Raw genomic sequence first — 111,926 nt, forward strand, 5'->3', positions numbered from 1 at the left:
GCTGCCGTTGCAGCTGGGGCAGGTCTTGGCGCTGGTGCCCGGTTTGGCGCCTGTGCCATGGCAGGTGTCGCAGCCGTCCCAGGTGGGCACGCGGATCTGGGTGTCCTTGCCGAAGGCGGCGTCCTCCAGCGTGATCTCCATCGCGTAGCTCAGGTCGTTGCCGCGGTAGACCTGCTGGCCCCCGGCGCCACTGGCGCCGCCCCGCCGACCACCGGCGCCGCCGAAGATGTCGCCGAAGATGTCGCCGAAGGCTTCGGCGAAGCCGCCAAAGCCTTCGGGTCCCGGGCCGCCACGGCCGCCGCCCATGTTGGGATCGACGCCGGCATGCCCGTACTGGTCGTAGGCGGCCTTCTTCTGGGGGTCGGAGAGGATCTCGTAGGCCTCCTTGGCCTCCTTGAACTTCTCCTCGGCGGCCTTGGCCCCGTCGCCCTGGTTGCGGTCGGGGTGGTGCTTCATCGCCAGCTTGCGATAGGCCTTCTTGATGTCGTCGTCGGTGGCGTTCTTGGGCACGCCCAGAACGTCGTAGTAGTCGCGCTTGGCCATGACGGTGTTCAGGTGCAGATCAACGGGCAAACAGGAAAACGGCAAGGGCCGGCAGAGCCGGCCCTCCGATCAGAGCATGCGTGGCGGGGTGCCGCCGGGCCTCGTCACTTCTTGACCTCCCTAAAGTCGGCGTCGACCACGTCGTCTGCCGGCCGCGAGGCTTTGGGCGGCTCGCCGCCCGGCGCGGCGCCCGGACCACCCGGTGCATCCGCGGCGCCGGCCGCGGCCTGGGCGTCGGCGTACATCTTCTCGCCCAGCTTCTGGCTGGCCGTCATCAGGGCCTCGGTCTTGGCCTCGATCGTGGCCTGGTCGTCGCCCTTCAGCGCCTCGTCGACGTCCTTGATCGCCGCCTCGATCTTGTCCTTCTCGGCCGGGTCGAGCTTGTCGCCATGCTCGGCCAGGCTCTTTTTCACCGAGTGCAGCATCGCGTCGGCCTGGTTGCGGGCCTGCACGAGCTCGAGCTTCTTCTTGTCCTCGGCGGCGTTGATCTCGGCATCCTTCACCATCTTCTCGATCTCGGCCTCGTTCAGGCCCGAGTTCGCCTTGATGGTGATCTTGTTCTCCTTGCCGGTGCCCTTGTCCTTGGCACCGACGTGCAGGATGCCGTTGGCGTCGATGTCGAAGCTGACCTCGATCTGCGGCAGGCCGCGCGGCGCCGGCGGAATGCCCTCGAGGTTGAACTCCCCGAGGCTCTTGTTGCCCGTGGCCATCTCCCGCTCGCCCTGGAAGACCTTGATCGTGACCGCCGGCTGGTTGTCGTCGGCGGTGCTGAACACCTGGCTGAACTTGGTCGGGATCGTGGTGTTCTTCTTGATCATCTTGGTCATCACGCCGCCGAGCGTCTCGATGCCCAGGCTCAGCGGGGTCACGTCGAGCAGCAGCACGTCCTTGCGCTCACCGCCCAGCACCTGGCCCTGGATCGCGGCGCCCACGGCCACGGCCTCGTCGGGGTTGACGTCCTTGCGCGGCTCCTTGCCGAAGAACTCCTTGACCTTCTCCTGCACCTTGGGCATGCGCGTCATGCCGCCGACCAGGATGACGTCGTCGATCTCGCTCGTCTTGACGCCCGCGTCCTTGATGGCGATGCGGCAGGGCTCGATCGTGCGCTCGATGAGCTCCTCCACCAGGCTCTCGAGCTTGGCGCGCGTGAGCTTGATGTTCAGGTGCTTCGGGCCCGAGGCATCGGCCGTGATGTAGGGCAGGTTGACGTCGGTCTGCGTGCTGTTGGAGAGCTCGATCTTGGCCTTCTCGGCGGCTTCCTTCAGGCGCTGCAGGGCCAGCACGTCCTTCGTCAGATCGACGCCCTGTTCCTTTTTGAACTCGGTGACGATGTAGTCGATGATGCGTTGATCAAAGTCCTCGCCGCCCAGGAAGGTGTCGCCGTTGGTCGACAGCACTTCGAACTGCTTCTCGCCGTCCACGTCGGCGATCTCGATGATGCTGACGTCGAAGGTGCCGCCGCCCAGGTCGAACACGGCGATCTTGCGGTCGCCCTTGCCGTGCTTGTCCAGGCCGAAGGCCAGCGCTGCGGCGGTGGGCTCGTTGATGATGCGTTTCACATCAAGGCCGGCGATGCGGCCGGCGTCCTTGGTGGCCTGACGCTGGCTGTCGTTGAAGTAGGCCGGCACCGTGATGACAGCCTCGGTCACTTCTTCGCCGAGGTAGTCCTCGGCCGTCTTCTTCATCTTGCGCAGCACCTCGGCGCTCACCTGGGGCGGCGCGAGCTTCTTGCCGCGCACCTCCACCCAGGCGTCGCCGTTGTCGGCGGCGGCGATGGTGTAGGGCATCAGGTCGATGTCCTTCTGCACTTCCTTCTCGGTGAACTTGCGGCCGATCAGGCGCTTCACCGCGTACAGCGTGTTCTTGGGGTTGGTGACGCTCTGGCGCTTGGCGCTGGCGCCGACGAGGATCTCGCCGTCGTCCTGGTAGGCGATGATGGACGGCGTCGTGCGCGCCCCCTCGCTGTTTTCGATGACCTTGGTGGTGTTGCCCTCCATCACGGCCACGCACGAATTGGTGGTGCCGAGGTCGATGCCGATGATCTTGCCCATGGGGTTGTTCTCCTGATTCGGGAATGCGGTTGAGCGGAAGTTGTGGATAACTTCCGTCGATTCAAGGCTTGGCGGCGGCCACCGTCACGAGGGCCGGGCGCAGCACGCGCTCGGCGATGAGGTAGCCCTTCTGGAGAACGGCCACCACGGTGCCCGGCTCCTGGTCGGCCGGCACCACGCTGATGGCCTGGTGCTGGTGCGGGTCAAACCGGGTGCCGGCGGCGGGGGCGATGGCGCTCACCCTGTTCTTCTCGAGCGCCGTGGTGAGCTGGCGCAGGGTGGCGTGCGTCCCCTCGATCAGCTGCTCGTTCGTGGCATTGGGCAGTGCAATCGCGGCGGCCAGGCTGTCGGCCACCGGCAGCAGGCTCTCTGCGAAGGCCTCGACGGCGAACTTGCGCGCCTTGGCCATCTCTTCCTCGGCGCGACGGCGGGTGTTCTCGGCCTCGGCCTTGGCACGCAGGTAGGCGTCGGCCACCTCGGCGTGCCGGGCCTGCAGCTCGGCGAGCTGGGCTTCCAGGCTGGGCGGCGTGTCCGCCGCGGGCTGGTCGGCGGGCGCTGCCGCCTCGGGGGCGGTCTGGGGGTCGGGTGCGGTCATGGTGAGGGTCGAAACACGGACGCTCTGTTCGTGAGGGCGGCCCGCGTCGTTTCAAGACCCCATCCGGGACAAAGTCATCACCGGGACTCTTCGTCGAGGCAGGCGCTCCAGCGGTTCCAGTCGGCCAGTTGCCGGCGGTCGCGCTTGGTCGGGCGGCCCTGTCCGAGGGTGCGGGCCGGCTCGGGCGCGAGGCGGCGCCTCTCGGCGGCGGCCTCGCGCGCGGCCACACTCTCAGGCGTCTCCTGGTACAGCGCCTGCGCCACAGGGGCCGGGCCGCGCATGACCGAGAGGCCCCGCACAACCAAGGTGCGCAACACCACGCCCTGGCGCAACTCGACCCGATCGCCGACCTTCAACTCGCGCGCCGGCTTCACAGGCTGCTCGTTGACGCGCACGCGGCCTTTGTCGATTTCGTCGGCGGCCAGCGCCCGCGTCTTGCACAGGCGCGCCGCCCACAGCCACTTGTCCAGGCGCAGTCGCGTCAGGGGCTCGCTGCTCATCGGCTCTTCAGAACCCGCAACACCAACGCCGGGTCATCGCTGATCAGGCCGTCCACGCCCCAAGCCATCAGCCGCTCGATGTCGGCCGGGTCGTTGACCGTCCAGGGGATCACGCGCAGGCCCAGCGCCCGCGCCTCGGCCAGACGCTCCGGCGTGAGGTCGCGAAAGTTCGGCGACCAGATCGGTGCGCCGAGCGACTGCACCAGGCGCGGCACCGAGCCACCGTGGGCCGCCAGGTCCAGGCCCGCCGTCCAGGCGCCGCTGGCGACGGTGTCGAAGTCGGGCCTTTGCGCGCTCAACGCCGCGGTGGCCACGCCCGGCGCCCGCCGCCGCACGAGGGCGAGCGTGCGCCAGTCGAAGCTCTGCACGGTGACGCGGTCGCGCAGGCCGTGGCGGTCGATCACGGCCAGCAGCGCGTCGACCATGGCCTCGGGCGAGGCGGTCTCGTCCGGCGCCAGCGGCGACAGTTTGGTCTCGATGTTGAAGCGCAGCGAAGCGGGCGCTTCGCGGCGCGCGAGCTCGAACACGGCGTCCAGCGTCGGCACGCGTTCGCCGTCCACGGCCCGCTGGGCCGGCCACAAGCCGGCGTAGCGCGAGCCCGGGCGCAGCCGGCCGACGTCGTAGGCCCGCAGCTCGGCGAGCGTCATGGAGGCCAGCGTGGGCCCGGGCGCCGCGATCCAGGCGCCGTCGGGGCCGCGCGTGGTGTCGGGGTTCAGGCGCCGGTCGTGCATCACCACCACGACGCCATCGCGCGTCAGGCCGGTGTCCAGCTCCCAGGTGCTCGCGCCGGCCGCCTGCGCAGCACGGAAGCCGGCCAGCGTGTTCTCGGGCGCCACGGCGCGGGCGCCGCGGTGGCCTTGCAGGTCGAAAGCCTGTGCGGGCAGGGCCAGGCCGCACAGCGTGGCCAGCAGCAGCACCCAGGGCAGGGGCCCCCGCCTTGGGCTGCGGGGTGCGGCGGGGGACGGTGCACGGGCCATGGCTTGAGATTTTCGCCTGCGCCCGCCGCGAGAGCGACTGCACTTGCGGGAAAGGCACGATGACGCCGTCGCGGGGAACCGGTACACCCATGCCATGACACCAGCCAACCCAGACCCCGCCACCCACACCGCCTCGCAGCCCGCGGCCGGGGATCCCCGCAAACCCTGCTGGCCCGCGCGGCTGCCGCGCGAGCTGGTGGTTCCCGAAACGACGCTGTGGTTCAACCTCGAGGTCAGCGCGCGCCGCTATCCCGACAAGGCGGCCTGCGTGTTCTTCGGCCGCTCACTCAGCTACCGCGAGCTGCACGCGCAGGCCGAGGCGCTGGCCGGCTGGCTCCAGGCCCACGGCGTGCAGCGCGGCGACCGCGTGCTGCTGCTCCTGCAGAACTGCCCGCAGTTTCTCGTCGCCTTCTATGCCGTCCAGCGCGCGGATGCGGTGGTGGTGCCGGTGAACCCCATGAACAAGGCCGACGAGCTGGGCCACTGCATTGCCGACCCGCAGGCCCGCGTGGCCATCACCAGCGCCGACCTCGCTGCCGCGCTGGCCGAGGCCGACGCGCGGCTGCCTGCAGACCAGCGCCTGCGCCACACCGTGGCCACGCGCCTGTGCGATGCCATGCCCGAGGTGCTGCCGGAGGGCGAGACGCCGTCCGAGGCCCTGCTCGCCTGGCTGCGCGCCGACCCGCCGCTGCCCGCCGGCACCACGCGCTGGGCCGAAGCCCTGGACGCCCGGCACCGCCCGGGCCCGCCGCAGGCGCAGCCCGACGACCTGGCGCTGCTGCCCTACACCTCGGGCACCACCGGCCTGCCCAAGGGCTGCATGCACAGCCACCGCACGCTCATGCCGAACGCCATCGGCGGCAGCCTGTGGGGCCATGCCAGTGCCGAGACGGTGAGCCTGGGCGTGGTGCCCATGTTCCACATCACCGGCATGCTGTACGGCGTGATCTCGCCGGTTTACGCGGGCAGCACGGTGGTCATCATGCCGCGCTGGGACCGAGAGCTCGCCGGCCGGCTGATCAGCCGCCACCGGGTGAGCCACTGGACCTGCATCCCGACCATGATCATCGATCTGTTCGGCAGCCCCCACTACCGCAGCTTCGACCTGAGCAGCCTGCGCTATCTGTCGGGAGGCGGCGCGGCCATGCCCCAGGCGGTGGCCGAGCGGCTGCAGGCCGAGTTCGGCATCACCTTCGCCGAGGGCTACGGCCTCACCGAGACCGCTGCGCCCAGCCACGCCAACCCGCCCGAGCGCGCCAAGTTGCAATGCCTGGGCATGCCGATCTTCGGCGTCGACAGCCGCGTCGTTGATCCCGCCAGCTTTGCGGAGCTGCCGGCGGGCGAGGCGGGCGAGATCGTCACGCACGGGCCCATGGTCTTCACGGGCTACTGGGGCCACCCCGAGGCCACGGCCGCGGCCTTTATCGAGATCGACGGCAAGCGGTTCTTCCGCACCGGCGATCTCGGCCGCCGAGACGAGGAGGGCTATTTCTTCATCACCGACCGCCTGAAGCGCATGATCAACGCCAGCGGCTACAAGGTCTGGCCCAGCGAGGTGGAGCTGATGCTGTTCAAGTGCCCGCTTGTGCAGGAGGCCTGCGTGATTGCCGCGCGCGATGCCTACCGCGGCGAATCGGTGAAGGCCGTGGTGGTGCTGCGGGCCGAGCACCGCGGGCAGGCACAGCCCGAGGACATCATCGCCTGGGCGCGCGAGCACATGGCGGCCTACAAGGTGCCGCGCCAGGTGGCGTTCGCCGACGCGCTGCCCAAGAGCGGCAGCGGCAAGGTCATGTGGCGGCTGCTGCAGGAGGCCGAGCTGGCGAAGCCGGCGGCCTGAGAGCCTGTGACGACATCATGCGCGCCCGCGTTCCATATCTTCGCAGGCTCTGAGAATCCTTTTCTCGCGGTTCAGACGCGGCTGATGGCCAGCTGCAGCGCGCGCGCGTCGTTGCTGGCGCGGTGGCGCACCAGCCCGAGTTCGGCCACGGCGGCGCGGCGCATCGCGTCCAGCCGCGCCAGACGCGGCTCGTCCAGCAAGGTGGTGACCGACTCGAGCCGAAAGCGCAGCGGGCGATCCGCTTCGTCGAACAGCAGCGCGAGCCAGGGGTAGTCATGCGCCCAGCCATCGCAGTACACGGTCTGGCCGGCGAGTTCGGCGTTCAACAGATCGGCCACCTCGGTGATGGCGCGGCCATGCTGCAGCAGCGTGGAGCGCGCGATGCCGTGCACGCGCTCGGCCCTGGTGTCCCAGTGCGTCCAGTGTGGAGCCGGCCGCACCAGGGTGCAGCGGGCACGGCCGTCGCCGAGCACATAGCCGATCTCGATGGGATAGCTGCGGGCGCCGAAGCCCGAGGCTTCGATGTCGAGGATCGCGGGGACGGCTGTCATCTTCTGCCGGGCATGGCGGGCGCTCGGGTCGACGAGCGAGCTGGCGAGATCAGGGCTGAGGGCATCAACACGGGCTGGGCTGGGGTGGTTGGACCAGCTCTCACCCTCGCAGCGCCCGGGCCAGCACGAGCAGGGCCACGAGCACCGCCAGCACTGCAAAACCGCGGCGCAGCCGCGCGGCGCTGAAGCGTGGCGCCAGTCGCCGGCCGAGCAGCAGCCCGGTCACGCTGCCCGCTGCAAAAGGCAGCGCGTCGGCCAGCGCCAGCTGCCCTTGGGCAGCTGCCGCGGCGACGCCCGAAAGCGCCACCAGCGCGATCACACCCAGCGAGGTGACCTGGATGCTGCGCAGGTCCAGGTTGGTGTGGCGGTCCAGCGCCGGCACGATGACGAAGCCGCCGCCGATGCCAAGCAGGCCGCTCAGCGCACCGGCCAGCGCGCCCACCCGGCCCAGCACCCAGGCGCAGCGCGGCGTCCAGCGCAGGCGCAGCTCGCCGTCGGGGCGCACGCAGGCGGGCTGCGACGGCCGCGGGGCGCTGCCGGCGGCGTCGGGGTCGGCACGGTGCCACATGCGCTTGGCGGTGAACAGCATGAAGGCCGCAAACACGCCCAGCAGCACCGGCTGGGTCAGCCGCTGCGCCAGCGCCACGCCCAGCGGTGCCACCAACATGCCCGCAGCGCCCAGCATGAGCGCCGCCCGGTAGCGCAGCAGCCGGTCGCGCAGGCCCAGCAGGGCGCCGACTCCGCCCGCCAGACCCACCGCCACGAGGGACATCGCCGAAGCCTGCTGAACCGACAGCTGCATCACGAGCACCAGCAGCGGCACGCCCAGGGCGCCGCCGCCGGCGCCGGTGAGCGCCATCAGCAGGCCGGCCACCGATCCCAGCGCCGCGAGGGCCAGAGTCTCCATCAGGCCGCGACTCAGGGCTTGTCGGTTTCCATGCCCGCACGCCGCCCCAGCCGGTCGTGGATGCTGCGCGTGCTGCGCCACACGCCGAACACCACCAGCGGCAGCAGCGCACCCACCGCCACCTCGGGGTTGAGCGGGAGACCCGCCGCCTTGGCGCCTTTGGCGCCGTACAGCAGCAGGCTCACCACGTAATACGAGATGGCCGCGATCGACAGCCCCTCCACGGTGGCCTGCAGCCGCAGCTGCAGCGCCTGGCCCTGGGCCAGGCGGGCCAGCAGCTGCTGGTTCTGGGTCTCGGTGGCGATGTCCACGCGCGTGCGCAGCAAGCCGCTGGCGCGCTCCACCCGCGTGGCCAGCGAGGCCAGGCGCTGCGCCGAGGCCGCCACGGTGGCCACCGCCGGGGCCTGCCGGCGCTGCAGAAACTCGCCCAGCGTCTGCTGGCCGTGCAGGTAGGCCTCGCGCAGCTCGGCCAGGCGCTGCTGCATCAGTGCGTCGTAGGCGCGGGTGGCGTCGAAGCGGAAGGCATATTCGGCCGTGGCGCGCTCCAGTCGCGCCGCCAGCAGCACCAGTTCGTCGAGCAGGGTCTGATCGGAAGCCTCGCGCGCCTCGAATCGCGCCGTCAGTGCCGACAGCTGCTGCTCGGCCTGCGCCACTTCGGGCAACAGCGTCTTGGCCGCGGGCAGCCCCAGCAACGCCATCAGGCGGTAGGTTTCCATCTCGAGCAGGCGCTGCGAGATTCGGCCCGCGCGGGTTTCGGTGGTGCCCGGCGGCGCCACGACGAGGATGCGCTCGAAGCCGTCGCTGCCCAGCAGGAAGTCGGTCATCACCGCCGAGTGGCCATCGCGGCCCATGCGCGACACCGCAACCGGCCGCCCCCCGAACCACTGGCGCGCCGGCACCAGCCAGTCGTCGCTGGCGACGTCGGCATGCAGCATCACCAGCTCGATGGCCACCAGCACCTGGCCGGGGATGTCGCGCACCCAGTCGCGGTCAAGGATCAGCGCGTCCATCAGCGGCGGGTCGCTGCTGCCCAGGCCGCGATCCTCGGGCAGCGGCTGGAACAGCGTGTACCGGGTGAACTCGGTGTGGCGCTCCCAGCGCAGCGAGCCGCCGGGCAGGCGCAGCCGCAGGAATTGAGCGTCGAGCGCCTCGGCCGGCAGCCCGTCGTGGCCGGGCAGCTGGCGCAGGTGCTGCCACTGGGCGCTGCGCGCGACGCCGTCGTGGCGCACCGCCACGTACAGCACGAGCGCCGGCATGCGGATGCGCGCCGCCGGGCGGGCGTGCGCCTCGTCGTGCAGGCGCTGGCGCACGGGATCATCGGGCGGCAGCCAGCGTGTGGCGGGGGCGGGGGTGTTTCCGGTCATCGGCTGCGTCGGGCGGGCATTGCAGTGTGCGGTGATGAGAGCCTACGCGATCCGGCGACGATGCGGCCGGCCCCCGGGCCCGGCTGTTGGTCACGCTGGGGGCTGGGAGGGCCGGGCCCCTGTGGCACCCGCTGCCCCCCAAACCCCAGGCCAGCCCCACGGGACGGCTCATGCGGACCCACAGACAGGCCCCGGGCTGCCGCGCGAGCCAGACCGCCGCGTGCCCGAGAAGGTGGCGCCGGTGCGCGGCATCAGCGGCATACTGGCGGCATGAACAACGCCGCCGCAGCCCTCGCCCCAGCCCACGAACCCGTGCCCGGCCTGGCCGCGCTGGTGGTCAAGGAGGGCGTCGCGCTCGGCGGCCTGACCGAGCCGCAGCGCGCGCTGGCGTTGGGCTTCGTGTGGGCCGGCCTGCCGCGTACCGAGCTCACCGAGAGGGCCGTCAACGACGCGCTGAAGGCCCAGCTCGCGGGCGCCGCGCGCTGCCTGGACACCGACCACGTCGAGCTGCGCCGCTGGCTGTGCGACACCGGCTGGCTGCAGCGTGACGGCTATGGCCGCGCCTACCGGCGGGTGGCGCCCGCGGCCCTGCCGGCAGCTTGCGCCGCGATTGGCCGGGCGCTGGAGTCCGCGTTCGACGAGGGCGCCACCGCGGCCTGGGCCGACACGCGCCGCACCGAGCGCGAGGCGGCACGGCTGGCCCGACGCCGTGCCTTCGAGGCCCGGCCGGGTGCCGCCGCCGCACCGTGACGGGCGACGGGTTCGACAGCGTGGCGATGCGCCTGGCGCTGGACCAGGCGCAAGACGGCCTGCGCGCCGGGGAGGTGCCGGTGGGCGCGGTGATCCTGCGGCGCAGCGCCGACGGCTACGAGCTCGTGGCCAGCGGCTACAACCGGCCGATCAGCAGCCACGACCCCACGGCCCATGCCGAGATCGTGGCGCTGCGTCAGGCGGCCCGGCGTTGCGGCAACTACCGACTGCCGGAGTGCGAGCTCTACGTGACGCTGGAACCCTGTGCGATGTGCGCGATGGCGCTGCTGCACGCGCGCCTCAGGCGCGTGGTGTTCGGCGCCCCCGATCCCAAAACCGGCGCGGCGGGTTCGGTGCTGGACTTGTTTGCCGAGCGGCGGCTCAACCACCACACGGCGCTGCTGGGCGGCGTGCTGTCCGGGCCCAGCGCCGAGTTGCTGCGCGGGTTCTTCGCCGAGCGGCGGGCGCGGCGGCGGGCGCTCTCGCCCGGCCTGCCGCTGGCGCCCGACGTTCAGGCCGGGTGATGCGCTCGACCCTGGCGTTGTGGTCGCCCTCAGGCGCGGTGGGCCGGGCGGCGACGCTCACCCGCGCTGCGCGCCGGCTGCGGGCTCTCGGTTTCGAGGTGCAGCTGGATGCCGGCGCGCGGGCTCGCCATCAGCGCCACGCGGGCACCGACGCACAGCGTCTGGCCGCACTGCACCGCGTGGCCGCCGCTGCGCCCGACGTTGCCATGGCCACGCGCGGGGGTGACGGCCTGACGCGGCTGCTCGACGCCGTCGACTGGCGGCTGCTCGCCCGCAGCGTCGAGCGGGGCACCCGCTGGGTGGGGCAGGGTGAGCTGACGGTGCTGCAACTGGCACTGCTGGCCCACACCGGTGCCGGCAGCTGGGCCGGGCCCATGGCCTGCGACGACTTCGGACGCGCCGACGCGGACGGCGGGGTTGACGAGGTCACGCGCGACTGCTTCACCGAGGCTCTGGACGGCTCGCTCGAGGCGGTGGGCTTTCGCACTGCGCCGGGCTACGACGGGCTGGCCCTGCGCGGCCTGCTCTGGGGCGGCAATCTGACGGCACTGCTGTCGCTGCTGGGCACGCCGCACTGGCCGGCGCGGGCCGCGCGTGGCGGCGTGCTGTTCCTCGAAGACACCCACGAGACCCCGGAGCGGACGGAGCGCGCCCTGCTGCAGCTGCGCCAGGCCGGCGTGCTGCAGCGCCAGCGGGCCGTGCTTCTGGGCAGCTTCAGCGGCCGCGGCGCGGCCTCGCCGAGCCGCGGCCAAGGTCTGCGGGCCGCTCTGGGCCGGGTGTGCGACGGGCTCAAGGTGCCGCTGCTTGGCGGCCTGCCTTTTGGCAACGTGCGGCCCACGCTCAGCCTGCCGGTGGGCCGGCGCGTCAACCTGGTGGTGCAGGGGCGGGAAGTCCTGATCGGCTGGTAGGCCCGAGGGCGCGGGTGCGGCGCCTAGAATCCTCTCGATCCATGGGGTTCCTGAGCCGACTTCGCCCACCCGCCATCGCCGCCTTGTCGCTGCTGGCAGCGGCCTGCAACAACAACCCCTGGCCCGAGGCCGATTCCAGCGGCAACACGCTGTTTTCTGCCGCCCTCCAGAACTCGCCGCGGCACCTGGACCCTACGGCCTCCTACTACAACGACGAGTCGGCCTTCACGTACCAGATCTACGAGCCTCTGTACGGCTACCACTACCTCAAGCGGCCCTTCGAGCTGGTGCCCAAGGCGGCGGCGGCCGTGGTGGAGCCGCGCTACATCGGCAAGGACGGCCGGACGCTGCCGCCCGACGCACCGGCCGAGCAGGTGGTGGAAAGTGTCTACGACGTCCCCATCAAGCGCGGCATCCGCTTCCAGCCGCACCCGGCGTTTGCGATCGACGAGCAGGGCCGCCACCGCTACCACGCCATGAAGCCCGGCGAACTGGGCAGCCGTCGCAAGCCGGGGGACTTCGAGCACCAGGGCACGCGGGAGTTGGTGGCCGAGGACTTCGTCTACGCCATCAAGCGGCATGCCACCACGCGCATCAGCGCGCCCATCTTCAGCACCTTCGCCGAGTACGTGGTCGGCCTCAAGGAATACGGCGCGCTCGTCAAGGCCGAAGACGCCCGGCTGCGGCAGGGGCTGGACCCTGCCAGTCTGGACAAACCCTTCCTCGATTTCCGTCGCTGGCCGCTGGCCGGCGCCACGGCGCCGGAGAAGCACCTGCTGCGCATCCGCATCAAGGGCCGCTATCCGCAGTGGCGCTACTGGATGCAGATGACCTTCATGGCGCCCGTGCCCTGGGAGGCCGATGCTTTCTATGCCCAGCCCGGCATGGCCGAGCGTCGGCTGACGCTGGACGTCTGGCCCGTCGGCACCGGCCCCTACATGCTGGTGGTGCACGAGAAAGACCGCCGCCATGTGATGAAGCGCAACCCGCACTACCGCGGCGAACCCTATCCCTGCGAGGGCATGCCCGGCGACCGCGAGGCCGGGCTGCTTGGCGACTGCGGCAAGCCCACGCCCTTCATCGACACGCTGGTGTCGACCGTGGAGCGCGAAGAGCTGCCGCGGCGCGCCAAGTTCCGCCAGGGCTACTACGACGTCGAGGTCTTCGAGCGCACCGACACCGGGCTGCCCTACCGGGTGGACATGCAGGACAGCGAGGACGTGCGGCGCGAGTACCTCGACAAGGGCTTCCGGCTTGCCCTCGGCTCCGACGTCAGCACCTGGACCCTGGGCTTCAACATGCTCGATCCCCAGCTCGGCGACGGCGAGCCCGGCCAGCTCAGCCCCTTGCAGCGCGAACGCAACCGCAAGCTGCGCCAGGCCCTGAGCATCGCCATCGATTGGGAGGAGTACAGCCACATCTTCCCCGAACTCGCGGGCGACGCGGCCATGGGTCCGGTGCCGCCGGGCAACTTCGGCAGCCGCGAAGGCACCGAGGCTGGTGTCAATCCGGTCACGCACACCTGGAAGGACGGCCGCGCCGTGCGCCGCCCGCTGGCGGAGGCGAGAAAGCTCATGGTCGAAGCGGGTTGGCCCGACGGCCGCCACGCCGCCACGGGCCGCCCCCTGGTGCTGAACTACGACTACTACGCCGCGCCCACGGCGACCAACAAGCCCCAGCTGGACTGGATGGTGCGCCAGTTCGCCAAGCTCGGCGTGCAGCTGGAGGTGCGTGCCACCGACAACAACCAGTTCCAGGACAAGGTGCGCAAGGGCAAGTACCAGGTGTTCTGGCAAGGCTGGCTGGCCGACTATCCCGATCCCGAGAACTTCCTCTTCCTGCTGTACGGCCCCACGGGCAAGACCCGGTACAGCGGCGAGAACACCGCCAACTACCAGAACGACGAGTACGACCGCCTGTTCACGCAGATGAAGACGCTGCCCGACGGCCCGCAGCGCCAGGCCGTGATCGACCGCATGGTGGCCATCGCGCAGCACGATGCGCCCTGGGCGATGGGCTACTTCCCTTACGTGAGCGCGGCGCACCAGCGCTGGGTGAAGAACTACAAGCCCGCCATCCTCATCCGCGACCAAGGCCGCTACCTCAAGCTCGACGTGGCCGACCGCGTGGCCGCGCAGGCGGCCTGGAACCGGCCGACCTGGTGGCCGCTGGCGGCGATCGCGGCAGCGCTGCTGGCCCTGGTGGCCGTGGCGCGCGCGCAGTTCCGCCGCCGCGAGCGCACCAACGCCCGCGGCGAGCTGCTGGGCTGAGGGCAGGGCCGGCGATGCTGCGCTTCATCCTCCGCCGCATCGGCTACGGCGCGCTCGTGCTTCTGGGCGTGAACCTGCTCACCTTCGTGCTGTTCTTCACCATCAACACGCCCGACGACATGGCGCGGCTCAATCTCGGCGGCAAACGCGTCAGCGCCGAGGCCATCGAAAAGTGGAAGGCCGAACGCGGCTACGACAAGCCGCTGTACCTGAACACCGCCGCGAGCGGCACCCGCCAGTTCACCGAAACCATCTTCTGGGAGCGCTCGGTGTCGCTGTTCGCGCTGCAGTTCGGCCGCGCCGACAGCGAGAGTGCCGGCGACATCGGCGTCGAGGTGACGCAGCGCATGGTCGTGAGCCTGCAGTTGGCGCTGCCGCTGTTCGTGCTGCAACTGCTCGCCAGCACCGCGTTTGCGCTGCTGCTGGTGATGTTCCGCGGCAGCGCGCTCGACTTCTGGGGCGTGGTGGCCTGCGTGCTGATGTTGTCGGTGTCCAGCCTGTTCTACATCATCGTCGGGCAGCTCCTGTTCTCGCGCGTGCTCATGCTGGCGCCGATCAGCGGTTACGCGCCGGGGCTCAGCGCGGTCAAGTTCCTGCTCCTGCCGGTGCTGCTGAGCCTGGTCGCGCGGCTGGGCGGCGAAGCGCGCCTGTACCGTGCGATGTTCCTCGAAGAGGTGGCCAAGGACTACGTGCGCACCGCGCGCGCCAAGGGCCTGGCCGAGCATGTGGTGCTGTATCGCCACGTGCTGCGCAACGCGCTCATCCCCATCATCACCTCGGCCGGCAGCTACCTGCCCTACGTCTTCCTGGGCAGCCTGGTGTTCGAAAGCTTCTTCGGCCTGCCGGGCCTGGGCGCCTACGTCATCGAGGCCATCAGCAAGCAGGACTTCGCCGTCGTGCGCACGATGGTCTTCGTCGGCTCGCTGCTGTACATCGCCACCTACGCGCTGATCGACATCGCCTACACCTGGGTCGATCCCCGGGTGCGGCTGAGCTGAGGCCACCGAGAAGCCGATGCCGAAGATCGTGATCCTCTGGACCGACGCCGCCGTCTGGCTGATGGTGCTGGCACTCGCCGGCTACGCCTGGAGCGTGTGCCGAACCCCCGAGAAACGCCAGCGCTGGGGCCGCGTGTTCCGCGACGGCGGCGCCCTGGCCAGCAGCATCGTGCTGGTGCTGGCCGTGGGCGTGACGCTGCTCGACAGCGTCCATTACCGCCCGCTTCTGCCGCCGGCCACAGGGGCCGAGGCCAGCGTCCCGGCCTACGACACGCGCACGCGCTCGCTGCTCGACGCGCTGCTGGCCGATCTGGTTGATGGCCGCGAGAGCACCTACTCCAAGCCCTTGTCTTACCTGGGCTTCACCAAGGAGTCGGTGGTGGTGGATGGCGAGGTGCGGCGGGTGGCGCCGCGCCTGCAGTTCGGGGGCGCGCACCTGGCCGACCCGGCCGAACAGTGGCTGCCCGACCTGGTGCGCCGCGGCTCGTGGGGGCTGGCCGGCGGCGCCCTGGGCGCGGCCTTGGCGGGGCTGCTGCTGCTGGCGGCGCTGGCGCGTGCCCGCGGCGCCTCGGTGGCCGCCACCTGGGCCGCCGTGCGCCGCCGCGAGGGCGCGGTGCCCTGGCACGTGGCCCTCGTCACGCTGACCGTGCTGGGCCTGCTCGTCGGGCCGGCCACAGCGCTGTCGGGCCCCTACCACCTGCTGGGCACCGACCTCACCGGCAACGACGTGCTCTACCAGTGCCTGAAGAGCATCCGCACGGCCTTCGTCATCGGCAGCCTGGCCACGCTGGCCACGCTGCCGCTGGCCGTGGGCCTGGGCCTGGCGGCGGGCTACTTCCGTGGCTGGGTGGACGAGGCCATCCAGTATCTCTACACCGTGCTGTCCTCGGTGCCCAACGTGCTGCTGATCGCGGCGCTGGTGCTGATGGTGCAGGTGTTCCTCGACCAGCACCCGGAGCTGTTCGAGACCGGTGCCGAGCGCGCCGACCTCAAGCTGTTCATGCTGTGCCTGGTGCTGGGCCTCACGGGCTGGGCGACGCTGGCGCGGCTGCTGCGTGCCGAGACGCTGAAGCTGCGCGAGCTGGAGTACGTGCAGGCCGCCACGGCCTTCGGCATCGGCCACGGCCGCATCCTGGCTCGGCACGTGTTCCCCAACGTCGCGCACCTGATGCTCATCGTCACGGTGCTGGAGTTCTCCTCGCTCGTGCTGTATGAGGCCGTGCTCAGCTACGTGGGCGTGGGCGTGGATCCGTCGATGAACAGCTTCGGCGGCATGATCAACCTGGCGCGCGCCGAGATGAGCCGCGACCCCGTGGTGTGGTGGAGCTTCGCCTCGGCCTTTGGCTTCATGGTGGCGCTGGTGCTGGCGGCCAACCTGTTTGCCGACGGCGTGCGCGACGCCTTCGACCCGCGCTCGCGGCTGTTCCGGGCGCGCCGCCGCGCGCCAGCCCGGCGCAAGGCCTGAGCATGCTCGACGCCCGCGAGCTCACCGTGGAACTCGAGGTCGAGGCCGGCCTTGACGGCGGTGTCGTTCGGGCGCTCGACGCGCTCACGCTCTGCATCGCCCGCGGCGAGACCTTCGCGCTGGTCGGCGAGAGCGGCTGCGGCAAGAGCATGACGGCGCTGGCCCTGATGCGGCTGCTGCCCGACAACGGCCTCGTCACCGGTGGTGATGTGCATCTGCGCGGCGCGGCCGGCGCCGCGGACATCGACCTGCTGGCCCTGCCCGAGGCCGGCATGCGCCGCGTGCGTGGCGGGCGCATCGGCATGATCTTCCAGGAGCCGGGCACCAGCCTGAACCCGGTGATGACGGTGGGCCGTCAGGTGCTGGAGGCCATCGAGGCGCACACGCCGCTGCGCGGCGAGGCGGCGCGCGCACGTGCCCTGGAGTGGCTCGCCCGCGTGGGCATCCCCGAGCCCGAGCGCCGTTTCGACGACTACCCCTTCCGCATGAGCGGCGGCCAGAAGCAGCGCGTGATGATCGCGCTGGCCCTGGCGGCCGAGCCCGACTTTCTGGTGGCCGACGAGCCCACGACGGCGCTGGACGTGACGATCCAGGCGCAGATCCTCGATCTGCTCAAGAGCCTGCAGGCCGAGCGCGGCATGGGGCTGCTGCTGATCACGCACGACCTGGCGGTGGTCAGCGGCATGGCGCACCGCGTGGCGTTGATGTACGCCGGGCAGATCGTGGAGGTGGCCCCTGCGCGCGAGTTCTTCGCGGCGCCGCGCCACCCCTACTCGCAGGCGCTGCTGCGCGCGCTGCCCTCGGCCCAAGCGCGCGGGCAGCCGCTGGCGGCCATCGCCGGCACCGTGCCGCCGCTGACACAGCGCTTCGCGGGCTGCCGCTTTGCGCCGCGCTGCGGCCTGGCTCTGCCGGATTGTGGCGAGCGGGCGCCGCGGCTCGAGCCCGTGGTGGAGGGGCATGCGCTGCGCTGCTGGCTGCCGCAGGACACGGCGTCGACGCCCACAGCAGCAGCGGGCGTGGCCGCCGCGTTGGCCGGCGCGCCGACCGCCACCCCGCCCGGCCCGGCTGCTGCGCCCCCGCTTCTGCAGGTGCGGGATCTCTCCGTGTGCTTTCCCTTGCAGCGCACCTGGCGCTCGCGCGGGGCGCGTGAGTTCCAAGCGGTCTCGGGCGTGTCGTTCGAGTTGCGCGCCGGCCGCACGCTGGCCCTGGTGGGTGAGAGCGGCTGCGGCAAAACCACCACCGGCAAGGCCCTGGTGCAGTTGCTGCGCGGCGTGGCCCGCACCGAGGGCCAAGCGCTGCTGCACCCGGCCGGCGGCGGCGCCCCTCGAGACCTGTTCACGCTGCAGGGCGAGGCGCTGCGCGCCGCGCGACGCGAGGTGCAGATCGTCTTTCAGGACCCCTTCGCGTCGCTCGATCCGCGCATGGGCGTGCGCGAGATCCTTGACGAAGGTCTGGCCGCACTGCGCCCCGAACTGGGCCAGGCGGAACGTCGCCAGCGCCTGGAGCGCCTCGTCGAGCAGGTCGGCCTGCGCCGCGACGCGCTGGACCGCTATCCGCACGAGTTCTCCGGTGGTCAACGCCAGCGCATCGCCATCGCCCGCGCCCTGGCCGTGGAGCCCCGCCTCATCGTCTGCGACGAGCCCACCTCGGCGCTGGATGTCTCGGTGCAGGCGCAAATCCTGAACCTGCTGCGCGAGCTGCAGCGCGAGCTGGGGGTGAGCTACCTCTTCATCACCCACAACATTGGGGTAGTGGAGGTGATGGCGGATGAGGTGGTGGTGATGCGGGGTGGCGCGGTGGTGGAGCAGGGTGCTTCAAGTGCCGTTCTGCTTGCACCAGGTGAGCACTACACGAGGCAGCTGCTGGCAGCCGTGCCTAGGTTGACTCGAGCCTAACGCTGTTGGGTCGGGTTGAAGGGCGCCTAAAGCCGGGAGCGTCTCCTGCGGGGCATTGCCGACAGGCCACCCAGAGAGATGCGGGCCGCGAGACGCCAGCCACACGGTCCTTGCCTACCGGGGCCCGATGAATGGACATGCTGTTAGGCTCCTACCATGCCGCAAGCTTCTGACGCTGCCGGAGCAGCTCGACTTCGCCAAGGTGTCAATGCGCTTCGCGCCGGGCGGGCCGCAGAGGCGCGAGCTCACTTCGAAAGCGTCCTCGTGGACGCGCCGGAGGATCCCACACATCACTTGGCGCTGGCCTATGCCTGCCAGGCGCTGGGCGACTCGGCAGCGGCCCTTGCATCGGCCGATCGTGTGCTGGCGCTCGCGCCCTCCAACTTGCAGGCGCTCTCTTTGAAGGCCGAGATGCTGGCTCAACAAGGGAGCGACCGTGCTGTGGACTTCTTCCAGGCGGTGCTGAAGGCTTCGGAACACATCGACGGCGAGCTTCCTGTCGAGTTCGAACGTCTCATCGCGCGGGCGCAGCAGTTCACCAGGGATTTCAATGAAGCCTTGGCCGAACGCATGCGCCACCGCATCGACACACTCACGGTGTTGGCGCGCGGGCCTGTCAGCGCCAGATTCGCACAGTCTGTCGACTTGCTTTGTGGCGCTCGTCGGCTGTATCCGTCGGCACCCCGGCTGTATCAGTTTCCAGAGCTGCCGGTGGTGCAGTTTTTCGACGTCAGTTCGTTCGAGTGGGTCGAGGAGTTCGAACTCGCGACAGACTCCATCCGCACGGAGCTCCTCGGTTTGCTGGCGCGCACGAAGGCCCCAGTGGTGCCGTATCTGCAGCACGACCCACGACGGCCACAGCTCCGTCGCGATCCTTTGGTGGGCAGTACCGACTGGGGCGCAATCTTTGTCTGGAAGGACGGCGTTCTTGTCGAAGACGTGGCCGCCAGCTGCCCGCGGACAGTCGAGGCACTGGAGCGTGTGCCGCTGGTGCGGACGCCTGGACGTTCACCGAACGTGCTCTTCTCACTGCTGCAGCCCGGCACCCACATCAAGCCTCACCATGGCTTCGTCAACACGCGCCTGATTGGCCACCTTCCAGTCATCGTGCCGCCCCACTGCGGGCTGCGCGTCGGCAACGAGGTTCATCAATGGGAGCCCGGCAAGGTCGTGTTGTTCGACGACACGATCGAGCACGAGGCCTGGAACCGCAGCGACAGCATCCGCGTCGTCCTGATCTTTGAGGTCTGGCGCCCGGAACTGACTCCTGAGGAACGGGATGCCGTGAACGCGGTGTTTCAAGGCGTCGACGAGATCCGAGGGCGCCAGGCCGGCTGGGGCATCTGATCCGGGGCCCCTGAACCGTGCCTGGTTCGTGCCGGACGCCGGGCGAGGGCTCCTCACTGTTGCGTAGGCGCGTCAGGCACTTGAGGATCGAGGGTTGGCCCCGCAGCGCGCGAGGGCATGCCACGAAACAATCAGGGTTCCGCACGGCGTCGCCGCTCCGTCGCCGGTCTTCAGTCGTTGCGTGGCACATCTCTTGCTTGCGCAGCGGGTGGCAACTTCATCTTGTATAGGCTCAGGAGAATGCAAATGTTCAAGAGAACCAGGGTCTGCACCGCCGTTCTGGCGGCTGTGGGCAGCGGGCTGCTTTCGGGCCACGTGTTGGCACAACAGGCCACCGGCGAGCGCGTCGAGATCACCGGCTCGCGCATCAAGTCGCTCAACGTCGAGTCCGCCAGCCCCATCACGGTCATCGACGCCAAGGAGATCAAGCAGGACGGCGTTCGCAACGTCGAGAACTTCCTCAACAACCTGCCGCAGGTGTTTGCTGCCCAGGCGGGCACGGTTTCAAACGGTTCCACTGGCACGGCGTCGGTGAACCTACGCGGCCTCGGCGAAGGTCGCACGCTGGTTCTTGTGAACGGTCGCCGGCTGCCCATGGGCAGCGCCAACACGACAGCGGCCGACTTGAACCAGATCCCAGCGGCGCTGGTTCGCCGGGTGGAACTGCTCACTGGCGGCGCATCCGCTGTCTATGGTTCAGATGCGGTGGCCGGCGTGGTGAACTTCATCATGAACGACCGTTTCGAAGGGGTACAGGCCGAGCTCAGCCACAGCTTCTTCAACCACGGTCAGCAGAACCCGAGTGCCAACGGTGGCACCCTGGGCGTTCAGGACGTGTTGCGGACGCGTGCCTTATCGAATCCCAGTGAATTCAAGGTCCCGGGCGACAAGAGTGCCGACGGCAAGTCGACGAACTTCAGCCTGCTGCTCGGCGGTAACTTTGACGGCGGCAAGGGCAACGCCACTGTCTTCATCAACTACAAGAAGGATGACGCGCTGCTGCAGTCGGAGCGCGACTTCAGCGCCTGTACCTTCGGCACGGGTGCCGTCAACTTTGCGTGCGGTGGCTCGGGCACGAATGCCACCGGCCGGATCACCAATCTGGATAACGGCAATGTCTTTACCGTAGGCTCAGACGGCAATGCCCGGCCGTTTGCCAACGCGACCGATCAGTACAACTTCGGCCCGCTCAACTATTTCCAGCGGCCGTCTGAGCGTTACGGCTTCAACGCCTTTGCCAATTACCAGGTGCATCCCAACGCACGGGTCTACAGCGAGTTCAGCTTCCACGACGACCAGACCGTCGCGCAGATTGCCCCGGGCGGGGTGTTTGGCAACGTCGTCACCGTTCGAGGCGATAACCCGCTGCTGAACGCAAGTTGGCTTACGGCCCTTGGCCTGACTCCGGGTAGTGCCACGTCTACCCGGGACGTGGTGGTGCAGCGCCGTAACGTCGAAGGCGGAGGCCGGCAGTCGGAGTTCCGCAACACGTCGTTCCGGACGCTGCTGGGTGTCAAGGGCGACGTGGGTGCGTTCAGCTACGACGCCTACGCCATCGAGTCGAAGGTGATTTACGCGCAGAGCGAAGCCAACTACTTCCTCGACAGCCGCATCGAGCAGGCGCTCACCGTGGTGCCAGACGGGTCCGGCGGCGTCCAGTGTGCCGATGCCGGCGCACGGGCTGCGGGCTGTGTCCCGTACAACGTCTGGCAGCGCGGCGGCGTCAATGCTGCGCAGTTGGCCTATCTGCAGACCCCTGGATTCCGCAAAGGCGGTACCACCTTGAAGGTGGCCGGGCTGTCGGTTTCGGCTGACCTCGCCGATTTCGGCATCAAGTCGCCGATGGCCAAGAACGGCATCGGCGTGTCGGTTGGTTTTGAGCGGCGCGCCGAGTCCATGACCCTTCAAACCGACCAGAACACCACCGAAGGCTCGCTCTCCGGTTCTGGTGGCCCGACTCAGCCGCTTTCTGGTGAACAGTCAGTGGTCGAGACCTTTGCCGAAGTTCGGCTGCCGTTCATCGAAGGCAAGCCTGGCGCCGATTTGCTCGAAGCCACGCTGAGCGCGCGTACTTCTTCCTACAAGTCGGGTTTCGACGCCAACACCTACGGTGTGGGCTTCCAATACGCCCCGATCCGCCAGGTGCGGGTGCGCGGCGGCTATCAACGCGCCGTGCGGGCTCCCAACCTGATCGAGCTGTACACGGCTTCGGGTAATGCCCTGTTCGACCTGACCGATCCGGGCGATCCTTGCGAAGGCAAGACGCCGACCCGAACGGCAGCCGAGTGCGCCCGCACGGGCGTGACCGCTGCCCAATACGGCAACATCCCTGACAACCCGACCAGCCAGTTCCAGTTTCTGCAAGGCGGTAACGTCAACCTGAAGCCGGAAACGGCTGACAGCGTCACCTTTGGCCTGGTGTTGCAGCCGATGCGCGACCTCACCGTCAGCATCGACTATTTCGACATCAAGGTCGACGACACGATCGATTCGGTTGATCCGGGGACGACCCTGAACAAGTGTCTGTCGACCGGCAATCCGACCTTCTGTAACCTGGTTACCCGCGACCAAGCCGGCACGCTCTGGCTGTTGCCAGCAGGGCGAATCGAAGGCCGCAACTCCAACCTGGGTACGCTGCGCACGTCAGGGCTGGACCTCGCGCTCAGCTACAACCAGCGGATCGGTGCCGTGGGCAGCATCGGCGTAACTGCAAGTGCCACTTTCCTCGACAGGTACGAAGTCGAGGAAATCAAGGGTGACGGCACCTACGACTGCGTGGGCTACTACGGCCCGAACCTGTGCGGCTCTCCGAACCCGAAGCGTCGCCACAAGATGCGCCTGAGCTGGGCGACCCCTTGGGACGTCGAGCTGGCCGCCACCTGGCGCTACTTCTCGGCGGTGTCGCACCAGGCGCTCAGTGGACAGCCGGCCTTGAACGGCACGAAGGACGGTGGCGCGCTGATCAACGTGAACGCTCCTGACCGGGTGCTCAACGCGCGCAATTACATCGACCTGGCCTTGTCGTGGAACATCATCAAGGGATGGAACCTGACCGCCGGCGTCAATAACGTGCTCGACAAGGACCCGCCGCTGACGTCGCAGCTGCCCACCGGCCAGGGCAACGGCAACACCTTCCCGACAGTCTATGACGCGCTCGGACGTAAGGTGTTCTTGACCACGACGTACAAGTTCTGATCGACTGCCGATCAGCCAGCTTGCAAGTCATGACGGGCCTTCGGGCCCGTCTTTTTCTTTCTGATCACACAAGCCTCTGCGGTCCGCCCGAACATGGAATCGCCAACTCAGGCTCTTGAACGAGATGCGCGCCTGCTTGCTCAGCGTGGTGATCTCGAAGGCGCGGCCAGGGCCTGGCTCCGCGTGCTCGAACAACGCCCTGACAACGCCGACGCACATGGTCAGCTTGGCGAGATCTTTCTGCGCCAAGGTCGGCTTGCAGAAGCCCAGCACCACTTCCAGCGTGCCGCCGATCTGGCACCCATGCAGGCGCAGACCTGGATCAATCTCGCGCTGGTCCATCGGCAGGCCGAGAACGCCGACGCCGAAGAACAAGCGCTGTTCAGGGCACTCAGCGTCGACCCCTATGACGTGCTGGCCCTGGTGCTTCGCGGCATGCTGTTTGAGCGCACAGCACGTCCAGGTGAGGCAGCAAGGGCCTACGGCGCCGCAGCGGCCATTGTTCCCGATCCTCAGCGCCTGTCGCCCGACTTGCGTGCAGCGGTGGCGCACGGCATTCGCTTCTGCGAAGACCACCAGCACAGCATGGCGCGGCACCTGGACGACAGACTGGACCGCGTCCTTGCGGGTCAGGACTCGCGAACCAGCCAACGATTCAGAGAGTCCGTCGACCTGTTGCTCGGCCGAAAGCGTCGCTACGAATCAGCGCCCATGCGCTACTTCATGCCGGGGCTGCCAGCCATCCCGTTCTTCGACCGATCCTACTTCCCGTGGCTGGAGGCCGTCGAGGCACAGACCGATCAGATCCGCGCGGAGTTCCTCGCCGTTCTGCAGTCCGACCGTCCCGACATCCAACCCTACATCCAGTACGCAGCCGATCAGCCGATCGCGCAGTGGTCTCAACTCAACCACAACCCGGACTGGAGTGCTTACCACTTGATCCAGAACGGCGTGGTCGTCGATTCAGCCGCCGAGCGCTGCCCCGTCACGATCGCGGCCGTGCAGGCCACGCCCCAGCCCCTTCAAGAAGGGCGCACGCCCGTGGCGATGTTCTCGATGCTGAAGCCGAAGACACGCATCCCGCCGCATGTCGGTGCGAGCAATGCGCGCGTCATCGTGCACTTGCCGCTCATCGTGCCCTCAGGCTGCCACTACCGGGTCGGCAATGACATCAGGCAGTGGCGGGAAGGTCATGCCTGGGTTTTTGACGACACGATCGAGCACGAAGCCATCAACGACAGCGCACATCTCAGAGCCATCCTGATCTTCGACACCTGGAACCCGCTGCTCTCGCTTGAAGAGCGCGAGATGATCACGGCACTGAACCGCTTCTTGAACGAGTTCTCGGGTGCCGAGAGGCCTACCGGCTACGACGCCTGAGCGGGTGGTGTGTCAATTCGGCTTGGTTGCATGCCGCGGCTCGGCACGGGCGCGCCGAAGCTGATGGAGCGGCTCACTTCGGCGCCAACCGTATCGCCCCATCCAGCCGTATCACCTCGCCATTGAGCATGTCGTTCTCGACGATGTGCTTCACCAACTTGGCGTAGTCGGCTGGCGTTCCCAGGCGGCTGGGGAAGGGCACGCTGGCGGCGAGCGCATCCTGCACCTCCTGCGGCATGCCAAAGAGCATGGGCGTGCCGAAGATGCCGGGCGCGATGGTCATGTTGCGGATGCCGTTGCGCGCCAGGTCGCGGGCGATGGGCAGCGTCATGCCCACCACGCCGCCCTTGCTGGCGCTGTAGGCGGCCTGGCCGATCTGCCCGTCGTAGGCGGCCACGCTGGCCGTGCTGATGAGCACGCCGCGCTCGCCGGTGGGCTCGGGCTCGTTTTTCGCCATCGCCTCGGCGGCGAGGCGGATCATGTTGAAGCTGCCGATCAGGTTGACGCTGATGATCTTGGCAAACAGGGCCAGCGCGTGCGCGCCGTCCTTGCCCACCGTCTTGCTCGCGGTGGCGATGCCGGCACAGTTGACCAGCCCCATCAGCTTGCCCAGCTTCAGCGCCGCGGCCACGGCGGCCTGGCCGTCGGCTTCGGCGCTGACGTCGCACTTGACGAACACGCCGCCGACCTCTGCAGCGACCTTCTCGCCCTTTTCGGCGTTCATGTCGGCCACGACGACCTTGCCGCCGCTGGCTGCCAGCAGCCGCGCCGTGCCCTCGCCCAGGCCCGAGGCGGCGCCAGTGACGATGAAGACCTTGCCCTTGATGTCCATGGTGTTGAAGGAGTGGGAGGTGGATGAGTCAGGTGCCCAGGGCCGCCATCACGCGGGCCGTGATCTCGTCGACGCTGCCCGTGCCGCCGATGCGGGTGTAGCGCGGCGCGCCGGCTTCACCGGAGGCGGCCCAGCCGGCGTAGTAGCCGACCAGCGGCCGCGTCTGGCTCTGGTAGACCTGCAGCCGCTTGCGCACGGTCTCTTCCTGGTCGTCGTCGCGCTGGATCAACGGTTCGCCGGTCACGTCGTCCAGGCCCTCGGCCTTGGGCGGGTTGAACTTCACGTGGTAGGTGCGGCCCGATGGCAGGTGGGCACGACGGCCGCTCATGCGTTCGATGATCGCGGCGTCTGGGACGTCGATCTCCACGACGTGATCCAGCTTCACCCCGGCGGCCTTCATGGCATCGGCCTGCGGGATGGTGCGCGGGAAACCGTCGAACAGGAAGCCGTTGGCGCAGTCGGCCTGCGCGATGCGCTCCTTGACCAGGCCGATGATGATGTCGTCGCTGACGAGGCCGCCGCTGTCCATCACCTGCTTGGCCGCCAGGCCCAGCGGCGTGCCGGCCTTGACGGCGGCCCGCAGCATGTCGCCGGTGCTGATCTGGGGAATGCCGAAATGCCGGCAGATGAAGGTGGCTTGTGTGCCTTTGCCGGCGCCCGGAGCGCCCAGGAGGATCAATCTCATCGCGTTCCTCGTTCGATGTTGTCGTGCGCCGGTCTCCTCGAATCGAGAATAGCACGCAGCCCCTCGCACCCCGCTGACGCGCGACCTGACGCGACCACTCGGGGCTATCCCGCGCTGAAATGGGCCCGCACGCGCTCGAGATCGGCCGGGGTGTCCACGCCAGGCCCGGGCCCGTGCTCGGCCACGTGCACGGCGATGCGGTGGCCGTGCCAGAGCACGCGCAGCTGCTCGAGCGCCTCAGCCTGCTCGACCGGTGCGGGCGGCAGGGCCGGGAAGGCCCGCAAGAAGCCGGCGCGATAGGCGTACAGCCCCAGGTGGCGCAGAGGCCGCGGGTGGCGTGGCGGTGCGCCGCCGCCGTCGCGCCACCAGGGCAGCGGGGCGCGGCTGAAGTACAGCGCGCGCGCGGCGGCGTCGAGCACGACCTTCACGACATGGGGATTGGTGAACTCGGCATCGTCGGCCAGTGGATGCGCGGCGGTGGCCATCACGCAATCATCGCGTTGCGGCAGCAGCCGGGCCACAGCCAGCACCAGCGCCGGGTCGATCAGCGGTTCGTCGCCCTGCACGTTGACGACGATGTCGTTGCCGTTCAGGCCCAGATGCGCGCAGGCCTCGGCGAGGCGGTCACTGCCGCTGGGGTGGTCGACCCGCGTGAGCAGCGCCTGCACGCCGTGGGCGGCGCACGCGCTGGCGATCTCGGCATCGTCGCAGGCCACCACCACGGCGCGTGCACCGGCCAAGCCCGCCACACGCTGGGCCACGCGCACCACCATCGGCCGGCCGGCGATGTCGGCCAAGGGCTTGCGCGGCAGCCGCGTGCTGGCCAGCCGTGCCGGGATCAGCACGGTGTAGGGCGTCTCCGTCGTCATGAGGCAGCCGGGTCGCCCGCCACCGGGGCCTCGGCGGCCGGGCTGTCCAGCGGCGTGGCCTCGCTCTCCAGCATCACCGGGATGCCGTCGCGGATGGGGTAGGCCAGCCGGTCGGCCGGGCAGGCCAGGTCGAGCGGGCGCAGCTCCGGATCGCGGCGCAGTTGCAGCGGCCCTTTGCAGACGGGGCAGACCAGCAATTCGATCAGGCGATGGTCCAGGCTCATGGCATCCAGTCGTTCGCAGGGCGGGGGCCGAAGAGATCGGCATGCAGCGCATCGATCAGCTTTTCGGGCACGTCCAAGTCTAGCGGCAGCACCCACACCGGCCTCGCGCCGACGCGGGCCGGGTCGAGCTTGACGGCGTCCTTCTCCGTCACGAGCACGTCCGGCCCCAGGCTCGGCCAGGGTCGGGTGGCGTAGTCGTGGTGGTCGGGCAGGGGCAGTGCCTCGAAGTGCAGGCCGGCCTCGCGCAGCATGGTGAAGAACTTTTCGGGTGCCGCCAGCCCGGCGGCGGCCAGGAGCGGCCGTCCCTGCAGCGTGGACAGCGGCACGGCTGCGGCGGCATCGCCCGCGTGCCAGGCCGCCAGCGGCCAGGCCAGGCCGAGCCGCCGCCGGGCACAAGCCCCGTCCAGCGTGGTGCTGGGCGCGCCTGCCGTGTAGAGCACGTGCCGGCTCCCAGGCCACCGGGCGGGCATCGGCTCGCGCAGCGGCCCGGCGGGCAGCAGGCGCCCGTTGCCGATGCCGCGCTCGTCGAACACCACCAGCTCAGCTTGGCGGGGCAGGGCGTGGTGCTGAAGGCCGTCGTCGGCCACGATCACGTCGACATCCGGGTGCGCCTGCCGCAGGGCTCGCGCTGCGGCCACTCGGTCGCGGCCCACAAAAACCGGCACGCTGCAACGGCGCGCCAGCAGCAGCGGCTCGTCGCCCACATCGCCAGGGTCGCTTCCCCACGACACGGCGCGGGGCGCCGAACCCGCACGCCCATGCCCGCGCGAGACGACGCCCGGCCGGTGGCCGCGCCGGACCAGCGCCGCCACGACGGCGATGACGGTCGGTGTCTTGCCGGCACCGCCCACCACCAGGTTGCCAACCACGAGCACCGGCACCGGCAGCGCTGCCGGACCTGCAGCCCGGCGTGCGTCGCGGCGTTGCAGCACCCCGTACAGCGCTGCCAGCGGCGTCAGCACACGGGCAGCCAGGCCGGGCCGCGGCGCCCACCAGATGCGGCGGAAACAGCCCTCGAGCGCGCGCCGCACGCTGCAGCGCGCGTCAGCGCGACGTGGTGCCCGCGGTCTGCGCCGCGAACGTGAGCCGCGACAGTCCGGCGCGGCGTGCGGCGTCGAGCACATTGACCACCGACTGGTGGGCCGCCAAGGCATCGGCCGAGACGATGACGACCGTTTCGGGCCGCCCTTGCGCAGCGCCGGCCAGCGCGGCGGTGAGCGCCTCGATGCTGCGGCCATCCACGGGAAGCCTGTTGACGGTGTAGCGGCCGTCCACGGCCACGGCCACGACGATCTCCTCGGGCCGGTCGCTCAGGGGCTCGGCGTCCGCCGACGGCAGATTGATCTGCAACTCCGTGAAGCGCGAGTAGGTGGTCGACAGCATCAGAAAGATCAGCACCACCAGCAGCACGTCGATGAACGGGATCAGGTTGATCTCCGGTTCCTCTGGGCGACGGCGGCCGAACTTCATGCGGAGGCGGGGCGCTGCAAGCGGGGCATCAGCCGGCCTGGACGGTGAAGCGCATCAGGTGCGGTACCAGGCGCTCGGCGGCAAGTTCCATCGCCAGTTCGTACTCTTCGACGCGGCGGCGGAAGTAACGGTACACCATCAGCGCGGGGATCGCGATGATCAGCCCGAAGGCGGTGTTGTACAGCGCGATCGAGATGCCGTGCGCCAACTGCTGCGGGTTGCCCGCGGCGCCGGCGGTGGGCGCCTGGGAGCCGAAGATCTCGATCATGCCGATGACAGTGCCCAGCAGGCCCAGCAGAGGCGCTGCCGACGCGATGGTGCCCAACGCGTTCAGATAGCGCTCCAGGCCGCCGACGGCTGCCCGGCCGGCGTTTTCGAGTTGTTGCCGAAGTGCGGTCTCGGTGATGCGCGGATCGGCGATCACGCTGCGCAAGCCCGCAGCGAGCACGCGCCCCAGCACAGAGTTCTCGGCGAGCTTGCCGACGACCTCGGCCGACGGCAGGCCGGCCCGGGTGAAGCCCAGCACTTCGTCCAGCAGCTTGGGTGGCGCCACTTGCGACGTCCGCAGGCTGTAGGAGCGCTCGATGATGAGCGCGAGCGCGACGACCGAGCACAGGATCAGGGGCCAGATCGGCCAACCAGCGGCTTGTATGATGGACAGCAAGGGTCTCTCGTCTCTCGCGCGGTCGGGCGCAGGGGCTGGGCAGGGCAGGTCGGCGGATTATGGCCGATGCCTCCGCAGACTTCGGCGCGGCGAGCCGGGTCCGCCGGCTGTCCACGCCTTCTGTGGATAAAGCAGTGGGCAAGGTCGGGGTGCCCGCTGCAAGTGGCTGTCGCAGCGAGGCCGCGATCCCGTTGCCGCATGTTTGAGCACCCGAAAATCCATGCACATCAAGCACTTACAAATGCACGGCAAGCTGCTGGTGGGGCATGCCGGCCACTCCCCCTGGGGGCCTCGCGCTGTGGACATCAGGGTTGCCCCGCATGGCTGAGACCCCACTGCGCGCACCCTGGGGCGTGGCCGCGCTCCTGCTGGCCACCGCGGATGCGCTGGCCGCGCGCTTCGGGGCCGTGGCCGTGCGCGGCGAGCTCTCGGGCCTGGCGCGGGCCGCCAGCGGGCACGTTTACTTCTCGCTGAAAGACGCCGATGGCGCCCCGGCGCTGTTGCGCTGTGCGATGTTCCGCCGCGCCGCCACGCTGCTGGACTTTGCGCCGGCCGACGGGCAGCAGGTCGAGCTGCGCGGCCGTCTGGGCGTTTACGAGGCCCGCGGCGAACTGCAGATGGTGGTGGAGTCCATGCGCCGGGTGGGCGAGGGCGCGCTGTTCGAGGAGTTCCTGCGCCGCCGTGCGCGGCTGGCCGCGGAAGGGCTTTTCGACGAGGCGCGCAAGCGCCCGCTGCCGGCGCATCCACGGGTGCTGGGTGTGATCACCTCGCTGGCCGCCGCGGCGCTGCGCGACGTGCTGGCGGCGCTGCAGCGGCGGGCACCGCAGGTGCGCGTGGTCATCTACCCCGCGCCGGTGCAGGGCGCCGATGCACCGGCGGCCCTGGTGAGTGCGCTGGCCGCCGCCGCAGTCCGCGCAGAGGTCGACGTGCTGCTGCTGGTGCGTGGCGGCGGCTCGCTTGAGGACCTGTGGGCCTTCAACGACGAGCGTTTGGTGCGCGCCATCGCGGCCAGTCCGCTGCCGGTGGTGTGTGGCGTGGGCCATGAGTCCGACGTGACCCTGGCCGACCTGGTGGCCGACCTGCGGGCGCCCACGCCGACGGCCGCCGCCGAGCTGGCCGCGCCGGCACTGGCCGGGCTGCAGACGCAGCTCGAGGGCCGCGCCGAGCGAGCCCTCCGCGCCAGAGATCGGCACTTGCAGCAGCAGGGCCAGCGTCTGGACACGCTGGCCGTGCGCCTGGGCACGCCCGCCCGGGCGCTGGCCGCGCAGCGGCACTCGCTGCAAGCGCGCGCGCTGCGGCTGAACCGCGCGCCGCTGCTCACGCTCCAGCAGCACCGCGAGGCGCTGCGCCGTCGCGGCGACCAGGCCGTGCGTGCGCTGCGCGAACGGCTGGCCACCGAGCCGCTGCGCCTGGCCGCCACCGCCGCGCGCCTGCAGGCCCAGGACCCGGCACGCGTGCTCAAACGCGGCTACGCCTGGGTGCAGACGCTCGACGGCCGCCCGGTGGTGTCGGTGGCCGGGCTGCGCGCCGGCCAGGCTGTGCGCGCCACCTGGGCCGACGGCATGGCCGAGGCCGAGCTGCTGCGCATCGAAGCCCTGCCGCCGCCCCGCTGAAGGGCGCGCTGCCTACAATCGCGCCCCGTTCGAGTCCTGCCACCCTTGAGGAAGCCACACCCCGCCATGGAACACACCCTGCCGCCGCTGCCCTATGCCATCGACGCCCTGGCCCCGCACTACAGCCGGGAGACGCTGGAGTTCCACCACGGCAAGCACCACAACGCCTACGTGGTGAACCTGAACAACCTGCAAAAGGGCACCGAGTTCGAGAGCATGGCGCTCGAAGACATCGTCAAGAAGAGCGCCGGCGGCGTCTACAACAACGCCGCGCAGATCTGGAACCACACCTTCTTCTGGCACTGCATGAAGCCGGCCGGCGGTGGCGAGCCCGCTGGCGCGCTGGCCGCGGCCATCAGTGCCAAGTGGGGCAGCTATGCCGCGTTCCGTGAGGCCTTCGTCAAGAGCGCCGTCGGCAACTTCGGCAGCGGCTGGACCTGGCTCGTCAAGAAGGCCGACGGCAGCGTCGACATCGTCAACATGGGCGCCGCCGGCACCCCGCTGACCACCGGCGACACCGCGCTGCTGACGGTCGACGTGTGGGAACACGCCTACTACATCGACTACCGCAACATGCGCCCCAAGTTCGTCGAAACCTTCCTCGACAAGCTCGTGAACTGGGAGTTCGCGCAGAAGAACTTCGGCTGAAGCCGGGCCGGGCGGCGCCGCGATGAGGGTCCTGCTCGTCCAGGACGCGGCCCGGCGCCCGTTGCTATTGCCGGAAAGGAGCGCCTTTGATGCGCGCGCCCGGCTTGATGCCGCGCTTGGTGAACCAGCCTTGGTTCATCTCGAGCGCAAAGCGCACCGGCCGTGCTGAGCAGTGCGACTGCTCGGACCGCGGCTGCATGTCGGCGATGTTGACGACCGTGCCGTCGTCATCGATGAACGCGATGCTCAGCGGCAGCAGCGTGTTGCGCATCCAGAAACAGCGCACGCCGGGCTCGTCGTTGACGAACAGCATGCCCTCGTGGGGGCCCATCGTCGTGCGGAACATCATGCCGGTGGCCTGCTGCTGGGGCGTGACGGCCAACTCTGCCTGCACCACGTGCAGACCGATGGTCAGCGGCGTGGTCGGCAGCTTGGGCTGCGGGCCGGTCTGGGCAGCGGCCGGGGCCGCCGCCAGCAGGGCCAGTGTGGCCAGCAGGGGGGGCAGCATGTGCAGTCGCTTGATCAAGGTCATGGGGCAGGGTGGGGCAGGCCGATAGATTATGGTGTGGCCGTCTCCGTTCCAACTTCCCCCGACGCTTTGCACGGCAGCGGCGTCGTCGACGATCCCCTGGAGTTCGGTCGCTTCACGCGATGGGTCAGCGGCCCGGCGGGAGAACGGCTTGCCGAGAGCTCGCTGCAGCTGGCCGGCATGCACTGCGCCGCCTGCGCCGGCCTGATCGAGAACGCGCTGGCGCGGGTGGACGGCGTCTCGGCGGCGCAGGTCAGCGCCGCCAGCGAACGCGCCAGCGTCACCTGGGACCCGCAGCGCACGCGGCCTTCAGCGCTGATCGCCGCCGTGCGCCGCGCCGGCTACGACGCCGTGCCCGACGCCGCCGCGCCGGCGCGCGAGCTGCGCCGCCGCGAGGCCCGCCAGGCCCTGTGGCGCCTGTTCGTGGCGGGCTTCTGCGCCATGCAGGTGATGATGTTCGCCTGGCCCAGCTACGTGGCGGCGCCCGGTGAGCTGAGCGCCGAGATGCAGCGTCTGCTCAATTGGGGCAGTTGGGTGCTGACGTTGCCGGTGATGGCCTTCTCGGCCACGCCGTTCTTCGCGGGTGCCTGGCGCTCGTTGCGCAACGGGGTGGCCGGACGGGGCCGGCTGTTCGACCCGCGCGCCATCGGCATGGATGTGCCGGTGGCCCTGGGTCTGCTCATCACCTTCGTCGCCAGCACCGGGGCCACTGTCGACCCTGCCGGTCCTTTCGGGCACGAGGTCTACTTCGATTCGCTCACGATGTTCGTCGGCTTCCTGCTCGGCGCGCGCTGGCTGGAGCTCCAGGCCCGCGGCCGTGCGGCCGAACAGCTCGAGCGGGCCATGGCGCGCCTGCCCGAGACGGCCTGGCGCGTCGGTGCCGATGGTGGCGTCACGCCGGTCAGCACGCTGCGGCTGCATGTTGGTGACCTGGTGCGTGTGCCGCTGGGGCAGGCCTTCCCGGCCGACGGCGTGCTGCAGGAGGGCCGGACCGAGGCCGACGAGTCGCTGCTCACCGGCGAGTCCACGCCCGTGGCCAAGGTGGCGGGCAGCCCCGTGGTGGCCGGCAGCCTGAACGTCGGCGCGCCGGTGCTGGTGCGCGTGGAGCGCATTGGCGGTGACACGCGGCTGGAAGGCATCGTCTCGATGATGAAGAGCGCGCTGGCGCAGCGGCCGGCGGCCGCGCGTCTGGCCGACCGCTGGGCGCCACCCTTCTTGTGGACGGTGCTGCTGCTGGCGGCCGGCGGCGCCGCGACGTGGAGCCTGATCGATCCGTCGCGCGCCATCTGGGTGGCGGTGTCGGTGCTGATCGTGACCTGCCCGTGCGCCCTGTCGCTGGCGGCGCCGGCCACGCTGGTGGCGGCGGCGCGGGGCATGGCGCGCGAGGGCGTGCTGCTGCAGCGGCTGGACGCCATCGAGGTGCTGGCCCGGGCGCGCCAGGTGGTGTTCGACAAGACCGGTACGCTCACCGAGGACCGGCCCACGCTGGCTGCGATGCGGCCGCTGGCGGTGACGGTGTTGGACGGGGCCACGTTGCGGCGGCATGCGGCGGCGCTGGCCGGCTGGTCGCAGCACCCGCTGTCGCGCGCGCTGGTGGCGGCGCTGGGCGAGACCGGACAACCCACTTCCGGCGGTGGCCTCACAGACCTTCGCGAGCGAGCGGGCGCGGGGGTCGAGGGCCGCGACGGGCAGGGTCGCGTCTGGCGCCTGGGCTCCGCCCGCTGGGCGGCGGGCCTCGCCAGTGACGACGCGGTGGTGCTGGCCTGCGACGGCCAGGCCCTGGCGGCGTTCGACTTCGACGAGACGCTGCGCGAGGGTGCGGCCGAGGCGGTGGCGCAGCTCCAGGCGGCGGGCGTGGCGGTCACGCTGCTCAGCGGCGACCGCGCAGCGCGTGCCCGGGCGCTGGCCGCGCGGCTGGGCATCGAGCGTGTCGAGGCCGAGGCCACGCCCGAGGCCAAGCTGGCGATGCTGAGCGCGCTGCAGGCCACCCAGGGACCGGTCGTCATGGTGGGTGACGGCATCAACGACGCCCCGGTGCTGGCGCGCGCCGATGCCTCGCTGGCCATGGGCCAGGGCGCCCTGGTGGCGCGCGCGCAGGCCGACGCCGTGGTCACGTCCAGCCGCCTGATCGACCTCGTGCGCGCGCGCGAGCGCGCACGCCGAGCCGTGGTCATCGTGCGGCAGAACCTCGTGCTGTCGGCGGTCTACAACGCCACCTGCATCCCGCTTGCACTGGTGGGCTGGCTGCCGCCCTGGGCCGCCGGCCTGGGCATGGCCGTGAGTTCGCTGGTGGTGATCCTCAACGCCCAGCGCGCCGCGCGCTGAAGGCGTCGCCGTCCCATGGAAAGCCTGTACCTGCTCATCCCGCTTTCGGCACTGATCGTGCTGGGCATCATCGCGGTCTTCGGCTGGGCGCTGAACCGCGGCCAGTTCGAGGACCTCGAGCGCGAAGGTGAACGGATCCTGACGGACGATCCCGAGGCGCTTGACGCCGGTCAAGCCCGCCGCGAGGACTGAACGGAAGAATGCCCCGAGCGGCTGCAGGCGTTGCAGCCCATCCGAGGAGTCCGTTCGATGTCAACCCCACGTGCTGCCGCATCCGGGCAGGCCGTCTATGCCGACAACGTGGTCAGGCTGTTCGCCCTGGCCGCCGTGTTGTGGGGCGTGGTCGGCATGCTGGTCGGCGTGATCATCGCCGCCCAGCTGACCTGGCCTGAGCTCAACCTGGGCATTCCCTGGCTCAGTTACGGCCGTCTGCGGCCGCTGCACACCAACGCCGTGATCTTTGCATTCGGTGGCTGTGCGCTGTTTGCCACCAGCTACCACGTCGTGCAGCGCACCTGCCAGGCGCGGCTGTTTGCGCCGGGTCTGGCGATGTTCACCTTCGTGGGCTGGCAGCTCGTCATCCTGGCCGCGGCCATCAGCCTGCCGCTGGGCTACACGCAAGGCAAGGAGTACGCCGAGCTTGAGTGGCCCATCGACCTGCTGATCGCCGTGGTGTGGGTGAGTTATGCGATCGTGTTCTTCGGCACCATCGGCGTGCGCAAGGTCCGCCACATCTACGTGGCGAACTGGTTCTTCGGCGCCTTCATCATCGCCGTGGCGCTGCTGCACATCGTCAACAGTGCCGCCATCCCCTGGGGCGCCATGAAGAGCTACAGCGCGTATGCCGGCGTGCAGGACGCGATGATCCAGTGGTGGTACGGCCACAACGCGGTGGGCTTCTTCCTCACGGCGGGCTTCCTGGGGATGATGTACTACTACATCCCCAAGCAGGCCGAGCGCCCGGTGTACAGCTACCGGCTGAGCATCGTGCACTTCTGGGCGCTGATCTTCACGTACATGTGGGCGGGCCCGCACCACCTGCACTACACCGCGCTGCCCGACTGGGCGCAGAGCATCGGCATGGTGTTCAGCCTGGTGCTGCTGGCCCCCAGTTGGGGCGGCATGATCAACGGCATCATGACGCTCAGCGGTGCCTGGCACAAGCTGCGCGACGACCCCATCCTGAAGTTCCTCATCGTCTCGCTGTCGTTCTACGGCATGAGCACCTTCGAGGGTCCGATGATGTCCATCAAGACCGTCAACGCGCTGAGCCACTACACCGACTGGACGGTGGGCCACGTGCACAGCGGCGCGCTCGGCTGGGTGGGCCTGATCAGCATGGGCTCGCTGTACTACCTGATCCCGCGCATGTTCGGCCGCACGACGATGTTCAGCGTCAAGGCCATCGAGCTGCACTTCTGGGTGGCCACGATCGGCATCGTGCTCTACATCGCCGCGATGTGGATCGCCGGCGTGATGCAGGGCCTGATGTGGCGCGCGGTCAACCCCGACGGCACGCTGGTCTACACCTTCGTCGAGAGCGTCAAGGCCACCTACCCGTACTACGTGGTGCGCCTGGTCGGCGGCGTGCTGTACCTGGGCGGCATGCTGATCATGGCCTGGAACGTGGTGATGACCGTGCGCAGCGGGCATGCCGAGGATGCGCGCATCCCGGCCCCGGTGCTCGCCCACGCCTGACCGACCCGAGGAGTCCAGACCATGGCACAGAACAGTACCCCGAGCGGTCACGAGAAGATCGAGACCAGCAACTTCCTGATGATCGTGCTGATCCTGCTGGCGGTGGCCGTCGGCGGGCTGGTCGAGATCGTGCCGCTGTTCTTCCAGCGCAGCACGACGCAGCCGGTCGAGGGGCTCAAGCCCTACACGCCGCTGCAGCTGGCCGGGCGCGATGTCTACATCCGCGAGGGCTGCTACAACTGCCACTCGCAGATGGTGCGGCCGTTCCGCGCCGAGGCGCTGCGCTACGGGCAGCTGTCGGTGGCGGGCGAGTTCGTCTACGACTACCCCTTCCAGTGGGGCAGCAAGCGCACCGGCCCCGACCTGCACCGCGTGGGCGGCAAGTACAGCGACGACTGGCACCGTGTGCACCTGATCAACCCGCGCGACCTGGTGCCGGAGTCCAACATGCCGGCTTACCCCTGGCTGGTGACGGGCGTGGTCGACGACAAGAGCATCGGTCAGCGCATGAAGGCCTTGCAGACGCTCGGCGTGCCCTACACCGACAGCGAGCTGGCCGCCGCGGCGGAGCAGGTCAAGGGCAAGTCCGAGATGGACGCATTGATCGCCTACCTGCAGGTGCTGGGCACCGCGCGCAAGTGAAGGCAGGAGCACATCGATGGACGTGAACACCCTGCGCATCGCGGTCACGGTGGCCGGCCTGGCGCTTTTCCTGGTGCTGGTGGCCCACACCTGGAGCCGCCACCGCCGCGCCGACCACGACGCCGCCGCGTTGCTGCCTTTTGCTGACGAAGCAGCCGACGGCGGCGACGTCGACGTGCCTGCCACCGGCTGGCCCGACAACCGAATCAAGGAGTAAGCCGTGAGTGATTTCCTGCACAGCGGCTGGGCGCTGTTTGTGGCCGTGGTGACCGCCTTGTCGCTGCTGGCCTGCCTGGCCCTGCTGGCCATCGCGGCCAAGCGCCGCGTGATGAGCGACGACAACACCACCGGCCACGTCTGGGACGAGGACCTCAAGGAGATGAACAACCCGCTGCCGCGCTGGTGGATGGGCCTGTTCGTCATCACCGTGGTGTTCGCGGCCGTGTACCTGGCCTTCTATCCGGGCATGGGCAGCGCGCCCGGCCTGCTCAAGTGGACGAGCGTCGGCCAGTACGAGGCCGAGCAGGCCAAGGCCCGCGATTCCATGGCCTCGGTGTATGCCAGGTTCGTGGCCATGAACGCCGATCAGCTGGTGGCCGACGAGCAGGCCATGGGCATCGGCCAGCGTCTGTACCTGAACAACTGCGCGATGTGCCACGGCTCGGACGCGCGCGGTGCCAAGGGCTTCCCGAACCTCGCCGACAACGACTGGCTGGGCGGCAACGACCTTGGCTATGTCAAGAAGACCATCGTCGAAGGCCGCGTGGGCGCGATGCCGGCCATGGCCGCCGCCGTGGGCACGGCCGAGGACGTGAAGAACCTTGCCCACTACGTGCTCAGCCTGTCGGGCAGCGCCCACAACAGCATCGCGGCCCAGCTTGGCAAGCCCAAGTTCGCCACCTGCGCCGCCTGCCACGGCCCCGAGGGCAAGGGCAACATGGCCCTGGGAGCGCCCAACCTGACCGACAAGATCTGGCTGCACGGCTGGGGTGAGCAGGCCATCGTCCGCGCCATCACGCAGGGCATCAACAACCCCATGCCCGTGCAAGGCCGGCTGCTGACGCCTGAGCAGGTGCACGTGCTGGGCGGTTATGTGCTGAGCCTGTCCAAGGGCACACGCGTGGCCGCCACGAACTGAGGCCGCGCGGCCGCAGCGCATGTCCTCAGGCCCCAGCCCTGCCGTCGCGGCGGAAGACGCCGCCGTCCGGATCGTCAGCCTCTACCAGAAGCAGAACAAGATCTACGCCCGCGCCGTCAGCGGCTGGTTCGCGGGCTGGCGCTGGGCCCTGGTGTGGACGACGCAGCTCGTGTTCTACGGCCTGCCCTGGCTGGAGTGGAACGCGCGCCAGGCCGTGCTGTTCGACCTGGACGCGCGGCGCTTCTACATCTTCGGCCTCGTGCTGTACCCGCAGGACTTCATCTTCCTGACCGGGCTGCTGATCATCTCGGCCTACGCGCTCTTCCTGTTCACCACCGTGGCCGGGCGCCTGTGGTGCGGCTACGCCTGCCCGCAGACCGTCTACACCGAAATCTTCATGTGGGTGGAGCGCAAGCTCGAGGGCGACCGTGCGCAGCGCATGAAGCTCGACGCCGCACCCTGGGGGCTGGAGAAGCTCCTGCGCAAGGGCGGCAAGCAGGCGGTTTGGCTAGCCATCGGCCTGTGGACGGGCTTGACCTTCGTCGGCTACTTCACACCGATCAAGACGCTGGCCGTGCAGGTGATGCAACTGGGCCTGGGCCCCTGGGAGTGGTTCTGGACGCTGTTCTACGGCTTCGCCACCTACGGCAACGCCGGGTACATGCGCGAGCAGGTGTGCAAGTACATGTGCCCCTATGCGCGCTTTCAGAGCGCGATGTTTGACCCCGACACCCTCATCATCACCTACGACGCGGCGCGGGGCGACCCGCGCGGCCACAACGCCCAGCGCAGCAAGAAGGCCGGCTCCCGGGCCGAGGGGCTGGGCGACTGCATCGACTGCGGCCTGTGCGTGCAGGTCTGCCCCACGGGCATCGACATCCGCAACGGGCTGCAGTACGAGTGCATCGGCTGCGCCGCGTGCATCGACATCTGCGACGGCGTGATGGACAAGATGAACACCCCGCGCGGCCTCATACGCTACGACACCGAACGCGGCATGGCCGAGCACAGCCCGCGCGCCACGCTGTGGCGCCGCGTGCTGCGCCCGCGCGTGCTGGTGTACACGGCCATCCTGGGCCTGATCGGCACGGCGGTGCTGGTGGCGCTGGTGCTGCGCACGCCGTTCAAGGTCGACGTCGTGCGCGACCGCGGCACGCTGGCGCGCATCGTCGACGAGGGCTGGATCGAGAACGTGTACCGCGTGCAGGTGATGAACGCCACCGAGCAGCGGCAGTCCTACCGCGTGGACGTTCAGGGCCTCGAGGGCCTGCGGCTGGACCGGCAGGAGCCCATCGTCCTGGGTCCGGCCGAGGCCCGCTGGGTGGTGCTGGCGGTGCGCGTGCCGCCCGAGGTGGCGGCGCACGCCGGCGGCGGCGCCCACGCCCTGCGTTTCGAGGTCAGCCTGGCGGCGCCGGATGGCGGCGCGGGGCACCGCATCGTCGAGAAGTCCACCTTCGTCGTGCCGCGCTGAGGCGGCTGCCCCATGGAGATCGCCATGAACCCGCAAGACAACCCGCCCTGGTACCGCCTGCCCATCGTGTGGATGGTGATCGCCGGCCCGGCCGCCGTGGTGGTGGCCGGCTTCGCGACGCTGGCGATCGCCATCGCCAACCCCGACCCGCTGGTCTCGGTGCCCGAGGCCCGCAGCAGCACCGAAATGCCGGCCGTGCAGGGGCGCAACCACGCGGCCACGCCGCGGCCCTGAGGGGCGACGCCGGCACGGCAGCGGCCATGAAGCGCATCGCCCGACAGGCCGCGGCCATCCTGTGGCCCGCCTTCCTGGTGGCGGCGGTCCTGGAGATCGTCGTCTTTGCGTTGGTCGACCCCGCCTCGCTGCACATGCTGTCGGGTGCGGCGCTGCTGCTGTCGGACACGGCGGTCTACTCGATCGCGTTTCTCGTGTTCTGGGCCTGCACGAGCGTGGGCTGCGCGCTGACGGTGTTGCTGGAGCGCGGCGCGAGCGAGCTCAATCCGGCCGGACCGCCCCGTTGAGCGCACCCCCGCTCAGCAGGCGGTGCCGTTGACGAGGCGCTGCAGCGCGTCGGGGTCGAGCACCTCGATCTGCCGCTGCCTCACCGACAGGATGCCGTCGTCCTGGAAGCGGCTGAAGGCCCGGCTCACCGTCTCGAGCTTCAGGCCGAGGTAGCTGCCGATCTCCTCGCGCGTCATGCGCAGGATCAGGGAACTCGACGAGAACCCCCGCGTGCGCAGGCGCTGCGTGAGGTTGAGCAGGAAGGCTGCAAGACGCTCTTCGGCACGCATGCTGCCCAGCAGCAGCATGACGCCATGGTCGCGCACGATCTCTCGGCTCATGATCTTGTGGAAGTGGCGTTGCAGGTCGGAGAGCTCGCGCGAGAGGTCTTCGAGCTGCTGGTAGGGGATCACGCAGACCTGGGAGTCCTCGAGCGCCACCGCATCGCAGGTGTGGCGGTCGGTGCCGATGCCGTCGAGGCCCAGCAACTCGCCGGCCATCTGGAAGCCCGTCACCTGGTCGCGGCCGTCTTCCGACGAGACGCAGGTCTTGAAGAAACCCGTGCGCACCGCGTAGAGCGACGCAAAGGCGTCGCCCACATGGAACAGCGCCTCTCCCCGGGGCACGGCACGGCGCGTCGCCACAATGTCGTCAAGCCGCTCGAGCTGCTGATTGGAGATGCCGACCGGCAGGCACAGCTCGCGCAGGTTGCAGCTCGAACACGCCACCTTGAACGGCTCGAGGCGAAGGGAAGCGGAAGGCGGGGACTGCATGATGGGGGACTCCTGCCGCAGTATGGCGCATGTCAACGCGATACCGGAAGAGGTACGGCGCGCATGGCCCCTTGAGGTGGATCAAGCGACCGACAAGCCGCCTCGGGCACAGTGCCCCGCATGAGCACCGTCGCGTCTCCGGTAGGCATCCCGGCCACCCAAGCGGTCAGCCTGACTGACGAGCAGCTGGCGCGGCTCGACGTTCCAGGCCCCCGCTACACCTCCTACCCCACGGCCGACCGCTTTGTCGAGGCCTTCGGGCCGGAGCAATACCGGCAGGCCCTGCACCAGCGCGCCATCGGGGCCCGGGTCGGCGGTGCGCCCCCGCTGTCGCTGTACGTGCACCTGCCGTTCTGCGAGTCGGTCTGCTACTACTGCGCGTGCAACAAAATCATCACCAAGCACAAGAGCCGCGGTGCCGAGTATCTGTACTGGCTGGAGCGCGAGGTCGAACTGCACGTGGCCGAGTTCGGCACGACCCAGCCGGTGTCGCAGTTGCACCTGGGGGGTGGCTCGCCCACCTTCTTGTCGGACGACGAACTCGGCTCGCTGATGGCCATGCTGAAGCGCTCGTTCCGCGTGCTGCCCGGTGCGGAGCTGTCCATCGAGGTGGACCCACGCACCGCGTCGCGCGAGCGCTTGGGCAACCTGTTCCGCATGGGCTTCAACCGGGTCAGCTTCGGGGTGCAGGACTTCGACCCCGACGTGCAGCTTGCGGTGCACCGCGTTCAGTCCTTCGACATGGTGCAGGACCTCGTCATCGAAGCCCGCGCGCTGGGCTTCCAGTCCGTCAACGCCGACCTCATCTACGGCCTGCCCAGGCAGACGCCGGAGTCCTTCCGCCGCACCATCGCCCAGGTGGCGCAGCTGCGGCCTTCGCGCATCGCACTGTATGCCTATGCGCACCTGCCGGAGCGCTTCAAGCCGCAGCGGCGCATCCACGCCGCCGAGCTGCCGCGGGGTGAACTGCGCGTGCGCATGCTGGGCGACGCCATCTCCGGATTCATCGGCAGCGGCTACGTCTACATCGGCATGGACCACTTCGCGCTGCCGGGCGATGCGCTGGCCGTGGCGCGCAGGCAGGGTCGCCTGCACCGCAACTTCCAGGGCTACACAACGCAGCCCGACTGCGATCTGGTGGCCTTGGGGGTGTCGTCGATCGGCCGCATCGGCGCCACCTACAGCCAGAACGCCAAGACGCTGGAGGAGTACCAGGACGCGCTGGCCCAGGGCCGTTTCCCGGTGGTGCGCGGTCTGGCGCTGACGCGCGACGACCTGCTGCGACGCGCCGTCATCATGGCGCTGATGTGCCAGGGCCGGGTGGAGTTCGAGTCCATCGAGCTCTCGCACCTGGTGAAAGTGCCCGAGGTCTTTGGGGCCGAGCTGCAGCAGTTGCGCCAGATGCAGGAGATGGGTCTGGTGGAGCTTGACGAGCGCGAAATCCAGGTCACCGCCACGGGCTGGTACTTCATTCGCGCCATCGCGATGGTGTTCGACCGCCACCTCCAGTCCGATCGCGTGCGCGAGCGCTTCTCTCGGATCATCTGATCGCATGGATGCGGCACTCATCGGCAGCGCCGCGCTGCTGGGCCTGGCGGGCTCGCCGCACTGCGCCGCCATGTGCAGCGCGCCCTGTGCGGCCATCACCGGGCCGCGGGGCGCGGGCGTATGGGCCTTCCACAGCGCCCGCGTGGCCGCCTATGCCGCGGCGGGGTTGGTGGCCTCGGCCAGCGTCGGCAGCCTGGCGGCGCTGGCGCAGTGGACCCCGGCGCTGCGGCCGTTGTGGCTGCTCTTCCACCTGGCGTCGTTCGCCTTGGGTTTGTGGCTGCTGGTGCGAGGGCGCCAACCCGCGTGGATGGGGCAGATCGGCCGCGGGGCGCTGGCCGGCCCGGGTGGCGGGCCCATGGCGGCCGCGGGAGCGAGAGGCGCCACCGTGCGCCTGTGGCGCAGGCCACCGGCTCGGGCGGCGCTGGCCGGGGGGCTGTGGGTCGCCTGGCCCTGCGGGCTGCTGCAGTCGGCCCTGCTGGTGGCCTCCATGACGCAGAACCCCTGGTCCGGGGCCTCGGCCATGGGTTTGTTCGCGATGGCGTCGGCCGCTGGCCTGTTGGTGGCGCCCGGGATGTGGCGGCTGTTGCGCGGTCGCGCCGACGGGCCGGGCTTCGAGCGCCGGCTGGCGCGCGCTGCCGGGGCGCTGCTGGCGGCGGCCGCGCTGTTCGCGATGGGCCACGACCTATGGCCACCGATCGCCGCGTGGTGCGGCTTGGCCTGACAGCCTGAAGCAACAACGCCCGGCAAAGCCGGGCGTCGGGTGCACGAAGGCGGCGAAGAATTACTTCTTCGGCTCTTCCTTCTTGGCGGCCGGCTTGGCGTCCTTCTTCTCTTCCTTCTTCTCTTCCTTCTTGGCGGCCGGTGCGGCAGCGGCCGGCTTGGCCTCTTCCTTCTTGGCGGCCGGAGCGGCGGCGGCGGCCGGGGCGGCCTTCTTCTCGTCCTTCTTCGCGTCGGAAGCGATGGCGCCGGTGGTGGCGAAGGCGGCGGCGATCAGGGCGGCCAGGAGCTTGTTCATCTCGGTCTATCCTTTTCAGAGCGTGGGTTGGTCAATGCCTCCCTCCATTGGGGCGGCACCGCCCTCAACGTGCGGCGCCGTCAGTCGGTTGACAGACCCCGTGAACTAGAATTTCAGGGTTTCCAAGAACACGCACGGCCGCCGAGCGCGGCCCATGCAACCCGCAGTCCCTGAGGAGACCCCTTCCACCATGTACCAGCACATCAAGGTGCCCGCCGCCGGCCAGAAGATCACCGTCAACGCGGACTTCTCGCTCAAGGTGCCCGATCAGCCCATCATCCCGTACATCGAGGGCGACGGCACCGGCCTCGACATCACCCCGGTGATGCTGAAGGTGGTCGACGCCGCGGTGGCCAAGGCTTACGGCGGCAGGAAGAAGATCCACTGGATGGAGGTGTACGCCGGTGAGAAGAGCACCAAGGTGTACGGCCCGGACGTGTGGCTCCCCGAGGAAACCCTGCATGCCGTGCGCGACTACGTCGTCTCCATCAAGGGCCCGCTCACCACGCCGGTGGGCGGTGGCATCCGCAGCCTGAACGTGGCGCTGCGCCAGGAGCTCGACCTGTACGTCTGCCTGCGCCCCATCCAGTACTTCAAGGGCGTGCCCAGCCCGCTGAAGGAGCCCGAAAAGACCAACATGGTCATCTTCCGCGAGAACTCGGAAGACATCTACGCCGGCATCGAGTACGAAGCCGAGAGCGACAAGGCCAGGAAGGTCATCAAGTTCCTGATCGAGGAGATGGGGGTCAGGAAGATCCGCTTCCCCGACACCAGCGGCATCGGCATCAAGCCGGTCAGCCGCGAGGGGACCGAGCGCCTGGTGCGCAAGGCGCTGCAGTACGCCATCGACAACGACAAGCCCAGTGTCACGATCGTGCACAAGGGCAACATCATGAAGTTCACCGAGGGGGGCTTCCGCGACTGGGGCTACGCGCTGGCGATGCGCGAGTTCGGCGCGCAGCTGATCGACGGCGGCCCGTGGTGCAAGTTCAAGAACCCGAGGACCGGGCGTGAGATCGTGGTCAAGGACTCGATCGCCGACGCCTTCCTGCAGCAGATCCTGCTGCGCCCGGCGGAGTACTCGGTGATCGCCACGCTCAATCTGAACGGCGACTACGTCTCCGACGCGTTGGCCGCGCAGGTGGGCGGCATCGGCATCGCCCCGGGCGCGAACCTGTCCGACAGCGTGGCCATGTTCGAGGCCACGCACGGCACGGCGCCCAAGTACGCCGGCAAGGACTACGTCAACCCGGGCTCGGAGATCCTCTCCGCCGAGATGATGCTGCGCCACATGGGCTGGACGGAAGCCGCGGACCTGATCATCAGCAGCATGGAAAAGTCGATCGCCAGCAAGAAGGTGACCTACGACTTCGCGCGCCTGATGGAAGGTGCCACCCAGGTGAGCTGCTCGGGCTTCGGGCAGGTGATGATCGACCACATGTGATCTCGCTCCACAGCGTCTCTCGACGCCTCGTAAGCCCCTGATTTTGTTGGAGAAATCAGGGATGTCGGCCACCGACGTGGGCGACGTATGGGGCGTGGGGCGCAAGATCGCTGGGCAGCTAAGCGCTGGTGGCGTGCGCACCGTGCTCGACCTGCTGCGCGCCGACGTGGCCACGCTCCGGCGCCAGTTCAGCGTGGTCTTCGAGAAGACGGTTCTGGAGTAGCGCGGCACGCTTCCGGCGAAGGCCTGCGCGAGAAGGAAGGGCCCTCAGCAGGACTTCGAACTCACCGGCAGCTACACCGTCGGCGGCCAGCAGCGAACGGTCACGGCATCGCTGCTGCTGGTCCAGCCGAAACCGAACATCCTTCAGCCCCTGGCCTATGCCATTGCCGACTGGCGGGCTGCCGCGCTGGGGCAGCGCACGCCGAACTGCCAGTTCTGGAAGACAGGAGACCGGACCGCCGACTGCGAGCCCGTTCCCAGCCCGCTGGCACCAAAGGACCTCTGGTGAGCAAGCGCCTCTGCGGGTTGGCGGCCGTCGCCGTGGCCTTCACGGCCCTGGCTACCCCGGCCACCGCTGCGGGGCCGCGGCTGGCGCCCGGGGCAGAGCCCGGCTTCATGGCCGCTGCGTATGCAAAAACAGCGTCGAGAGCTTGATTTCGCTTACACCAAGGACGCAGCATCGCTTGTCGCGTACGGACACTTGCCGTACATTCGGCACAGGGAGCCCATCATGACCCACCAAGACACCCCCGACAGCACGCGCAACGCCCGGCTTGAAGCCCGCGTGTCCGCGGCGCAGAAAGGCCTGCTCCAACAAGCGGCGGCGCTGTCCGGGCGCACGCTCAGCGAGTTTGTCGTCGCCAGCGCGCAGGACGCAGCGCGCCGGGTGATTGCCGAACACGAGTCGATCCGCCTGTCGCGCGAAGAGCAACTGGCCTTCGTGCAAACCCTGCTGAACCCGCCGGAGCCGAACGCGCGCCTCCAGCGCGCAGCCAAGGCCTATCGCCAGAACCTCGGCCAACGCACCGGCGCATAGCCGGTGACCTTGAGCGGCATCACTGTCGAGCCCCTGGGTCGACAGCACGACCGAACGGCGTTCCACTGCGGCGCGGAGGGGCTCGACCGTTACCTCAAGCAGCAGGCTCTGCAAGACGCGGACAAGCGCGTGGCGGCGCCTTTCGTCGCTGTCAGCCCGCCGAACGCACGAGTCCTCGGCTACTACACGCTATCGGCCTCGGTGCTGACCCTCGCCGACCTGCCTGACGACCTGACCCGCAAGCTGCCTCGCTATCCACAGCTTCCAGTCACACTGCTCGGCCGGCTGGCCGTCGATCAGGTCACCAAGGGCCAGGGTCTCGGCGAGCATCTGCTTTTGGATGCCCTGCGCCGCAGCTTGGCCCATGCCGACCAGATTGCGGCGATGGCTGTCGTGGTCGACGCCAAGGACGAGAGCGCCGCGGCGTTCTACAGACACTACGGCTTTCTCACCCTGCAGGCCCAGCCCGCCCGGTTGTTCGTGCCGATGCGCCTGGTGGCGCAGTTGTTGGGGTAGCCACGCGCAATCCAGCTACAACAAGTCTGCACGGCGAGCGCGGTGTTGAGATCGGCACGCCGTTCAGCTACGCCGATGGCAGTGCCATCGTCCTGTACGCGCTCGAAGAGGGCGACCGGATCTTGCTGTCGGACAACGGCGAGATGCTGGCGCACCTGGAGGCTGTCGGTGTCCCTGTCGGTCGCCGCGTGGCGACGTTGCGGGACCGCGTCGCCCGCTTAGGCCTGACGCTCGGCGACCAGGGTGATGTTCGGGTTTTGGTTCCTGCGGAGCAGGGCGCGCACATGCTGGCCACGGCGATCAGCGGGCTTCTTTCGGTGGCCGAGTGGGAGCGCGAACAGGTCGGCTTGGACGAGCAGACGCAGAACCTCGCTGAGGAAGCCTGTCGTTCGCGTCGAACTGACGGCCAGCTTCCTGGACCGGCTGGCGGCGATCGATTCCTTCTTGACCACGGCCGACGCTGAGGCGGCCTACGACAAGGCGTGGTGATGTCGCAAGGCCTGCTCTTCCTCGGTCAGCCCGGGCAGACCGAGGAAGAAGACGGCCAGGACCAGAAGTCCGACGGCGAACAGGTGACCTGGCTTTTGCGTTTTCTTGCATCCTGACCTGGTTTCGCCACAACTCCGTATGCAAAAAAGATCACATTGGCCTTGAACTCGCATATGCTTCGGCGTGGCTGCCCTGGACACCTTCATCGACGACTGCCTTGCGGCAGGCCGGGGCTGGTTCAGCCGCGACGAAGCGGTCGCGTCTGGCATCGCCCCAACTACCCTGTCGCCGGCACTGACGCGTGCCGTCGCCAGGGGCAAGCTGGCCAGTCCAAGGCACGGCTTCTACCTCATCGTGAGGCCCGAACACAGGGCAGCCGGTGCCGCCGATCCGGCCGAGTGGATCGACCCACTGATGAAGCATCAGGGCCTGGGCTACCGGGTGTCGCTGCTGCGTGCGGCGGCCCACCACGGCTCGTCGCACCAGGCGGCCATGATCTTCCAGGTGGTGGCACCCCGCCAACTGCGCGATCTGACGTTGGGCGTGCATCGCCTGCAGTTCATCTACCAAGAGCCCGAGGCCTTTGCTGCCTGCAACGAAGCCGCCCTCGTCGATGCCATCAAGACGCCCGCCGGCTTCGCCGTCGTGGCAGGCGTCGAGCTGACCTTGCTCGACTGCGTGCGCTACATGCATCGGGCCGGTGGCCTTGGCAGCGTGGCACAGATCGCCAAAGATCTTGGCGCGCACGCCGATGCACGCCGCCTGGCAAGGGCTGCAGCGCACTGCGAAGGCGCCGCGGTGCGCCGCCTGGGCTACCTGCTGGAACAGGCGGGGCACACCAAGCAAGCGAAGGCGTTGCGCGGCTACGCTGAGGCCGCGAGGTACTTCGCGCCCCTTGACCCGAGCGTCAAACCGATCGTGGCCGCGCTGGTGGAGGTTCCGGAGCGCGATGCCACCTGGAAGCTGCTGGTCAATGAAGTCGTCGAGGTGGACGCTTGATCCCGCAGGCCTACATCCAGGCCTGGCGGGCGCATGCCCCGTGGCCAAACCCGGCGCAGGTTGAACAGGACCTGATCATCTGCCGCGCGCTTTGCGACTTGTTCAATGCGCCCGCGCTCGCCGGCAAGATCGCCTTTCGCGGCGGCACAGCCATCCACAAGCTCCTGTTCAAGCAGCCGCTGCGCTACTCCGAAGACATCGACCTGGTGCAGACACAGGCAGAGCCCATCGGCGCCACGGTGGACGCCATACGCGATGCGCTCTCTTGGCTGGGCAAGTGCCAGCGCGAGCAAGCCGGGCATTCGATGCACCTCGTCTTCCGCTTCGCGCCCGAGTCGGCGCCGCAGACCGCATTGAAGCTGAAGGTCGAGATCAACACCCGCGAGCACGAGGTGCTGTTCGGCTACCGGCGATACCCTTTCGAGGTCGCCAGCGACTGGTACTCGGCGCGCACGGAGATCGTTTCCTTCGAGCCCGAAGAACTCTTCGGCACCAAGCTGCGCGCCCTGCTGCAAAGGCGCAAGAACCGGGACCTCTTCGACCTGCATCACGGCCTCACGCAGCTTGGCCTCGACCGAGACAAAGTCGTGACTTGCCTGAACCACTACCTGGCGCTCGAAGACCATCCGATCAGCCGAGCGGAGGCTGAAGAACGGATGCTCAAGAAGCTCACCCGCAGCCTCACGGAAGACATCGAGCCGCTGCTGCCGGTGGGTGTGCGCTTCGACGAAGCCGTGGCCATCGAAGCGTTCAATGACGTGTGGTCAACCCTAATCGCGCGGCTTCGTGGCGATGCCTGGAGGCTCAGCGCCGATGTGGTCGCACAGCTGCGCACCAAGTACCCCGGGCTGCTGCCCTGAACCGAGCGACCATCGCACGACACCGACGGCGATCACTGAGACCAAGAACAACGGCGGGGCGCTTGGCCCCCGCAGCGGTTCAGTCTGCAACGGCCTCGCGGTAAGCATGCCAGCTGGCGTGGCCCACGACGGGGCCCACCACCAGCAGCCCGGCGAACCATGGCAGCAGCGCCAGCGTGACGAGCGCGGCGATCAGGAAGCCCCACCACAGCATCACCAAGGTCTGCGTGAACACCAGGCGCAGGCTCGTCAGGCCGGCGGTGATGGCGTCGGTCTGGCGGTGCAGGATCATGGGGATGGAGATCACGCTGACGGCGTAGATCAGGCCCGCGAACACCGCGCCGACCGCAGCCCAAGCGGCGATGAAGGGCAGGTTCTCGGGATCGAGCAACGCCCGCAGCGAACCCTTGAAGTCGGGCATGCCGTCGAAGCTGACGGCGAACACCACCAGTGTGGCGCGGCCCCAGAGCATCTCCAGCACCAGCAGCACGAAGCCGAAGATGGCGAGCTGGCCGGTGCGCGTGTCCCAGGCCTGCAGCGAGTCGCCGAAGTCGGGCTTCTGGCCCAGCTCCAGGCGCTGGCTGGTGCGGTACAGGCCCAGGCAGAGGAAGGGCCCCATCAGCAGGAAACCGGCCGACAGCGCCAGCGTGTAGGCCGGGGCGTGCTCGAACACCTTCATCAGTGCCCAGCCCATGACCATGAAGCACGCGCCATAGAACAGGCCAATCAGCGGCGCGCGCGCGAAGTCGCGCGCACCGGCGGCCAGCCAACGCAGCGGGGCACCCAGGCTCAGCGGCCGCAGCACGATGGCCGGGCTGGGCGGCGGGTTGGCGGTGTCGTTGGCGCCCACGCTGCTAGGCGCGGCGCGAGCGCCGCACGCGCAGGATCTCGTCGAGGATCAGGCAGACCGCGCCAAGCGTGATGGCGCTGTCGGCGAGGTTGAAGCTCGGGAAGTAGCCGCCGCGGAACAGGGGCTCGAGGACCTCGAAGCGGAACTGCAGGAAGTCGACGACGTAGCCGTGGATCATGCGGTCGATGACGTTGCCCAACGCGCCGCCCAGGATCATCGTCACTGAGAAGCAGAACAGCCGCTCGTTCGGGTGGCTGCGCAGCATCCACACGATGAAGCCCGAGGCCGCCAGTCCGAGGCCGATGAAGAACCAGCGCTGCCAGCCCGTGGCGCCGGCCAGGAACGAGAACGCCGCGCCCGGGTTGTGCGCGCGCACGAGGTTGAAGAAGTCGGTCACCGGACGCACGTCGCCGAGCTGGAAGGCGCCGACGATGGCGACCTTGGTGACCTGGTCGGCCACGATGACGATGGCCGCGAAGACGAGCCAGAACAGCAGGCCGGGGCCGGCGCTGCTGCCCGCCCGTGCAACGGCGGGCCTTGCTTTCGGGGAGCGGGCCATCTTCAGGCCACTTTGCGGGTCTCGCCCGCGCCATGGAGGTTGCTGGTGCAGCGGCCGCACAGCCCGGGATGGGCCGGGTCGTGGCCCACGTCTTCGCGCCAGTGCCAGCAGCGTTCGCACTTGGTCGCGGCGGAGGGCCGAACCTCCACGTGCAGCGCATCGCCCGCCTTCAGCTCCGCCACCGAGGTGATGAACACGAATTTCAGGTCGTCGCCCAGGCTGGCCAGCACCCCATACTCGGCCGCCGGTGCGGTGATGCGCACGGTGGCCTGCAGCGACGAGCCCACGGCACCGGTGGCGCGCACGGCCTCGATCTCCTTGTTGACCAGCTCGCGCACGGCGCGCACGGTGGCCCACTTGGCCAGCAGCGCCGCGTTGGGTGCGGCGCCGTTGTCGAATCGCCAGTAGGTGGCCGTGAAGATGGACGGCGAGTCGCCACACAGCGCCCACCCCTCCTCGGCGGTGAAGCTGAGGAAAGGTGCCATCCAGCGCAGCATCGCCTGCGTGATCTGCCACAGCGCCGTCTGCGCGCTGCGACGCGCCAGGCTGCCGGGCGCGGTGGTGTAGAGGCGGTCCTTGAGCACATCCAGGTAGAAGGCGCCCAGGTCCTCGGAGCAGTACACCTGCAGCTTGGCCACCACGGGGTGGAACTCGTAGACCTCGTAGTGCGCCAGGATCTGCGCCTGCAGCTCGGCCGCGCGGGCCAGGGCCCAGCGGTCGATCTCCAGCATCTGCGCCGCGGGCACGGCGTGCTGCGCGGGGTCGAAGTCGGCCGTGTTGGCCAGCAGGAAGCGCAGCGTGTTGCGGATGCGGCGGTAGGCGTCCACCACCCGGGCGAGGATCTTGTCGTCGCCCGCAATGTCGCCCGAGTAGTCGGAGGCCGCCACCCACAGGCGGATGATCTCGGCGCCGAGCGTGGAGCTCACCTTCTGCGGCTCGATGCCATTGCCGAGAGACTTGCTCATCTTGCGGCCCTGGCTGTCCACCGTGAAGCCGTGCGTGAGCAGGCCGCGGTAAGGCGCGCGGTCGAAGAGGGCGCAGGCCAGCAGCAGCGAGCTGTGGAACCAGCCGCGGTGCTGGTCGTGGCCTTCGAGGTACAGGTCGGCCTCGGGGCCGCTGGCGTGGTGGCCTTGCGGGTGCTGGTTGCGCAGCACGTGCCAGAAGGTGCTGCCGCTGTCGAACCAGACCTCCAGGATGTCGCTGCTCTTGGTGTAGAGCGCACCGTCCTCGGGGCCCAGGACGTCGGCAGCGCTCAGCCGGCTCCAGGCCTCGATGCCGCCGCGCTCGACGACATCGGCCGCCTGGTCGAGGATCTCCATGGTGCGCGGGTGCAGCTCGCCACTGTCCTTGTGCAGGAAGAAGGGCAGCGGCACGCCCCAGCTGCGCTGGCGGCTGATGCACCAATCGGGCCGGTTGGCGATCATGTCGCGCAGCCGCGCGCGGCCGTTCTCGGGGTAGAAGCCCGTCGCGTCGATGGCGTCCAGCGCCAGCTGGCGCAGCGTCTTCGGGGCCTTGTCCTTGGTGAACACGCCCACGCCTTCGTCCATGCGCACGAACCACTGTGCCGCGGCGCGGTAGATCACCGGCGTCTTGTGGCGCCAGCAGTGCGGGTAGCTGTGCGTGATGGTCTCGGTGGCGAACAGGCGGCCCGCGTCGCGCAGTGCCTCGATGATCACCGGCACCGCCTTCCAGATGTTCTGACCGCCGAAGAGCGGGAACTCGGCCGCGTAGCTGCCGTGGCCCTGCACCGGGTTCAGGATCTCATCGGTCTTCATGCCGTGCGCGACGCACGAGTTGAAATCGTCCAGGCCGTAGGCCGGGCTGCTGTGCACGAGGCCGGTGCCGTCATCGGCCGTGGCGTAGTCGGCCAGATACACGGGGCTCAGGCGGTCGTAGCCGGCGTCCACGTGGGCGAGCGGGTGGTGGAACTGGATGCCGCCGAGCTTTTCGCCCAGCGTGGTGGCCACCACGTGGCCTTGCAGGCCGTAGCGCGCCAGGCACTTCTCCACCAGGCTGGCCGCCAGCACCAGCTGCCCGCGCTCGGTGTGCACGAGCGCGTACTCGAGCGCCGGGTTCAGGTTCAGTGCCTGGTTGGCCGGGATGGTCCAGGCGGTCGTCGTCCAGATCACCGCAAACGCTTCGCCGACGATCTCGGGCAGGCCAAAGGCCGCGGCCAGCTTGTCGGGCTCGGCGCACAGGAAGCCGACGTCCAGCGTCTGGCTCTTCTTGTCGGCGTACTCGATCTCGAACTCGGCCAGCGAGCTGCCGCAGTCGAAGCACCAGAACACGGGCTTGAGGCCGCGGTAGACGAAGCCGCGTTCGATGACGCGCTTGAAGGCGCGGATCTCGCCGGCCTCGTTGGCCGGGTCCATGGTGGCATAGCGGTGCTCCCAGTCGCCGAGCACGCCCAGGCGCTGGAAGTCGGCCATCTGCTGCGCGATCTGCTCGGTGGCGTAGGCGCGGCTCTTGGCCTGCATCTCGTCGCGGCTCAAGCTACGGCCGTGTTTTTTCTCGATGGCGTTTTCGATCGGCAGGCCGTGGCAATCCCAGCCCGGCACGTAGTGCGCGTCGAAGCCGGCGAGCTGCCGCGCCTTGACGATCATGTCCTTCAGCACCTTGTTGACGGCGTGGCCCATGTGGATGGCGCCGTTGGCGTAGGGCGGGCCGTCGTGCAGCACGAACAGGGGCGCGCCGCGCCGAGCCTCGCGCAGGCGCTGGTACAAGCCTTCGTCGTTCCAGGCCTGCACCCAGCCTGGCTCGCGCCTGGCAAGGTCGCCGCGCATGGGGAAGGGCGTGTCGGGCAGGTTCAGCGTGGCGCGGTGGTCGGTCGCGGCGTCGCTGGCGCGGGGGGCGGGGGTGTCGGTGCTCATGGCTTCACGGGCTCGGTGACCGAACGGCAGGCCGCGGGCAAGGTTGGGGTGAGGGCCGGGCCGGCCGGGGTGGCTCAGGGGGGCGCGACGGCGTTCGCGCCGGCTGCGGGCGGTGTCAGGCGCGGCGCCGAATTCGGTCGCGCGTACCTTGGCGGCGCGTGGCGGCGTGCCAGCGCGGGGCTCGTTGCGGCAGCGTATCCATCGGGCCCGATTCTACGGGGCCACCCGCCCGGCTCGGGCGTGCCACGCGCGGGCAGCCTCGGTGTCGCGCGCGATGCCCTCGCGCAGCGCCTCGAGCGAGTCGTACCTGAGCTCGTCGTGCAGCTTGCACAGCAGGTCCACGCGCACGCGGCGGCCGTAGCCGTCCTCAAGGCCGAGCGCGGCGGGCCAGTCCAGACAGTGAACCTCCAGCAGCACGCGGCCGGCGTCCTCGACCGTGGGACGCACGCCCAGGCTGGCCACGCCGGGCAGCGGTGCATCCGCCAGGCCGTGCACGCGCACGACGAAGATGCCCATGGCGGCCGGCCGGGCGTGGTCGAAGCGCAGGTTCAGCGTGCGGAAGCCCAGGTCGCGGCCGAGCTTGCGGCCGTGCTGGACACGGCCGCTGATGGCGTAGGGGCGGCCCAAAAGCGCCTCGGCGCGCGCCATGTCGCCGCCGGCCAGCGCCTCGCGCACGGCCGAGCTGCTGACGCGCAGGCCGTGCACCTCGTAGCTCATCATGCGGGCCACGTCGAAGCCGCCGGATCCGCGTTCGGCCCCGGCGGCGTCGAGCATGGCGTAGTTGCCCTGGCGGCGCGCGCCGAAGCTGAAGTCGTCGCCCACGAGCACGTAGCGGGCGCGCAGGCCCTCTTGCAGCACGTCGGTGATGAAGGCCTCGGCGGGCATCGAGGCCAGCCGCTCGTCGAAGCGCGCCACCACCACGCGGTCGATGCCGCAGCGCTCGAGCTCGGCGAGCTTGTCGCGCAGCGTGGCGATGCGCGCCGGTGCGAGCTCGGGCTTGCCCGCGCGTGCGGCGAAGAAGTCGCGCGGGTGCGGCTCGAAGGTCAGCACGCAACTGGGCACACCGCGATGGCGGGCCTCGTTCACCAGCAGCGCCAGCATGGCCTGGTGGCCACGGTGCACGCCGTCGAAGTTGCCGATGGTCAGTGCGCAGCCGACGTCAGACGTGCTGCCGAGGTCCAGCGAAAGGCGGCGGTGAATGCGCATGCCCGCAGGATTATCGCGGCACGGCCCCCGCAGGCGGGTCCGTGGACACCGCTCATCAACCCACGGCAGCCCGCGCGAGTGCTTGGCGAAAGCGCTCGTAGGGCTCTGTGCGTGTGCGCGACCAGCGGCCCAGGTGCAGCTGCGATTCGAGCCGCTCGCGTGCTGCCGCGCGGCGCTCTGCACGCTCGCCCCAGCGGGCCAGGGCCTCGTCCACGGCCGGCGCGATGGGCGCGCGGTCGGGTACCAGGGTCATCTGGGCCGTGGGCAGGGTGGGCAGGGTGTGGACACCGCGCAAATCGCCGCTGACCACCTCGCAGCCGGCGTAGACGGCCTCGATGTGGCGGTAGGTCCAGCGGGTGTGGCCCATAGGCGCGAGCGCCACCCGGGTGTCGGCCATGCGGTCGAAGAATTCATGAATGCGCAGCCGCGAGGCTTTGTCGAGCAGCGCACGCACCGGGCCGCAATCCGCCTCGATCTGCTCGATCGGGCAGTAGGGCAGCGGGTACAAGCCGCCCCAGAAGCGCCAGTCCGGACGGGCCCGCACCTCGCGCAGCCAGTCGATGCGCTGGTGGTAGCGCCGCGGCCGGCCGTCAGGGCCCACGCCGTCTTCATAGGTGGCCGAGCCCTGCAGCGCGAGGTCCCAGCGGCGCCGGCCTCCGCGCGCCAGCCGCCGGGCGGCGAACCAGGGCGCCAGGGCGCGGCGCGCACGCAGCGTCTGGCCGAGCTTGGGCGACAGCGGCATCGGCAGCACGCCGACATCCAACCCGACATCCAGCCCGTCGACGACGGTGGTCTTCAGCAGCAAGGGCGCGGCGTCGCGAAGCAGGGCCTGGTCGCTGTCGAGCCAGGCCGGCGCGGGCGCGTCGAAGAAATCGAACAGCGCCACGTGCCGGGCACGCAGCCGGGTCAGCCTCTGCGGCGTCAGTGCGCTGGGCAGGGCGATCAGCAGGGTGTCGGTGTCGTGCTCTGGGCCGCTGTCCAGCTCGGCGGCCTGCAGCACGTGCGTGCGCCCGGGTTCGTAGGCTTCCAGAAAGCGCTGCAGCGGCGCCACCCCGGGCACGCGCGGGTCGCTCTGGTCGGGTGCCACGATGGTGTAGGGCTTCATGGCTCAAGCCGCATCCGGCGGCAGGCCCAGCAGCCGCAGGTACAGCGCCGCATAGGCGGCACCGGCGCGGTCCCAATCGAAGCGGGCCGCATGGGCGCGCACCACGTCGGCGCGGCCGGGCTCGGACGCGTGGCGGGCCAGGCCTCGCTCCACCACCGCGCGCATCGAGGCCGGCTCGAACCCGTCGAAGTAGTCGGCGGCGTGGCCACCGATCTCGGGCAGGCAGGTCAATCTGCTCAGAAAGACCGGCTTGCCGAAGTGCATGGCCTCGATCGGCGGCAGGCCGAAGCCCTCCGTCAAGCTCGGGAAAAGGAACCCCGCGCAGCGGGCGTAGGCCCAGGCCTTCTGGGCGTCGTCCACACCCAGGTGGAACTGCACGTTGGGCAGCCGGTTGGCAGCCCGCAACGCCTTGGCGTCGTCGCTCGGCGGGCCCGCAAGAACGAACATCATCTCCGGCCACTCGGCCGCCAGGCCCAGCAGGGCCTGCGGGTTCTTCGACGGCGACATGCGGCTGAGGTGGAAAAGGAACGGCTGCCCGGGATCGAGCGTCCAGCCCGGAAGCGGCTGCTGCGGCGAGCCGGCGAAGCTGCGCGCGCCGTTGTGGATGACGGTGATCTCCCCGGTCCAGCCGAGGTGGCGGCGCACGTCGGCCGCAGTGTGGTGGCTGATGGCGGCCAGCTCGTCAGTCCGGGCCATCAGCGCGCGGGTCCGCTGGTCGTGGCGCCAGATGCTCAGGGCGTTGCGGCCGTAGAGGTAGTTGAGGTCGTGCACCGTGGCCAGGCGCACCGCCGTGCCGGCCGGCGGCAGCGTCTTGTTCAACTGGTGAAGGCTGTGCCAGAGGGCAAACTGCTCCGGCCGCACGTGGCGCCAGCGCTGCCAGCGGTTGACGGGGATGTAGCGCACCGTGCTTCCGAACAAGGGGCCCAGCCGTTCGCGGCAGTGCACGTGCAGCACCAGGCCGTGCTCGGCGCGCCAGCGCGCCGCACGCGCGGCCAAGCGTTGGCCGATCTGCCAGGAAAACTCCCCGAGCCCGTCGTGCAGTGCACCGATGTTGCCCAGGCTGATGCCGACGTGGCGCTCCTTCATCGGCGCGCAGTGTAGGCGCCGCCGCGTGGCTCTCGGGCCGCGCTCAGCGCGGAGGCTCGGCGAGCGAGAAGTCGTCGTGCACCGACGACAGCTGCGGGTTGTAGAAGGGATCGCTGGCGATCCATGGCCCCCACCGCTGCCGCATCACGTCGGCCTCTGCACGGTAGCGGGCCTTCTTGGCCGGGTCGTGGTCGCGCCCGCGGCTGATCGACTCGAAGTGCAGCATCTCGGCGTGCGGTGTCCAGAGGTTGCGCAGACCGGCGGCGGCCAGCTTCAGGCAGAAGTCGATGTCGTTGAAGGCCACGGCCAAGCCCTCGTCCATGCCGCCGACGCGGTTCCAGTGCGCCCGCTGCACCACGAGGCAGGCTGCCGTCACGGCCAGATAGCCCTGCAGGCGCAGCGTGCGCGCGCCCGGGCCGCCATCGCCGCGGGGCAGGCCGCGCAGCGTGTGCGCAGCCACCTCCCCGATACCCAGCAGCACGCCGCCGTGCTGCAGCGTGCCGTCCTCGTACCACAGCCGCGCACCCACGGCCCCGACGCCGGGCCGCAGGGCCAGCGACGCCATTTCCTCCAGCCAGCCCGGCGTGAGCAGCTCGACGTCGTTGTTCACCAGCGCGATCAGGTCGCCCGTCGTCCGGGCCACGGCGGCGTTGTTGAGCGCCGCGAAGTTGAACGGTCGGTCGTCTCGCAGCACGCGCAGGTGGCCGGCACGCTCCGCTGCGGCCATCCAGCGCAGGCAGGCCGTGTCGTCGGAGCCGTTGTCGACGACCGTGATGTCGTAGTGCGGCCAGGTGGTGAGCTCGCGGATGCCTTCGACGGCCCTCTGCAGCAGCTCCAGCCCGTTGCGCGTGGGGATCACGATGCTCACCTGCGGGACCGGCGCGGGCACCGCGAAGCGCACGCGCACGAGGCCGGCGCGGGCCGCCGGCGGGTCGGCGTCGGGCTCTGCGTGAGCGGCCTCGCCGGCCCGCAGCAACGCGCGCTGCACGGCACGGGAGGCAGCCAGCGCGTCGCGCGGCAGCGTCCGCCGGTGAGCCAGCACGCCGGGCACGTGCTGCACGAGCTCGGCGGTCAGACCCTGCGTGCCGCGCAGCAGGAGATCGTGTCGTTCAGCGCCAGGCTCCAGCGGCTCGGTGCCCAGGCGTTCGCGCAGCGCGCTCGTGCGCCAGAGGGCGGGGGCGCCGAGGCTGTCCAGTGCCCACAGCGAGTCGGCGTCGAAATCCGGCTTGAACCACGGGTCGATGCGCGCGCCCTGCGCATCGAGGCTGTCCTCGTCGCCGTAAACCAGCACAGTGTCTCTACGCGCGGCGGCCTGCAGCGCCAGCAGGGCGTGCGGTGCCCAGCGCTCGTTCGCGTCGAGCACCGCACACCAGGGCTGCACCGTGGCCGCGAGCAAGGTGCGCAGTGCCGCAGCGGCATCGGGCTGAGGATCGGGGAGCAGGTGCACCCGGGCATCCGCCCGGGCCTCAGCCTCCCAGGCCTCGGCGATGGCCCTGCGGTTGGGACCGGTCAGCGCAACCAGCAGCCGCCAGTGCCGGAGCGACTGCGCACGCAGACTGGCAAGCTGGGCGGCGTCCGGCGGGGCCGAGGCCACGAGCAACAAAGCGGTGTCGAGATCGGGGCCCCGATGCGCAACGGCCTGTTCCCAAGCCTGCCGCCGTGTGGGCGTGGGCTCGTCGTGTCGCGCGCACCACTGGGCGTAGGGCACCTGACGCGCCAGGTGCCGTCGCCGCAGCCGGCGCCGGTTCCACAGCGCGAGCCGGCGCTTGAGCAGGGCGGTCCAGGCGGGCATCGGGGGCGGACTCTATCAGCGGGGCCGGATAATCCCGGCCATGCCTACGCTGCTGGATCCCGACCGTCCGATTCACGACATCGAGTTGCTCAAGCAACTGCGCGGCCGACGGCTGTCGGGCCGGCTGCGCACGCTGGCGGTGATCGGCGCGCACCGCTTCGACGAGCTGCCGCTGGTGAACCGCGTCTTCCCCGGCCTGCAGCGCATCGCGCTTTTCGAGCCGCTGGCCGGGCCGCTGGCAGTGCTGCAGGGCCTGGCCGCGCGCGACCGCCGAATCACGGTGTTTCCGGTGGCTGTGTCCGACCGCGACGGCGTGGCCGATTTCCACGTCACCAGCAACGATGGCGAGTCCAGCTCGTTGCTGCACTTCGGCTCACACGGCGAGCTCTTCCCCCAGGTGCAGGTGCAGGAGACGATCCGCGTGCCCACGCGGCGGCTCGATGCCGCGCTGGCCGAGGCCGGCCTGCCGGCGCCTGATGTGCTGATCGTCGATGTGCAGGGCGCGGAGCATCAGGTGCTCGCGGCGCTGCCGCGTGCGCTGCTGCAGCACGTGAGGGTCATCTACACCGAGGTCAGCACCGAGGCCGTGTACGCCGGCAGCGGGCTGCTGCCGCAGGTGGAGGCCTTGCTGGCCTGGCGCTTCGACAACCTGGGCTTCGCGCCGCTCAGGCCCGACGTGCCGATGCACGGCAACGTGCTGTTCGTGGCGCGTGACGACGTGCCCGAGGCGCTGGCCCTGACGCCGGCCGGCCGGGTTCGTGCGGCCTGGCAGCGTTGGCGGCTTGCGCGGCGTCCCCGACGCGCCGTGGCGCAGGCATGAACGAGCCGCTCATCAGCGTCGTCATCCCCACTTTCCGAAGCGCGACCTTGCTGCCAGGGGCACTGGACTCGCTGGCGCGCCAGCTCTGGCGCGGCTTCGAGGTGATCGTCAGCGACGGTGCCTCCGACGACGGCACGCCCGAGCTGGCCCGGGCGTATGCCGGCTCGCTGCCGGCGCTGCGCGTCGACTCCCGCCCCGACTCCGGCGTGTACGACGCCATCAACCGCGGCGTTGCGCAGGCGCGCGGCGAATGGGTGCTGGTGCTGGGCAGCGACGACCGCCTGCACGCCAACGACACGCTGGCCCGCGTCGCGCCGCTGCTGCAGTCGACCACCGCCGAGTGGGTGCACGGCGACGTGCGCATGATGGCCGCCAGCCCCGACGGCGTGGCCGCCGGCGGCCGCTACGCCGGCCCGATGCCGCTGGCGCGGCTGCTGAAGGCCAACATCTGCCAGCAGGCGATCTTCTACCGCCGCCGGCTGATCGAAGGACTCGCCGGCTTCGACTCGCGCTACCGCATCTGGGCCGATTGGGCCTTCAACCTTCGAGCGGCCTTCCAGACCCCGCCAGAGTGGATCGACCTGATCGTGGCCGACTATGCGGCCACCGGCCTGAGCGCACGCCAGGGCGACCCGCTGTTGCAGGCCGAACTGCCGGAACTGATACGCCGCGAGTTCGCCGCGCGCGCTGGTGATGCCGCGCTGCGCCCCCTCTCGCGCCACCTGTTGCGCCAGGCAGACGCCTTGCGCCGCCGCGGGCGCTGGGGCGAGGCGCTGCGCCAGATCGGCACCTGGGCCCGGGTGCGGCTGGGCTGATCAAGCCGGCGCTGACGGCGACGCAGGCCGGTCGGCCCATCGCCATTGCCCTGGTGCCAGATCGGCCGGCAGCACCCAGGGGCCGAACGACACCCGGTGCAGCGCCTCGCAACGGTTGGCCACCGCCGCCACCATGCGCTTGACCTGGTGATACCGGCCGTCGGTCAGCGTCAGGCGCAGCGTGTGTGCATCCAGCACCTCGCAGGCGGCCGCGCGCACCGGCGCCGGATCGTCGTGCAGCACGACCCCCGCGCAAAGGGCCGCAGCCGTTGCGGCGTCCACCGGATGGCGCGTGGTGGCGAGGTAGACCTTGGCGACGTGCCGCTTCGGATGGGTGTAGCGGTGGATCAGGCCGCCGTCGTCGGTGAGCAGCAGCAGCCCCGTGGTGTCGACATCGAGCCGACCCACCGGCTGCACGCCGCGGCGGCGCAGCGGCGCCGGCAGCAGCGAGAGCACACCGGGATGGTCGCGCGGGGTCCGCGAGCACTCCACGCCGGCCGGCTTGTGCAGGAGCACCAGGGCGGGCTCGCACCACGGCCAGTGCACGCCGCCGACCTCGAACTGCAGGCCGGCCGTCTCGACCATGGCCTGTGGGTCGGTCACGGGTGTGCCGCCGTGGCGCACCTGGCCGGCGGCCAGCAGCCCCAGGCACTCGTGGCGCGTGCCGAAGCCCTGGCGGAACAGGATGTCGGCCCAGTGCTGGCGCGGCGCGCTCACGCGGCTTGGCTGCGCATCGATGGCAGGCCGTGCGCCACCAGCGGCTCGGCGTGCCACACGGCGTTGCGGATCGCGCGGGCCACGACCTCTGCCCCGAGCGCGCCCAGGGTTGAGAGGTCGGGCAGCTCCACGGCGGCGGCGCGCCCGGTGGCCAGTGCGAACAACGTGTCGCCGTCGTGCAGTGTCAGCGGGTCGATGGCGCGCGCCAGGCCGTGGCTGGCCAGCCCGGCGAGCTGGTGGGCTTGCAGCTTGCTCAGCGGCGCGTCGGTGGCCACCAGGCCGATGGTGGTGGCTGCGCCGGCCGGCGGCAGCACGGGCGTGTGGCCCCGCTCGCCGGCCCGCAAGGCCTGCGCCGTGCCGTACAGGGCCGTGCCATCGGGGCTGCGGGCGCCGGCGAGCGCTTGCCCGTCGGCCGAGATCACGTCGCCGATGGCATTGACCACCATCAGCGCCGCCACCGTGACGCCACCCACCCGCAGCGACGCACAGCCGACGCCGCCCTTCATCGCCCGTGCGATGCCGAACAGCTTGCCGACGCTGGCGCCCAGCCCGGCGCCGTGGTTGCCCTGCGCGGGCGCGGCCGTCGACGCCAGCGCGCAGGCGGCCTCGCCGCAGTCCGCATCGGGGTGGATGGCGGCGTCGCCCAGCCAGAGGTCGAAGAGCACGGCCGCCGGCACGATGGGCACCCGCGCCGGCCCGACGGCGAGGCCGTGGCCGTGGCGCGCCAGCCAGCGAAGCACGCCGCCGGCGGCATCGAGGCCGAACGCGCTGCCGCCGGTCAAAAGCAGGCCGTGCACCACGGGCACGGCGTTCTCGGGCCTCAACAAGTCGGTCTCGCGCGTGCCGGGCGCGCCGCCCCTCTGTGCCACGCCAGCGCTGGCGCCGTCCGGGCACAGCACCACGGTGCAGCCGGTGGGCCGGCCGGCCATCGCCGCGTGACCCACCGCCAGGCCCGCGACGTCGGTGAGGGTTCCCGGATAGGGCAGGGGCTGCGCGAGGTTCATGGCTCGATGGTCCGCCCGCTCAGAGGCCGCCCTTGGCGGCCGGTGTCGCTGACGCGCTGGGGTTCAGGCGAACACGCCGGCCGTGTCCTGCATGCGCGCCGACACCTCGCCCAGATGGTGCAGGGTGTCGCCCAGCGTCAGCTCCAGCATCGTCAGGCGTTTGAAGCAATGGCTGGCGACGTACTCGTCGGTGCAGCCGATGCCGCCGTGCAGCTGGATGCACTGCTGCCCAACGAAGCGCATGCTCTGGCCCAGCTGCACGCGCGCCTGGGCAAGGGCGCGCTGGCGCGCGGCCGGCGCGTCGCCGAGCTTGAGCGTGGCGTAGTAGCTCATCGAGCGGCCGAGTTCCAGCTGCATCTTCACGTCGGCGATGCGGTGGCGCAAAGCCTGGAAGGTGGCCAGCGTGGTGCCGAACTGCTTGCGCGTGTTCATGTACTCCACCGTGATGGCCACCAGGCGGTCCATCAGGCCCACGGCCTCGGCGCAGACGGCGGCGCTGCCCACGTCGACGGCGAGCGCCAGCGTCCCGGCGGCCTCGGCCTGCAGCAGCACGGCCGGCGTGGCCGCCAGGTGCAGGTCGGCGGCGCGGGCGCCATCCTGGGTGGCGTAGCCGAGCACCCGCGCATCGGCGCGCTTCACCAGGAAGAGGCCGAGGCCGGCCTCGGCGTCGTCGGCGCCGGCATGGCGCGCCGAGACGATGAAGGCGTCGGCCTCGTCGCCGGCCGGCACGACGCACTTGGTGCCGTCGAGCAGCCAGCCGTCGCCGGCTGGGCGGGCACGCACGGCGACGCGTTGCCAGCGGTGGCGGCTGGCGCGCTCGTGCAGCGCCGGCACCACCAAGGTGTCGCCGCTGGCGATGCCCGGCAGCCATGAGGCCTGCACCGCGGCTGGGGCCTGGGTCAGCAGCGCCGGCGCCATCAGCGCCGCGGCGGCGTAGGGGGCGTTGACGAGACCGCGGCCGAGTTCCTCGGCCACCACCATCGCCTCCACGGCACCGAAGCCCATGCCGCCGTGTGCCTCGGGCACCACCAGGCCCGCCAGGCCCAGATCGGCCAGTTCGCCCCACACGGCGCGCGTGGCGCCGCCGGCCTTGGCCAGCGTGTGGCGGCGCTCGAAGCCGAAGCCCTTGTCGACCCAGCGGCGCACGGCGTCGCGCAGGGAGTCCTGGTCGTCAGAGAAATCGAAGTCCATGGCCGGTGTCCCCCTCAGCTGCCGAGCACGGTCTGCGCGACGATGTTGCGCTGCACCTCGTTGCTGCCGCCGTAGATGGTGGTTTTGCGCAGGTTGAAGTAGGTGCCGGCCAGCGGCACGATCGAGCCCGGGAAGGCGAGGTCGCCCTGCCAGCCCGCCTCCATGGCCTCGTGCACGTAGGCGCGGCTCAAGGGACCGGCGGCCTGCATCATCAGCTCGCTGTAGCGCTGCTGGATCTCGCTGCCGCGGATCTTGAGCAGGCCCGCGATGTCCAGGCTCTGCTTGCCCGCCTTCTCGGCGCTCAGCACACGCAGCACCAGCATCTCCAGCGCCACGATGTCCACCTCGAGCAGCGCGATCTGGTCGCGGAAGCGGACGTCGTCGTACACCCCTTCTGCCCGGGCGATGCGCTTCAGGCGTTCGAGCTCGCGCTTGGCGCGGTTGACGTCGGCGATGTTGGTGCGCTCGTGCGCCAGCAGGTGCTTGGCGTAGGTCCAGCCCTTGTTCTCTTCGCCGATGAGGTTGTCGGCCGGCACGACGACGTTGTCGAACCAGACTTCGTTGACCTCGTGTTCGCCGTCCATCAGGATGATCGGGCGCACGGTGATGCCGGGCGACTTCATGTCGATCAGCAGGAAGCTGATGCCGGTCTGCGGCTTGCCTTCGCTGCTGGTGCGCACGAGGCAGAAGATCCAGTCGCCGTACTGGCCGAGCGTGGTCCAGGTCTTCTGGCCGTTGACGACGTAGGTGTCGCCTCGGCGTTCGGCCCGGCACTTCAGGCTGGCCAGGTCGGAGCCCGAGCCGGGCTCGCTGTAGCCCTGGCTCCACCAGACCTCGCCGCTGGCGATGCCGGGCAGGAAACGCCGCTGCTGCTCGGGCGTGCCGAAGGTCATGATCACCGGCGCCACCATCACCGGGCCGAAGGGGATGACACGCGGCGCGCAGGCCAGCGCCAGCTCTTCCTCGAAGAGGTGTTTCTGCACGCCGTTCCAGCCCGGGCCGCCAAACGCCTGGGGCCACCCCCAGCCCAGCCAACCCTTGGCGCCGAGGATGCGCGCCCAGCGCTGGTGATCCTCTTTCGAAAGCCGCAAGGCCTGGCGCACCTTGTGGGCGATGTCGGTGGGCAGGTGCTGGTGCACCCACTCGCGCACCTCCTGGCGGAAGGCCAGTTCCTCGGGCGTGAAATTCAGGTCCATGGGGTCTCCGTGAGCGCGGCGCGTTTTAGCACGCCCGTTCGATGCGCGGCTGTTCCTTTGGCGACAAGGGCGGCGCCGCGCGCACGGCGCGCGGCTCAGCTCCTGAAGTTGTTGAAAGACAGCGGCAGGTCTGCAAGCGCCTGGCGCAGCAGCGCGATGGCGGCCTGCAGGTCGTCTTTCTTGGTGCCGCTCACGCGCACCGTGTCACCCTGGATGGCGCCTTGCACCTTGAGCTTGCTGGCCTTCAGCGCCTGCTGCACCTGCTTGGCCGCTTCTGCGTCGATGCCGCTCTTGACGCGCACCGGCTGCTTGAGCTTGTCACCGCCAAGCTTGACGGGCTTGGCCGACAGATCAAGAAAACGGATGTCCACGCCCCGCTTGGCCAGGCGGGCCAGCAGCACGTCGCGCACCTGCTCCAGCTGGAAGTCGCTGTCGCCGTAGAGCGTGATCTCGCGGTCCTTGGCGCTCTTGTCGGCGAACTCGACCTTGGCGCTGGAGCCCTTGAAGTCGAAGCGGGTGCCGATTTCCTTGTTCGCCTGGTCGACGGCGTTCTTCAGCTCGACCAGATCGGGCTCGATGACGGTGTCGAAACTGGGCATGTCGGGGCGGCGGGACGGGAGGCGGGATGCGCCAAAATTCTCGCATGACCGACCCCTCCGGCACCTTGCACGTGCAGCACCGCGCCAGCCTGCGCGACCACAACAGCTTCGGTCTGCCCGCCCTGGCCCACACGCTGGTGCGCATCACCTCGGACGCCGACGTGCGCCGCGTCGTCGACCATCCCGAGTGGGGCCGGGCGCCGAAGTTCGTGCTCGGCGGCGGCAGCAACCTGGTGCTGACGAAGGACCTCGACGCCGTGGTGCTGAAGGTCGAGGTTCGGGGCCTGCGCCTGGTGGCCCAGCAGCCCGACGCCTGGATCGTGGAGGCCGGTGCCGGCGAGGGCTGGCACGACACCGTGGCCTGGACCCTGGCCCAGGGTTGGCCGGGCCTGGAGAACCTGGCGCTGATCCCCGGCAGCGTGGGCGCCGCGCCGGTGCAAAACATCGGCGCCTACGGCGTGGAGCTGAAGGACCGCTTCCACTCGCTCGACGCGGTCGACCTGGTGACGGGCCGCAGCGTCTCGCTCGACGCCGCCGCCTGCCGCTTCGGCTACCGCGACAGCGTGTTCAAGCACGAGGGTTTCGGCGGCCTGGCCGGCAAGTCGGTGATCACGCGCGTGCGCTTCCGCCTGCCGCGCCCCTGGCGGCCCGTGCTGGGCTACCTGGACCTCGAGCGCAAGCGCGCCGAGACCGGCATCGCCGATCCCGACGCGCAGACCCTCTTCGACTGGGTCTGTGCCATCCGCCGCGCCAAGCTGCCCGACCCGGCTGTCATCGGCAACGCCGGCAGTTTCTTCAAGAATCCGGTGGTGAGCGCCGAGCAGTGCCGCGACATCATCGGCCGCGACCCCGAGGTCGTGCACTACCCTTTGCCCGACGGCCGCTGCAAGCTGGCTGCCGGCTGGCTGATCGACGCCTGCGGCTGGAAGGGCAAGACCGTGGGCCGTGCCGGCGTCTATGAAAAGCAGGCGCTGGTGCTCGTCAACCGCGGGGGCGCCAGCGGCGCCGAGGTGCTGACGCTGGCGAGGGCCATCCAGGAAAGCGTCTACGGCCGCTTCGGCATCCGCCTCGAACCCGAGCCCGTGGTCGTGTAGCCGCATCGGGCGGCCGGGTTCGCCAGCCGGCGGGCGCCACCCGCTCTCAAGCCTGGTGCAGCATGTCGCCCATACCCAACCCGGTCAGCGCCTTGGCCTGGCGCGCCAGCCACCACAGCAGGGCCATCATCATCAGCATCGACGGCATGGCGATGACGGGGTAGCTCAGCAAGGTGAGCCGCCCGAGCTCCTGATTGAAGGCCTCGGTGCCGGCCGGGCTGGTGACGACCCGGCGCGCCAGCAGGTAGTTGGCCACAGCCGAGAAGAAGAAGGTGCCCGCCAGCATCACCGTGCCCTGGCGCAGGCAGGTCGAGAAGGCGCGCTCGTTGCCACGCTCGCGCAGCGCGGCCATCACGCGTTCGATGTTGAACAGCGACGCGTTGAACACCAGCAGGTGGATGAGCGGCCGGTGTGCCCACACCGAGCCCAGGATCACGAGGCCGATCAGCCCCGGCACCGCGGCCTCCTTGACGGCCAGCCAGCCGGCGTCGAGCTTGAGCAGGCCGATGCCGCCCGTGAGCAGCGTGCTGACCACGCCCAGCACGGCCAGCCCATTGAGCTTGCGCCGCTTGACGGCGTCCCGCAGCCCCCAGGCGAGCGGGAACGACAGCGCCAGCAGCAGTGCCCCCAGCGGGCCGAGCCGTTCGGCGGTGCTCAGCTGCATCAGGATCACGGCCGGCAGCAGGACGGTGATGCCGATCTCGAGCAGCGGATTGGGTTTGGCGGCGGGGGCAGGGGTCACGGGCGATCGCTAGAGCGGGCAAGGGGTGCGGATTGTGGCGCGCGGGCGCAGTGCATCGGGGTTCGTGACCGCCCGCAGCCGATTTCCGCGGGGGCGGGAAGCCTCCCGCAGAATGCCGGCTTGTCCGCCCACCTCTCCTGCGCCATGAACCCGCCCCCGCCCTTGACCGCCTTGCCCGACCTGGACGCCCAGCTCGCCACCGCCGGCTGGGCCGTGCTCGACCGCGCCTCCCTGCAGCGGCTGGCCGGGCTCGACGACGCGGCGCTGGCGCGCTGGCGGCCGGCCTGGGACGACCTGCCACCCGACCGCTACCTGCGCGACGGCGGCCGCTACAGGCGTCGGCGCCATGGCTGCCTGGTGGTTGACGGCGCCCAGGTGCGGGCCGTGCCTCACCGGCCGCACTGGCAGCCGTTGGACTACAACGCGCTGCACGGCGGCATCGAACGCCACTTCGAGCCGCTGCCGGCCGCCTGGGCCTCTGATGCCGACTGGCAGCGCCTCTTGTGCGGGTTGGGCGGCGTGGCCAGTGCGCTGCGCGGCGCGCAGCCCTGGCATGTGGAGGCGCACCCGTTCCGCATCGATGCCGACGAGGGCATCGGCCGCCCCACGCCCGAGGGCGCGCACCGTGACGGCGTGGATCTCGTTGCCGTGGTCCTGGTGGCGCGCACCAACGTGCGGGGCGGCGAGACGCGCGTGTTCGACGCGCGCGGCCCGCAGGGCGTGCGCTTCCAGCTGGCCGAGCCCTGGAGCGTGCTGCTGCTCGACGACGAGCGCGTGATCCACGAGTCGACGCCGATCCAGCCCGCGCAGACCGGCGTGCCCAGCCACCGCGACACCCTGGTGCTGACCTTCCGCCGCGGTGGCTTCCAGGGCCCCGACACCGCGCCCGCCCCATGACCGAGCTCGCCATCAACGCCGCCGACGTCGAGGCCGCCGCGCGCCGCCTTGCAGGCCACGCCATCCGCACGCCCGTGCTCACCAGCCGCACGGCCGACGAGCACACCGGGGCGCAGCTGTTCTTCAAGTGCGAGAACTTCCAGCGCATGGGCGCGTTCAAGTTCCGCGGTGCCTACAACGCGCTGGCGCAGTTCACGCCCGAGCAGCGCCGCCGCGGCGTCATTGCGTTCTCGTCGGGCAACCATGCGCAGGCCATCGCACTGTCGGCGCGGATGCTGGGCATGCCCTCGGTCATCGTGATGCCGCAGGACTCACCCGCGGCCAAGCTGGCGGCCACGCGCGGCTACCAGCTGGGCCAGCGCGACAGCGAGGTGGTGCTCTACGACCGCTACACCGAGGACCGCGAGGCGATAGGCCGCCGCCTGGCCGCTGAACGCGGCATGACGCTGATTCCCCCTTACGACCACCCTCACGTGATGGCCGGGCAGGGCACCGCGGCGCTGGAGCTGCTGCAGGAGACCGGCCCGCTGGACCTGCTGCTGGTGTGCGTGGGCGGCGGCGGGCTGATCTCGGGCTGCGCCGTGGCGGCGCAAGCGCTGTGCCCGGGCATCGGGGTGATCGGTGTCGAGCCCGAGGCCGGCAACGACACGCAGCAGAGCCTGGCCGAGGGCCGCATCGTGCACATCGACACGCCCAAGACCATTGCCGACGGCGCGCAGACGCAGCACAGCGGCACGCTCACCTTTCCCGTCATCCAGCGCCTGGTGCAGGGCATCGTCACCGTCAGCGACGAGCAACTGGTGCGCACGATGCGCTTCTTTGCCGAGCGCATGAAGATGGTGGTGGAGCCCACCGGCTGCCTCGCCGCCGCGGCGCTGCTGGAGGGCGTCGTGGCGGCGCGCGGCCGGCGCGTGGGCGTGATCGTCAGCGGCGGCAACGTGGACCTGGCGCGCTACGCCGGCTTCCTGGGCGGCCCGGCGTCGCCCTGAGGCCGCCGCGGGCCGTGCCGCGTGCGCCCGGCGTGCGGGCGGGTGCGGTGCGGGGTTGCGCAAGCGATGGCACGCCGCTGCGCTATGGTCTGGGCCTTCCAGCCACGACCCGAGCACCCCATGCCCGAGACCATTGCCCCCGCCGCCGCTGCGGCGACCCCGCCCACCGACGCCGCGCAGCGCCAGAAGGCGCGCTTCGAGGAGCTGCTGAAGACCCCCGCCGCCCGCAGCACAGGCCGTGTGGTGCGGGCCGGCGGCGCGGCGCTGGACTACGCCGTGACGGCCGAGTTCCTGCCCGTCGTGCTGGGGGGCAAGGAGCCGGGCGCGCAGGAGCCGAAGGCCGCCGTGCTGACCACCGCCTACACCGTGCCCGGCGCCACGCCGCGGTCCGTGTGCTTCGCGTTCAACGGCGGGCCGGGCTCGGCCTCGATCTGGCTGCACCTGGGCGCCCTGGGGCCCCGGCGCGTGGTGGTGCCCGACGACGCCAGCATGCCGGCCGCGCCCTACGCCGTGTCGGACAACCCGCACACCTGGCTCGCGCACTTCGACCTCGTCTTCATCGACCCGCCGCACACCGGCTGGTCGATCAGCGCCGACGACGATGCGCGCAAGAAGCTGCTGTCCACCGATGGCGACATCGAGTGCTTCGCCGAGGTCATCCGCCTGTGGCTCACGCGGCACGGGCGCTGGGGCTCGCCGGTCTACCTGTGCGGCGAGAGCTACGGCACCACGCGCGGCGCCGGCATCGCCAACCACCTGCACGAGCTGGGCGTGGCGGTCAGCGGCGCCATCCTCGTCTCGCTGGCGATGGACCTGCAGAGCATCGTCTTCGCGCCGGGCAACGACCTGCCCTACGCGCTGTTCCTGCCGGCCTTCGCCAACGTCTCGCAGTACCACGGGCTGCTGAAGGGGCCGCAGGCCGCGTCCCCGGCCGCGGCACGCGCGGCGGCCGAGGCCTTCGTGCACGACGAGTACGCCGCTGCGCTGCTGGCCGGCGCGCGGCTGTCTGAGAAGGACCGCTCGCGCATCGCGCGCCGCGTGGCCGAGCTCACCGGCCTGCCGCACGCGCTGGTGGAGGAGAAGAACCTGCGCATCTCCGACCAGACCTACTTTTTCGAGGCGCTGCGCCACCGCGGCCTGATCGTCGGCCGGCTGGAGGCGCGCGGCACCGGCCCCATGGCCGCCAGCCGCACGCGGGACTGGGAGTTCGACCCCGGCATCGAGGCCATCGCCGCGCCGTACACGACGGCCGCGATGGGCTACTTCGGCCAGGTGCTGGGGCTGGCCTTCGAGCAGCGCTACATGGTGATCAACCCCGAGGTGGGCCGCGGCTGGAACTGGATCCGCGGTGGAGACAGCGAGGCCCGCCGCATGGGCTACACCTGCACCAGCACCGACCTGGCCCAGGCGCTGCGCCGCAACCCGCACTTCAAGGTGCTGGCCGCCAGCGGCCGCTACGACCTGGGCACGCCTTACAGCGCCAGCGACTGGAGCCTGGCGCAGCTCGACGCGCCGGCCGAGGTGCTCAAGCGCGTGACCCACCGCTGCTACGACGCCGGCCACATGATGTACACGCGCCAGGCCGACCTGCTGCAGCTCGAGGCCGACCTCGCGGCCTGGCTGGCGGCGTGAACGGGCGCCGCGCGGCATGAAGATCGGCGTGCTCACCGGCGGCGGCGACTGCCCGGGCCTGAACGCGGTGATCCGTGCCGTGACGCTGGCGCTGCAGCAGCATGGCGCCACGGTGTGGGGCATTGAACAGGGCTTCCGCGGCCTGCTCGAGGGCCGCGGGCGCGAGCTGCGCGCGGCCGACGTGGCCGGCATCCTGGCCGAGGGCGGCACCATCCTCGGCACCGACAACCGCTGCGACCCGTTCGCCATCCGGCCCGAGGCCGGTGGCGAGCCGCAGGACCGCTCGGCCCAGGCGCTGGGCCAGGCCCGCAAATGGGGGCTCGACGCCCTGTTGGCCATCGGCGGCGACGGCAGCATGGTCATCGCCCACCGCTTCCACGAGGCCGGGCTGCCGGTGGTGGGCGTGCCCAAGACCATCGACAACGACCTCGCCCTCACCGACCGCACCTTTGGCTTCGACAGCGCCGTGGCCGTGGTGGCCGAGGCGCTGGATCGGCTGGCCACCACGGCGCGCAGCCACCGCCGCGTGATGCTGTGCGAGACCATGGGACGCTACGCCGGCTGGATCGCGCTGGAAGGAGGCCTGGCTGGCGCTGCCGACGCCATCCTGCTGCCCGAGCAGCCCTACGAGGTGGCCGTGGTGGCGGCCTTCTGCGCCGCGCGCGAGGCGCAGGGCCTGTCGACGCTGATCTGCATCGCCGAGGGCGCGCATGCCGCTGGCGAAGGCCTGGCCGTGCGGGCGCGGCTGCTGGGCAGCCCCGACCCGCTGCGCCTGGGCGGCGCTGCCGAGCGCCTGATGCACGCCCTGCAGCCGCAACTGGCCAGCGAGGTGCGCAGCGCGGTGCTGGGCCACACGCAGCGCGGCGGCACGCCCACGGCCTTCGACCGCGTGCTGGCCACGCGCTTTGGCGTCGCGGCGGCCGGGCTGGTGCGGCATCGCCGCTTCGGGCGCATGGTGGCCCTGCAGGGCGACACCTGTGTCGACGTGGCGCTGGCCGACGTGGCCGGCCGCAGCCGCAAGGTGCCGGCGGGCCACGCGCTGCTCTGCGCGGCCGAGGCGCTGGGCCTGTGTCTTGGCCAGGCTGCTAGAGCAGCCGGCTGAGCGCGGGCGCCAGCCGCGGCAGCGTGTCGCAGAGGGCGGCGTCGTCGCGGCCGAAGGCGAAGTCGGCGAACTCGAAGCCCGGCCCGACGGTGGCACCGACGTAGGCGTAGGCACCCACCGGCTCGGCGGCCTGCCACCAGTCGGCCGGCACCACGTGGCGCGGCCGGCGGCCGGTGGCCACCGGGCCGAGTTCCACGCGCTCCACGCGATCCACACGCGAAAGGTCCGGCGGCAGCAGCCACAGCACGAGGCCCTCGCCCTCCAGCAGGTGCCACACCTCGTCGGCGCGCACGCGGTGCCAGGCGCTGGCCTGGCCGCGCTCGAGCAGGAAGTCGATGGTGGTGAGCGCGACGCGGCCCGTGCGGCCATCGCCGGTGTGAACGGGTCGCGTCGCGCGGAAGACCTCGGCGTACCAGCCGCCCTCGGGGTGGGGCTGCAGGCCGAGCTCGCGGATCAGCGCCAGCGCGCGGGGTTCGTCATGCATCGCGCACGTCGCCCACCGGGTTGCTGCCGAAGTCCGCACGGTCCAGGTATCGCAGCAGCTTGGCAGCCGCCGTGGCCGGGCTGTCGAGCTGGCCCGAGGTCTTGAAGCCAAGGTAGCGGTCGCGCTCGGGGAAGCGTGCGCGGTCGGCGGTGCGCAGCAGCACCTGCATGTCGGTGTCGATGATGCCGGGCGCAAGGGAGACGATCTGCGCGCCGCTCTTTCCCGCGTGCTGGCGTTCGGCCTCCTCCAGCGCCACAGCGCGTGCGAGATGGTCCATGCCGGCTTTGGCGGCGCAGTAGGTGGCGCTGCCGGCCATGGCTCGGCGGCCCAGGCCGGACGACACGAGCACGACCTTGCGCGGCACCGTCCAGTCCTTGGTGGCGCGCAGGAAGGCCGCCGTCAAGAGCGCGGCCGACTCCAGGCCCACGCGCAGCGATGCAGAAAGCTCGGCCAGGTCGCCGTCGGCCAAGGGGCCCGGCGTGCTGACGATGCCCGCGTTGTTGATCAAGCTTGCCGAGAGCACGCTGGGCTGCCCCGACAGCCACCGCTGAAGCCGGGTCGCCACCGGCAGCGGTTCGGCGAGGTCGGCGCGCCAGACTTCGAGCTCGGCGCCGGCCGGCACCGGGGCCAGGGTGTCTCCGCGCGCGATCGCCAGCACGCGGTGGCCGCGCTGCAACAACTGGCCGGTGATGGCCAGGCCCAGACCGCGCGACGAACCGGTGACGATGCTCAGGTGCATGGAAGGTCTCCGTGGCTCAGACGGTGGCGGCGGCGAGGGCCTGGCCCTGCACAGCGCCCTGCGGCAACAGGAAGTGCCCGCCGGCCACGTGGTGCAGCGTGCTCAGCCCCGGATGTTCGCCGAAGTGCCAGCGGCCCTCTGAGAACACCCTCGCATCGGCCTGTGCGGCCACCACCTCGCCGAGGAACAGGTCGTAGGACTGCTGCAGGTGGGGCTCGGGCAGCAGCCGGCACTCGATCCAGGCCACGCAGCCGGCCACCAGTGGCAGCCCGGGCGTGCGGCCGTCGAAGGCCCCGATGCCGTAGAGCGCGAACTTGTCGCCCACGCCCTCGGGGCCGCCGTGCGTGCCGCCCACGGTGACGGTGAGGTCGGCCAGGGCGGCGCAGGGCAGGTTGAGCGCGAAGCGCCCGCCGGCCTCGACCAGCCCGCGCGTGAAGGTGCTCTTGTCGATGACCACGGCCACCTTGGGCGGCTCGAAGTCCAGCGGCATGGCCCAGGCCGCCGCCATCAGGTTGCGCGCACCCCCGTGCGCGGCGCTCACGAGCACCGTCGGGCCGTGGTTCATCAGGCGGTAGACGTGCTTGAGCGGCACGTCGAGGCGGTGGTCGGTCATCGTCCGCATTGTCTCCGGCTAAAAGCGGGCTGCGCTGTCGAAGCGGCACTCGGTGCCGCTGAGCGGGTGCACGAAGCGGAGCTCGCAGGCGTGCAGCAGCAGCCGCGGCGAGCGCGGCGGCAAGGGGGCGTAAAGGTCGTCGCCCAGGATCGGGTGGCCCATGAAGGCCATGTGCACGCGCAGCTGGTGCGAGCGGCCGGTGAGCGGGTACAGCGCCAGGCGCGTGGCCGCGCCGTCGCTGCGCGGTACCGGCCCGAGTGCCTGCCAGCGGGTGAGAGCGGGCTTGCCGGCGAAGACGTCTGTCACCTGCCGCGGGCGGTGCGGCCAGTCCAGGCGCATCGGCATGTCGACCTCGCCTTCGGTGGCATCCGGGCTGCCGTCGACCACGGCCTCGTAGCGCTTGTGCACGCGCCGCTTCTCGAACAGCAGCGACAGCGCACGCTGCATGGCCAGCCCGCGCGCGAACAGCATCAGCCCCGAGGTGGCCCGATCGAGCCGGTGCACGACGAGCGCGTCGGCGAACACCGCCGTCAGGCGCGTCACGAGGTTGTCGGTGACGCCGTCGCCGCGCCCGGGCACCGAGAGCATGCCGCTGGGCTTGTCGACGACGAGCAGGGTGGCGTCGGCGAAGACAAGACCGATGCCGTCGGGCAAGGTGGGGCGGGTCGGAGCGGTGATCATCGGCCGACGCGCCCCGAGCCGCGTTCCATGTTGAAGCGGCACCCAAACGCCAGTGTCCGGCGCACGGGCACGACCGTCCCCTCGGCGGTGCCGTGACTCATGGCGCGAGCAGCGCGGCGCGCGGCAAATGCACCCGGGCAGCCAGCCCGGGGCCGGGCTCGCGAGGGTCCAGCGCGATGCGGCCACCGGCGGTGACCGCGATCTCGCGGCAGATGGCCAGACCCAGCCCCGAGCCGGCCTGGGGCCCGGCTGCGGCAAAGGGCTGGAACAAGCGCTCGCGCTGCGCCGGGGCCAGGCCCGGGCCGCCGTCGAGCACCTCCAGCCGCGCCTCGCTGCCTTCACACCCCAGGCGCAGCACCAGGCTGCCGCCGGGGGGCGTGTGCTTGATGGCGTTGTGCAGCAGATTGCGCGTCAGCTCGCGCAGTGCCCAGGCGTGGGCGGCCACGGGGGCGGGCTCGGTGCGCAGCTCGAAGTCGATGCCGCCCTCGGCCAGCAGCGGCGCGAGGTCGAGCGCCACGCCGCGTGCGATGGGCTCCCAGTCCTCGTGCGGCGTCTGGCCCTGCAGGCCCTGCTGGCGCAGCTGCTCCACCTTGGCCAGCGCCAGCATCTGGTTCGCGAGCTCGGTGGCGCCTTGCACGGTGGCGTCGATCTCGGCGAGCGCCTGCGCGGGTTCGACGTCGCCCCGGCGCGCCGACTGCACCTGGGCCTTCAGCACCGCCAGCGGCGTGCGCAACTGGTGCGAGGCATCGCGCACGAAGCGCTGCTGGTGTGCCAGCAGGTGAGCCAGCCGCGCCATCACGGCGTTGGTGGCGTCGACCACGGGCCGCAGCTCCGGCGGAGCGTCGCCCGCCGGCAGCGGTGAGAGGTCGGCCTCTTCGCGTGCCAGCAGCGCCTGCGACAGCCGGCGCACCGGCCGCGTGGCACGCTGCACGCCCCACAGCACGACGGCCGCGATCAAGGCCAGCAGCAGCCCCTGCTGCCACAGCGTTTGCAGCAGCAGCTCGCGGGCGAGCGCGCGCCGCAGCTCCAACGTCTCGGCCACCTGGATGGTGGCCATGCCCTGGCCGCCGGCTCCGGCCACCGGCTGCATCAGCACGGCCATGCGCACGGGCTCATCGCCGTAGCGGTCGTCGTAGAAGCGCACCAGCGCGGCGTAAACCGGTGGCGCGTCGCGGCGGGCATTGGGTGGGCGCGGGGGCGGCAGGTCGGCGAAGCCCGAGACAAGCTCGCCGCCAAAGCCGCTGACACGGTAGACGATGCGGCTGCGGTTGTCGGCCTCGAAGGCCTCGAGCGCGGAGTAGGGCAGATCGGCCGTCAGGCGCTGCAGCGTGCCGGTGCCCTCCACGCGGAGCAGCTCGCCGATCGCCTTGGCACTGGCCAGCAGCGTGCGGTCGTAGGCCGTGTCGGCGCTGATGAGCGCCTGCCGGTACAGGAAGGCTGCACCCAGCAGCACCACCACCAACACCGGCAGCAGGATGCCCAGCAGCAACTGCCTGCGCAGCGACGGTGGCGGCCCGTCCGTGCTCAAGCGGGCCCCGACTGGCGATCGAGCTGCCGCAGCAGGTAGCCCAGACCGCGCAGGGTCACCAGTTCGACCGCGGTGCCCGCGAGTTTCTTGCGCAAGCGGTAGACCACCACCTCGATGGCGTCCGCCTGCACCGCGCCCTCGCCGGCAAACACCAGCTCGGTGAGCCTCTCACGCGCGACGGCCTGCCCCGGGCGGGCCATCAGCGCACGCATCAGCGCCGTCTCGCGCACGGTCAGTTCCATCGGCTGACCGTCGTGCATGACGGCGCCGCTGTCGGAATCGATGCGCAGGCCCCCGAAGACCGGGGCCTCGGCCAGGCGGGCACTGCCTCGCCGCCGGGCGAGCGCGCGCACGCGGGCCTCGAGTTCGTCCAGGTCGAAAGGCTTGGCGATGTAGTCGTCGGCACCTGTGTTCAGGCCCAGCACGCGGTCTCCCACGGTGCCGCGCGCGGTGACGATGAGCACGGGCGTGTCCAGCCCCTCGGCGCGTGCCGCGGCCAGCACCTGCAGGCCGTCGAGGCCGGGCAGCGAGAGGTCGAGCAGGACCACGTCGGGCAGCGTGGCCCGCCAGCGATCGAGCGCGCGGCTGCCGTCGCCGCACACCACCACCTGCACGCCGCGGCGCTCGAAGCTGCGCGCCAGCGTCGTCTGCATGGCGGCGTTGTCCTCGACGAGCAGCAACTTCAGGGCGACGGGCACGGTGGTCTGATTATCGGCAGTGCCCACGCATGCGGGCTTTCCCCGATGGGCGCGACAGCCGTTTGACAGCGGGCGCGGCCATCATCCGAGCACAACCCAACGCTGGAGACAGGCATGCGCCGCGACACCTTCCTCAAGTCCCTTCTGGCCGCCGCGGCCGTCGGCACGCTGCCGCTGGCGGCGCGGGCCAACGCGAACCTGAAGATGATGATTCCCGCCAACCCGGGGGGCGGGTGGGACACCACCGGCCGCGCCTTGGGCAAGGCGCTGCAGGATTCGGGCGTGGCGGCCTCGGTGAGCTTCGAGAACAAGGGCGGTGCAGCCGGCGCCATCGGGCTGGCGCAGTTCGTCAACGCCAGCAAAGGTGACCCGAACGCGCTGATGGTGATGGGTGCGGTGATGCTCGGCGGCATCATCACCGGCAAGCCGCCGGTCAGCGTGACGCAGGCCACCCCGATCGCCCGGCTGACGAGCGAGTACAACGTGTTCGTGGTGCCCGCGGCCAGCCCGTTCAAGACGATGAAGGACGTCGTCGAGGCGCTCAAGAAGGACCCCGCCAGCGTCAAGTGGGGCGGCGGCTCGCGCGGTTCCACCGAGCACATCGCGGCGGCGATGCTGGCGCGTGACATCGGGGTCGATGCCAGCCGCATCAACTACGTGCCGTTCCGCGGGGGTGGCGAGGCCGTGGCCGCCATCCTGGGCAACAACGTCAGCGTCGGCGGCAGCGGCTACAGCGAGTTCCAGCAGTACATCGAGAGCGGCAAGATGCGCGCCATCGCCGTGACCTCACCGACGCGGCTGAAGGGCATCGATGTGCCGACGATGAAGGAGCAGGGCTTCAACGTCGAGATCGGAAACTGGCGTGGCGTGTACGGCGCGCCTGGCATCACCCCTGCGCAGCGCGACGCGCTGGTCGACCGCGTCGTCAAGGCCACGCGCAGCAAGTCCTGGGCCGAGGCGATGGAGAAGAACCAGTGGACCCCCGCGCTGCTCACTGGCAAGCCCTTCGAGGACTTCGTCGAGCGCGAGTTCGCGAGCCTGCGGGTGACGATGGTCAAGGCCGGGATGATCTGAGGCCGCTGGCTTCGACATGCCGGCCTTCGACACCGCGGCGCAGCGCAGGCAGGCGTTGATCGGCGCTGGCGCGCTCGCGCTCGGCGCGCTGATGGCCTGGGGCGCGACGGGCATCTCCTCCGAGGCCGGCTACGGCGGTGTCGGCCCCAACTTCGTCCCCTGGGTGGTGGCGCTGGCGCTGTTGGTCTGCGGCACCTTGCTGGTGTGGGAGGCCTCCACCGGCGGCTGGCGTGAGCTGGAAGAACCCTCCGGCGCCGCGCAGGGCGACTGGCGCGCGCTGGCCTGGGTGGTGGGCGGTCTGGCCGCCAACGCGCTGCTGCTCGAGCGCGTGGGCTTCATCATCGCCTGCACCACGTGCTTCGTGCTGGCGGTGCGCGGGCTGCGCGCCGCCGAAGGCAAGCCGCACGGTGGCGCGCGCGGGCTGGTGATGGACGCCGTCACCGGCATGCTGATCGCCGCGCCGGCCTACTGGCTGTTCACCCAGCTGCTGGGCATCTCGCTGCCGGGCCTGACACGCACGGGGTGGCTGTAGATGGACATCTGGAGCCAATTGCTCGGCGGCTTCGCCACCGCGGCTTCGCCGATCAACCTGCTGTGGGCCTTCGTGGGCTGCGCCTTGGGCACCGCCATCGGCGTGCTGCCTGGCCTGGGCCCGGCGGTCACGGTGGCGATGCTCCTGCCCATCACCACACAGGTGGAGCCTACCGCGAGCATGATCTTCTTCGCCGGCATCTACTACGGCGCGATGTACGGCGGCTCCACCACCTCGATCCTGCTGAACACGCCCGGCGAGACCGGCACGATGGTGACGGCGCTCGAGGGCTTCAAGATGGCCAAGAACGGCCGTGCCGGCGCCGCCCTGGCCACGGCGGCCATCGGCAGCTTCGTGGCCGGCACCCTGGCCACGGTGCTGGTGACGGTGTTCGCGCCCACCATCGCCGTGCACGCGGTCAAGCTGGGACCGCCCGAGTATTTCATGCTGATGCTGCTGGCCTTCACCACCGTGAGCGCGGTGCTGGGCAAGAGCACGCTGCGCGGCGTGACGGCGCTGTTCGTGGGCCTCGCCGTGGGCTGCGTGGGCATCGACCAGATCACGGCCCAGGTGCGTTACACCGGCGGCGTTCCGGAGTTCATGGACGGCATCGAGGTGGTGCTGGTCGCGGTGGGCCTGTTCGCCGTGGGCGAGTGCCTGTACACGGCACTCTACGAGGGCCGCACCAAAGCCGCGATGAACACCATGGGCAGCGTGCACATGAACCGCCGCGAGTGGCGGCGCTCATGGCCGGCCTGGCTGCGCGGCACGGCCATCGGTTTCCCGTTCGGCACCATCCCGGCGGGCGGCAGCGAGATCCCCACCTTCCTGAGCTACGGTCTGGAGCGCAAGCTCAGCAAGCACAAAGAGGAGTTCGGCACCACCGGAGCCATCGAGGGCGTGGCCGGGCCCGAGGCCGCCAACAACTCGGCCGTCACGGCCACCTTGGTGCCCCTGCTCACCCTGGGTATCCCCACGAGCGTGACCGCCGCCATCCTGCTGAGCGCGCTGCAGGGTTACGGCATCAACGCCGGCCCGCAGCTGTTCCAGACCAGCAGTTCGCTGGTGTGGGCGCTGATCGCCAGCCTCTACATCGGCAACGTCATGCTGCTGGTTCTGAACCTGCCGCTGGTGGGGCTGTGGGTCAAGCTGCTGAAGATCCCGCGGGCACCGCTGTACGCCGGCATCCTGATCTTCGCCACCATCGGCGTCTACGGCATGCGCCAGAGTGCCTTCGACCTGTGGTTGATGCTGGGCGTCGGCCTGCTGGGTGTGCTGATGCGCCGCTACGACTTCCCGACGGCGCCGGTGATCGTGGGCATGATCCTGGGCCCACTGGCCGAGGCGCAGATGCGCAATGCGGTCGCCATCGGCGAAGGCAGCTTTCGCGTCTTTGTCGAGCGCCCGATGGCGGCCACCCTGTTCGGGCTGGTCGTGGCGGTGCTCGTGCTGCCTCGGCTGTGGCGGCTGATGCACCGCCGCGTGTGACGAATGTCCGGCCCTGCTGTCGGGACGCTTGGCGGCGGTCTCAAGGGCGGGCGCCGCGTCGCGCCGCGATTGCGACCAAGTCCTTGACTTAGCGAGCGGGCTTCTCGCTGGCACGCCTGATGCGACATCCCCACCAGAAACCTGTCTGCCTGTACGACAGGTGGTCGACACCAAGGGGATGCCGCTCATGAAGTGCCACAAGCTTGCCTTGGCCGTCGCACTGACGGCCGCGGTCGGTGCCGTGCAGGCGCAGGCCAACATCCAGAACGCCGAGGTTCAGCTCGGCGATGGCCCACTCGGGGCACTGAACGTCGGCGGCGGAGAGCCTGCCACCGGCAGCGGCACCACGCACCTTGATCAGCGCTGACCAGGGCGCGATGTTCGACGTCGAGTTCGCTGCCCTGGGGGCCGGCGACACCCAGGTGTTCAGCACGCGTGTCAGAGAACCCGGTATGGCCGAACGGCGTGCGCCGTCGGATGGCTGGTCCGGGCGCGTCGTGGTGGCTCAATCCCGGGCGCCCAGGCCCAGCGCGCGCTGGCGCTGGGCCTCGAGCTCGGCTGGAGGAGGTGCGTCCCGTGTGGGCCAGCCGCCCAGGTGGGTTTCGGCCAAGGTGGCCAGCGCGTCGATCCAGGCCGGCTCGTCGTTGAGGCAGGGCACGTAGTCGAAGCGTTCGCCGCCGGCTGCGAGGAAGGCCTCGCGAGCCTCCTGGGCGATCTCTTCCAGGGTCTCCAGGCAGTCGGCGGTGAAGCCAGGGCACATGACGTCGACTCGCTTTACGCCTTGTGAGGCCAGCTGCTCGAGCGTTGGTTCGGTGTAGGGCTCCAACCACTTGGCCTTGCCGAAACGGCTCTGGAACGTGACGACCACCTGCTCGCGCGGCAGGCCCAGCGCCTCGGCCAGGAGCCGGGCGGACTTGTGGCACTGGCAGTGGTAAGGGTCGCCGAGCAGCAGACTGCGCTCGGGGACGCCGTGGAAGCTGAGCACGAGCCGTTCGCCGCGCCCGTTCTCCGCCCAGTGTGCGCGCAGACGCGTTGCCAGGGCCGTGATGTAGCCGGAGTCGTCGTGGTACTCGTTGACGAAGCGCAGTTCGGGCATGCGGCGCGCGTGCGTGGCCCACGCCAGCACCTTGTCGACGACGCTGGCCGTGGTGGCCGCGGCGTACTGCGGGTAGGCCGGCAGTACCAGCACCCGGGTGCTGCCTTCTGCACGGAGCTGGTCCAGGACGCTGGCCAGAGACGGGCTGCCGTAGCGCATGGCATGGCGCACCAGCACGTCGTGCCCACGGGCGTGCATCGCGCGCGCCAGGGCCGCTGCCTGGCGCTGCGTCCATACAGCCAGGGGAGATCCCTCGGGCATCCAGACGCTCGCGTACTTGGCCGCCGACTGCCTCGGGCGCGTGCGCAGGATCACGCCGTGCAGGATGGGCCACCAGACCACTCGCGGGATCTCGACAACGCGCGAATCGCTGAGGAACTCGGCCAGGTAGCGGCGCAGCGCCGGCGCCGTGGGCTCGTCGGGCGTCCCCAGGTTGACCAGCAGCACAGCCGTGCGGGAGCGCCGACCGTGGCTGTGGGTGGGCTCTGCGCGGAAGCTCATGAGTCCGCAGCCCCGGTGCTGCGGCGCTTGAGTTCGTTGATCACGGTGGCCAGATCCACCGGTTTGGGCCAGACGCTGATGAAGCCTGCAGCCTGAGCCTCACGCACCCGCTCGGGCGCGTCGTCGGCGGTGCAAAGGTAGGCCGGCAGATCGGCCCGGCCGGCCGCAAGGCGCAACCGCGGAAGCAGCTCCAGGCCATTGGCGTCGGGCAGGTGCAGGTCCACCACCAGCAGGTCCGGTTTCCAACGCAGGGCCAACTCGAGCGCCTCGGCGCCCGTGGCCGCGGACTCGATGGCGACGCCCGGGGCGAAGCGCACCGTTTCCTGGAAAAGGAGCGCGTTGATGCGGTCGTCGTCGACGTAGAGCACGCGCATGGGCAAGGGGTTCCGGGACTCAGCGCAGCTCGAGCGGCACTTGGGGTTGTGTGTTGGCGAGCCGCAGCACATCGAAAGCCACGCAGGCTGAGCCGGGATCGGTCGGCGACCCGCCCAGGCCTATGGTGCCGCTGCCATGCAGCGTGCAGCTGCCGCGGCGCAGGCTGACGATCTCGCCGTCGGCGAATCGCACGAAGGATCCGTTGTAGCTGAGGTCGGTGATCTGGAAGCTTCCGCTGTGCGAGTCGATGCGCGCGTGCGTGCGCGAGACGCGTCCGTCATCAACGCAGAAACCGGCCTGCGGACTGCGGCCGAGCACGGCCGGCGTCTGGTGGCTGGCGAAGACGCGGCTCCTGCCCGCCCACATCAGGCGCAGGCAGTCGGGCTCGGAGATGCCGCCGCTGAACTCGCCGCTGAACTGGGTGACCGGTGCGTCGCCGGCGGCGCCACGTCGACCGCCCATCACGTGCACCTGCGCCGGCTCGGCGCGGCCGCGCAAGACCAGACGATCCAGATTTCGGAAGCGGCTGCGAAGATCGAGCGGCAGGCCCTGCAGCACCTCGACCGTGATCAGCGTCTCGTTGTCGCCGGCGTGATCGAGCAGTCGGGCCGCCACGTTGACCGCATCGCCGAAGCAGTCGCCGCGCATCTCGACGACCTCGCCTCGTGCCATGCCCACCTGCAGGCGCAGCGCGCGCAGTCCCGACGAGGCGCCGCGCTCGTTGGCCCGGTGCACCACGCCTTCGAGAACCTCGTGCATCAGCATCGCCGCCTGCACGGCGGGCAGCGCCGCATCGAACACGGCCATCAGGCCGTCTCCCAGCGTCTTGACAAGCTGCCCCTCGTAGCTGCTCACCGGCCCGGCCACGGCGTTGATCACGTGCGTGACCACCGAGGTGGCCTCGGCATTGCCCAGCGTCTCGAACAGTGCCGTGCTGCCGCGCAGGTCGGCGAACAGCACAGTCCGGTCGGCGATGCGCGTCATGACGTCAGTGTAGCGAGCGGGCCGCAGCCGCCGGCAGGCTCAAAGCTTGTCGGGGTAGGTGCGCGGCTTGTGGCTGCGCCGCAAGCCGCGGTGCGCCCCCTGCGCGGGCGCAGACGACTTCGTCTTCACGTACCGGGCCCATCGGTTCGCTTCGCTCACAGATTGTCCAGGTACGTCCGCAGCTTGTCGGATCGGCTCGGGTGCTTGAGCTTGCGGATCGCCTTGGCCTCGATCTGGCGGATGCGCTCGCGCGTGACGTCGAACTGCTTGCCCACTTCCTCCAGCGTGTGGTCCGTGCTCATCTCGATGCCGAAGCGCATGCGCAGCACCTTGGCTTCACGCGGCGTGAGGCTGTCGAGGATGTCCTTCACCACGTCGCGCAGGCCGGCCTGCATGGCGGCATCCACCGGAGCCACGTTGCTCGTGTCTTCGATGAAGTCGCCGAGGTGGCTGTCGTCGTCGTCGCCGATCGGCGTCTCCATGGAGATCGGCTCCTTGGCGATCTTCATGATCTTGCGGATCTTGTCCTCGGGGATCTCCATCTTCTCGGCCAGCGTGGGCGCGTCGGGCTCGTAGCCGAACTCCTGCAGGTGCTGGCGCGAAATGCGGTTCATCTTGTTGATCGTCTCGATCATGTGCACCGGAATGCGGATGGTGCGCGCCTGGTCGGCGATCGAGCGCGTGATGGCCTGGCGGATCCACCACGTGGCGTAGGTGCTGAACTTGTAGCCGCGGCGGTATTCGAATTTGTCCACCGCCTTCATCAGGCCGATATTGCCCTCCTGAATGAGGTCGAGGAACTGCAGACCGCGGTTGGTGTACTTCTTGGCGATGGAGATCACCAGGCGCAGGTTGGCCTCGATCATCTCCTTCTTCGCGTCTCGAGAGGCCCTCTCGCCCTCGTTCATCTTCTTGTTGATCTCCTTCAGGTCCTCCAGCGGCACCACGGCGCGTGCCTGCAGGTCGATCAGCTTCTGCTGCAGCTCCTGCACGGCAGGCAGGTTGCGCGCCAGCACGGGGCTGTGGGCCTTGCCGGCGGCGGCCTCCTTCTCGGCCCACTTGAGGTTCAGGATGTTGGGCGGGAAGCTGCGGATGAAGTGGTCCTGCGGCATGCCGCACTTGTCGACCACGATCTTGCGGATCTCTCGCTCGTAGCGGCGCACATCGTCCACCTGGCTACGCAGGATCTGGCACAGCCGCTCGATGGTCTTCACCGTGAAGCGGATCGTCATCAGGTCTTCACTGATGCTGTGCTGGGCCTTGTTGTAGGCGGCGCTCTTGTAGCCTTCCTTTTCGTAGGCCTTGCGCATGCGGTCGAAGTGCTGGCGCAGCACCTCGAACTTCTCCAGCGCCGCCTTCTTCATCTCCTCGAGCTTCTTGGTGAGGGCCTTGCTGCCGCCCTGGCCGTCGTCGTCGTCTTCCTCGTCGAACTCGTCGTAGTCTTCCTCGGCCACGTAGTCGTCGGCCTCGTCGTCCGAGATGAAGCCGTCCACGGCCTCGGAGATCTGCATCGTGCCGGCGGCGATCTTGTCGGCGTAGGCCAGGATCTCGGCGATCGTCGTGGGGCTGGCGCTGATGGCCAGCATCATGGCCTGCAGCCCGCCTTCGATGCGCTTGGCGATCTCGATCTCGCCCTCGCGCGTGAGCAGTTCCACGGTGCCCATCTCGCGCATGTACATGCGCACCGGGTCGGTGGTGCGGCCGAACTCGCTGTCGACGGTGGACAGCGCAGCCTCGGCGGCCTCTTCGGCTTCTTCCTCCGTGGCCGTGGTCGTGCCGCCGCCGGCCACCAGCAGCGTGGCGGCGTCCGGCGCCTGCTCGTACACCGCAATGCCCATGTCGTTGAGCATCGAGATGATCGCCTCCAGGATCTCCTCGTTGATCAGCTTCTCGGGCAGGTGGTCGTTGATCTCCTGGTGCGTGAGGAAGCCACGCGTCTTGCCCATCTTGATGAGCGTCTTCAGCTCCTGGCGGCGCTTGGTGGCCTCCTCCTCGCTGAGCGTGGTTTCCTCAAGGCCGAACTCGCGCATGAGCGCGCGCTCCTTGGCGCGCGAGACCTTCATGCGCAGCGGCTTGGCCTTCTCGACCTTGTCGTCGGCCTTGTCGTCGGTGGCCTCGGTCTCGCCCTCGACTTCCTCCTCGATCTCGGCCTCGAGGTCGACGAGCTCGTCATCCTCCTCGGCGGCCGGCTTCTTGGGCTCAGGGCCCTTTCTGGCGCCCTTGACATCCTCCTTGCCCTTGGCCGGCTCGGGCTTCGCAGGCGGCTTCGCCGCGGGCTTGGCAGCCGCCTTGGCGTCGGCTCTGGCGTCCGCCTTGCCCTCGGTCTTTTCGGGCTTGGGGGCCTTGGCCGGCGGAGTCTTCGAGGGCTTCTCGTCGCCCAGCGGTTTGGCCTTGATCGCTTTCGCGTCGAGCTTGGCCCCGGGCTTGCCTGGCGCCGGCTTGTCCGTGGCCTTGGCGGGTGCGGCCTTGACAGCCCCTTTGGCAGTGGCCGGCTTGGCGGCAGGCTTGGCGGCGGGCGCGGTCTTCTTGGCGGTCATGCGGGTCCTTGGCGAGGATGGGCAACGGGTCAGCACAACGGCCCGGGCACGAGGCCGGGCCGGCAGGCTGAGCAAGGGTACGGCTGTGTGCCTGCCCGGCGGCGTCGCGGCGTGGCGAAGCAGCGAACCCAGGGTCCGTCACCTCGTGCCGGAGGCACCAGGGCAGGCGTCGGCGATGGCAAGCTGGCGTGGACGAGGAAGCTTGCAGACCTTGCGGGTGAGGTTGACCATGAAGACCCTTGTCGAGGGTGGTCGGGGCCCGGAGGTGCTGCCGTCACTCTTGCCGTCGCGACAAACCTCGGATTATACCGGCTGCAGGGCAATGGGCTCGCAGCCCACGCCTTGATTCAAGGCGCAGGCTGCGGTGTTCGCGCCGCCTTCAGCGCGGCGATCTGCAACAGGATTTCGCGGTAGCGGGCCAGCTCGTCCGCTCCTGGAGCGCCGCTGACGATGGCGTCGGCCTCCTGGCGCAGCAGCACCTGCCACATCAGGGAGAGACAGCGCTGCAGCTCCTCGAAGCTGTGTTGCTCGTCACCCAGCCCGGCGCGCACCCAGCCGCGCGCACGCTCGGCCCAGGACTGCGCGGCCAACGCGTCGTTCAGGTGCGACCAGGTCTGTGGCCCATGCTCCACCACTTGCGTCTCCAGCCAGCGCACGACATCGCCATAGGGTGGGTCGAGCTCGTGCAGCAACTGCTGGTCGTCGGGCGGCAGGCGGTCCCACCAATCGCTGTGCTGCAGCAGCAGCCGCAAGGCCACGTCGGCGGGACCGGCCGGGGCCACGCGCAGCGTCCCGGGGCGCAGCAGCCTCACCGGGCCCGTTCGCGCGGCGGCCGATTGCGCAGGCGTCCGGCCGCGGCCCCAGAGCTGGTCGAGGTCGGCCGTTTCCAGCCGCGCCTGCAGGGCCAGCTCCGGCTGCAGCTGGCGCTTGAGCGCACCGTCCGGCAGCGCCTGCCACAGCGGCCGGGCCTGGGCCAGCATGCGCGATCGGCCCTCGGCCGTGGTCATCTCGCAACCTTCGGCGGCCTGCGCAAGCATTTGCCGTGACAGCGGAATCGCTTCGGCCAACGCACGTTCAAAGGCCTCGGCGCCGACCTGGCGCACGTAGCTGTCGGGGTCGTGCTCGGCGGGCAGGAACAGGAAGCGCACGGTGCGCAAGTCGGTGGCATGGGGCAGGGCCGCTTCGAGCGCCCGCGCCGCGGCGCGACGTCCGGCGGCGTCGCCATCGAAGCTGAAGACCACGTGGTCGGTGAAGCGGAACAACTTCTGCACGTGCTCTGCCGTGCACGCTGTGCCCAGCGTGGCCACCGCGTTGCCGAAGCCCCATTGCGCCAGCGCCACCACGTCCATGTAGCCCTCGACGACGAGCACGAAGCCCTTGTCGCGCAGCGCCTGGCGCGCCTCGTACAGCCCGTAGAGCTCGCGACCCTTGCTGAACACCGGGGTCTCCGGCGAATTCATGTACTTGGGCTTGCTGTCGTCGAGCACGCGGCCACCGAAGCCGATGACCTGGCCGTCGCTGCCGCGGATCGGGAACATCACGCGTTGCCGAAACCAGTCGTAGCGTCCTCGGTCCGCCGCGGGCGGGCCATCGGGTGCCGCCTCGCCATCGGGCTCGCGTTGGCGCACCAGGCCGGCTTCCTCAAGCAGCGGGTCGTCGTAGCTCGGAAACACCCCGGCCAGCGTCTTCCAGCCCGCTGGCGCATAGCCCAGGCCAAAGCGCGCGGCCACGGCCCCGGTGAGACCGCGCTTCTTGAGGTAGTCGATGGCCTGCGGGCTGGACTTGAGCTGGCCGCGGTAGAAGTCCGCCGCGCGTTGCAGAACCTCGCCGATCGACAGCCGGCGCTGGCGCAGCGTGTCGCGGCGCTGGCGCTCCTCGGGGCTGACCTGCTCCTCAGGCACCGTCATGCCGGCGCGACCCGCGAGGTCGCGCACCGCCTCGACGAAGCTAAGCCCCAGATGTTCGGTCAGGAAGCGGATCGCGTCCCCCCCCGCGCCACAGCCGAAGCAGTGGTAGAACTGCCGGGCCGGCACCACCGAGAAGCTCGGCGACTTCTCGCCGTGGAAGGGGCACAGCCCCATCCAGCCGCCGCCGCTGCGCTTGAGTTCGACGTGGGGGCTGACGACGTCGACGATATCGACGCGGGTCAGCAACTCCTGAAGAAAGCCGGGTGGGATCACCGTCCCAGTCTACCGACCCCGGTGACGACGACAGTCCCGTGCCTCAGGCCGACGGCGGGACGTAGCCGACCGGCTTGTCCGCTCCGTCGCCGAAGAAGAACTGCTCCATCTGCCGCGCCAGGTACTGGCGCGCGCGGGCGTCGGCCAGGTTCAGCCGGTTCTCGTTGACGAGCATGGTCTGGTGCTTCTTCCACATCTCGAACGCCTCCTTGCTGACGTTGTCGTAGATGCGTTTTCCGAGCTCGCCCGGGTAGGGCGGAAAGGCGATGCCCTCGGCTTCTTTCTTCAGGTACACGCACTGAACCATCCGTGCCATCGTCTTGCGTCCTCAGTTGAGTTTCTTGACCAGCACCTGCGAGCGCCGGTCCCAGTTGTACTTTCGCTTGCGGGCCTCGGGCAGCCAGTCGGGGTCGACGGGCGCGAAGCCGCGCTTGATGAACCAGTGCATGGTGCGCGTGGTGAGCACGAAGAGGCTCTGCAGCCCGGCGGCACGGGCGCGCTGCTCGATGCGCTTGAGCAGCCTTTCGCCGTCACCCTGGCCCTGGCTGAGCGGGCTCACCGTGAGCGCCGCCATCTCGGCGGTGCGCGACTCGGGGTAGGGGTAGAGCGCGGCGCAGCCGAAGATGATGCCGTCGTGCTCGACCACGCTGTAGTAGGCGATGTCGCGCTCGATCTCGTGGCGGTCGCGGCGCACCAGGGTGCCGTCCTTCTCGAAGGGCTCGATGAGCTGCAGGATGCCGCCGACGTCGTCGGCCGTGGCCTCGCGCAGGCTCTCGAGCTTCTCGTCAACGACCATGGTGCCGACGCCGTCGTGCGTGAACACCTCCAGCAGCAGCGCGCCATCGGTGGCAAAGGGCAGGATGTGGCTGCGTTCCACGCCGCCTTCGCAGGCCTTGACGCAGTGCTGCAGGTAGAAGGCCGGGTCGGTGGGCAGGGCCGGGGGTGGCAAGGCGGCGAGCACGCGACGGGCATCGGCCAGAGCGAGTTCGGTGTCAATGCCGCTGTCGTCGTCGGGCACGCCCTGCGTGAGGCTCTCGCGGATGCCGGACACCTCGGTCATGAACACCAGCTTGTCGGCCTGCAGCGCGATGGCCGTGCTGGTGGCGACGTCTTCCATCGTCAGGTTGAAGGCCTCGCCGGTGGGCGAGAAGCCGAAGGGGCTGAGCAGCACGATGGCGCCGCCGTCGATGGCGCGGCGGATGGCCACCGAATCAACCCGGCGCACGAGCCCGCTGTGCATGAAGTCGATGCCGTCCACGATGCCCACGGGCCGCGCCGTGAGGAAGTTGCCCGAGACCACGCGCACGGTGCTGTTGGCCATGGGCGTGTTGGGCAGGCCCTGGCTGAACGCGGCCTCGATCTCGAAGCGCAGCTGCCCGGCGGCCTCTTGTGCCGCGTCGAGCGCCACGGGGTCGGTGATGCGCACGCCCTGGTGGAAGCGGCTGACCTGGCCCTTCAGCGCCAGCTGCTCCGTCACCTGTGGGCGGAAGCCGTGCACCAGCACCAGCTTCAGGCCCATGGCGTGCAGGATGGCGAGGTCCTGGGCGAACACGGTCAGCTTGCCCGCGGCAATGGCCTCCCCGGCCAGGCCGACGACGAAGGTCTTGCCGCGGTACGCATGGATGTACGGCGCCACGGCCCGGAACCAGGGCACGAAGGTGTGGGGAAAGACGAGGCTCATGGGGCGGCGGATGCTGCAGACGATTGTGCCGCAGCAGAGGTTGACTGGCGGCCTGCGCCAGCGCAGCATCGGCGGCCATTTGCTGGCAAGAGGAGCTTTGTGATGGACCCCTACAAGACCCCCGGTGCGATCAGCTGGAACGAGCTGGCGACGACCGACCCCGAGGCCGCAGGCCGCTTCTACGGCGCGCTGTTCGGCTGGTCGATCAAGCACGTCGACATGGGCACCGGCGCCTACCACGTGGCGAGCGTGGGCGAGACGCAGGTGGGCGGGATCATGAGCCTGCCGCCCGATGCCGGGCCCATGCCGCCCTCCTGGGGCTGCTACGTCACGGTGCTCAGCGTCGAGGACACGCTGGCGCAGTGCGCGGCCCTTGGCGGCAAGACGCTGGTGCCGGCGATGGATGTGCCCGGCGTCGGCCGCATGGCCGTGCTGCAGGATCCGCAGGGTGCCGTGTTCAGCGTGATGGCGTATTCGGCCTGAGGCGGCGCCTTCCCAGGGGCGCGTGGCGATAATCCGCGCCCCGTGAACGCCCCCCCTGGCCGCCGGGCCTCCGCATCCGCCGGGGCTGCCCGGCCGATCCCGCCCATCACCTACCCCGAGTCGCTGCCGGTCTCCGGCCGGCGCGACGAGATCGCGCGCGCGATTCGCGAGAACCCGGTGGTGATCGTGTGCGGCGAAACCGGCTCGGGCAAGACCACGCAGCTGCCGAAGATCTGCCTCGAGCTCGGTCGCGGCCTGGGCGCTGGCGGCCGCGGCCTCATCGGCCACACGCAGCCGCGGCGCATCGCGGCCAGCAGCGTGGCCAAGCGCATCGCCGAAGAACTGAACTCGCCGCTGGGTGAGGTCGTGGGCTACAAGGTGCGATTCCAGGACCGGCTGCAGCCCGGCGCCAGCGTGAAGCTGATGACCGACGGCATCCTGCTTGCCGAGACCGAGGGCGACCCGCTGCTCAGGGCCTACGACACGCTCATCATCGACGAGGCGCACGAGCGCAGCCTGAACATCGACTTCATGCTCGGCTACCTGAAGGAGGTGCTGGCGCGGCGGCCGGATCTGAAGCTCATCGTCACATCGGCCACCATCGACGCCGAGCGCTTCGCCAACCACTTCGCCAGCCGGCATGGGCCGGCACCGGTGATCCAGGTGTCGGGGCGGCTGTTCCCCGTCGAGCAACGCTGGCGCGCTTTCGAGGAGAGCCGCGACCGCGACCTCCACGACGCCATCGCCGACGCGGTCGACGAGCTCTGGTCCGGCGGCCAGCGTGGCGACATCCTCGTCTTCCTGCCCGGCGAGCGCGAGATCCGCGAGGCCGCCGACCACCTGCGCCGGCACCTGGCGCAGGCGCAGAAGGGCGGGCCGCCGGCGGAGATCCTGCCGCTGTTCGCGCGCCTGAGCCAGGCCGAGCAGGACCGCGTCTTCGTGGCAGGCAACGGGCGCCGCATCGTGCTGGCCACCAACGTGGCCGAGACCTCGCTCACGGTGCCCGGCATCCGCTTCGTCATCGACAGTGGCCAGGCGCGCGTCAAGCGCTACAGCTTTCGCAACAAGGTCGAGCAGTTGCAGGTCGAGGGCATCAGCCAGGCCGCCGCGTCGCAGCGGGCCGGCCGCTGCGGCCGCGTGGCCAACGGCATCTGCATCCGCCTGTACGGCGAAGAAGAGCTCGCCGGCCGCCCGCGCTTCACCGACCCCGAGATCCTGCGCTCCAGCCTGGCCGGCGTGATCCTGCGCATGAAGTCGCTGCACCTGGGCGTGGTGGAGGACTTTCCGTTCGTCGAGCCGCCGCCCAAGAAGGCGATTTCCGACGGCTACGCGCTGCTGGCCGAGCTGGGCGCGGTGGACGAGGCCAACGAGCTCACGGCCATCGGCCGCGAACTCGCCCGCCTGCCGCTGGACCCGCGCGTGGGCCGCATGATCCTGGAAGCCCGCAACCGCCAGGCCCTCACCGAGGTGCTGGTCATCGCCGCGGCGCTGTCGGGCCAGGACGTGCGCGACCGCCCGCAGGAGCAGCAGCAGGCCGCCGACCAGAAGCACCAGCCCTTCGACGACGAGCGCTCCGAGTTCATGGGCACGCTCAAGCTCTGGAAGTGGATCGAGGAAGGCCGTGGCCACCACGGCCACGCGGGCCAGAAGGCGGCCCAGGTCGACAGCCACAAGCTCAGCAACCGCCAGCAGGAGCAGCGCCTGCGCGAGCACTTCATCAGCCCGCGGCGTGTGCGCGAGTGGCGCGACATCCACAGCCAGCTGCACACCGTGGTGGCCGAGCAGGGCTGGCGGCTGAACACGCTGCCGGCGAGCTACGAGCAGGTCCACCTGTCGCTGCTGGCGGGCTTGCTGGGCAACGTGGGCTGCAAGGTCGACGATGAAGAGTGCTACCTCGGCGCCCGCGGCATCAGGTTCTGGCGCCACCCGGGCGCCAACCTCAGCAAGAAGCCCGGCCGCTGGCTCATGGCGGCCGAGCTCGTGGAGACCACGCGCCTCTATGGGCGGGGCCTGGCGGCCATCGAGCCGACGTGGATTCCGCCGCTCGCGGGCCACCTGCTCAAGAAGCAGCTGCTGGAGCCGCACTGGGAGAAGAAGGCCGCCGAGGTGGTGGCGCTGGAACGCGCCACGCTCTACGGCATCGTCGTCTACAACAACCGGCGCGTGGCCTACGCGACGCTGGACGCCAAGGGTGCGCGCGAGATCTTCATCCGCGAGGCGCTGGTCGAGGGCCTGCGCGGAACCGACAACGACAGCAGCTTCGACGCCACCTGGGAGCGCAAGCTGCCCTTCCTGGCCCACAACCGCAAGGTCGTGCGCCAGGTTCAGGAGCTGGAGCACAAGGCGCGGCGTCAGGACGTGCTGGTGGACGACGAGCTCATCGCCGCCTTCTATGACCAGCAGCTGCCCGCCGACGTGGTGGGCGGCAGCAGCCTGGAGAAGTGGTACCGCGAGGAGGTCAAGCGTCAGCCGCGCCTCTTGCAGCTCACGCGCGACGAGCTCATGCGCCACGAGGCCGCCGGCATCACCACCGACGCCTTCCCGAAGACGCTGCGCCTGGGCGGCGTGGACTGCATGGCCAGCTACCTGCACGAGCCGGGCGATCCCAAGGACGGCTTGACGGTGACGGTGCCGATCTACGCGCTGAACCCGGTGAACGAAGAGCGCTGCGATTGGCTGGTGCCCGGCATGCTGCACGCCAAGGTGCTGGCCCTGTGCAAGACCTTGCACCAGCGCCCGCGCTCGCGCCTGGTGCCGCTGCCGGACTTTGCGGCCGAGTTCTGCGAGACAGCGCCCTTCGCGCAGGGCAGCCTGATGGACGCGCTGCTGAAGGCCGTGCGCGAGCGCACGCAGCTGGCGGTGCAGCGCAACGACTTCAAGCTGGAGCAGCTGCCGCCGCACCACTTCATGCACCTGCGCGTGGTCGACGAGCACGGCCGCCAGCTCGGTACGGGCCGCGACATCGCGGCGCTGAAGGCCGATCTGGGCGGCCAGGCGCGCAGTGCCTTCAAGGCGCTGGCGGCGCTGAAGGTCGCCCCACCCGTGGCGGCCGAGGCACCCGTCGGCGTGCCCGGCAGCCTGGCCGGGCCGGCGCCGGCCGGCCGCGGTGTCCAGGCCATCGTGGCGGCGCCGCCGGCCCCGCCGGCGCTGGCTGCCGCCACGGCCCACACGGCCTGGACCTTCGGCGAGCTGCCCGAGTTGCTGGAGCTGCACAAGGGCGGCCAGGTGCTCGTGGGCTTCCCGGCGCTGGTGGACAAGGGCGCGCACGTCGAAATCGAGGTCTTCGACGAGCCGGATGTGGCCGCGCAGAAACACCGCGCGGGCTTTCGCCGCCTGGTGGCGCTGCAGATCCGCGAGCCGCTGAAGTACCTGGAGAAGAACATCCCCGACCTCACGCGCATGGCGGCACTCTTCATGCCGCTGGGCACGCTGGAAGAGTTGCGCGAGCAGATCTTGGCCGTGGCGCTGGACCGCGCCTTCGGTGCCGAGCCGCTGCCCGCCACGGCTGCGGGCTTCCAGGCCCGCGTCGACGAAGGGCGGACCCGGCTGAACCTGATCGCCGCCGAGGTGGCGCGCCTGGCCACTGCCGTGCTGGGGGAGCACGCGGCGGCCGTGCGCAAGCTCAAGGATGCGCGCCCGCCCAAGGACGTGGCCGACGACATCACCGCCCAGTTGCAGCGCCTGGTGCCCAAGCGCTTCCTGCTCGCCACGCCCTGGGCCGCGCTGCAGCACCTGCCGCGCTACTTGAGGGCCATCGTGCTGAGGCTGGACAAGCTTCGCGGCGACCCCGCGCGCGATGCCGGCCGCCTGGCCGAGCTGCGCCCGCTGGAGGCGCGCTGGCTCAAGCGTGTGGCCGAGCTGCGTGGTGCCCCGCACGCGCGCCTGGAGGAGTACCGCTGGCTGCTCGAGGAACTGCGCGTGAGCCTCTTTGCCCAGGAGCTTCGCACGCCGCAACCCGTGAGCGCCAGGCGGCTGGACAAGGCCTGGGCGCAGATCGTTGCCTGAGCACCGTCCGCGGGTGGACGGCGGCTGATCAAGTCGGCGCGCTTGATGTTGCGAATCATTCGCATTAAGATGCCGTCAACGCTTCCAACCTCAATCGACCCATGATTTCGACTCTCTCCCTCAGACGCCTGGCCGCTCTCGCGGGCGCAGCCCTGCTGCTGGCCCTGCCGGCCGCTGCGCAGGACAAGGTGCTCAACCTGTACTCGGCCCGCCACTACCAGACGGACGAGGCGCTGTACGCCAACTTCACCAAGGCCACAGGCATCCGCATCAACCGCGTCGAGGCCGACGACGCCGGCATCCTGTCGCGCCTGAAGGCCGAAGGCGCGGCCAGCCCCGCCGACGTCGTGCTGCTCGTCGACGCTGCGCGCCTTTGGCGCGCCGAGCAGGACGGCCTGTTTCAGCCTGTCAAGTCAGCCGTGCTGGAGCAGCGGATCCCGGCCCAACTGCGTGGCGGCGAAACCGCACAGGGCGCCCAATGGTTCGGCGTCAGCACCCGTGCCCGGGTGCTGGTCATTGACAAGGCGCGGCTGAAACCCGTGGACGTCGACCGCTACGAGAAGCTCGCGTCGCCCGCGCTCAAGGGGATGATCTGCAGCCGCAGCGGCTCGCACCCCTACAACCTGAGCCTGTTCGGCTCGGTGCTCGAAACCGCCGACCCGGCGGCCACCGAGGCCTGGATCCGCGGCGTGGCCGACAACCTGGCGCGCGACCCCAAGGGCGGCGACACCGACCAGATCCGCGCCGTCGCGGCTGGCGAGTGCGCCGTGGCCATCACCAACACCTACTACTACGCGCGGCTGATGAAATCCAGCCGCCCGGAAGACCGGGCCGTGGTCGAGCGCACGCAGGTGGTGTTCCCCAACCAGGCCGACCGCGGCACGCACGTCAACATCAGCGGCGCGGCCGTGGCCCGCCACGCCCGCAACCGCGACGCGGCCGTGGCCTTCCTGGAGTACCTGGCTTCCGACGAGGCCCAGCGCATGCTCGCCGACGGCAACAACGAGTACCCCGTGGTGGCCAGCGCGCGCACCGAGAACCCGGCGCTGATGGCCCTGGGGCGTTTCAAGGCCGAGACGGTGCCCATCGCCAAGGTCGGTGCCAACACCGCCCTGGTGCAGCAGATGCTCGACCGCGCCGGATTCAAGTGAGTCTCAGCCCCCGAAGGCCCGCAGGGCCGCGTCCAGCCCACCCTGCCGCACCGACACCCGGGCGTGCTCGCGCACAGCGGGCTTGGCGTGGAAGGCGATCGAGCAGCCGGCGGCGCCCATCATGGGCAGGTCGTTGGCGCCGTCGCCCACCGCCAGCGTGCGCTCGGCCGGCAGCCCCAGCAACTCCGCCAGTTCCAGCAGCACGCGGCGCTTTTCGGCGCCATCGACCACCGTGCCCCAGGGGCGGGCCACGAGCCGGCCACTGAGCCGGCCGTCCACGATCTCCAGCACGTTGGCCCGTGCGTAGTCCAGCCGCAGGCGCGCCTTTACGCGGTCGGCAAAGAAGGTGAAGCCGCCGCTCACGAGCAGGGTCTTCAGCCCGGCCTCGCGGCAGGCCGCGACAAAAGCTTCGACGCCTGGATTCAGGGCCAGCCTTTGGGTGTAGACGGCCTCCAGCGCCTCGGCCGGCACGCCGCGCAGCAGCGCCAGGCGGCGCCCCAGGCTTTCGGCGTAGTCGGCGATCTCGCCGCGCATTGCTGCCTCGGTGATGGCTGCCACTTCGGCTTTGCGGTCAACGGCGGCGGCGATCTCGTCGATGCACTCGATGTTGATCAGCGTGGAATCCATGTCGAACGCCACGAGGCCGAAGTGGCTCAACGGTGGCGGAGCCGGGCCGCGAACGAACACGCCGGGGGCCACTTGGCGCACGGCGCGCTCGGCCGCCGCAGCCGCTGGAGCAGGGGGGTGGAGACTCATCGGACGATCATGCCAGCCGCCAGCCGGTTCAGGCTGCGTCAGGCTGCTTCGGGCAATGGCTGCCCCAGGTGGCGCAGCAGGTCGCGCAGGTAGTGCGCACGGTCAGCAGGCTGGCTGATCTCGCGGTCGATGCGCAGCTTGTCGTTGCCGGCGAGACGGATGGCACGGTTCTTCTGCACCAGCTCGATGATGCGGCGCGAGTCCACCGGCGCCTGCGGCCGGAAGGTGATGTTCATCAGCTTGGGGCCGGCGTCGATTTTCAGCACACCGTAGGGCCGGGCCAGGACGCGCAGCCTGTGGGTGTCAAACAGGGTCTGGCCCTGGGTGGGCAGCTTGCCGAAGCGGTCGGTGATCTCCTCAAGCAGCAGGTCGATCTGCTCGGGCCTCTCGGCCGTGGCCAGGCGCTTGTAGAGGTTCAGCCGCGTGTGGACATCGCCGCAGTAGGCGTCGGGCAGCAGCGCCGGGGCGTGCAAGTTGATCTCGGTGGTGGCGTTCAGCGGGTTCAGCAGGTCGGGCTCCTGGCCGGCCTTCAGCGCGCGCACGGCGGCTGACAGCATGTCGTTGTAGAGCTGGAAGCCCACTTCCATCATGTTGCCGCTCTGGTTCTCGCCCAGCACCTCGCCGGCACCGCGGATCTCCAGGTCGTGCATGGCCAGGTAGAAGCCGCTGCCGAGCTCCTCCATGTCCTGGATGGCCTGCAGCCGCTGCGCGGCCTGCTTGGTGAGGCCGTCGACATCGGGCACCAGCAGGTAGGCGTAGGCCTGGTGGTGGCTGCGGCCTACGCGCCCGCGCAGCTGGTGCAGCTGCGCCAGGCCGAACTTGTCGGCACGGCTGATGACGATGGTGTTGGCGCTGGGCACGTCGATGCCGGTCTCGATGATCGTGCTGCACAGCAGCAGGTTGTGCCGTTGCGCCACGAAGTCGCGCATCACGCGCTCGAGCTCGCGCTCGGGCATCTGGCCGTGCGCGACTGCGATGCGCGCCTCGGGCAGCAGTTCGACCAGCTTCTGGCGCCGGTTCTCGATGGTCTCGACCTCGTTGTGCAGGAAATAGACCTGACCGCCGCGCTTCAACTCCCGCAGCACGGCCTCGCGCACGATGGAGTTGCCCTCGTTGCGCACGAAGGTCTTGATGGCCAGCCGGCGCTGCGGCGCGGTGGCGATCACGCTCAGGTCGCGCAGGCCTTCGAGCGCCATGCCCAGCGTGCGCGGTATCGGCGTCGCCGTGAGCGTGAGCACGTCGACCTCGGCGCGCAGGGCCTTCATCGCCTCCTTGTGGCGCACACCGAAACGGTGCTCCTCGTCGATGATGAGCAGGCCCAGGCGCTGGAACTTCACGTCGCTGGACAGCAGCTTGTGCGTGCCCACGACGATGTCGACGCTGCCGTCGGCGATGCCGTCGACGGCAGCCTTCACTTCCTTCGGGCTGCGAAAGCGCGACAGTTCGGCGATCTTGACGGGCCACTTGCCGAAGCGGTCCACCAGCGTCTGGTAGTGCTGCTCGGCCAGCAGCGTGGTCGGCGCGAGAAACGCCACCTGCTTGCCGCCATGCACGGCCACAAAGGCGGCGCGCAAGGCGACCTCGGTCTTGCCGAAGCCGACGTCGCCGCAGACGAGACGGTCCATGGGCTTCGACGCCACCATGTCCTGGATGACGGCGTGGATGGCGGCACGCTGGTCGGCGGTTTCCTCGAAGCCGAAGCTGGTGGCGAAGCTCTCGTAGTCGTGCGGGCTGAAGCGGTGGCTGAAGCCTTCGCGGGTGGCGCGGCGGGCGTACAGATTCAACAGTTCGGCCGCCGTGTCACGCACCTGCTCGACGGCCTTGCGGCGCGCCTTCTCCCACTGCCCGCTGCCCAGGCGGTGCAGCGGCGCCTCGTCGGCGCTGACGCCGGTGTAGCGGCTGATCAGGTGCAGCTGGCTCACCGGCACGTACAGCGTGGCCCTGTCGGCGTACTCGAGGTGCAGAAACTCGCTGGACCCCTCGCCGAGGTCGATGTTCACCAGCCCCTGATAGCGGCCGATGCCGTGGTTGAGGTGCACGACCGGGTCGCCGACCTTCAGCTCCGACAGATCCTTGATCAGCGCATCGACGTTCGACACCTGCTCCTGCTTGCGCCGCCGACGCGCCTCGCGCGCGGTGGCAAAGAGCTCGGTCTCGGTGACGAACTGCACCGAGACGCCGGCATCGGGCTCGTGCCAGTGGAAGCCCTCGGCCAGCGGTGCGGCGGCGATGGCCAGCTTCTCGTCGCCCTGCAGGAACTCGTCGAGCGAGTCGACCGCCGGCACGCTGAGACGGTGGTCGCGCAGCAGCTCGATCAGGCTCTCGCGCCGGCCTTCGCTTTCGCCGAGCAGCAGCACGCGGTGCGGCGTGGCCTTGACATGGCGCTCGAGCTTGCCCAGCGGGTCCGTCCCGCCACGGTCGATGGCCAAGTCGGGCAGCGGGCGCGCCCAAGAGACCGCGGAAGCGGGCTCTTGCGAGCCCTTCACGGGCTCGCTGCCGCGCAGCGACAGCGTGGCGTGCGGCTGGGTGCGGGCGAAAAACTCGTCGGCCGGCATGAACACCTCGGCCGGCGCGAGCAGCGGCCGTTCGGGATCGTGCTGCAGGAAGCGGTGGCGCTCGCGGGTGTCGGTCCAGAAGCGGTCCAGCGCCTCGTCGACCTTTCCGTGCAGCACCAGCGCAGCCTGGCTGCCCAGGTAGTCGAAGATCGTGCCGACCGAGTCGAAGAACAGGGGCAGGAAGTACTCGATGCCGCCGCCGGCCAAGCCTGCACCCATGTCCTTGTAGAGCCGCGCGCGTGTGGGGTCGCCCTCGATTTTTTCGCGCCAGCGCGATCGGAAGGCGCTGCGCGCGGCCTCGTCCATCGGGAACTCGCGGCCGGGCAGCAGGCGCACCTCGGGCACGGGGAAGACGCTGCGCTGCGTGTCGGGGTCGAAGGTGCGGATGGAGTCGACCTCGTCGCCGAAGAGGTCCACGCGATAGGGCACCAGCGAGCCCATCGGGTACAGGTCGATCAGCCCGCCGCGCACCGCGTACTCGCCCGGGCTCACGACCTGGCTGACGTGCTGGTAGCCGGCCAGCGCGAGCTGGCTCTTCAGGCGGGCTTCGTCGAGCCGGCTCTTCTGCTTGAAGTGGAAGGTGGTGCCGGCCAGGAAAGCGGGCGGCGCCAGCCTCGTCAGGGCCGTGGTCGCCGGCAGCAGCAGCAGGTCGACGCTGCCTTCGTGGATGCGCCACAAGGTGGCCAGCCGCTCGCTCACCAGGTCCTGGTGCGGGCTGAAGCTGTCGTAGGGCAGGGTTTCCCAGTCGGGGAACTGCGCCACCCGAAGCGTGGCGTCGAAAAAGGGCAGTTCGTCGGCCAGGCGCTGCGCATCGGCGGGTTCGGCGGTGAACACCGCCAGGCGGCGGCCGGCCTGTGCGTGCTGGCGCGCCAGACGGGCCAGCAGGAGCGCATCACCCGAGCCCTGGGGTCGCGGCAAGGTGTAGCGCTTGCCCGGCGCGATGGATGGCAGTTGCATGGCGGTGTCGGAAAAGCAGATCGCCCCGCGGCAAGGGCCGAGGGGCGTGAACGAGGGGCGATTCTAGAATCCGCACCATGCCCGACGCCCCCCGCTGCCTTGCCCTCGTGCCTTGCGCCGGCGTCGGAACGAGGGCAGGTCAGGGCGGGCCCAAGCAGTACGCGCTGCTGGCCGGCCGCAGCGTCGTGGCGCACACGCTGGCGGCGCTGGCCAACTGCCCGGCGCTGCACGCCACGCTGGTGGTGCTGGCGCCCGACGACACCGAGTTTGAACGCCAAGTCCCAGCCCACCACGGCGAACGCGCCTGGGTGGCGCGCAGCGGCGGCGCCACGCGCGCGGCCAGCGTGGCCGCCGGTCTGGCCGCACTGCGCGCGCATGGGGCCCGCGACGACGACTGGGTGCTGGTTCACGACGCCGCGCGCTGCCTGCTTAGGCCGGCCTGGGTGCAGCGATTGGTGGAGGCCTGCCGCGACGACGCCGTGGGCGGTCTGCTCGCGCTGCCGTTGGCCGACACGCTGAAGGCTGCCGATGCCGAAGGGCGCGCAAGCGCCACGCTGTCGCGCGACGGCAAGTGGCTCGCCCAGACGCCGCAGATGTTCCGCCTGGGGCCGCTGCGGCGCGCCCTGCACGAGGCCGGCCCCGACGTCACCGACGAGGCCAGCGCCATCGAGGCGCTGGGCCTCAGGCCTCGGCTGGTGCCGGGCGAACTGGAGAACCTCAAGGTCACCTGGCCGGGCGACTTCGCGCTCGCGGCCCGGCTGCTGGAGACACGATGAACGCGTTCGATCTGCGCATCGGCGAGGGCTGGGACACGCACCGCCTGGTCGAGGGTCGGCCGTTGGTGCTGGGCGGCATCACGGTCCCGTTCGACAAGGGCCTGCTCGGCCACTCGGACGCCGACGCGTTGCTGCACGCCCTCACCGACGCGCTGCTGGGCGCCGCCGGCCTGGGCGACATCGGCCGCCACTTCCCGGACACAGACCCAGCCCTCCAAGGCGCCGACTCTGGCCGCCTGCTGCAGGTCGCGGTGCAGCGGGTACGCGCTGCTGGCTGGGAGCCGGTGAACCTGGACTGCACCATCGTGGCGCAGGCACCGAAGATGGCCCCGCACATCGAGCCTATGCGCACCCGCATCTCGCAATTGCTGGGTTTGCCGTTGGACCGCGTGAACGTCAAGGCCAAGACGGCGGAGAAGATGGGACCGGTGGGCGAGGGCTTGGCGATCGAGACCCGCGCCGTTTGCCTGCTGGCCCGGCGCTGAGCGGCTGCGCAGGGGCTGCCGTCCACGCTCCTAAGCGGGCACGGCGGCTCGCTGCGGTCGGGCAGCTGGCGGCTGGAGCCCGCCGGTCGGCGCTCGCGGCGGAGTGGGCCCAGCGGTGCGTGATCTGTGGGCCCGGGCTGAGGCTGTGCGGGCGGGTCGGGCGTGTCATCGGCGTGGGTCACGCGGTTGCGGCCGTCGCGCTTGCTGGCGTAGAGCGCCCGGTCAGCACGCAACGCGGCGGCTTGCAAGTCGCCGTCGTCGATGCCGGCGAGCCCGAAGGACAGCGTCACCGCCAGGCGCTGTCCGTCGACTTCCACGGCATGCGCTGCCACGGCAGCCCTCACGCGCTCAGCGACCTGGCGTGCCATTGGGGAATCGGTGCTCGGCAGCAGGGCCATGAACTCCTCGCCACCCCAGCGCGCCAGCAGGTCGTGCTCGCGCAGCGCCTGCGTCATCACCTTTGCCACTTCCGAAAGGACGAGGTCGCCCGCGTGATGCCCGCGCTCATCGTTCACGCGCTTGAAATGGTCGACATCGGCCAGCATCAGCGACAGCGCTTTCCCGTCGCGGCGGGCCCGCGAAAGCTCGGCTGCCGCGCGCTCGTGGAAGTGGGTGCGGTTGGCCAGCCGTGTCAGCGCGTCCACCCGCGCCAATTGGAGAAGTGCCTTCTCGGCGCTGCGCACTCGCCGGCGATAAAACGCCGCCACGGCATAGAACAGACCGAACACCAGCACGATGTTGAACCAGCGCGCGATCTCCAGATGAGACGCCGGCAGCGGGCTCAGCGGCGCCCACGCCTTGCAAGCCAGATACAGGCCGGCATAGCTGGCCAGCAGCAGCGCCATGAGCGGCAACGCACCGCGGTGCGGTGAACCCACCACGATGCCCGGCACGAACAGCAGCAGGAAGAGGTGGAAATCAGCGCCCCAGCCCAGCAGCAACGAGCCCGCGGTCGCGTGCGCGAGCACCTCGAACCAGATGAGCGCGATGGCCGTCCGGTTATGGCGCAGGTGCAGCAGCCACCATGCTGCCGTCTAGAGCGCCACGCTGGCCAGGTTGAGCAGTGCCAGCGCCGTGGCGCCGAGCGCGCTGTACAGGAGCAGAAAGCCCACGTCTATCGCCGCCGCGAACACGGCGATGCGGTGCAGCATCGCCCAATAGGCTGCGGCTGTCGACTCGATCGCCACAGGGGTGCCGTCGGGCTTCATCAGGAGGATCTCGTCCGGTCGTGGCGTCAACTTGAGCGACGGGGTCTTTTGGCAGGGGGCTCCAGCGCAATAGTGCGCGCGCAGGCTCGGCAGGGGCGGGAATTCCGCACGCCGCCCGGGGATGGGGAGACCACCGGCTCAACCCTCTGCAGCCGAAGGTGGGCGACCAGTCCGCCTTCCGGCGCGATGGCCAGCTCCAGTCAGCTTCTCGGCCGCCATCCCTGTGCCCCGGTCGCGCACGCTGACGATGGCCCAGGGCCCGGCACGCTGTGCCGTCAGGCGGACTTCGGCCACGCCGGTGTCGATGCCTCGGCCAACCCGGCGGGCGTTTTCGAACAGGTTCAGGAACACGCGCCCGAGCTCGGTGTCGTCGGCCAGCGCCGGCTGATCGCGCGGCAGGTTCACTTCGCCTGGCCCGGGCCCCGAAGTCTCTGGCCGTCAGCAAGATGATCGGGGTCCGATTCAGAAGCGGCGCAACAGGTCGCGGATACGGACATCGTTGTCGTCCACGACGATGCGAACCCGGCATGCGTCGGCCCCCCGGGGCTCTGGGAGCGTGGGCGGCAGAAATCCAGCCCCGCGTTGGGCCGACTTCGGGGCCCAGGCCAGGCGCCGCGCGCAGCCCGGGCTGTACGCCCGGGCCAGCGCGGCAACGCCGCAAGGGCCCCGAAATCGGCCCAACCCGAAGGGCCGCCCCGGCGCGGGGCTGGATTTCTGCCGCCCACGCTCCTAGAGGGGCTCCCGATTCGCGGAGATGGCGTTGTTACAGTCCGGACGGAATCGAGGTTCTGACCCACCGTTATCCGTCTTGCAAGCCCTTGGAACCGCCGTGCTTGGACAGCGGGATGCGCCACACTTGGCGTCCCCCAAACCGCTGGAGCCTTTGCGTGATGCATCACCCCCTCCTCGTCGGCCTGGCCACAGTGGCGTTGGCGTCCGGCATTTCAGGCGCACATGCGCAAACGCAGGCCCCGAACCCAGCGCCCCAGAACGTGGTGGTGCTGTCGGCCTCTTCGAGCACCCAGGTGACGCAGGACTGGCTCACCGTGGTCTTGACCACCACGCGAGAAGGCGCCGAGCCGGCTGCCGTGCAGACACAGCTCAAGCAGGCGCTCGACGCCGCGCTGGGTGAAGCCCGGCGCGCCGCTTCCGGGCGTGAACCCCAGGCGCTGGAGGTGCAGACCGGCGGCTTCTCGCTCAGTCCGCGCTACGGTCGCGACGGCCGCATCAGTGGTTGGACAGGTCGGGTCGAGTTGCTGCTCCAGGGTCGGGACACCGCGGCGATCGCGCAACTCTCCGGTCGCATCCAGACGCTGTCGGTCGCCAGCACCGCCCTGTCGCTGTCGCGCGAGGCACGCGAGAAGGTCGAGTCGCAGGTGGCCGCCGAGGCCATCGCGCGCTTCCGTGCCCGCGCCGACGAAGTTGGCAAGGCCTTCGGCTTTGGCGGCTGGGCGCTGCGCGAGGTCAACCTGCAGACCGACTCTCCGTCCTCGTTGCCGATGCCCAGGATGCGGGTCGCAACGGCCATGTCGGTGGCGGCCGACGAGGCATTGCCCGTCGAGGCCGGCAAGGCCACCGTGACCGTCACGGTCTCGGGCAGCATCACCCTGTCCCCACGCTCCTAGGAGCGTGGGTGGCAGAAATCCAGCCCCGCGCCGGGGCGGCCAAAGCCACTGGCGTAGGCGCGTCGTGCAGCGCGGGCTTGACGCCCGCGCCAGCGACGCAACACCCGCCAGCGGCTTTGGCCGCCCCGGCCCTTCGGGTTGGGCCGATTTCGGGGCCCTTGCGGCGTTGCCGCGCTGGCCCGGGCGTACAGCCCGGGCTGCGCGCGGCGCCTGGCCTGGGCCCCGAAGTCGGCCCAACGCGGGGCTGGATTTCTGCCGCCCACGCTCCTAGAGTTCACGCGATGCAAACCTCCGAGCCACGCCTTCGCCACGTGACCTGCACCAGCGCGGCTGGCCTGCACCGCATGGCGTACTGGGAGTGGGGCGACCCGACCAACCCCCGGGCGTTGGTCTGCGTGCACGGTCTGTCGCGGCAGGGGCGCGACTTCGACACGCTGGCGCGCGACCTGTCCTCGGACTACCGCGTGGTCTGCCCCGACGTCGTGGGCCGCGGCCGCTCAGGCTGGCTGGCCGACCCGCGCCTGTACGCTGTGCCCACCTACGTCGCGGACATGGTGACCCTGGTCGCGCGGCTCGATGTACCTGAGGTGCATTGGGTCGGCACTTCGATGGGTGGACTCATCGGGCTGGCGCTGGCGGCGCAGCAGGGAACGCCGATCACGCGGCTTGTGCTCAACGATGTCGGACCCGTCATCGAGCCCGGCTTCATCCCCCGCATCCTCGGCTACCTTGGAGTGCCGGCCTTCTGGCGCACGCTCGAGGAGGCTGCCGACGCGACCTGGGCCCAGTCGCGCGGGTTCGGGCCCCACACGCGTGACCAGTGGCTGGCGCTGACCCGGCACCAGCTCGTGAGCGCCGAGCGGGACGACGGCCATGGCGCCGTGATCGCCGGCTTCAAGCCCCATTACGACCCCGGCATCGCGGTGCCGGTGCGTGCGGCCACGCCCGACGCCGCCGCCGCCGGAGAGGCTGTGCTGTGGCACCTCTACGATCAGATCCGCTGCCCGACTCTCCTGTTGCGCGGCGCCGAGAGCGACCTCTTGAGCCCCGCCACGGCCCATGCGATGGCGGCGCGCGGGCCGCGGTGCACCGTGCACGAGCTGGCGGGCGTCGGCCACGCGCCCACGCTGGTGGCGGTCGACCAGCGCGAGGTGGTGCGCCGCTTCCTGATAGGCCCGTGAAGCCTGCCGAGGTCGCCGCCGCAGGCCCCGAGGCGGGCTCGGCTGCGATCGTGCATCTGGCGAGTGTGGCGCCGGCCGAGCCGGCCGGCATCGACCCCGTGGCTCGTGCCCGCGCCTTTGCCGAGCCGTTGCTGGCCGGCCAGGCGCTGGACACCGGCGAGGACGCCTTCGCGCATGCCGACGGCGTGGCCACGGTGCTGCGCCAGATCGGCGCCGCCCCGTCGCTGGAGGCGGCGGCCTATCTCGTCTATGCCGGTGACTACCTTCAGCGTCCCGAGGAGGTGGTGCGCAAAGCCTTTGGCGCCAGCCACGCCAGCCTCGTGATGCTGACGCGGCAACTGGTGGAGGTCCAGCGGGCCGCGCGCGCGGCACAGTCGGCGCTGCCGGGCAGCGCGCGCGCCGCCCGCGCCGAGCAGACCGAGCGCGTGCGCAAGATGTTGCTGGCCTTCTCGCGTGACCTGCGCGTGGTGCTGTTGCGCCTGGCCTCGCGGCTGCAGACCTTGCGGTGGTTCGCAGCCTCGCGCACGGCGTGCCCGCCCGAGCTGGCCACCGAGTCGCAACAGGTGTTCGCGCCCTTGGCCAACCGCCTGGGCATCTGGCAGGTGAAGTGGGAGCTCGAGGACCTGGCCTTCCGATTCCTGCAGCCCGGGCCTTACCAGGACATTGCGCGTCTGGTGGACCAGACGCGCCGCGATCGCGAGGCCAGTGTGCAGGCTGCGCGCGAGCGGTTGCAGGCGCTTCTGGCCGCACAGGGCATCGAGGCCGACGTGCAGGGCCGACCCAAGCACCTCTACAGCATCTGGAAGAAGATGCAGGGTAAGGGCCTGACCTTCGAGCGCGTGTTCGACGCGCGGGCGCTGCGGGTCGTCGTCGGCGACGTCGAGGCCTGCTACGCCGTGCTGGCGCGCGTGCACGAGGCCTGGAAGCCTTTGGACGGCGAGTTCGACGACTACATCGCGCGGCCCAAGCCCAACGGCTACCAGAGCCTGCACACGGTGGTGTCCGACCTCGGCGGCCGGCCGCTGGAGGTGCAGATCCGGACGCGCACCATGCATGAGCACGCCGAGCACGGCGTTGCTGCGCACTGGATGTACAAGGAGGCCGGCACGCGTGGCTATGCCGGCGTCGCCGCGAGCGGCGAGTTCGAGGACAAAGTCGCCGAGGCGCGCAAGGCGGTGCTGCGCGAGTTGCTGGCCTGGGAGCGCGACTTTGCCGCGTCGGGGCGAGGCCCGAGCGAAGCCGCAGCGGCGGCCGCCGGTGAGGCGTTCGCCGACCGCGTCTATGTCTTCACGCCGCAGGCCACGATCATTGAGCTTCCGGCCGGTGGCACGCCAGTGGACTTCGCTTACGCACTGCACACCGAGCTGGGTCACCGGTGCCGCGGGGCGCGCGTGGACGGCGCGATGCTGCCGCTGAACACGCCGCTGCGCTCGGGGCAGACGGTGGAGGTCGTCAGCGTCAAGGAGGGCGGCCCGTCGCTGGATTGGCTCAACCCCGAGCTGGGCTACCTGACGAGCCCGCGCGCCAAGGCCAAAGTGCGCGCCTGGTTCAACGCCCAGGCTTTGTCGCAGACCGTGGCGCGTGGGCGCGACGCGGTCGAGAAGCTGCTGCAGCGCGAGGGCCGCACGGCGCTGGAGCGAGACCAGCTGGCCGGGCAGCTGGGCTTCCGCAACGCCGAAGCGCTGTTTGAGGTGGTGGGCAAGGACGAGTTCTCGCTGCGCACGATCGAGAACCTCCTGCGCCCTCCCGAGCCATCGCCCGCTGACGAAACCATCGCGTTGAAGCGGTCGCGCAGCGGCGGCCCCGGTGCCAAGGGCGGCGTGCTGGTGGTGGGGATGGACTCGTTGCTGACCACGCTGGCCCGTTGCTGCCGACCGGCGCCGCCCGATGCCATCGCCGGGTTTGTGACGAGGGGCCGGGGCGTGGCCGTCCACCGCCGCGACTGCAGCAACCTGCGCCCGATGGCAGCCACGGCGCCCGAGCGCGTGATCGAGGTCGCCTGGGGTCAGCCTGCCGGCGACCGGGCAGCCTTCTACCCTGTCGATGTGGTGGTGGAAGCGGCCGACAGGCCGGGACTGCTGCGCGACATCAGCGAGGTCTTTGCCAAGGACAAGATCAACGTCACGCAGGTGCACACGCAGAGCGCGCGCGACCGCTCCAGCGCCTGGATGACCTTCACAGTGGAGACGCCCGATGCCACACGCTTGACGGCGGTGCTGGCCCAGGTGCGGCAGGTCCCGGGCATTCGGCACGCCCGGCGCAAGTGAGAGTCGGGCAGAGGCCGCGCAGTGCGATGTACAATTTTGGGCTTACCCAGGCGCTTAGCTCAGCTGGTTAGAGCACCACCTTGACATGGTGGGGGTCGGTGGTTCGAGTCCACTAGCGCCTACCAGGATCCGCACCCAGCCGGGTGCCGCTGCAAGGCGGCACCCGGTTGTCATTGGTGTGCCGCGCGTCCACGGTGAACCGATGCCAAGCCACAGGCTGTCAAGCCCGGGCACGAGACTGCCGATCCGGGGGATCCACAGCGAAACCCTGGATGGCCGATGACCCCGACCCACGGCCCCTTGCCCAACACACTGGCGCCACGCCTGCACGACGGCGTCACCAGCGACCGCATCGTCCAGACCAACATCCTGGCGCTGAACGCCGCGGTCGGGGCGGCCCGGGCCGACGAGCAGGGTCGCGGCTTCGCGGTCGTGGCCGCGGAAGTGCGCAACCTCGCGCAGCGCTCGGGCGAGGCGGCGCGCCTGCTGCATCGGAGCGGGCCTTGGGTCTGCGTCAGGTCCATGGCGCCGTGGCCGAGATCGACGGCGTGACGCAGCAGAACGCGGCGCTGGTGGAGCAGTCGGCCGCGGCCGCCACCAGCATGCGCGAGCAGGCGCAGCGCCTGACCGCGGCGGTCAGCGGGTTCCGGCTCGCCGCCGCCGGTGGTTGATCAGGCGGCGGCCGGGCCCGGCCCCACCGCCGCCTCGCGCACCGCGGCCACGATGTTGACGTAGCCCGTGCAGCGGCAGAGGTTGCCCTCCAGAGCGCGCACGATGTCGGCCTCGTCGGGGCGCGGGTTCTCGGCCAGCAGCGCGGTGGCGCTCATCAGCATGCCCGGCGTGCAGTAGCCGCACTGCAGGCCGTGGCAGCGGCTGAACGCCTGTTGCAGCGGGTTCAGCGCGCCGTCGGGCCCCGCCAGGCATTCGACGGTGCGCACCTCGGCGCCCTGGCACTGCAGCGACAGCAGGTTGCAGGACTTGACGGCCAGGCCGTCGACCAGCACGGTGCAGGCTCCGCACTGCGCGGTGTCGCAGCCCGCATGCGTGCCGGTGAGAGCCAGCTGCTGGCGCAGCAGCTGCACCAGCGTCTGCTCGGCCGGGACGTCGAGAGTGCGTTGTTGGCCGTTGACGATGAGAGTGAGTTTCGGCATGGTGGCCGGATTCTGGTCTGAAACCGGCCACGGCGCGGGCGCCTGCGTTGGTCCCGCCCACCGGACTGCTGGCGCCCGCGCCTGTTGGTTTCGTCGCAGCCCGCTGCCGAAGGGCTTGTCGGGCGGTTAGGCTAGGCACTTCGCCAGAACTCCCCGGACGCGGCCGCGGACACGCCGGCCCGCCACTGCCCCGACATGCTCCGTTCGACGACCCCGACTCCGGCTGAAGAGACCGCCCGACGCCTGCCCGTTGCCCTGGCGGCGGCGCTGCTGCTGCTGCTGGCGCTCTCAGGCTGCGGCAAACCCGAAGCGCCGGCTGCCGGCGCTGCCGCCAAACCTGGCTCGTCCGCTGCCAAAGGTGCGCCGCCCAAGGCAACGCCCGTGCTGCTGCTGGCTCCGGAAGACGTCCGCACCGTCGACGCCACTCTGCGCGCCACAGGCCCCGTGATCAGCGGCTCCTTGCAGCCCGAACGGCGCGCCGACCTTCGTGCAGAGGTCGGCGCCACGGTGCAGCAGGTGCTCAAGGACAACGGCCAGCTGGTTCTCGCGGGTGAGCTGCTGGTTCGCCTGGACGACACCGCCATTCGCGAGAGCCTGCTCTCCGCCGAGGAGTCCGTGCGCGCCGCCAGCCAGGCGTTCGAGCAGGCCGGGCGACAGGTGGTGCGCCTGCGTACGCTGCAGGGCCAGGGCATGAGCTCGATGCAGGCGCTCGAAGACGCCGAGGTGCGCAGCAACAACGCCAACAGCGAGCTTGTTGCGGCGCGCGCCCGCGTGGCCACGGCGCGCCAGCAGCTCCGCCGCACTGAGGTGCGGGCGCCTTTCGCGGGCGTGGTGAGTGCGCGCCAGATCTCGGCCGGCGATACGGTCCAGGTGGGCCGCGAGCTCGTGAAGGTGATCGATCCCGGCAGCCTGCGCTTCGAGGGCCTGGTCACGGCCGACCGTCTGCAGGAGCTCAAGATCGGCCAGCCGGTCAGCTTTCGCGTCAACGGATCCGGCGACCGCTGGTTCGCCGGCAAGGTGCGGCGCATCGACAGCGCGGCGAATGCCACGACACGCCAGGTGGCGGTGCAGGTGGGCTTCGATGAGGCCACAGCGGCGCCACGCGTGGCCGGGCTCTTTGCCGAAGGCCGCATCGAGACCGGCGGCGCGCAGCAGCTGATGCTGCCCGAGGGCACCGTCATCCGCAGCGGTGACAGCGCCCATGTCTGGAAGGTCGGCGACGGCCAGGTGCAGAAGGTGGCGGTCAAGCTGGGCGAGCGCGACCCGCGCAGCGGTGAGTTTCCGGTGCTCTCGGGTCTGGCCAGCGGTGACCGCGTGCTGCGCAGCCCTGCCGGTTCGCTGGTGGACGGCCAGAAGTTCGAGTTCGCCAAGCCTGCGGCGGCGGCAGTCGCTGCTTCGGCCGCATCGCGCTGAACCGTCCGCCGTCCACCGGAGACACCCGATGTTCTTGTCCGACTTCAGCGTCAAGCGGCCCATTGCGATGATCGTGCTGATCATCGCGCTGATGGGCCTGGGGCTGCTGGCCCTGTCCAAGCTGCGCGTGAACAACCTGCCCGACGTCGAGCCGCCGGTGCTGGTGGTCAACATCACCTACCCCGGCGCCAGCCCCGAAACGGTGGAGCGCGAAGTCGTCGCCCGCATCGAGAAGTCGATGCAGAGCATCTCGGGCGTCGACCGCCTGTCGAGCACGGCGCGCGAGGGCAGCGCGCAGTTCGTGCTGGTGTTCGACTTCGAGAAGAACCTCATCGAGGCCGCTGACGAGGTGCGCAACGCCATCGCCGCCGTGCGCTTCAAGCTGCCCACCGAAATGCGTGAGCCGATCCTGCAGCGCGTGGACCCCACGGCGCAGCCGGTGATGCAGCTGGCGCTGAGCTCCAGCGTGCTCGATCACGCCGAGATCTCGCGCCTGGCCGAGGACCAGCTGGCCGACCGCTTCCGCGCGCTTCCGGGGGTGGCCGTGGTCAGCGTCAACGGCGCGCTGCGCCGCGAGCTCAGCGTGCTGCTGCATGCCGACAAGCTGCGCCAGTACTCGGTGTCGGTCACCGAGGTCGTGGCGGCGCTGCGTGCGCAGAACGCCACCGCCCCAGTGGGCAAGGTCCGCGGCACGCTCGAGGACCAGAGCATCCGGCTCGTCGGCCGCATCGAGAACCCCGGCGAGTTCGGCCGCATCGTCGTCAAGCGCAGCGGCGAGCAGCTCGTGCGCCTGGCCGACGTGGCCACGGTGCAGGACGGCTACGCCGAGATCACCTCGCGCTCGCTGCGCAACGGCAATCCCAACGTCAACATCTCGGTGTCGCGCACGCGGGAGGCCAGCACCGTGAGCATGGCCGACGCGGTGCGCGAGGAGACCGCGAAGGTCGCCAGCGGGCTGCCCGCCGGTACGACGTTGGAGATTGTGCAGGACGGCGGCGAGAACGCCGAGAGCAGCCTGTACAACGTGACGCACGCCCTGGTGTTCGGCGCCGGGCTGACGGTGTTCGTGGTGTACCTGTTCCTGAACTCCTGGCGCAGCACGCTGATCACGGCGTTGAGCCTGCCCACCAGCGTGCTGGCGAGCTTCGTCGCCGTGTGGCTGTGCGGCTTCTCGCTGAACTTCATGAGCCTGCTGGGCCTGAGCCTGGCCATCGGCGTGCTGATCGACGACGCCATCGTGGTGCGCGAGAACATCGTGCGCCACATGGAGATGGGCGCCGACCGCATCACCGCCGCGCTCGTCGGCACCAGGGAGATCGGGCTGGCGGTGGCCGCCACCACGTTCTCGATCGTCGCGGTGTTCATCCCGGTGGCGTTCATGCCCGGGATCTCGGGGCAGTGGTTCGCGCCGTTCGCGATCACCGTGGTCGCCTCGGTCATGGTGAGCCTGTTCATCAGCTTCACGCTCGACCCCATGCTCTCGGCCTACTGGGGCGACCCGCCCGGCCACCACGACGCGCCGAAGAAGGGCATCAGCCTGCGGCTGAAGCGCTTCAACGAGTGGTTCGACCACCAGGCCGACCGCTACGGCCACGTGATCGCCTGGGCGCTGCACCACCGGCGCTGGATGGCAACCTTTGCCCTCCTCAGCCTGGTGGTGGCGGTTGGCCTGCAGCTCAAGTGGGGCGGCAGCAGTTTCCTGCCGAGCTCCGACGCCGGCACCCTCGCCATCGACGTGCGCACGCCGGCCAGCACCAGCCTGGAGTACGCGCGGCTCAAGGTCGAGGCCGCAGCGTCGCTGGCGCGCACCATCCCCGAGACCGTGGCTACCAACAGCCAGGTGCGCGTGGGTGGCGGCCGCATCTACGTCGACATCGGCAAGAGCACCGAGCGCAAGCGCGGCGCGCCCGAGATCGCCGCCGATCTGCGCACGCTGATGGCGCGGCTGGTGGGCGCCGAGTACGTGGTGCTCGACGACCTCAACATGGGCGCGCAGAAGCCGGTGCAGATCCGCTTCACGGGGGAGGACTCACGCAAGCTGCTGGCGCTGACGACCGAGTTCATGGACCGCCTGCGCCAGGTGCCGGGCGCGGTGGATGTCGGCCTGTCGGAGCAGGACCCGCAGAACGAGCTGCAGATCGAGCTCGACCGCAGCCTGGCCAACACCCTGGGCATCAGCGTCAACGACGCCGCGCAGGCGCTGCGCGTGGCTTTCGCGGGGGTGGAGGTCGGCGACTGGGTTGATCCCACTGGGGAGTCGCGCGACGTGGCCGTGCGGCTGGCGCCGGAAGACCGCGTCGATGCCGCCAACATCGAGCGGCTGCCCATCACGGTGACGGGCAGCAACATGATGGTGCCGTTGGAGCAGCTCGCCACCGTCACGATGGGCAAGGCGCCGAGCCAGATCCAGCGAGAGGACGGCCAGCGCACCATCACCGTGGCGGCCAACGTCCAGGGTCGGAGCCCCGGCGAGGTGACGGCCGACGCGCGGCGCATCGCTTCGGAGATGAACTTCCCGCCCGGGTACGGCCTGCAGCTGGCCGGCGCCTCGCGCGACCAGCAGGTGGTGTTCGGGGCCATGGCTACGGCGCTGGCGATGGGCGTGGGCCTGATGTACCTCATCCTGGTGGTGCAGTTCGGCAGCTTCACGGCGCCGCTGGCGGTGATGCTGTCGCTGCCGCTGTCGTTGATCGGCGTGGTGGTGGCTTTGCTGATGGTGGGCAGCGGCCTCAACCTGATGAGCTTCATCGGCGTCATCATGCTGATGGGTCTGGTGGCCAAGAACGCGATCCTGCTGCTGGATGCCGCGCGTGTGCTCGAGAAGGAAGGCATGGGCCGCGAGGACGCGCTCATGGCCGCCGGTCGCAAGCGGCTGCGGCCCATCCTGATGACCACCTTTGCGCTGGTCGCCGGCATGGTGCCGGTGGCGGTGGGCATCGGCGAGGGCGGCGAGTTCTACCGGCCGATGGCGGTGGCCATCATCGGCGGCGTCATCACGAGTACCTTCCTGACGCTGCTCGTGATCCCGAGCTTCTACGACTCCATCGAGATCGCCAGTGAGCGCCTGGTGGCCAAGTTCCAACGGCGCGTCGAGCGCTTCAATCCCTTCGTGGCCTTCGTGCAGACCTTCATCGAGGCTCTGCTGACGCTGGTATTCCTGCGCTTCGTTTGGCGCATGCTGAACTGGCTCGTGCGCAAGCTGCGGGGCCGCGGCAAGCCGCCGATGGCGCCCACGCCCGGCTACAGGGGGGTGGCGGACTCATGACGGCCACGCTGCAGCTGCTGGCCGCCGTCGAGGCGCTGGCCGACGAGGCTGCGGCGCTGATCCTCGAGGTCTACGCGACCGACTTTGCCGTGCTGGGCAAGGCCGACGCATCCCCCGTGACGGTGGCCGACGAACGGGCCGAGGCGCACCTCGTCGCCGGTTTGCGCCTCCTGACGCCCGGCGTGCCTGTGGTGGCCGAAGAAGCCGTCTCGCGCGGCGAGGTGCCGGCGGTCGCCGGCCGCTTCTGGCTCGTCGATCCGCTGGATGGCACGCGCGAGTTCGTGTCGCGCAACGGCGAGTTCACCGTGAACATCGCGCTCGTGGAACGCGGCGAGCCGGTCCTGGGCGTGGTGCAGGTGCCCGTGCAGCGGCGGCGTTATGCCGGGCTTGTGGGGCAGGGCGCCTGGTGTGACGACGCCGAGGGGCGCCGCGCCATCGGCTGCCGCGCCGTGCCCGCCGCGGGCGAGCTGATGCTGGCCAGCAGCCGTTCGCACGGAGACGGGGCGGCGTTGCAGGGCTGGCTGGTGGCGCAGGGTCTGGCGGGGCGGCCGCTGCGCCACCGGCCGGTCGGCTCGTCGCTGAAGTTCGGGCTGCTGGCCTGCGGCGAAGCCGACCTCTACCCCCGCCTGGGGCGAACGATGGAGTGGGATACCGCCGCCGGTCAAGCGGTGCTGCGTGCCGCCGGTGGCGATGTGCACACGCTCGACGGCGCGCCGCTGCGCTACGGCAAGCCGGGCTTCGAAAACCCGCATTTTGTGGCCAGCGGGCGTGGCGGCGTGCCGGCTCCACGGGGCAAACCCGCCTGAGGCCTGCGCAGTGGGCTGCTAGCATGATCCGCATGCACAGCCACCGCGAGCCGCCGCCTCCCGCTGCCGACGGCGTGTCCGAGTCCGCGGGCATGCGGGTGCTCAAGAAGTACCCTAACCGCCGCCTCTACGACACGCGCTCCAGCAGCTACATCACCCTCGTCGACGTGAAGAAGATGGTGCTCGCGCACGAGGCCTTCGAGGTCCGCGACGCCAAGAGTGGCGAGGACCTCACGCGCAGCATCCTGCTGCAGATCATCCTCGAGGAGGAGAGCGGCGGCGTGCCCATGTTCTCGGCCGCGACACTGGCGCAGATCATCCGCTTCTATGGCCACT

At 70.2% G+C, this 111,926-nt stretch carries 104 protein-coding genes, 1 tRNA gene and 2 pseudogenes (2 of these 107 only partly in view); 57 read left to right on the plus strand and 50 right to left on the minus strand.

All coding sequences use genetic code 11. The features are described 5' to 3' along the window. The 5 genes from dnaJ to KA711_17260 form a co-directional block, all read right to left on the minus strand. Positions 1–543: the start of a molecular chaperone DnaJ gene (gene dnaJ, locus KA711_17240; GenBank protein ID MCM0610711.1), read on the minus strand. It extends 615 nt beyond the left edge of the window; only the first 543 of its 1,158 coding nucleotides appear in the window; its start codon is at positions 541–543; its stop codon lies beyond the left edge, outside the window. 104 nt (positions 544–647) lie between these two features. Further along, complete coding sequence (dnaK, locus tag KA711_17245) at positions 648–2,594, minus strand: molecular chaperone DnaK (GenBank protein ID MCM0610712.1); 1,947 nt, start codon at positions 2,592–2,594, stop codon at positions 648–650. Positions 2,595–2,655: 61 nt separating this feature from the next. Beyond that, positions 2,656–3,189, minus strand: a complete 534-nt coding sequence (gene grpE, locus KA711_17250) for a nucleotide exchange factor GrpE (GenBank protein MCM0610713.1) — start codon at positions 3,187–3,189, stop codon at positions 2,656–2,658. A gap of 77 nt (positions 3,190–3,266) precedes the next feature. Next, on the minus strand, positions 3,267–3,689 hold the full coding sequence (locus KA711_17255; GenBank protein ID MCM0610714.1) for an RNA-binding S4 domain-containing protein: 423 nt from the start codon (positions 3,687–3,689) through the stop codon (positions 3,267–3,269). After that, complete coding sequence (locus tag KA711_17260) at positions 3,686–4,666, minus strand: glycerophosphodiester phosphodiesterase (protein ID MCM0610715.1); 981 nt, start codon at positions 4,664–4,666, stop codon at positions 3,686–3,688. The genes KA711_17255 and KA711_17260 overlap by 4 nt, the downstream gene beginning before the upstream one ends. A 94-nt stretch (positions 4,667–4,760) precedes the next feature. Here KA711_17260 and KA711_17265 point away from each other — a divergent pair, with 94 nt between their 5' ends. Next, complete coding sequence (locus tag KA711_17265; protein ID MCM0610716.1) at positions 4,761–6,503, plus strand: long-chain fatty acid--CoA ligase; 1,743 nt, start codon at positions 4,761–4,763, stop codon at positions 6,501–6,503. A 71-nt stretch (positions 6,504–6,574) separates the two neighbouring features. Here the strand turns inward: KA711_17265 and KA711_17270 are convergent, their stop codons facing one another. From KA711_17270 to KA711_17280, 3 genes are all read right to left on the minus strand, one after another. After that, positions 6,575–7,054 (minus strand): hypothetical protein, encoded by a 480-nt coding sequence (locus tag KA711_17270; protein ID MCM0610717.1) that lies wholly within the window; start codon positions 7,052–7,054, stop codon positions 6,575–6,577. A gap of 100 nt (positions 7,055–7,154) precedes the next feature. Next, positions 7,155–7,961, minus strand: coding sequence for a sulfite exporter TauE/SafE family protein (locus tag KA711_17275; GenBank protein MCM0610718.1), 807 nt, complete (start codon positions 7,959–7,961; stop codon positions 7,155–7,157). An 11-nt stretch (positions 7,962–7,972) separates the two neighbouring features. Then, positions 7,973–9,325, minus strand: a complete 1,353-nt coding sequence (locus KA711_17280; GenBank protein ID MCM0610719.1) for a DUF3422 domain-containing protein — start codon at positions 9,323–9,325, stop codon at positions 7,973–7,975. Positions 9,326–9,595: 270 nt separating this feature from the next. On the opposite strand from KA711_17280, the gene KA711_17285 reads away from it, so the two are divergent. The 10 genes from KA711_17285 (at position 9,596) to KA711_17330 (ending at position 24,057) form a co-directional block, all read left to right on the plus strand. Next, positions 9,596–10,075, plus strand: coding sequence for a DUF2087 domain-containing protein (locus tag KA711_17285; GenBank protein ID MCM0610720.1), 480 nt, complete (start codon positions 9,596–9,598; stop codon positions 10,073–10,075). A gap of 26 nt (positions 10,076–10,101) precedes the next feature. Then, on the plus strand, positions 10,102–10,599 hold the full coding sequence (gene tadA, locus KA711_17290) for a tRNA adenosine(34) deaminase TadA (protein MCM0610721.1): 498 nt from the start codon (positions 10,102–10,104) through the stop codon (positions 10,597–10,599). Then, on the plus strand, positions 10,599–11,507 hold the full coding sequence (locus KA711_17295; protein ID MCM0610722.1) for an LD-carboxypeptidase: 909 nt from the start codon (positions 10,599–10,601) through the stop codon (positions 11,505–11,507). The genes tadA and KA711_17295 overlap by 1 nt, the downstream gene beginning before the upstream one ends. 41 nt (positions 11,508–11,548) lie before the next feature. After that, positions 11,549–13,777, plus strand: coding sequence for an ABC transporter substrate-binding protein (locus KA711_17300; GenBank protein ID MCM0610723.1), 2,229 nt, complete (start codon positions 11,549–11,551; stop codon positions 13,775–13,777). A 14-nt stretch (positions 13,778–13,791) separates the two neighbouring features. Continuing rightward, positions 13,792–14,775, plus strand: a complete 984-nt coding sequence (locus tag KA711_17305; GenBank protein ID MCM0610724.1) for an ABC transporter permease — start codon at positions 13,792–13,794, stop codon at positions 14,773–14,775. Between the two features lie 16 nt (positions 14,776–14,791). Beyond that, positions 14,792–16,240, plus strand: a complete 1,449-nt coding sequence (locus KA711_17310) for an ABC transporter permease (GenBank protein MCM0610725.1) — start codon at positions 14,792–14,794, stop codon at positions 16,238–16,240. A 2-nt stretch (positions 16,241–16,242) separates the two neighbouring features. Continuing rightward, positions 16,243–18,135: a dipeptide ABC transporter ATP-binding protein gene (locus KA711_17315; protein MCM0610726.1), complete on the plus strand. Its 1,893-nt coding sequence runs from the start codon at positions 16,243–16,245 to the stop codon at positions 18,133–18,135. Positions 18,136–18,399: 264 nt separating this feature from the next. After that, complete coding sequence (locus KA711_17320; GenBank protein ID MCM0610727.1) at positions 18,400–19,482, plus strand: aspartyl/asparaginyl beta-hydroxylase domain-containing protein; 1,083 nt, start codon at positions 18,400–18,402, stop codon at positions 19,480–19,482. Positions 19,483–19,728: 246 nt separating this feature from the next. After that, the gene (locus KA711_17325) at positions 19,729–22,677 is read left to right on the plus strand and encodes a TonB-dependent receptor (protein ID MCM0610728.1); all 2,949 of its coding nucleotides are present in this window, start codon (positions 19,729–19,731) and stop codon (positions 22,675–22,677) included. Positions 22,678–22,770: 93 nt separating this feature from the next. After that, positions 22,771–24,057, plus strand: coding sequence for an aspartyl/asparaginyl beta-hydroxylase domain-containing protein (locus tag KA711_17330; GenBank protein ID MCM0610729.1), 1,287 nt, complete (start codon positions 22,771–22,773; stop codon positions 24,055–24,057). A 73-nt stretch (positions 24,058–24,130) separates the two neighbouring features. On the opposite strand, the gene KA711_17335 is transcribed toward KA711_17330, so the two are convergent. The 7 genes from KA711_17335 to KA711_17365 all read right to left on the minus strand — a co-directional run bounded on the left by KA711_17335 (position 24,131) and on the right by KA711_17365 (position 28,801). After that, positions 24,131–24,889 (minus strand): 3-hydroxyacyl-CoA dehydrogenase, encoded by a 759-nt coding sequence (locus KA711_17335; protein MCM0610730.1) that lies wholly within the window; start codon positions 24,887–24,889, stop codon positions 24,131–24,133. A gap of 28 nt (positions 24,890–24,917) precedes the next feature. Further along, entirely contained in the window at positions 24,918–25,574 is a 657-nt protein-coding gene (adk, locus tag KA711_17340) for an adenylate kinase (protein MCM0610731.1), read from the minus strand. A gap of 104 nt (positions 25,575–25,678) precedes the next feature. After that, on the minus strand, positions 25,679–26,443 hold the full coding sequence (gene kdsB, locus KA711_17345; GenBank protein ID MCM0610732.1) for a 3-deoxy-manno-octulosonate cytidylyltransferase: 765 nt from the start codon (positions 26,441–26,443) through the stop codon (positions 25,679–25,681). Further along, entirely contained in the window at positions 26,440–26,661 is a 222-nt protein-coding gene (locus KA711_17350; protein MCM0610733.1) for a Trm112 family protein, read from the minus strand. Before KA711_17350 ends, kdsB begins: the two co-directional genes overlap by 4 nt. Positions 26,662–26,663: 2 nt before the next feature. After that, complete coding sequence (locus KA711_17355; GenBank protein MCM0610734.1) at positions 26,664–27,791, minus strand: tetraacyldisaccharide 4'-kinase; 1,128 nt, start codon at positions 27,789–27,791, stop codon at positions 26,664–26,666. Next, on the minus strand, positions 27,712–28,137 hold the full coding sequence (locus tag KA711_17360) for a biopolymer transporter ExbD (GenBank protein MCM0610735.1): 426 nt from the start codon (positions 28,135–28,137) through the stop codon (positions 27,712–27,714). Before KA711_17360 ends, KA711_17355 begins: the two co-directional genes overlap by 80 nt. Before the next feature lie 28 nt (positions 28,138–28,165). Continuing rightward, complete coding sequence (locus KA711_17365) at positions 28,166–28,801, minus strand: MotA/TolQ/ExbB proton channel family protein (GenBank protein MCM0610736.1); 636 nt, start codon at positions 28,799–28,801, stop codon at positions 28,166–28,168. Positions 28,802–29,121: 320 nt separating this feature from the next. Here KA711_17365 and xseA point away from each other — a divergent pair, with 320 nt between their 5' ends. Together xseA and KA711_17375 are read left to right on the plus strand one after the other, a co-directional pair. Next, entirely contained in the window at positions 29,122–30,414 is a 1,293-nt protein-coding gene (xseA, locus tag KA711_17370) for an exodeoxyribonuclease VII large subunit (GenBank protein ID MCM0610737.1), read from the plus strand. Positions 30,415–30,480: 66 nt separating this feature from the next. Next, positions 30,481–31,062 carry a superoxide dismutase [Fe] gene (locus KA711_17375; GenBank protein ID MCM0610738.1) on the plus strand — a complete coding sequence of 194 codons (582 nt, stop codon included), beginning with the start codon at positions 30,481–30,483 and terminating at the stop codon, positions 31,060–31,062. Positions 31,063–31,126: 64 nt separating this feature from the next. On the opposite strand, the gene KA711_17380 is transcribed toward KA711_17375, so the two are convergent. Continuing rightward, positions 31,127–31,594, minus strand: a complete 468-nt coding sequence (locus tag KA711_17380) for a DUF192 domain-containing protein (protein ID MCM0610739.1) — start codon at positions 31,592–31,594, stop codon at positions 31,127–31,129. 96 nt (positions 31,595–31,690) lie between these two features. Between KA711_17380 and cadA the strand changes: the two genes are divergently transcribed. Genes cadA through KA711_17425 form a run of 9 tightly spaced genes read left to right on the plus strand, consistent with a single transcriptional unit; the run spans position 31,691 to position 39,386 of the window. After that, positions 31,691–33,916: a cadmium-translocating P-type ATPase gene (gene cadA / locus KA711_17385; protein ID MCM0610740.1), complete on the plus strand. Its 2,226-nt coding sequence runs from the start codon at positions 31,691–31,693 to the stop codon at positions 33,914–33,916. Positions 33,917–33,931: 15 nt separating this feature from the next. Beyond that, on the plus strand, positions 33,932–34,108 hold the full coding sequence (gene ccoS, locus KA711_17390) for a cbb3-type cytochrome oxidase assembly protein CcoS (protein MCM0610741.1): 177 nt from the start codon (positions 33,932–33,934) through the stop codon (positions 34,106–34,108). Positions 34,109–34,165: 57 nt separating this feature from the next. Further along, positions 34,166–35,614: a cytochrome-c oxidase, cbb3-type subunit I gene (gene ccoN, locus KA711_17395; protein MCM0610742.1), complete on the plus strand. Its 1,449-nt coding sequence runs from the start codon at positions 34,166–34,168 to the stop codon at positions 35,612–35,614. Positions 35,615–35,635: 21 nt separating this feature from the next. Beyond that, positions 35,636–36,256 carry a cytochrome-c oxidase, cbb3-type subunit II gene (gene ccoO, locus KA711_17400; GenBank protein MCM0610743.1) on the plus strand — a complete coding sequence of 207 codons (621 nt, stop codon included), beginning with the start codon at positions 35,636–35,638 and terminating at the stop codon, positions 36,254–36,256. Between the two features lie 16 nt (positions 36,257–36,272). Then, on the plus strand, positions 36,273–36,473 hold the full coding sequence (locus KA711_17405; protein MCM0610744.1) for a cbb3-type cytochrome c oxidase subunit 3: 201 nt from the start codon (positions 36,273–36,275) through the stop codon (positions 36,471–36,473). 3 nt (positions 36,474–36,476) lie between these two features. Then, positions 36,477–37,394 carry a cytochrome-c oxidase, cbb3-type subunit III gene (ccoP, locus tag KA711_17410; GenBank protein ID MCM0610745.1) on the plus strand — a complete coding sequence of 306 codons (918 nt, stop codon included), beginning with the start codon at positions 36,477–36,479 and terminating at the stop codon, positions 37,392–37,394. Between the two features lie 19 nt (positions 37,395–37,413). After that, the gene (gene ccoG, locus KA711_17415; protein MCM0610746.1) at positions 37,414–38,865 is read left to right on the plus strand and encodes a cytochrome c oxidase accessory protein CcoG; all 1,452 of its coding nucleotides are present in this window, start codon (positions 37,414–37,416) and stop codon (positions 38,863–38,865) included. A gap of 12 nt (positions 38,866–38,877) precedes the next feature. Continuing rightward, positions 38,878–39,099: a nitrogen fixation protein FixH gene (locus tag KA711_17420; protein ID MCM0610747.1), complete on the plus strand. Its 222-nt coding sequence runs from the start codon at positions 38,878–38,880 to the stop codon at positions 39,097–39,099. Positions 39,100–39,125: 26 nt separating this feature from the next. Then, positions 39,126–39,386: a hypothetical protein gene (locus KA711_17425; protein MCM0610748.1), complete on the plus strand. Its 261-nt coding sequence runs from the start codon at positions 39,126–39,128 to the stop codon at positions 39,384–39,386. Between the two features lie 12 nt (positions 39,387–39,398). Here KA711_17425 and fnr read toward each other — a convergent pair whose 3' ends face one another. Next, complete coding sequence (fnr, locus tag KA711_17430) at positions 39,399–40,139, minus strand: fumarate/nitrate reduction transcriptional regulator Fnr (protein MCM0610749.1); 741 nt, start codon at positions 40,137–40,139, stop codon at positions 39,399–39,401. A 120-nt stretch (positions 40,140–40,259) separates the two neighbouring features. Between fnr and hemN the strand changes: the two genes are divergently transcribed. Further along, complete coding sequence (hemN, locus tag KA711_17435) at positions 40,260–41,687, plus strand: oxygen-independent coproporphyrinogen III oxidase (protein ID MCM0610750.1); 1,428 nt, start codon at positions 40,260–40,262, stop codon at positions 41,685–41,687. Positions 41,688–41,691: 4 nt separating this feature from the next. Then, positions 41,692–42,408 (plus strand): sulfite exporter TauE/SafE family protein, encoded by a 717-nt coding sequence (locus KA711_17440; protein ID MCM0610751.1) that lies wholly within the window; start codon positions 41,692–41,694, stop codon positions 42,406–42,408. A 60-nt stretch (positions 42,409–42,468) separates the two neighbouring features. Here KA711_17440 and KA711_17445 read toward each other — a convergent pair whose 3' ends face one another. Then, positions 42,469–42,702, minus strand: a complete 234-nt coding sequence (locus tag KA711_17445; GenBank protein MCM0610752.1) for a hypothetical protein — start codon at positions 42,700–42,702, stop codon at positions 42,469–42,471. A 190-nt stretch (positions 42,703–42,892) separates the two neighbouring features. On the opposite strand from KA711_17445, the gene icd reads away from it, so the two are divergent. The 7 genes from icd (at position 42,893) to KA711_17480 (ending at position 48,049) form a co-directional block, all read left to right on the plus strand. Next, positions 42,893–44,146: an NADP-dependent isocitrate dehydrogenase gene (icd, locus tag KA711_17450; protein ID MCM0610753.1), complete on the plus strand. Its 1,254-nt coding sequence runs from the start codon at positions 42,893–42,895 to the stop codon at positions 44,144–44,146. Between the two features lie 61 nt (positions 44,147–44,207). Further along, positions 44,208–44,369, plus strand: coding sequence for a hypothetical protein (locus KA711_17455; GenBank protein ID MCM0610754.1), 162 nt, complete (start codon positions 44,208–44,210; stop codon positions 44,367–44,369). A gap of 510 nt (positions 44,370–44,879) precedes the next feature. After that, a complete protein-coding gene (locus KA711_17460) occupies positions 44,880–45,185 on the plus strand; it encodes a DUF1778 domain-containing protein (protein ID MCM0610755.1) in 306 nt (101 codons plus the stop codon). Positions 45,186–45,188: 3 nt separating this feature from the next. Then, positions 45,189–45,701, plus strand: a complete 513-nt coding sequence (locus tag KA711_17465) for a GNAT family N-acetyltransferase (GenBank protein MCM0610756.1) — start codon at positions 45,189–45,191, stop codon at positions 45,699–45,701. A 26-nt stretch (positions 45,702–45,727) separates the two neighbouring features. Further along, on the plus strand, positions 45,728–46,165 hold the full coding sequence (locus tag KA711_17470) for a DUF1828 domain-containing protein (GenBank protein MCM0610757.1): 438 nt from the start codon (positions 45,728–45,730) through the stop codon (positions 46,163–46,165). Positions 46,166–46,373: 208 nt separating this feature from the next. Beyond that, positions 46,374–47,189 carry a type IV toxin-antitoxin system AbiEi family antitoxin domain-containing protein gene (locus KA711_17475; GenBank protein MCM0610758.1) on the plus strand — a complete coding sequence of 272 codons (816 nt, stop codon included), beginning with the start codon at positions 46,374–46,376 and terminating at the stop codon, positions 47,187–47,189. Continuing rightward, entirely contained in the window at positions 47,186–48,049 is an 864-nt protein-coding gene (locus KA711_17480; protein MCM0610759.1) for a nucleotidyl transferase AbiEii/AbiGii toxin family protein, read from the plus strand. Before KA711_17475 ends, KA711_17480 begins: the two co-directional genes overlap by 4 nt. Positions 48,050–48,128: 79 nt before the next feature. On the opposite strand, the gene KA711_17485 is transcribed toward KA711_17480, so the two are convergent. From KA711_17485 to KA711_17515, 7 genes are all read right to left on the minus strand, one after another. Next, complete coding sequence (locus KA711_17485; protein ID MCM0610760.1) at positions 48,129–48,899, minus strand: DUF2189 domain-containing protein; 771 nt, start codon at positions 48,897–48,899, stop codon at positions 48,129–48,131. A gap of 4 nt (positions 48,900–48,903) precedes the next feature. Next, a complete protein-coding gene (locus KA711_17490; protein MCM0610761.1) occupies positions 48,904–49,458 on the minus strand; it encodes a lipoprotein signal peptidase in 555 nt (184 codons plus the stop codon). A 2-nt stretch (positions 49,459–49,460) separates the two neighbouring features. Further along, positions 49,461–52,328: an isoleucine--tRNA ligase gene (gene ileS / locus KA711_17495; protein ID MCM0610762.1), complete on the minus strand. Its 2,868-nt coding sequence runs from the start codon at positions 52,326–52,328 to the stop codon at positions 49,461–49,463. Positions 52,329–52,541: 213 nt separating this feature from the next. Continuing rightward, positions 52,542–53,534 carry a bifunctional riboflavin kinase/FAD synthetase gene (locus KA711_17500; protein MCM0610763.1) on the minus strand — a complete coding sequence of 331 codons (993 nt, stop codon included), beginning with the start codon at positions 53,532–53,534 and terminating at the stop codon, positions 52,542–52,544. 55 nt (positions 53,535–53,589) lie between these two features. Next, complete coding sequence (locus KA711_17505; GenBank protein MCM0610764.1) at positions 53,590–54,639, minus strand: hypothetical protein; 1,050 nt, start codon at positions 54,637–54,639, stop codon at positions 53,590–53,592. A 3-nt stretch (positions 54,640–54,642) separates the two neighbouring features. Continuing rightward, a complete protein-coding gene (locus tag KA711_17510; GenBank protein ID MCM0610765.1) occupies positions 54,643–55,725 on the minus strand; it encodes a glycosyltransferase family 4 protein in 1,083 nt (360 codons plus the stop codon). 43 nt (positions 55,726–55,768) lie between these two features. Then, positions 55,769–57,517: a glycosyltransferase family 2 protein gene (locus KA711_17515; GenBank protein MCM0610766.1), complete on the minus strand. Its 1,749-nt coding sequence runs from the start codon at positions 57,515–57,517 to the stop codon at positions 55,769–55,771. A gap of 40 nt (positions 57,518–57,557) precedes the next feature. Here KA711_17515 and KA711_17520 point away from each other — a divergent pair, with 40 nt between their 5' ends. Both KA711_17520 and KA711_17525 read left to right on the plus strand, forming a co-directional pair. Continuing rightward, the gene (locus tag KA711_17520) at positions 57,558–58,337 is read left to right on the plus strand and encodes an FkbM family methyltransferase (GenBank protein MCM0610767.1); all 780 of its coding nucleotides are present in this window, start codon (positions 57,558–57,560) and stop codon (positions 58,335–58,337) included. Then, a complete protein-coding gene (locus KA711_17525; GenBank protein MCM0610768.1) occupies positions 58,334–59,152 on the plus strand; it encodes a glycosyltransferase in 819 nt (272 codons plus the stop codon). Before KA711_17520 ends, KA711_17525 begins: the two co-directional genes overlap by 4 nt. On the opposite strand, the gene KA711_17530 is transcribed toward KA711_17525, so the two are convergent. The 5 genes from KA711_17530 to KA711_17550 form a co-directional block, all read right to left on the minus strand. Beyond that, the gene (locus tag KA711_17530; GenBank protein MCM0610769.1) at positions 59,153–59,869 is read right to left on the minus strand and encodes a pseudouridine synthase; all 717 of its coding nucleotides are present in this window, start codon (positions 59,867–59,869) and stop codon (positions 59,153–59,155) included. Continuing rightward, positions 59,866–60,873, minus strand: a complete 1,008-nt coding sequence (locus tag KA711_17535; GenBank protein MCM0610770.1) for a P1 family peptidase — start codon at positions 60,871–60,873, stop codon at positions 59,866–59,868. The genes KA711_17530 and KA711_17535 overlap by 4 nt, the downstream gene beginning before the upstream one ends. A gap of 63 nt (positions 60,874–60,936) precedes the next feature. After that, a complete protein-coding gene (locus tag KA711_17540; protein MCM0610771.1) occupies positions 60,937–62,064 on the minus strand; it encodes an acyl-CoA dehydrogenase family protein in 1,128 nt (375 codons plus the stop codon). Between the two features lie 14 nt (positions 62,065–62,078). Continuing rightward, positions 62,079–63,260, minus strand: a complete 1,182-nt coding sequence (locus tag KA711_17545; protein MCM0610772.1) for an acyl-CoA dehydrogenase family protein — start codon at positions 63,258–63,260, stop codon at positions 62,079–62,081. Between the two features lie 95 nt (positions 63,261–63,355). Next, positions 63,356–63,859, minus strand: coding sequence for a YajQ family cyclic di-GMP-binding protein (locus KA711_17550; GenBank protein ID MCM0610773.1), 504 nt, complete (start codon positions 63,857–63,859; stop codon positions 63,356–63,358). 44 nt (positions 63,860–63,903) lie between these two features. On the opposite strand from KA711_17550, the gene murB reads away from it, so the two are divergent. After that, a complete protein-coding gene (gene murB, locus KA711_17555) occupies positions 63,904–64,953 on the plus strand; it encodes a UDP-N-acetylmuramate dehydrogenase (GenBank protein ID MCM0610774.1) in 1,050 nt (349 codons plus the stop codon). Positions 64,954–64,999: 46 nt separating this feature from the next. Here the strand turns inward: murB and KA711_17560 are convergent, their stop codons facing one another. Further along, positions 65,000–65,695: an MFS transporter gene (locus tag KA711_17560; GenBank protein MCM0610775.1), complete on the minus strand. Its 696-nt coding sequence runs from the start codon at positions 65,693–65,695 to the stop codon at positions 65,000–65,002. 144 nt (positions 65,696–65,839) lie between these two features. On the opposite strand from KA711_17560, the gene KA711_17565 reads away from it, so the two are divergent. The 4 genes from KA711_17565 to KA711_17580 all read left to right on the plus strand — a co-directional run bounded on the left by KA711_17565 (position 65,840) and on the right by KA711_17580 (position 70,315). Next, a complete protein-coding gene (locus KA711_17565; protein MCM0610776.1) occupies positions 65,840–66,592 on the plus strand; it encodes a 2OG-Fe dioxygenase family protein in 753 nt (250 codons plus the stop codon). After that, a complete protein-coding gene (locus KA711_17570) occupies positions 66,589–67,581 on the plus strand; it encodes a threo-3-hydroxy-L-aspartate ammonia-lyase (protein ID MCM0610777.1) in 993 nt (330 codons plus the stop codon). Before KA711_17565 ends, KA711_17570 begins: the two co-directional genes overlap by 4 nt. 120 nt (positions 67,582–67,701) lie before the next feature. Continuing rightward, complete coding sequence (locus KA711_17575; protein ID MCM0610778.1) at positions 67,702–69,213, plus strand: peptidase S10; 1,512 nt, start codon at positions 67,702–67,704, stop codon at positions 69,211–69,213. A 16-nt stretch (positions 69,214–69,229) separates the two neighbouring features. Further along, entirely contained in the window at positions 69,230–70,315 is a 1,086-nt protein-coding gene (locus KA711_17580; protein ID MCM0610779.1) for an ATP-dependent 6-phosphofructokinase, read from the plus strand. Here the strand turns inward: KA711_17580 and KA711_17585 are convergent. The 6 genes from KA711_17585 to KA711_17610 form a co-directional block, all read right to left on the minus strand. Then, complete coding sequence (locus KA711_17585; protein ID MCM0610780.1) at positions 70,299–70,799, minus strand: cupin domain-containing protein; 501 nt, start codon at positions 70,797–70,799, stop codon at positions 70,299–70,301. The genes KA711_17580 and KA711_17585 overlap by 17 nt on opposite strands. Further along, the gene (locus tag KA711_17590; protein ID MCM0610781.1) at positions 70,792–71,538 is read right to left on the minus strand and encodes an SDR family NAD(P)-dependent oxidoreductase; all 747 of its coding nucleotides are present in this window, start codon (positions 71,536–71,538) and stop codon (positions 70,792–70,794) included. Before KA711_17590 ends, KA711_17585 begins: the two co-directional genes overlap by 8 nt. 16 nt (positions 71,539–71,554) lie before the next feature. Continuing rightward, on the minus strand, positions 71,555–72,151 hold the full coding sequence (locus tag KA711_17595) for a flavin reductase family protein (protein MCM0610782.1): 597 nt from the start codon (positions 72,149–72,151) through the stop codon (positions 71,555–71,557). A gap of 18 nt (positions 72,152–72,169) precedes the next feature. Further along, a complete protein-coding gene (locus tag KA711_17600) occupies positions 72,170–72,832 on the minus strand; it encodes an RluA family pseudouridine synthase (GenBank protein MCM0610783.1) in 663 nt (220 codons plus the stop codon). A 97-nt stretch (positions 72,833–72,929) separates the two neighbouring features. After that, the gene (locus KA711_17605) at positions 72,930–74,360 is read right to left on the minus strand and encodes a sensor histidine kinase N-terminal domain-containing protein (GenBank protein MCM0610784.1); all 1,431 of its coding nucleotides are present in this window, start codon (positions 74,358–74,360) and stop codon (positions 72,930–72,932) included. Next, positions 74,357–75,046, minus strand: coding sequence for a response regulator transcription factor (locus KA711_17610; GenBank protein ID MCM0610785.1), 690 nt, complete (start codon positions 75,044–75,046; stop codon positions 74,357–74,359). Before KA711_17610 ends, KA711_17605 begins: the two co-directional genes overlap by 4 nt. A gap of 126 nt (positions 75,047–75,172) precedes the next feature. Between KA711_17610 and KA711_17615 the strand changes: the two genes are divergently transcribed. The 4 genes from KA711_17615 to KA711_17630 all read left to right on the plus strand — a co-directional run bounded on the left by KA711_17615 (position 75,173) and on the right by KA711_17630 (position 78,519). Then, on the plus strand, positions 75,173–76,132 hold the full coding sequence (locus KA711_17615) for a tripartite tricarboxylate transporter substrate binding protein (protein ID MCM0610786.1): 960 nt from the start codon (positions 75,173–75,175) through the stop codon (positions 76,130–76,132). 16 nt (positions 76,133–76,148) lie between these two features. Further along, positions 76,149–76,664 (plus strand): tripartite tricarboxylate transporter TctB family protein, encoded by a 516-nt coding sequence (locus tag KA711_17620; protein MCM0610787.1) that lies wholly within the window; start codon positions 76,149–76,151, stop codon positions 76,662–76,664. Continuing rightward, on the plus strand, positions 76,665–78,152 hold the full coding sequence (locus KA711_17625) for a tripartite tricarboxylate transporter permease (protein ID MCM0610788.1): 1,488 nt from the start codon (positions 76,665–76,667) through the stop codon (positions 78,150–78,152). It begins immediately after the preceding gene. A 187-nt stretch (positions 78,153–78,339) separates the two neighbouring features. Continuing rightward, positions 78,340–78,519, plus strand: a complete 180-nt coding sequence (locus KA711_17630; GenBank protein MCM0610789.1) for a hypothetical protein — start codon at positions 78,340–78,342, stop codon at positions 78,517–78,519. A 138-nt stretch (positions 78,520–78,657) separates the two neighbouring features. Here the strand turns inward: KA711_17630 and KA711_17635 are convergent, their stop codons facing one another. The 7 genes from KA711_17635 to argA form a co-directional block, all read right to left on the minus strand. Next, positions 78,658–79,749 (minus strand): ferrochelatase, encoded by a 1,092-nt coding sequence (locus KA711_17635; protein ID MCM0610790.1) that lies wholly within the window; start codon positions 79,747–79,749, stop codon positions 78,658–78,660. After that, positions 79,746–80,123: a response regulator gene (locus KA711_17640; protein MCM0610791.1), complete on the minus strand. Its 378-nt coding sequence runs from the start codon at positions 80,121–80,123 to the stop codon at positions 79,746–79,748. The genes KA711_17635 and KA711_17640 overlap by 4 nt, the downstream gene beginning before the upstream one ends. A gap of 19 nt (positions 80,124–80,142) precedes the next feature. Further along, positions 80,143–81,108, minus strand: a complete 966-nt coding sequence (locus tag KA711_17645; GenBank protein MCM0610792.1) for an FHA domain-containing protein — start codon at positions 81,106–81,108, stop codon at positions 80,143–80,145. Between the two features lie 155 nt (positions 81,109–81,263). After that, positions 81,264–83,645 carry an RNA polymerase sigma factor RpoD gene (rpoD, locus tag KA711_17650; protein ID MCM0610793.1) on the minus strand — a complete coding sequence of 794 codons (2,382 nt, stop codon included), beginning with the start codon at positions 83,643–83,645 and terminating at the stop codon, positions 81,264–81,266. A 347-nt stretch (positions 83,646–83,992) separates the two neighbouring features. Continuing rightward, positions 83,993–85,825, minus strand: a complete 1,833-nt coding sequence (gene dnaG / locus KA711_17655; protein ID MCM0610794.1) for a DNA primase — start codon at positions 85,823–85,825, stop codon at positions 83,993–83,995. Positions 85,826–85,868: 43 nt separating this feature from the next. After that, the gene (locus KA711_17660) at positions 85,869–86,141 is read right to left on the minus strand and encodes an oxidative damage protection protein (GenBank protein MCM0610795.1); all 273 of its coding nucleotides are present in this window, start codon (positions 86,139–86,141) and stop codon (positions 85,869–85,871) included. 12 nt (positions 86,142–86,153) lie between these two features. Beyond that, positions 86,154–87,506 carry an amino-acid N-acetyltransferase gene (gene argA / locus KA711_17665; GenBank protein MCM0610796.1) on the minus strand — a complete coding sequence of 451 codons (1,353 nt, stop codon included), beginning with the start codon at positions 87,504–87,506 and terminating at the stop codon, positions 86,154–86,156. A gap of 102 nt (positions 87,507–87,608) precedes the next feature. Between argA and KA711_17670 the strand changes: the two genes are divergently transcribed. The 3 genes from KA711_17670 to KA711_17680 all read left to right on the plus strand — a co-directional run bounded on the left by KA711_17670 (position 87,609) and on the right by KA711_17680 (position 93,145). After that, positions 87,609–87,989 carry a VOC family protein gene (locus KA711_17670; GenBank protein ID MCM0610797.1) on the plus strand — a complete coding sequence of 127 codons (381 nt, stop codon included), beginning with the start codon at positions 87,609–87,611 and terminating at the stop codon, positions 87,987–87,989. Positions 87,990–88,085: 96 nt separating this feature from the next. Further along, a complete protein-coding gene (hrpA, locus tag KA711_17675; GenBank protein ID MCM0610798.1) occupies positions 88,086–91,994 on the plus strand; it encodes an ATP-dependent RNA helicase HrpA in 3,909 nt (1,302 codons plus the stop codon). A 101-nt stretch (positions 91,995–92,095) separates the two neighbouring features. Beyond that, positions 92,096–93,145 (plus strand): extracellular solute-binding protein, encoded by a 1,050-nt coding sequence (locus KA711_17680; GenBank protein MCM0610799.1) that lies wholly within the window; start codon positions 92,096–92,098, stop codon positions 93,143–93,145. Between the two features lie 3 nt (positions 93,146–93,148). Here KA711_17680 and serB read toward each other — a convergent pair whose 3' ends face one another. Both serB and mfd read right to left on the minus strand, forming a co-directional pair. Then, positions 93,149–93,901, minus strand: a complete 753-nt coding sequence (serB, locus tag KA711_17685) for a phosphoserine phosphatase SerB (protein ID MCM0610800.1) — start codon at positions 93,899–93,901, stop codon at positions 93,149–93,151. A 38-nt stretch (positions 93,902–93,939) separates the two neighbouring features. After that, positions 93,940–97,413 carry a transcription-repair coupling factor gene (gene mfd, locus KA711_17690; protein ID MCM0610801.1) on the minus strand — a complete coding sequence of 1,158 codons (3,474 nt, stop codon included), beginning with the start codon at positions 97,411–97,413 and terminating at the stop codon, positions 93,940–93,942. Between the two features lie 77 nt (positions 97,414–97,490). Here mfd and KA711_17695 point away from each other — a divergent pair, with 77 nt between their 5' ends. Next, positions 97,491–98,189, plus strand: a complete 699-nt coding sequence (locus KA711_17695; protein ID MCM0610802.1) for a 2-C-methyl-D-erythritol 4-phosphate cytidylyltransferase — start codon at positions 97,491–97,493, stop codon at positions 98,187–98,189. Continuing rightward, positions 98,186–98,674, plus strand: a complete 489-nt coding sequence (locus KA711_17700; GenBank protein MCM0610803.1) for a 2-C-methyl-D-erythritol 2,4-cyclodiphosphate synthase — start codon at positions 98,186–98,188, stop codon at positions 98,672–98,674. The genes KA711_17695 and KA711_17700 overlap by 4 nt, the downstream gene beginning before the upstream one ends. 173 nt (positions 98,675–98,847) lie before the next feature. Here KA711_17700 and KA711_17705 read toward each other — a convergent pair. From KA711_17705 to KA711_17715, 3 genes and pseudogenes are all read right to left on the minus strand, one after another. Continuing rightward, positions 98,848–99,519 (minus strand): annotated as a pseudogene (locus tag KA711_17705) (GGDEF domain-containing protein). A gap of 189 nt (positions 99,520–99,708) precedes the next feature. After that, positions 99,709–99,912, minus strand: a complete 204-nt coding sequence (locus KA711_17710; GenBank protein ID MCM0610804.1) for a hypothetical protein — start codon at positions 99,910–99,912, stop codon at positions 99,709–99,711. 108 nt (positions 99,913–100,020) lie between these two features. Then, a complete protein-coding gene (locus KA711_17715) occupies positions 100,021–100,287 on the minus strand; it encodes a HAMP domain-containing histidine kinase (GenBank protein MCM0610805.1) in 267 nt (88 codons plus the stop codon). A gap of 485 nt (positions 100,288–100,772) precedes the next feature. Here KA711_17715 and KA711_17720 point away from each other — a divergent pair, with 485 nt between their 5' ends. The 6 genes and pseudogenes from KA711_17720 to KA711_17745 all read left to right on the plus strand — a co-directional run bounded on the left by KA711_17720 (position 100,773) and on the right by KA711_17745 (position 105,626). Beyond that, positions 100,773–101,507, plus strand: a complete 735-nt coding sequence (locus KA711_17720; protein ID MCM0610806.1) for an SIMPL domain-containing protein — start codon at positions 100,773–100,775, stop codon at positions 101,505–101,507. Between the two features lie 281 nt (positions 101,508–101,788). Further along, positions 101,789–102,688: an alpha/beta hydrolase gene (locus KA711_17725; protein ID MCM0610807.1), complete on the plus strand. Its 900-nt coding sequence runs from the start codon at positions 101,789–101,791 to the stop codon at positions 102,686–102,688. Further along, complete coding sequence (locus KA711_17730) at positions 102,685–104,955, plus strand: bifunctional (p)ppGpp synthetase/guanosine-3',5'-bis(diphosphate) 3'-pyrophosphohydrolase (GenBank protein MCM0610808.1); 2,271 nt, start codon at positions 102,685–102,687, stop codon at positions 104,953–104,955. The genes KA711_17725 and KA711_17730 overlap by 4 nt, the downstream gene beginning before the upstream one ends. A gap of 48 nt (positions 104,956–105,003) precedes the next feature. Then, a tRNA-Val gene (locus KA711_17735) sits at positions 105,004–105,080 on the plus strand. Between the two features lie 232 nt (positions 105,081–105,312). Continuing rightward, positions 105,313–105,507, plus strand: a pseudogene (locus tag KA711_17740) (hypothetical protein). Next, complete coding sequence (locus KA711_17745) at positions 105,486–105,626, plus strand: hypothetical protein (protein ID MCM0610809.1); 141 nt, start codon at positions 105,486–105,488, stop codon at positions 105,624–105,626. Before KA711_17740 ends, KA711_17745 begins: the two are co-directional and overlap by 22 nt. Here the strand turns inward: KA711_17745 and KA711_17750 are convergent, their stop codons facing one another. Next, positions 105,627–106,106, minus strand: a complete 480-nt coding sequence (locus tag KA711_17750) for a (2Fe-2S)-binding protein (protein ID MCM0610810.1) — start codon at positions 106,104–106,106, stop codon at positions 105,627–105,629. It lies immediately after the preceding gene. Between the two features lie 195 nt (positions 106,107–106,301). On the opposite strand from KA711_17750, the gene KA711_17755 reads away from it, so the two are divergent. From KA711_17755 to phaR, 4 genes are all read left to right on the plus strand, one after another. Beyond that, on the plus strand, positions 106,302–107,519 hold the full coding sequence (locus KA711_17755; GenBank protein ID MCM0610811.1) for an efflux RND transporter periplasmic adaptor subunit: 1,218 nt from the start codon (positions 106,302–106,304) through the stop codon (positions 107,517–107,519). A gap of 28 nt (positions 107,520–107,547) precedes the next feature. Continuing rightward, on the plus strand, positions 107,548–110,784 hold the full coding sequence (locus tag KA711_17760; protein ID MCM0610812.1) for an efflux RND transporter permease subunit: 3,237 nt from the start codon (positions 107,548–107,550) through the stop codon (positions 110,782–110,784). Beyond that, positions 110,781–111,590, plus strand: a complete 810-nt coding sequence (cysQ, locus tag KA711_17765; protein MCM0610813.1) for a 3'(2'),5'-bisphosphate nucleotidase CysQ — start codon at positions 110,781–110,783, stop codon at positions 111,588–111,590. The genes KA711_17760 and cysQ overlap by 4 nt, the downstream gene beginning before the upstream one ends. 92 nt (positions 111,591–111,682) lie before the next feature. Beyond that, positions 111,683–111,926, plus strand: partial view of a polyhydroxyalkanoate synthesis repressor PhaR gene (gene phaR / locus KA711_17770; protein MCM0610814.1) — the 5' portion only. 197 nt of this gene lie beyond the right edge of the window; 244 of the gene's 441 nt are visible here — the first part of the coding sequence; its start codon is at positions 111,683–111,685; its stop codon lies beyond the right edge, outside the window.

The organism is Ideonella sp. WA131b (assembly GCA_023657425.1).
Lineage (GTDB): Bacteria > Pseudomonadota > Gammaproteobacteria > Burkholderiales > Burkholderiaceae_C > Rubrivivax.

What these genes read in the sequence shown, in the direction of transcription:
- kdsB (MCM0610732.1), bottom strand. Translation starts at nt 26,443, where the DNA reads ATGACGACGGAGACGCCCTACACCGTGCTGATCCCGGCACGGCTGGCC.
- KA711_17405 (MCM0610744.1), top strand. Translation starts at nt 36,273, where the DNA reads ATGGACGTGAACACCCTGCGCATCGCGGTCACGGTGGCCGGCCTGGCG.
- KA711_17380 (MCM0610739.1), bottom strand. Translation starts at nt 31,594, where the DNA reads ATGACCTTGATCAAGCGACTGCACATGCTGCCCCCCCTGCTGGCCACA.
- KA711_17585 (MCM0610780.1), bottom strand. Translation starts at nt 70,799, where the DNA reads ATGCATGACGAACCCCGCGCGCTGGCGCTGATCCGCGAGCTCGGCCTG.
- cysQ (MCM0610813.1), top strand. Translation starts at nt 110,781, where the DNA reads ATGACGGCCACGCTGCAGCTGCTGGCCGCCGTCGAGGCGCTGGCCGAC.
- KA711_17440 (MCM0610751.1), top strand. Translation starts at nt 41,692, where the DNA reads ATGGATGCGGCACTCATCGGCAGCGCCGCGCTGCTGGGCCTGGCGGGC.
- KA711_17545 (MCM0610772.1), bottom strand. Translation starts at nt 63,260, where the DNA reads ATGGACCTGAATTTCACGCCCGAGGAACTGGCCTTCCGCCAGGAGGTG.
- KA711_17255 (MCM0610714.1), bottom strand. Translation starts at nt 3,689, where the DNA reads ATGAGCAGCGAGCCCCTGACGCGACTGCGCCTGGACAAGTGGCTGTGG.
- KA711_17260 (MCM0610715.1), bottom strand. Translation starts at nt 4,666, where the DNA reads ATGGCCCGTGCACCGTCCCCCGCCGCACCCCGCAGCCCAAGGCGGGGG.
- KA711_17755 (MCM0610811.1), top strand. Translation starts at nt 106,302, where the DNA reads ATGCTCCGTTCGACGACCCCGACTCCGGCTGAAGAGACCGCCCGACGC.
- KA711_17625 (MCM0610788.1), top strand. Translation starts at nt 76,665, where the DNA reads ATGGACATCTGGAGCCAATTGCTCGGCGGCTTCGCCACCGCGGCTTCG.
- KA711_17565 (MCM0610776.1), top strand. Translation starts at nt 65,840, where the DNA reads ATGAACCCGCCCCCGCCCTTGACCGCCTTGCCCGACCTGGACGCCCAG.
- KA711_17280 (MCM0610719.1), bottom strand. Translation starts at nt 9,325, where the DNA reads ATGACCGGAAACACCCCCGCCCCCGCCACACGCTGGCTGCCGCCCGAT.
- KA711_17590 (MCM0610781.1), bottom strand. Translation starts at nt 71,538, where the DNA reads ATGCACCTGAGCATCGTCACCGGTTCGTCGCGCGGTCTGGGCCTGGCC.
- KA711_17570 (MCM0610777.1), top strand. Translation starts at nt 66,589, where the DNA reads ATGACCGAGCTCGCCATCAACGCCGCCGACGTCGAGGCCGCCGCGCGC.
- xseA (MCM0610737.1), top strand. Translation starts at nt 29,122, where the DNA reads ATGGCTGAGACCCCACTGCGCGCACCCTGGGGCGTGGCCGCGCTCCTG.
- KA711_17550 (MCM0610773.1), bottom strand. Translation starts at nt 63,859, where the DNA reads ATGCCCAGTTTCGACACCGTCATCGAGCCCGATCTGGTCGAGCTGAAG.
- KA711_17315 (MCM0610726.1), top strand. Translation starts at nt 16,243, where the DNA reads ATGCTCGACGCCCGCGAGCTCACCGTGGAACTCGAGGTCGAGGCCGGC.
- KA711_17445 (MCM0610752.1), bottom strand. Translation starts at nt 42,702, where the DNA reads ATGAACAAGCTCCTGGCCGCCCTGATCGCCGCCGCCTTCGCCACCACC.
- KA711_17645 (MCM0610792.1), bottom strand. Translation starts at nt 81,108, where the DNA reads ATGACGCGCATCGCCGACCGGACTGTGCTGTTCGCCGACCTGCGCGGC.
- KA711_17285 (MCM0610720.1), top strand. Translation starts at nt 9,596, where the DNA reads ATGAACAACGCCGCCGCAGCCCTCGCCCCAGCCCACGAACCCGTGCCC.
- KA711_17270 (MCM0610717.1), bottom strand. Translation starts at nt 7,054, where the DNA reads ATGACAGCCGTCCCCGCGATCCTCGACATCGAAGCCTCGGGCTTCGGC.
- dnaK (MCM0610712.1), bottom strand. Translation starts at nt 2,594, where the DNA reads ATGGGCAAGATCATCGGCATCGACCTCGGCACCACCAATTCGTGCGTG.
- KA711_17300 (MCM0610723.1), top strand. Translation starts at nt 11,549, where the DNA reads ATGGGGTTCCTGAGCCGACTTCGCCCACCCGCCATCGCCGCCTTGTCG.
- KA711_17275 (MCM0610718.1), bottom strand. Translation starts at nt 7,961, where the DNA reads ATGGAGACTCTGGCCCTCGCGGCGCTGGGATCGGTGGCCGGCCTGCTG.
- hemN (MCM0610750.1), top strand. Translation starts at nt 40,260, where the DNA reads ATGAGCACCGTCGCGTCTCCGGTAGGCATCCCGGCCACCCAAGCGGTC.
- KA711_17535 (MCM0610770.1), bottom strand. Translation starts at nt 60,873, where the DNA reads ATGAACCTCGCGCAGCCCCTGCCCTATCCGGGAACCCTCACCGACGTC.
- KA711_17595 (MCM0610782.1), bottom strand. Translation starts at nt 72,151, where the DNA reads ATGACCGACCACCGCCTCGACGTGCCGCTCAAGCACGTCTACCGCCTG.
- KA711_17575 (MCM0610778.1), top strand. Translation starts at nt 67,702, where the DNA reads ATGCCCGAGACCATTGCCCCCGCCGCCGCTGCGGCGACCCCGCCCACC.
- KA711_17360 (MCM0610735.1), bottom strand. Translation starts at nt 28,137, where the DNA reads ATGAAGTTCGGCCGCCGTCGCCCAGAGGAACCGGAGATCAACCTGATC.
- KA711_17520 (MCM0610767.1), top strand. Translation starts at nt 57,558, where the DNA reads ATGCCTACGCTGCTGGATCCCGACCGTCCGATTCACGACATCGAGTTG.
- ccoO (MCM0610743.1), top strand. Translation starts at nt 35,636, where the DNA reads ATGGCACAGAACAGTACCCCGAGCGGTCACGAGAAGATCGAGACCAGC.
- KA711_17505 (MCM0610764.1), bottom strand. Translation starts at nt 54,639, where the DNA reads ATGAAGCCCTACACCATCGTGGCACCCGACCAGAGCGACCCGCGCGTG.
- KA711_17525 (MCM0610768.1), top strand. Translation starts at nt 58,334, where the DNA reads ATGAACGAGCCGCTCATCAGCGTCGTCATCCCCACTTTCCGAAGCGCG.
- KA711_17580 (MCM0610779.1), top strand. Translation starts at nt 69,230, where the DNA reads ATGAAGATCGGCGTGCTCACCGGCGGCGGCGACTGCCCGGGCCTGAAC.
- KA711_17615 (MCM0610786.1), top strand. Translation starts at nt 75,173, where the DNA reads ATGCGCCGCGACACCTTCCTCAAGTCCCTTCTGGCCGCCGCGGCCGTC.
- KA711_17310 (MCM0610725.1), top strand. Translation starts at nt 14,792, where the DNA reads ATGCCGAAGATCGTGATCCTCTGGACCGACGCCGCCGTCTGGCTGATG.
- KA711_17490 (MCM0610761.1), bottom strand. Translation starts at nt 49,458, where the DNA reads ATGGCCCGCTCCCCGAAAGCAAGGCCCGCCGTTGCACGGGCGGGCAGC.
- KA711_17460 (MCM0610755.1), top strand. Translation starts at nt 44,880, where the DNA reads ATGACCCACCAAGACACCCCCGACAGCACGCGCAACGCCCGGCTTGAA.
- rpoD (MCM0610793.1), bottom strand. Translation starts at nt 83,645, where the DNA reads ATGACCGCCAAGAAGACCGCGCCCGCCGCCAAGCCTGCCGCCAAGCCG.
- KA711_17540 (MCM0610771.1), bottom strand. Translation starts at nt 62,064, where the DNA reads ATGGACTTCGATTTCTCTGACGACCAGGACTCCCTGCGCGACGCCGTG.
- KA711_17425 (MCM0610748.1), top strand. Translation starts at nt 39,126, where the DNA reads ATGAAGCGCATCGCCCGACAGGCCGCGGCCATCCTGTGGCCCGCCTTC.
- murB (MCM0610774.1), top strand. Translation starts at nt 63,904, where the DNA reads ATGACCGACCCCTCCGGCACCTTGCACGTGCAGCACCGCGCCAGCCTG.
- KA711_17750 (MCM0610810.1), bottom strand. Translation starts at nt 106,106, where the DNA reads ATGCCGAAACTCACTCTCATCGTCAACGGCCAACAACGCACTCTCGAC.
- KA711_17510 (MCM0610765.1), bottom strand. Translation starts at nt 55,725, where the DNA reads ATGAAGGAGCGCCACGTCGGCATCAGCCTGGGCAACATCGGTGCACTG.
- KA711_17635 (MCM0610790.1), bottom strand. Translation starts at nt 79,749, where the DNA reads ATGAGCTTCCGCGCAGAGCCCACCCACAGCCACGGTCGGCGCTCCCGC.
- KA711_17355 (MCM0610734.1), bottom strand. Translation starts at nt 27,791, where the DNA reads ATGTGCTCGACGCCGCACGCCGCGCCGGACTGTCGCGGCTCACGTTCG.
- fnr (MCM0610749.1), bottom strand. Translation starts at nt 40,139, where the DNA reads ATGCAGTCCCCGCCTTCCGCTTCCCTTCGCCTCGAGCCGTTCAAGGTG.
- ccoS (MCM0610741.1), top strand. Translation starts at nt 33,932, where the DNA reads ATGGAAAGCCTGTACCTGCTCATCCCGCTTTCGGCACTGATCGTGCTG.
- KA711_17600 (MCM0610783.1), bottom strand. Translation starts at nt 72,832, where the DNA reads ATGATCACCGCTCCGACCCGCCCCACCTTGCCCGACGGCATCGGTCTT.
- KA711_17375 (MCM0610738.1), top strand. Translation starts at nt 30,481, where the DNA reads ATGGAACACACCCTGCCGCCGCTGCCCTATGCCATCGACGCCCTGGCC.
- adk (MCM0610731.1), bottom strand. Translation starts at nt 25,574, where the DNA reads ATGAGATTGATCCTCCTGGGCGCTCCGGGCGCCGGCAAAGGCACACAA.
- KA711_17305 (MCM0610724.1), top strand. Translation starts at nt 13,792, where the DNA reads ATGCTGCGCTTCATCCTCCGCCGCATCGGCTACGGCGCGCTCGTGCTT.
- KA711_17630 (MCM0610789.1), top strand. Translation starts at nt 78,340, where the DNA reads ATGAAGTGCCACAAGCTTGCCTTGGCCGTCGCACTGACGGCCGCGGTC.
- KA711_17640 (MCM0610791.1), bottom strand. Translation starts at nt 80,123, where the DNA reads ATGCGCGTGCTCTACGTCGACGACGACCGCATCAACGCGCTCCTTTTC.
- KA711_17680 (MCM0610799.1), top strand. Translation starts at nt 92,096, where the DNA reads ATGATTTCGACTCTCTCCCTCAGACGCCTGGCCGCTCTCGCGGGCGCA.
- KA711_17620 (MCM0610787.1), top strand. Translation starts at nt 76,149, where the DNA reads ATGCCGGCCTTCGACACCGCGGCGCAGCGCAGGCAGGCGTTGATCGGC.
- icd (MCM0610753.1), top strand. Translation starts at nt 42,893, where the DNA reads ATGTACCAGCACATCAAGGTGCCCGCCGCCGGCCAGAAGATCACCGTC.
- KA711_17265 (MCM0610716.1), top strand. Translation starts at nt 4,761, where the DNA reads ATGACACCAGCCAACCCAGACCCCGCCACCCACACCGCCTCGCAGCCC.
- KA711_17335 (MCM0610730.1), bottom strand. Translation starts at nt 24,889, where the DNA reads ATGGACATCAAGGGCAAGGTCTTCATCGTCACTGGCGCCGCCTCGGGC.
- mfd (MCM0610801.1), bottom strand. Translation starts at nt 97,413, where the DNA reads ATGCAACTGCCATCCATCGCGCCGGGCAAGCGCTACACCTTGCCGCGA.
- KA711_17500 (MCM0610763.1), bottom strand. Translation starts at nt 53,534, where the DNA reads ATGCGCATTCACCGCCGCCTTTCGCTGGACCTCGGCAGCACGTCTGAC.
- ileS (MCM0610762.1), bottom strand. Translation starts at nt 52,328, where the DNA reads ATGAGCACCGACACCCCCGCCCCCCGCGCCAGCGACGCCGCGACCGAC.
- KA711_17455 (MCM0610754.1), top strand. Translation starts at nt 44,208, where the DNA reads ATGTCGGCCACCGACGTGGGCGACGTATGGGGCGTGGGGCGCAAGATC.
- KA711_17700 (MCM0610803.1), top strand. Translation starts at nt 98,186, where the DNA reads ATGAACGCGTTCGATCTGCGCATCGGCGAGGGCTGGGACACGCACCGC.
- KA711_17515 (MCM0610766.1), bottom strand. Translation starts at nt 57,517, where the DNA reads ATGCCCGCCTGGACCGCCCTGCTCAAGCGCCGGCTCGCGCTGTGGAAC.
- KA711_17330 (MCM0610729.1), top strand. Translation starts at nt 22,771, where the DNA reads ATGGAATCGCCAACTCAGGCTCTTGAACGAGATGCGCGCCTGCTTGCT.
- KA711_17670 (MCM0610797.1), top strand. Translation starts at nt 87,609, where the DNA reads ATGGACCCCTACAAGACCCCCGGTGCGATCAGCTGGAACGAGCTGGCG.
- KA711_17725 (MCM0610807.1), top strand. Translation starts at nt 101,789, where the DNA reads ATGCAAACCTCCGAGCCACGCCTTCGCCACGTGACCTGCACCAGCGCG.
- KA711_17760 (MCM0610812.1), top strand. Translation starts at nt 107,548, where the DNA reads ATGTTCTTGTCCGACTTCAGCGTCAAGCGGCCCATTGCGATGATCGTG.
- KA711_17295 (MCM0610722.1), top strand. Translation starts at nt 10,599, where the DNA reads ATGCGCTCGACCCTGGCGTTGTGGTCGCCCTCAGGCGCGGTGGGCCGG.
- ccoG (MCM0610746.1), top strand. Translation starts at nt 37,414, where the DNA reads ATGTCCTCAGGCCCCAGCCCTGCCGTCGCGGCGGAAGACGCCGCCGTC.
- KA711_17325 (MCM0610728.1), top strand. Translation starts at nt 19,729, where the DNA reads ATGTTCAAGAGAACCAGGGTCTGCACCGCCGTTCTGGCGGCTGTGGGC.
- argA (MCM0610796.1), bottom strand. Translation starts at nt 87,506, where the DNA reads ATGAGCCTCGTCTTTCCCCACACCTTCGTGCCCTGGTTCCGGGCCGTG.
- ccoN (MCM0610742.1), top strand. Translation starts at nt 34,166, where the DNA reads ATGTCAACCCCACGTGCTGCCGCATCCGGGCAGGCCGTCTATGCCGAC.
- tadA (MCM0610721.1), top strand. Translation starts at nt 10,102, where the DNA reads ATGCGCCTGGCGCTGGACCAGGCGCAAGACGGCCTGCGCGCCGGGGAG.
- serB (MCM0610800.1), bottom strand. Translation starts at nt 93,901, where the DNA reads ATGAGTCTCCACCCCCCTGCTCCAGCGGCTGCGGCGGCCGAGCGCGCC.
- KA711_17660 (MCM0610795.1), bottom strand. Translation starts at nt 86,141, where the DNA reads ATGGCACGGATGGTTCAGTGCGTGTACCTGAAGAAAGAAGCCGAGGGC.
- KA711_17420 (MCM0610747.1), top strand. Translation starts at nt 38,878, where the DNA reads ATGGAGATCGCCATGAACCCGCAAGACAACCCGCCCTGGTACCGCCTG.
- grpE (MCM0610713.1), bottom strand. Translation starts at nt 3,189, where the DNA reads ATGACCGCACCCGACCCCCAGACCGCCCCCGAGGCGGCAGCGCCCGCC.
- KA711_17695 (MCM0610802.1), top strand. Translation starts at nt 97,491, where the DNA reads ATGCCCGACGCCCCCCGCTGCCTTGCCCTCGTGCCTTGCGCCGGCGTC.
- KA711_17720 (MCM0610806.1), top strand. Translation starts at nt 100,773, where the DNA reads ATGCATCACCCCCTCCTCGTCGGCCTGGCCACAGTGGCGTTGGCGTCC.